Genomic DNA, 115,343 nt, shown 5'->3' with positions numbered 1-115,343 from the left:
GGCCGTCTTCAGCCAGTTGTAATTATTATCTTTAAAATAAGCCAGTTCGTCCGGGGTATAGATGAGCGGATCAGTTGCGACTTTACCCGACGCATAGTTCAGGTCGTTCAGGTAGGTAGCCTGTTGAAAGCCATTCATCATCGTCGGCAGGGTAGCATCGGATATACCGGTCGAGCCACTGTAGCTGAACTTAGGAGCACCTGATTTACCACGCTTGGTCTGAACGACAATAACCCCCTGGTTGGAGCGAGCACCGTAAATAGCCGCAGCCGCATCTTTCAGGACCGATATCTGGTCAACCTCCGATACATCGATGGCATTAAAGTCATCGGCCGAACGAACCACGTTGTCGATGACATATAAAGGTTGCAGCGTCCCCCCATCTTTCGACAGAATAATCGGGTTACGTACCGTAATCACAGCATTATCGCCTGGTCGGCTGGTACCACCCGAAACGCCTACACCTGGTAGTTGACCCGTCAGCACAGCCGACAGGTTGTTAACCGGCAGATCCTGAACCGCTTTCATATCAACCGTAGCAACGGCCCCGGTCAGAGTCGCTTTCTTTTGTACGCCATAACCCACCACGACCACTTCGCCCAGAGCAGCAGCATCTTCGTCCATCTGAACAGCCAGGGCTGTTTTACCGCCTACGGTCACTTCCTGGGTTTTAAATCCGATGTAGCTGAAGATCAACGTTTCTTTTCCGGTAGGCAGATTTAGCCGGAACGTCCCCTGAATGTCGGTTACGGTACCGGTTTTAGTCCCTTTGATCAGCACGTTCACCCCTGGCAACGGTTGTCCTTTGTTGTCCTTAACCGTTCCGGTAATATTTTCCATTGGAGCTGCCGACTGATGCTGGGCCGTCCGGGATGCATTTTTTCCGGTCTCGGCGTAACTGTATTCATCAGCTAGTCCCCACAGAATGAGCGCACAAACCAGCTTTAAGGTGCTGGTCAGAAGCGTTTGTGTTTGCGGTCGTAAAGCCAGTGTCATGCGTGTTGTTTTAAGTAAAGATGAGGTAAAGAGAAATGAACAGTGAATAATTGATAATGAGCAATTGATAATGAATGATGGCAAATGCATAATGGAGTACTCATGAATCAACTGACTGTACGTTGTCCATTATTCATTTTACATTATTCATTATGTCTAATTTTTCCGGGCGTCTCTAGCAATGCGCTCTTCCCATTCTTTGCTGGCTTTTTTCATATCGATGCCAGCCGCCGACAAGTAATTATTAATCCGTCCTTTGTATTTGCCGAACATAGCGTGCTTTTTCTCCGAAGATCCCTCATCCATGGCTTTCTCGCGGGCTTCGGTCAGGTAGGCTAAAATCTGCTTTTTTTGATCATCCGTTAAATCAGGCAGCATCGACTGGTAGCCTTTGAACGTAATAGGCAACACCCCGTAGGTCATTCCGTCTTTCACCATCTCAACCTGTATAGGTGTCAGATCCTTGCCCAGATTGGTCAGATACTGGTTGTGCAGCGTTGTGAGCTTCGCGCTGGCTTCTATATCAATAGCGTCTTTTTGCGCTTTATCCGTGACCTCGTTCAGGGCTTGTTTACGGCTGTCGTGAATCGTATTAAGATGCTGGTATTGCTGAACAATCGTTTCCTGCACGCGGGCTGTGGTCTTCGAACTGGTCAGGCCAAGTGTAGCCACTATTTTAGCAGCCCGCTCGTTGAGCACCCGGATATAAGCGGCTTCTTTTTCCTCTTTTGTTTGCTCCTGCCCGAATGTCAGGCTTATACTGCCTAATGCAATCAGAGCCCAAATGAAGGCCGTTTTCAGGTCGACATGCCAGTTAGAAAACGAGATTCCTGATGCATACAAGCCCTGACGCTGGCTATTGACTGATTGAGCAAAATCCTTCATATAAGAGGCATTCAAAACCTACAAAACCCCGATTAAACAATACTTTTCTATAACACGATACAAAAATAGCCTACGAATAGGGGTTACAACTGCATTTTTTTGCCAATTTATTGTAGGAAATTATCATAGAGAAAATATGAATAATTTGGATTATTTCGTTTAGGTTTGTAGGACGAAGGTTATTTCAAGTTTAACGTTTAACGTTTCCTGTTAGCTGACGCAAGAAGAGTAGTGTGTGAGCTAACAGGAAACGTTAAACGGAAATGTGAAACGTGGAAAACAATTATGAAACCCCTATTTCGAAAAGTAACTGCCAATCTGGAAAGCTCGTACACAGTTCGGCACGACATCTTACCGCATTTCAAGAATATATGGCACTACCATCCTGAACTCGAACTGCACTATATTATTAAAGGAGAAGGTGTGCGCTTTATTGGGGATAAAATCAGCAACTTTTCACCAGGCGAAATTGTCCTCGTCGGCGAAAATTTACCACATACCTGGCGAAGCAGTGACGAGTATTTTCTAAACGATCCGGATGTCAACATCGAAATTATCGTCATCCACTTTTTGCCGAACTGCCTGGGTGAGCACCTGCTGAAATTGCCCGAGGCTTACCTCCTACCCCGGCTCTTTGAAAAGGCCAAAAGTGGCATGGTCATCAACGGCAAAGCCAACGCTAAAATCGCCGAACTGATGCAGCGGGCCGTGGAAGCCACAAATCTGGATAAAATTCTGATCCTGTTCTCAATACTGAAGACGCTGGCCGAAACCGAAGAATTTGAACCGATTGTCAACGGCCAAGCGGCTTTTTATCAATCGAACGAAACGGATACCCTTCGGCTCAACAAAGTGTGCAACTACACGCTCACTAATTACAAAAAAGATATTACGCTGGATGAGATTTCGGCCATTAGCAACCTGAGTGTAACCTCATTCTGCCGCTATTTCAAACTGATGACCAACAAAACGTATTACGATTTCCTGATCGAAATACGCATCAGTCATGCCTGCCGGGCGTTGATCGAAGACAAGATACCTACCGAGGTGATCTGCTTCGACTGCGGCTTCAACAACGTATCCAATTTTTACCGTCACTTCAAGAAAGTGACGGGTCTGACGCCATTGGAATATAAGCGTCAGTACCTAAAAAAAGGCCGTATGGCAGTTGCCTGAATCAGTAAAACTGCCATTCTCCACGTGTATCTATGCCAACCTCTTTCCTAAGAATTCTACTGTGCTTATTGCTGTCGGTACATTGCCTGGCTCAATCCAGGAACCCTTCGGGCGTAACGACTACCTATCGAAATCCAGTTATTGCGGGTGATTTTGCCGATCCATCGATGATTCGCGTTGGCGATACCTATTATGCCGTCGGCACTTCATCCGAATGGGGCCCGGCTTTTCCCATCTATACATCAACCGACCTGGTCAACTGGACGTATGTTGGGCCGGTTTTTCAAAAACTTCCGGACTGGACAATGGGCAGCTACTGGGCTCCCGAATTAGTGAATCGACAGGGAACTTACTACCTATATTATACAGCCCGTCGAAAGTCCGATAAGCATTCCTTCATCGGTGTCGCTACCACCCGTGACCTACGCAGTGGTTTCACCGATCATGGGCTATTACTGGAGTGGACGAGCGAAGCGATTGATCCGTTTATTATTGAAGAAGGTGGAAAACCGTACATTACCTGGAAAGCCTACGGTCTCGACAAAGGTAAATCTATTGAACTTCTCGGCGCTGAACTGTCGGCTGACGGCTTAAAAGTAATCGGTCAGCACTTTTCACTATTAACGGCCGATCGGACGGGCTGGGAAGCCGGTGGTATGGAGGGGCAGGCCATTTTCAAACGGGGTAAGTACTATTACATGACCTATTCAGGAAATTCGTGCTGCGGACCTCAGTGTAATTATCAGGTGGGCCTGGCCCGAGCTGAAACGTTGCGCGGCCCTTGGGAGAAGTTCTCGGGCAACCCGGTACTGGTCAGTGATGACACCTGGAAATGCCCTGGTCACGGCACCGTCGTGACCACCCCCGATAACCGATATGTGTACCTACACCATGCCTATAGCGGAACGGATTTTACGTTTACCGGTCGCCAGGGGGTATTGAGTGAGCTGATCTGGAATGACAAAACGCAGTGGCCCGCCTTTCGGTATGGTACTACGGTTCCAGCACAGGCTGAAGCATTTGGCGGTAATGTGCAGCAAAAAGCGCCAGCACTAGCCGTTGAGTTTACCGATAAAAATCCGTCCATTCCCTGGACTTGGGATGTCAGTCAGCCAGAGCCACCAACCGCGATTCAGGCAGGTCAGTTACAAATCACCAATGTAGCCTCTACGCCAACGGGAAGTTTTCTGGGGACGGTCATCAAAAAAGGGACATATACTTTCTCAGCTGAAGTGACTCCGCAGGCTAACGTACTCCAAAGTATTTGTCTGTATGGCGATGCGGCTAATGCGCTGGGTTTCGGCATACGAAACGACTCACTTGAACTCTGGCAGGTTAAGGATGGAGCTCGACACGTACTGAAAACACATCGTCTTTCGGAAAAGCCATCAAGTATTACCTTGCAGGCACATAGCCATGTCGGGCAGTTTTATGAATTTAGCTGGAAGACAGGCGGTGAAAAACCGCAACGGATAGCCATGGAGCCCATCAACGGTTCTTTTCTACCCCGTTGGGATCGGGCACCCCGCGTCGGCATCAGCGTGTCAGGACCGCAGCATACGCATAGCCTTATTCGCTCTGTATCCATGACGTATCCCTGAAATGACCTAGCTCTGTACCCATTGCGTGAGCCCAACTTGTTAGTCATTTCCTTAAAAAGAGTATATAAGCGATGCTTCCTGCTTGTAACATGAGTAATAACATGTTACATTAGATGTATGATAGAAAGTATCCAGCATAAAGGCTTACGACTTTTATTTGAGGATGACAATCCATCGAAATTAACGGCCCATTTGGTTGAACGGATACGTGAAATTCTATCCTTGTTAGAAACCGCTGACACAGTGGAGCAGATGGACATGCCAGGCTATCGATTTCATAAATTGAGTGGAGATTTAAAAGATTTTTACTCCGTCAAGGTTAATGCGAATTATCGGATCATTTTTCGCTTTGAAGATGGAAACGCTTACGATGTGGATTTTCTAGATTATCATTAAATTAGAATACAGCTATGTTAAAACGTACTATGCGCCCAGCGCACCCAGGAGCAATTTTGAGCGGTATGATTGAAGGGTTGCGCGAGGAAAGTGGACAGCCATATACAATAACAGAAATTGCTGCAGGCTTAGGTGTAAGTCGTCGTATTCTGTCGATGATAGTAAATCAAAAAGCTGGAATCAGCCCTGAAATGGCCGTAAAGTTATCTGAAGCTTTTGCCACGAATGCTGATCTGTGGATGAATCTACAGAAAAAATATGATCTGTGGCAGGCTGAAAAAAAAGTTGATCGTGGATCGGTAAGACACTTTTTGCAAGGTAGCAATGCGTTGCAGCCAGCATGAATCAACACGAATCACAAAGCTTAACGATTCAGTAATCAATGGTTGAACTTTCTATTTCTGTTGTTGATCGACCCGCCTAATCGTCATTTCTCTCTTCGATTAAAACGACAATTAGACGGGCCAATTATTTCAAAAACTAAACAGGACAAGCTAATATAGACCTTACAAAACTGCCAGCGCCAGTTTCTCCTGCAACTGGGTGTAACTAGCATACAACTCCTCAACCTGTTTGGCAATTTCAGGCGTAAACGTGCCTACATCGCGACGGGTATAGGTCGACATGTGAAAGCCCCGCAGTTGCAGGAAGTACTTCGATACTATTGGGTAGACATTGTGCATGACATCCATATTATCGATCAGATACTGTTGCACCTCCCCTACTTCCGACTGTAAATCAGCATTATTATAATTTTGACAGAGCCAGGTAATCAGTTCGGGGAAATAATTACCCTGAATGCAGGAAAGTCCCGCCGAACCCGCCTTTAATGATTCTACCGCGTGAGCCATGTAGGCATCGTACAGGCCAAAACCGGGTCGGTTCGCCAGTCGTAACTTCTCCCGAATCTGATCAATATCCAGACAGGTATCTTTGTGGTAAATTACCCGACCCGTATCGACAAATAGTTTTAATTGCTCGGGTGAAATCAGGCGCTTGTACGGCACTGGACATTCGTAAAAGCCTACCGGAACAGTACCCGTTTGATCCAGCAACTGAAAAACGCGCTCGTTGAACACACCATCCGACTCGGTTTGATCGGCCAGCAGCCCTGTAATCAGGATAACCGCATCCGTCCCTTTATCGGCTACCTGTTTCACAAAATCGGCCTGCTGGGCAATGGGGCCGCCAAATGTACCCGTAGCGACGACAGGCACCCGACCGTTGGTCACCTTGATGACGTGTTCGATGATCTGGAGCCGTTCAGCTTCAGTCAGTTCAAACATTTCGCTCGACAGGCAATTCGCAAACAGTCCGGCGGCACCTGCCTGCAAATAAAATTCGGTCAGTCGGGTCAGGGTGTCAAAATCAATAGCGCCATTGTCGGTAAATGGCGTGAGCATCACGGGAATGAAGCCTTTTTCGGATGTATTCATTTTAATAAAGAGCGAAAGAGTTTCTCCAACTGGTAGAACATTTCATGTTATTCATTCGGCACAATCACCTCTTTCTGAATAGGTTGTGAATTATTCTTTTTGAGTTTAGTCAGTACAACTCCCACCAGAAAAATAGTGAGCGTGCCGACAACGATAATCATGTTGCTGTGTAATGGATTACGGAGGTATCCGTACTCTTCGGGAAGTTTAGGCGAAAAAGTCAGCCAGACTATTACGAGTACCCCAATAATGACAGCAGTCAGCGCTTCCGGGCTCTTCGTTTGTCGACTGATCAGCCCCAGCAAAAAGAGTCCCAGCATACCAGCCGCAAAAATACCGGACAGCGTCCACCAGGTATCCAGAATGCTTTTTACCCCAATCATAGCCAGTCCGGCGGTTAACCCCAGTATCCCAACGACAACCGTAGCGATGTGCAACAACCGAAGCTGCTTCTGGTTCGATGGATTCGGGTTGATGTATCGCTTATAAATATCTTCAGTAAATACCGTAGCCGATGCATTCATCCCAGAGCTAATGGTACTCATTGCTGCCGACAAAATGGCCGAAATAATCAGGCCCATCAGCCCAATGGGCACGTTAGTAACCATGAAATTCGGCATCACCTTATCACCATAGTCGGCAGGTTGCAGCGTCGATGCCAACTGGTTCACCTCGGCAGCCGATGCACCAGCCGGTAACCGTTCGAGGGCTACATTATGCCGGATGACATCGAGCAACTGAGGGTATTGCTGATAATACCCAAACAGGCAGGAACCAATTATAAAAAACAGCAACGAAGCCGGTACATACAGCCAGACACACAGCCAAAGTGATTTCGACGCTTCCTTTTCCGACGCGGTTGTATGATACCGCTGGATGTAATTCTGATCCATGCCGAAATTGTTCAGGTTGATAAAGAAACCGTACAGCAACACCACCCAGAAGGTCGACTGTGTAAAATCGGGCGAGAGGCCACCCAGACTGAATTTGCCATGCGTTTTACCAATCTCGATAATGGAAGAAACGCCCCCTGGCATAGCCTGCACAATCAGATACAGAATCAGCAGCGCGCCAAACGTTTTGATGACGCCCTGTACCACTTCTGTCCAGATCACAGCTTCCATACCGCCCATTACGGTATAAATGATGATACAGACGCCCATTACGACCATGATCGTTTGCATCGAATAGCCGGTTAGTGCCTGCAAACTCAGCGCAATACCCAGGAAGATGGAACCCATACGCGCTAGCTGGGTCAGCAGAAAACAAACCACCGCATAGGTTCGAGCCCATGAACCAAACCGATGTTCGAAATGCGTATAGGCCGACACTTCGCCCGAACGCCGATAAAACGGAATAAAATACCGGGCTGCAACAAAAGCGGCCAGCGGCATAGATAAACTGAATACAAACGAATTCCAGTTACCTCCAAACGCTTTCCCCGGAACACCGAGAAACGTATTGCTGCTTAAAAACGTCGCGTAGATCGACAAGCCTGTTGCCCAGCCGGGAATAGCTCCCGATGCTGTTGTAAACTGGTCGGCGTTTTTGTTTTTTCGGGAGAAATACACGCCCACCAGCACCATCGCTACAAGGTACGCAGCAATGACACTCAGGTCGATCAAGGGTAGGTTTTTCATAATTTTTTCTGTCATTCTTCACTTCCCATGGTCTGTGTCCTCACAGACCACCTATGCGTCAGCCTGTAAAAACCTTCCAGTAAATGGTCTGTGAGGACACAGACCATGGAATAGGAATAGGATTTATCAACTTCCCGAAAGTTCAAAACTTTCGGGAAGTTATAGACGTGCCACCACTGATGTCAGCTTATTCCCCTTAAATACTTGTTTTCCATTGGAAAGGACTATGAAGCCCTTCCCTTTTCCGTAATGCCCGCCGGTTTTGTCGTACAGGATAGTTAACCTCTTTCCATGATACAGCACATTGTCCAGGCAAAACCACTCCCAGGTATTGTCGGGGATTAATGGGTGGATTTCCAGCACGTTATCAGCACGGGGCTTTAATCCGACCAGATCGTTGATGATCAAATCAGCAAAGCCCGAATGGTTGTAGAATTTACTACGAGGGTTATCGCCTTTGAGCCACTCCCCTGTCTTTTCATCCTGATACTCACCCAGATAAATCGTGCCATTCATCGTGTGCGACCGGGCATATTTCACCAGCTCGTTATAAAACACCGACTTGGTCATACGCCCCTGATGTTTGTAATCGGTCAGTAGATTGGCCAGTCCTTTCAGCGTTTGTGTAGTCGCAAACGGCCAGACGGCCCCATCCCACTCGCAGCCATGACCCGACCCATGCGTACGAAACCCCGGATGCCGACGCTCGGCTGTGGTAATGCCCCAGGGCGCATCAAAACCCGTTGTATCGGTTAGTTGATTCCACTGCTGAGTGTATTCGGGTTTATCGTCGGGCAGGTTGAAATACCAGGGAATAAAGCCGATGGCTTCGCGGGCGTTGGCAAAGGCCCCATTCGGATGTTTCACTTCGAAGAAATGGGATTCGCTGTTCCATAAACTGTCTACTGTTAATCTTTTCAGTTCTATCGCCTGTTGTTCATATCGGCGCTGGAGCGTATCGTTGTTAACCAGGGCGGCCATCGCAGCCAACGCTTTGGCATTGCCGTACATGTAGCTGTTGATGGTTGGACGACGATTTTTCTCCTTCCGCGATCCGCTGATGGATTCTTCCATGGCATCACGCACATCAAACTGCCAGAACAATCCACTGGGCAATTGCTTCTCCTGCTGCCATTTCCGGTAATCAGCATCCAGTGTCATCAGATTTTTCTGAATAAACGGCTTGTCCAGATTAACCAGATACCGATTATACACCGCATCATCGACCCAACTACTGAAGGCATGAAATCGCTGGACCGTGTGTTTCGGATCGACGTACAGCCAGAACGAGATATAATCGTCGATGTACGTCGGATTGTGCAGCCAGCGACCTTCGTAAATATGATGGCCAAGTGCGCTACTGATGGCATTATACTTTCCCGCATGGTTCATTTTAGTAATAAATTCCGTAAAAATGAACCCTTCCGGCGTCTCTTTCAGGTGCTTCCGAAATGCCCACCAGCGGTAATAGTAGATTGTGTTTAGGGTCGAATCCGGGCAGTCGAACAGGGGAATATTTTTGGACAACCAATCGAACGACTGATCGTTGGGCACATAGTTTTTAACCGCTTCCTCCTGATCGACGACGTTGAAATAACTGACGTATTGCTTCAGTTTATCGGTCGTCAGGATTTTAGCCGACTGAGCCTTTACCACTGAAACGTTCAGACAGGCCAGAAGGACTATACTGGTTACGATTGAATAGTTTTTTTGTACTACACGCATGCTTAAGCGGTATTTTATCTTATACTTTTTTATTTCTGCGATCGGCCCAATCCAACTGCACTATTTGTCGATACACCTGTTGCTTCTAAACGTTCAGACGCTGTATTCTGAGCACTCGCTTTGACTTTTCTCGCCAGTACACCCGGATCTTCCGGCGATTTGGCCAATGGCAACAAATAAAATCGGTACTGATACGGTTTGGCTTTGATCTGGTACTGCTCCAACGGGGCCGCAACATCGCTCCAGCTATCGTTGCCACCGACCCCCATCTGAATCAGGTCGATATTAAGCGTCAGATAGCCCGCGTCTTTCAGCTTGTTGGTATGTTTGGCCTCCTGAATGTTCGCTTCGGTATACGGCCATGCGCTCATACTCAGCAGGCTATCGGCAACGATCAACAAACCATTTTTCGTTTTTGGATTACTCAGATACATCCAGCGCACATCGGTTCGGTTGCCGTTCTCCTGCGGCACCACGTACGGTTCCATAAAATCGGTCAGCGATTGCGTGTATACGCCCGCATCGAAGCCATACCGACGGTCGATGTAGTTTTCGAGCGGCCCGCGACCGTACCAACTGATGGCTTCGTAACTCCGTTCGATACCGCCCTGCATCCCTACTTTAGGTATATTTGGCAACGGAAATTTCGTCTGAATAGCGAATTCAACACTGACGACCCCATCGCCCCGAACCAGATAATCGACCTGCACACGGGCGCTATCGTTGATGAGCGAATAGGTGCTGGAGAGTTTTATCTGTCCTTTATCGAGCGTTTGGGCGGTTAGGGTTTTTAGTGTCAGATGCGGGTCATACCAGGGCTTAAGTTTGCGCTGCGGTTTCCAGCCGCGTTTGTCGTTGTCCGTTAAGGGGCGAGAAAAGTGAGGCAGCAGGGGTGCAAAAATCTGTTCTTTCCCGGCCAGTTGGTACGAAGTAAGCGCACCGTTCGCTTTGGCAATTTCGACCGAAAAACCAGCACCTTTTATCATATACCCGTTTGCATTTTCGGCAAGTGTAACGGACGCGTAGGTCTGTTTTGTCAACGGTGCAGCTGAATTGTGGGGAACTGCCAATTGATTCGACGCAACGACAAAACCTTTTGGTGCCCAGGGCTCATCGTGCGATAATCCAAACTGAATATCAACCAGGTATTCGGAACCAGCCTTCTGCTTTGGCAGATAAGCCGCAAGACTGACAACCGTATCATGCCCAGCCGCCAGATTCAGCGTTGGAAGCTGACGAGTTACTATCACACGACCATTTTCCCGAATGCTGATCTGCGCCAGATAATCAGCCGCATTGTTGACGGCATGGCGGTTAATAATATGCATTAGCCCTTTCTGAGCGTCCTGCCAGTCGCACTCGATACCCTGAAAAACCCGCTTGCACTCGGTCATAGCCGCCTTCGGACGACCGTCCGCAGCCACAACGCCTTTAATAGTGAAATTATCGAAATATTTTTCGCCGTAGTCGCCACCGTATGCATAGAAACTTGTGCCGTTTTCGTCGCGTTTCAGCAATCCCTGATCTTTAAATTCCCAGATACAAGCGCCGATGATGCGCTTCGTCCGACGAAATAGGTCCCAGAACTCTTTGATGTTTCCGGCCGAGTTACCCATCGCGTGGGCGTACTCACAGAAGAAAATTGGGCGCGTGTCGCCGTTGTCCTGATTCGCCAGTAGTTCGGGGGTGTACAAGGCTGGATACATCCGGCTCACTATATCAACGTAGTATTGGTCCTGCGGATTTTGAATCCGGTGCGAATGATCGTTGGATTTCAGGTAGCGCGGGTCTTTGTTGTCCATGTACCCGGCCAGTTTAGGGCTACCCATGGCGGGTTCATAATGGACTGGACGAGTAATGTCAAAATCATGCAGCCAGGCCGCCATAGCCGCGTGATTGGGTCCTCGACCGGCTTCGTTGCCAAGGCTCCAGAAGATAATCGACGGGTGGTTTTTGTCGCGCAGGGCCATCCGGTTACTTCGTTCCAGATATGCACCCGTCCACAGGGCGTCGTTGCTGAGTTTGGAGCCCAAGCCGTGGGTTTCCAGATTGGCTTCGTCGATGACCAGAATGCCAAACTCGTCGCAAAGATCGTACAGATACGGATCGCTGGGGTAGTGGCTCGAACGGATGCAGTTGAAGTTGAACCGCTTGATGGTCAGAACGTCCTGCAACATATCTTCGCGACTCAGCGCCTTACCTTTCGTCGGGTGATGGTCGGGCCGATTAACGCCATAGAGGTACGTTTTTCTGCCATTAATCAGCAGCTTGCTATCATCTTTCGAGAACTCAATGGAGCGAAAGCCGAGCTTACAGCTTTTGGCTTCGAGCAGCTTCCCGGTGCTATCTTCCAGCGACAAAACCAGCGTGTACAGATTCGGTTCTTCATCGCTCCATTTGGCCGGATTTTTCACCGTCGTTTCCAGAATACCAAACTTCGCGTTGTCGAGCCGGGGGTAAATTTCGTTGATGATCGACTCGACGCTGGTTTGCAGGGGCTTTTCGAAAACGGGCTCGTTCTGCTTCGTATAAAGTTGAGCCTTGAGCTGATAACCGGGTACTGGCTGACCGGTCAGGTTTTCGATACGGGGCCGGATGCTCAGCACAGCATCTTTGTACTCGTTGTCGAGTTTGGTTTGGTAGAAAAAATCAGCGATGCGGAGTTTTGGCTCCGCCAGCAGCATCACTTCGCGATGAATGCCGCTCATCCGCCACTGGTCCTGATCTTCCAGAAATGACCCGTCGCTCCACCGAATCACCCATACCGACAACACATTTTCACCCGCTTGCAGGTAGGGCGTAATGTTGAATTCCGACGAGAGAAAACTATCCTCGGCATACCCCAAGAATTTGCCGTTTAGCCACACTTTGTAGGCCGAGCTTACCCCGCCAAAATGAAGCGTTACGTTCATATCGCGCCAGTCGGCAGGAACGGAAAACGTACGTTGATAACAACCCACGCCGTTGTAATCGTGCGGTACGTAGGGCGGGTTAACGGGCCGGAACGGATACACAGCACTTTTATAAATGGGCTTATCGTAGCCCTGCATCTCCCAGTTCGACGGCACCGGAATCTTCTTCCAGCCACTCACCCGACTCTTGTAAAAATCGGCGGGTGCATCGGCTGGCTTCAGCGCAAACGAAAAGTCCCACTCACCATTCAGCGACAGATAGCGACCTGTTTTGGCTCGATCAACGGTTTGTGCGTCTTTTAGCGTAGCGAACGAGTAGGCCGTGGCGCGGGATGCATCCCGGTTTATGCCGCTCACCAGCGGGTCTTCATACGGTTCCGTCTGATAAACACGCGGTTGATTAGGTATGGCAGCCGGTGTCTTATCGACTAATTGAGCGTAGAGGACAGTCGGAAACAGCAGGCTAAAGGCAAGGAAGCGATAAAGCATAGTAAAGCGGGCCGTATCGGCGGAAAATCCAAAATTAATTGGAATAAACCGCTACAGAATATGCTATTTTCACAAGCCATTGTAGGATATTAGCGTGTTAGCTATAGCGCTCGACCGCGATTGCATTGCGGAAGAGTGTTGGTGCATTATTACTTATAATAAGAGAAAATAAGAAGTGAATACAGTCACTTTATTGGTTTTTCATACTATTGCATTGGAAGTTAGAACTTGGATTTGTTAAAAAAATGGCTATAATATTTTGACCGCATGAGCTTTATAGAATTATGGGCTAAGCTCTTCACCCAGAAAAACAAGACAGCTGAAATTGCACTGCATGTATCAGGTGCAACAGTTCGACACCGAAATCCTTTTGAGAATATTGAAGTCCCAAGAAACGATGCAGAGCTTACTGAAGAGTTTGTAAAAAAATGGGTTATACCATTTTACAGGACTAATCTCTCAAACGTCGATGAGACTTTAATTAAGAATTTTGCCGACACAGCGAAAGAAATTAACGTAAAAATAGTCGAACAATTATTAGGAGACTTCAATTGGCGAACTAGAATAACTGGGTCTTTCTTTGCCGCTATTAATAATTACAAAGGATTAGAAGATATCATTGGCAAGCACTTGCTTAAAAGCGAGGTTTGTTATGCAGGTTCTGGGTACTGTTTAGCATTGGCCACTTTCGGTAGCAATAATTCAAAGGATTATTTAACTACCTATCTTGATTATTACCTTGAAAGAAATGATTTGTGGTTCGATCAGGCAGAAGCTTTTTGTGCCTTACAGTATATTGACATAAGTCGGGCAGAAAACTTAATGAGTAAATGGAACTCATTCGTTGCAGGTAAAAATAATTGGAGCTTAGAAAAATTTCAGGAACGCTTCAATCATTCAATGTCTACAATTAACAAAATCAACCTAGCTAAAATTGTAAATTAATAGATACCACCAATGCTATTCACTTCCAGAAACTAAAGCTGGTCCCAGCTCAAATCTGCGGGTCCTGCTCGTAGATAGTCCACATCTGCGCCTGTGATGCAGACTTTTTAGCCAGCATGATTCGGGAGTTAACCGATCCTTTGCTATCGACGGGCGTAATGTATAGGTCTGACCCTTTGAGTTTTATCCGGTACATATCTTTTCCAGCGGGAATAAATTCGTATTCCTGATTGGTCTGGGAAGCGATTAGCGGCTGTTGTTCCAGATTGATGCCCTCACTCGGCTTTCCGCTTTCGGGCTGCAGAGTTTTGCTGGTAAACAGGTTACGAAGCTGGTAGGTGTCGCCTTCTACGTGCAAAAAATCCCAGGTAACGCATTTCCAGTTCACCGGCGAATACGCTACAATCGGGGTTCCATCGGCTTTACGTGCATCCTGAACCCGTAATAACAGCCCCGTCTGGACATTTTTGATGGCATAATGACCACGAATTGGCGCGTTAAGGGCTCCGGCGATACCCACGTAAACGTCAATAAGGAGCAGGAAAACGAGTTTGTTTTTCATCAAGAAGAGAGTAAGTGGTTAACTTCCCGAAATAGAATAGCCTCTACAGACCAGAATGTTCCGGGAAGTTACGAAAACGGCACTATTTGGTAAGCATCAGATGCTCATTTTCAGCCGGATTGCTATTATCCAGCTTAATGGCCGACGAGCTAGCATCCATAATGGTCCAGGTCTTACTGAGTTTATCATAGGGCGACTTTATGCCAAAGCTCAGTGTGACCGTTTTAGAATCAGCCGGTGTTCCGTAATAGCTGTTTCCACCCCACGACCAGGTACCAACGGTCGTCTGGCCGTTAAGCGTTGCCGTAGCTTTCCCGTCGCTGGTAAAATTGATGCTGACACTTCCCAGCGATTTAAGTTTATCTTCAGTTCCCTGTAGGTAGGAGCTAATCACCCAGGTACCCGGAGCCAATATCTGGGGAAACGTCGTGGTAACCGTCGTAGTGGTTGGCGCTACATCATCTGTACTTTTCTTACAACCCACAACCAACATCACCAATAAGAGCAGAGCAAACAGGATCGATTTCATCGTAGCGTACAATTTTGAGGTGAATGATGCTACGGATACGGAAAACTAGTCGGGAGGGTTGCGTTGCTCTCTACCGCTCACCGCTCGTCCGCGATTGTATCGCGGATGCTTGAGGTTCGCGTCTGCGACGCGTATGAGTAGTAGCTATTTTTTCCTGTGCGTCACAGACGCGGACCTCAGGCATCCGCGATACAATCGCGGACGAGCTATTAATCCAGTGGTTCCTGCTTTACAATCTGTACCGGGCCAAGCAGTCCCGCTTCGAGCAGGGGTTTGCCTTGCAGGCGGTATGGGGCGGTTGTTCGGGTAATTCGTCTGGATTCGGGTAAAAGCTGGTCGCCGATGAGCCGGTTGGCCCAGGTGTTGCTTACCTCAATTGTTAGCTGGTTCTTGCCGGACTGGAGCGCCTTGGTAATGTCGATTCGGTAAGGGGCCGTCCAGACAGTGCCACAGGAGATACCGTTTAGCTTCACATCGGCAATGTTGGCGATATGACCCAGGTCGAGCCAGATGCGGTCTGTTGTCGATTTCGAAGTCCATGTAAAGGTTTTCGAATAGATAGCTGTACCGGAATAATACCGAATCGACGAATCGGCTGACTGGCTCCAGTCGGTAAGGGTGGTGAAGGTTTGCGGAGTGTTCGGTCCACCATAAGCCGGGTCAAACGTTACCTGCCACGAACCGTCGAGCGTCTGCACCAACTGCCCATCCAAATTGTTTTTACCGTTCCGACTGATTTGCCGGGTGGGCTTCCGGAAAATTACGAACAACGATGCATTGGGAGCCAGGCGAATCGGTAGCTGCATGTGCTGCCCTCGTACGCGCCATTCAGGGGCATCGGTCAACTCGTCAGTAACAGCATCGTATAGTTCAGGCGATTTGAAAAACGCGCGAAACGACGCCGTGATCGTACGCGGCTTGTCCTGCTGATTGGCAATAAAATAGATGTCTGTTTCGCCATCCCGGCGGTGCGTCCAGGCTAAGTCGTGGGCGTACTGACCGGTCGATTCTATAAACAGTATATCTCGTGTTACCCCCAGCTTTTCAAAGGAATCTGCTCCAAATGGCGTCTGGATAACCCGGCCCTGCCCCAGCCGTTTCATCCGAATTGTAGCTGGTTCATTAGCTGCTTCCTGAAACAGTCCACCCCACAATTCATCGGCCAGTGGCTTGATCTGTTGATTAGTGGCTTGCTTCCCGGCAGCATAAAGCGGTTTTTCACCGATCAGAACCGTTGCTCCGGCCTTCACCAGACCGACCAGTTTGGTGAGTGTTTCGGGGGTGGCAAAGGCATTATTCATTTGTAGTGGGTTTTGCCGCGGGAGCACCAGCAAGGAATAGGCCGTACCCGGCGCAAACGCTACCTTGCCATTCTGCACGTTTGCCAACGTATTCAGCGCATCGGAACTGAACGAATCGTAAGTGTAGCCCCGCAGCGGGTCAACCCAATTTTCAGGATCAGCCATGTTGGCCGAATGCGAGACACCCGCCGGTTTCTGTCGCAGTGGTTCGCCAACATTCGCTAATCGCTTTGCTTCCCGTTCTACAATCTCTTTCCCAAAAATACCGGGCAAGGTCGATACGAGTCGGTCGGGCAGGACAGATCGACGTGGAATATCTTCACCCGTAAATACCGCAACATCCGCAACGGGTTTGCCCAGTTGGAGCAGCGTCTGACACCGTTGGGCATAATCGACCCAAGCTTTAGCCGATTTCCACCAGGTTTGATCGCGCTGAAAATACAGGCCCACACCGTCCAGCGTCATGCCCGGTTTTCGGTCGGTCCAGGGGTTATGCGTAAACACGTGGTAAACGAGTTTATTGATGCCCAGGGCATAATTACGATCCTGAAGCGTTTTGAGCATCCCCGGATGCTCGCTCCAGTCCATCCGTACGGTTGTGAACCCTTCGGCCTGAACGATATTTTTGCCGTAGATATGGGCGGCCGAGGTCGCATCGAGCATGTCGTTGGGCTTGTCGTGCGTGGGACTGTTGAGCCAGAATTCGCCCATCGGCACATCGACCAGTTTGTAGTGGGCCAGTCCGTCGCTGGTCATGGTGGGGGCCACACTTTCGGCGGTAAATGTTACGCCTTTCTGATGGGCTAGATCGGCCAGCGTTTTGTAAAAAATAGCCACAATCAGTTCGGCCACCGTCCGGCGAATATCGTACAATACCTGCTCCGAGGTTTCACTGCTTTCAACCGGCAGACCAGCCATTACCGGCAGATACGGCATGAGGTCATACCCGCGTCGTTTTTTGAATTCAGCGGCAAAGGTGGTCGACCAGTTCTGGCTACCGCATTCCCAGCTATCGACGTGGAAAACCTTCAGTACATCTTTACTCAGTTCGGGGCCAATCTGCTTATGTGCTTCGCCAAACCAGCTATTGAATTGCAAGGTTATTGCTTCGGGATTAAACTTATCACACTCCAGACCTTTACCGGCTCCGGCGGTTGCGTTGGTATGACCCGTTGAGGTATGACCGATGCGCAGAATTGTCCACGAGCCAGTAGGAGCCTGCCAGTCAAGTTGACCGTCGGGGCTGAGTTTGTCCGTCAGGTTGATAATTTTATTGAGAGGGATGGCGAGGTCTTCAGCCACGTTTGGAATCTCCCGTTTGCCAACTCGCCAAACGGCCGCCGATTTGCCTTCAAACTGATTGATGCGCGGTTCGGGCGATAATTCCAGCCCAACCAGTTTCAGGCTCGGTTTCCACTTAGCTGCGTCCAGATCTTCCGAGCCGGGTTCAGAACCCGCTTTGTCGTAAATAAAGCGAAAGTAACGGGCCGTGGTCGTCGGGATGGCGTGTGTCACATCGGCGTCGGTATCCTGCCAGCCGTGCCGGGGTGGGTCAAGTCGGCCAATGGACCGGAATGTTGTGCCGTCGTCGCTCACCTCGATCTTCAGTCGATGCGCCTGATAGTTGTTCCCTCCGGTACGAATCAAAATCGAACGGCAGGTAAATGGCTGGTCGTACGCGTACTGAATCCAGCAAGCTGTATCACTCCTAAAGCTTTCCTTTTTATTCGCTGGATCGACCAGAAATTGTGGTTTTACACCCGTTTTGCTGGACGTGATTTTGGGCGTTTGGCTCGCTTGAGAAGTCGACGGTACCAAGGCAGGAAAAGCCAGAACCGCAATGTCTTTGTAATACCCTTCATTGATTGTTGGTTGCGGTAGTTTCGCCGAAAAGCGCTGGCCACCCTGTACTGACACTGAAGCGTATACGACTTTTTGCATCGATAGGGCGGGCGTAATCCACGGGCCACCGGCCAGAGCAAAACCATCGCTCACGTGCATACCCATGTCGAGACCCAGTCGTTTGGCTTCCTGCATCGAAAACCGAACCATATCCCACCAGCGGGGACTCAGTTGCTCGGCTGCTGGTGTGTAAATGGGCGGATTCGTCACCCCTTTGATGGGCATCAGATAAGCGCCACCAATACCCGCTGCTTTCATCGCTTCGAGGTCGGCCGTAATGCCTTCTTTCGAAACGCCCCCCTGCATCCAGTACCAGAACACCCACGGTTTGGCATTTGCCGATTGCTTATTTGCAGGAACAAGCTTCGCCAATCCCCCCGCCGATTGAGCAAACGATTGTAAGCTTAGTAACAAGGTTATCAGGATAAATCCGGTTCTCATAAGCAATTTAGTATGGAACTCGCTCGTCCGCGATTAAGCTCGCGGATGTCCGAGACTCGCGTCTGTGACGCTTTTGAGTAGTAGCTAATTTTTTCTCTCTCGCGTCGCAGACGCGGACCTCAGGCATCCGCGAGCTTAATCGCGGACGAGCAACAAACAACCGTTTGTCTATTTCGTAACTAATTCGATTACAGTACTCTGCAAACCTTCTGATGACGCTTTTAAAACGATCTTCCCTGGTTTTTCGGTTGTCTGGATAATGGCTAATGCTTTGCCGTTATAGGCACGTCGGTAATTGGCTTTGAACGGTTCCAGACTGGCTTGATAGCCATTGTCGACACCGGCGATTACTCCTTCCCCTTCGAGCGTGAACGTAATCAGATGGCTGGCGTCGGGAATGAGATTGCCTTTTTCGTCGAGTACATTGACCGTCACAAACGACAGATCGTTACCATTCGCTTTCAGTGCGTTACGATCGGCGATGAGTTGAAGTTTGGCGGGTTTCCCGGCGGTCGAAATGGTTTTGGTCAGTACCGTTTTCCCATCTTTTCGCGAGATGGCTTTCAGTGTGCCAGCCTCGTACGGAACACGCCATAGTACGTGCAATTCATCACCGGTTTTCTTCCGAACGCCCAGTGATTTATCATTCAGGAATAGCTCTACCTCGTCGGCCTGATTGAAGTACGCCCACACATCCACGGTTCTACCTTTTTGCCAATTCCAGTGCGGGAAAATGTGTAGCGTTGGCGTGTTAGTCCATTCGGATTGGTACAGGTAATACACATCTTTCGGAAAACCAGCGAGGTCAAGAATGCCAAAATACGAGCTCCGGGCAGGCCACGGATACGGGTGCGGTTCGCCCAGATAATCGAAGCCCGTCCAGATGAATAGCCCCGCCATATGGGGTAGCTTTTTGATCACTTTCCAGGTTTTCTCGTGCGTCGAGCCCCAGTAAGCCGCTTCGTTATCATAAGCCGAGGCCGTCCAGTCAGAATTACCGTCTTTGAAGTTGGCCGGACCGCCTTTGCCCCACATCCGTATGGAATCGGAGGGCATATCGTAGTGCCCGCGCGTTTCCAGCGATGACCCCGTTTCAGAAGCCAGTACCGGCTGATTCGGAAACGTTTTCGGGAAATCGGCGTAGGCTTCGTGTTTGTAATTGAACCCCAGCAAATCCAGCGCCCCCGAACGGTAGATGAAATTTTTGTCGGGTATGTTTTCGGTCAGCGCCGACGTAACGGGGCGGGTTAAATCCAGCTTCTTAACAATGGACGCCAGTTCCTTTGTAATGGTAAGCCCTGTGGAATCAAACTGTTCGCGAATTTCGTTACCAATGCTCCACATAAAAATCGACGGATGGTTGCGGTCGCGACGAAGCATGTCTTCGAGATCGGTTTTGTGCCAGGTATCCCAGTTCAGTCCATAATCCTGCTTCGACTTTTTCTTCTTCCACATGTCGAACGCTTCGTCCATGACAATAAAGCCCATCTGATCGCAGAGGTCCAGCAGTTCGGTCGCAGGCGGGTTATGTGCCGTACGGATGGCATTACAGCCCATTGCCTTCAACAGGTCAAGCTGACGCTGAATGGCCCGGCGATTCACGGCCGCCCCCAATGCACCCAGATCGTGATGCAGACAAACGCCCAGAATCTTCGTCGGCTTTCCGTTCAGTGAAAACCCGGTAGCCGCGTCGAAGCGAAACGAGCGAATACCGAGGGGTGTTTCGTAACTGTCTTCCAGTTGATTCTGGTTATAAACCCGGGTGACGATTTTGTACAGGTACGGTTTCTCAATCGTCCAGAGAACGGGGTTTTTCACCTCGAACGACTGCGAAAAAGTAGTCAGCGAATCCGTCAGCCGGGCAGCGTTTGTTGTTTGTGCAGCGACTTCCCTGCCGCTGGCATCCAGAATCGTGCTGACTATCCGAACCGTTTGTGGCTTGACATCCGTGCGCCGACCGGCCGCATTTCGAACGGTGATCTGAAGCGAAACGCTGGCCTGCTGATCCGTTACCGTTGGCGTCGTTGCGTAAGTTCCCCAATGATCGACGGCGATTGGCGAGGTCATCACCAGCCGTACGTTCCTATAAATACCCGAACCAGTATACCAGCGCGAATTGGGTTGCGCCGAGTTATCAACGCGAACGGCAATCACATTTTTTTCAGTCCCGACTTTCAGGAACTTCGTCAGTTCGTACCGAAAGGAGCTATAGCCGTACGGCCTCATACCCAGCGAATGCCCGTTGATCCAGACTTCGCTGTTGCGGTAAATCCCATCAAACTCTATATAGACGTTTTTGCCTTTTACCGTAGCTGGAATGCTAAACGTTTTGCGATACCAGCCGATGCCTGTCGGTAGCGCCCCTTCCTGCGTAGTGCCCAGATGATGTTCGCTGAATTGGCCTTCGATGCTCCAGTCGTGGGGTAGCGTTAATGCGCGCCAGTTCCCATCGGAAAAAGCAGCGGTTTTTGCATTAGCCTCATCGCCCAGATAAAACCGCCAGCCTTTGTTAAAATCCTGTACCGTTCGGGGGGAAGTTTGGGCGAAAACGGTTGAAATGAATACGTATAAAAACAGAATAAATAGCCCGAATAATAGAACAGACTTTGTCATTCCGACGATAGGAGGAATCTCAAGTTCGATAATGTGAAGCTTGAGATTCCTCCTATCGTCGGAATGACAAAAAAGCGGCAAGTTTCTCATTTTTTCGCAGGAGCCGGTACAAACTGTTTATTACTTTTTCCCAGATCGACGGACGTCGCCACCGCAATTCCCCGCTGATCGGCCTTGTTGACGGCGCAATAGAAGTGGTATACGACGCCTTTATGCTTGACCACGAACGACTTATGGGCGTACAGATTGTCGTATGATTCGGATGGCTCGACCAGATTATCACCCGTCCAGTCGGTCCAGTTGACCAGATCCGTAGACACAGCGAAGCGGTTGAACGCACCTTGTCGATCCTCCCAGAACGCACCAAAATAGAACATCACGTACAGATCGCCCATTTTCTGAATAACCGCATCGCCCGTGATACCCGCCGAATGCATCATCACCGGCTCTTTGTGAAAGCGTTTCCAGTTGAGCATGTCGTCGGAAACGGCCATACCGATGCGCTCAAACCAGCGGGTTTTGGGTACGCCGGTTGTATCGCCGTTGGCGTTATAGTACATCACAAATCGGTGGCCCGTGAGCTTCAGCTTATCCTCAATGATTGTGCTTTTAAACAACTTCCGGTTCTCCCACCAGCGCGTATCCGGGTCTTTGGCCGTCAGTACTGGGGTTGATTTTCGTTGCCATTCGTGGGGTTTGGTCGGGTCGCCCGATGTGTAGGCAATCCCAATGGACAGGTCACCGGCTTCATAGCCTTTGCCGTTGCCCCCGATGTACGACATCCAGTACTTGCCATCATACCGGGCTAGTTCGTAGCTACCACCCCATTGCGTATCCTGCAAGGCGTTGTACCCCGCTTTCTGGTTCGCATCCCAATGGGTAGTTTGCGTCGTATCGGAGAAGGACATGATCCGGCCAAGGGTATCCCAGTGTAAGAGGTCTTTACTTTTTGCCAGCCAGGTTTCGTAGCCGCGACCGTTGTAAATCAGATAGGACATATACCATTGCGCCCCTTTCTGAAAAACCGTCGGGCAGTCCATCTTCTGTGAGTTGTCGGCTGGGGTCATCACCAGACCGTACTTAAACGGCGTTTTGACCTCGTTATACACACGTTGCATGTCCGCATCGGAAACTCGGCGCGTTTGAGCAAAAAGCGATGTAGTTAGAAGCGAAAAAAGTATAACTCGGATAGTGGGTAAAGTCATAGCCGTAACCAGATACATCGTTCGGCTGGTTAAACGGGCCGAGCGGTTATCCCAGAGTACAAAACTATCCGCGATAAAGACTATTGCTATCTACGATTTTCCCGAATGATTGTATGATGTTAGCGGCTCGCTAACTTCCCGAAAGCTGATCGTAAAGCCGGTTTAATTACCCACCTTGAATCGGTAGGTACCGGAGCCAACAGTAATCTTTGCTCTGTCTTTTTCAAAGGCGATCAGTTTAGCCTCTTTACTCTTACTGATCGGTTGATCATCGACCTGTATTGTACTGGTTTTCGATGCGGGTAAATAAACCGTCGAGGTTGTATTGGCGGGAATCTGAACGGTCAGTTCAAAACTCGTATCCGACTTTTTCCAGTCGCTGGCAATCAGGCCGTAAGGCGATTGGTAGGTGGCTTTGGCCTGATTCACATCGCCAACGGGCTGGGGGTAGATTACACTATTCCGAAAGGCCGGAGTGCTCTCGTCCTGTTTAATCCCGGCGAGCCCAGCGTAGAGCCATTCGAGCAGGTGGCCCAGCATAAAATGATTATTCGATACGGTCGGAAGCGCCTGCCACGATTCGGTCAGGGCCGTTGCGCCTTTGGCCAGTTGATACCCATAACCCGGCACATCGGAACGGCTGTTCATATCGAAAATAACGTCCGAACGACCCGCATCTTCCAGCGCCCGAAGCAGGTACCGATAGCCAATATCGCCCGCCGTGAGGCTGTTGTTCCGGCTGCGAATGTCTTTCACAATATTCTCAACCACTGCGTCCCGGCACTGCGGCTCCACCAGATTCATATAGAGTGCCATCGCATTGGCCGTCTGACTGTTGGTAGCGTAATATTTTTTCTCTTTATCAAAAAAGGTCTGGTTGAAAGCCATTTTTACCTCACTGGCCAACTGCCGGTACTGTTCGGCATCGGCCGATTTAGCCAGCATCCGGGCTATTTTCTCCAGAATCGTCAGGTCGTAGTAATAAATAGCGGTGCCGGTTACGCCCATTGGTGTTAGTTGCGAAACACCCGGCGGTTTGGGGCCAAGGTCGTACCAGTCGCCTAAGCCCTGCGCCAGAATGTGGTTTTTTGCCTTGGTACCCAGGTAGTTGATGTATCGCTGCATCATGGGATAGCTGTCGGCCAGCTCGGTTTTATCGCCATACCACTGATACAAATACCAGGGCACAATGATGGCACTGCTTCCCCATTCGGGCGAGTCGCGGAAGATACCGTCACCCCAGTCGAATTTTACGTATTCAGGCGCAATCTCGGGAATCAGACCGTCGGGTAATTGCGAGTTTTTCATGTCCTGAATCTCCTTTTTCAGCAAACTGGCAATGTCGTACTGGTAGCGTACGGAGCCGCCCATGAGGTGAAGTTCTTCGAGCCAGCCCAGTTTCTCCCGATGCGGACAGTCGGTAAACACACTCGCCATGTTGCTTTTGATTCCCCAGTCGATCAGGGTACGCGCTTTGTTGAATAACTCGTTTGAGCAGGAAAATTGCCCAGCGTCGGGCGCTGCGTTGCGCGTGTGTAAGCCTTTCAGGTCAACAATCTGCGGGCGATTTTCCGGATTGGGTTCGCCCTTCGGAACGCCCCCTTTTAGTTGCAGGTACCGAAAGCCGTAATACGTAAAGCGCGGTTGCCAGGTTTCCGGGCCGGTACCTTTCAGAATGTACTCGAAATAAAACGGACTCCCCGACGATCTCTGGTTTATCGACCCATCGGTTTTGATCAGTTCGGCTGGATAAATTCGTAGCGTGTCGCCTTTCTTACCGCTGACGGCCAGGCTGATAATGCCCGACGCATTCTGCCCCAGGTCATATACCCAATCGCCCGTTTCCAAACGCTTTTTACTGATGGGAGCAAACTGATCGAAGACTTTCAGCGGCTCCTGCATCTGGGCATTCAGCACGGGCGGTCCCTCTACAACCCGCACATTCCGCCACGAGGCATCGGTAAAATTTGGACTATCCCAGCCCGGTTGTTCTAGGTTGGCGTTGTAGTTTTCTCCGCCGTAGATGCTCGAAAATGTAATGGGTGAAGGGGCTGTTTTCCAGGAAGAATCGCTGATGATGTTGTCGGACGACCCATCGGTATACGTAACGGCAAGTCGGCAAATTAGTTTTGGATAGCCGAACATCACTTTCAGTTTTCGGTAACGATCCTTAACGGGCGGAACGTAATAAAACCCATTGCCCAGCATGACTCCAAGGGCGTTTTCGCCCGATTTAAGCTTATCGGTCAGGTCGAATGCTACGTACTGAGCCTGCTTGTCGTATTTGGTCCAGCCGGGATCGAGAAAATGATCGCCGATTTTTTGCCCGTTCAGGTGCGCGTCGAACTGGCCGAGTCCAGAAATGAAGAGCGTAGCTTTCCGGACAGGTTTGGTGACCGTAAAGCTTTTGCGAAGCATCGGCAGGATGTTTCCGCCCTGCACGTTGTCTTTCTTGCCGTCGGTTGGCAGACTATTCACCAGGGAATCGGGTAGTTTGTCGTAAGCAATCCAGTTGGCGCCTTTCCAGTCGGTTTTAGCCAGTAACCCCATTTGCCATGATCCTACCGAACTCCACGGTGACTCGGTATTTTTCGAATCCCAGATGCGCACTTTCCAGTAATAGGTTTTGGTCGGCTCCATCGCTTTCCCCTGATAACCGACCTGAATGGAAGCATCCGACGAAATTTTCCCCGAATCCCACACATTACCTGTATGCTGACTGAGCGTTTGTGGCGAATCGGCCACCAGTATCTGATAGGCTTTTTGACGAATACTCCGCTGGCTCGATACGAGTTGCCAGCTCAATGCCGGTTTATCGGACTGCACGCCAATTGGATTCGTCCGATACTCGCAACGCAGATTCGTTACCGTCAGCGATTGAGTCAAAGCGGAGAAGGAGAGCAGGAAAATCGACAGGATTTCCGAAATTCTAAGTAGCATGGAGCATTTAGGAAGATTTCACTCAATATGTTGATCAGTATCAAACAGGCAGAATGCTTTTTTGTCATTCCGACCGTAGGGAGGAATCTCAAGTTTGCTTATTAGATTCCTCCCTACGGTCGAAATGACAAAAAAAGCTCAAAAAGTTAACCTGCCTAAAAGATAGATTTCAAGTATGTAGTGTTTGCGCCGAAGTTCTTCTTCACATTGCGCGGGTCGCTGGCGTCGCGGGAGCGTTCGATAACCAGCCAGCCTTTCCAGCCCATATCGTCCAGTGTTTGTTTCACCTTCTTCATGTCGATACGCGGATTGTTTTGGAGCCAAACGCCATCTTCGTCGGTACAGTGGATCTGGCAAATACGTTTTTTGCCAAGAATCCGTAACTCGTCGTGCAAATCGCGACCGGCTTTGAGTGGATTCGAGAAATTGAAATAAATCAGGATGTGCTTCGAGCCGATTTCGTTTAGTAAAGCGACATCTCCTTTGGCATCCAGTGAGGTTTCGATACCGACAACCACCCCTGCTTTTTTCGCCATTTTACCCACTACCTTCAACCGTTCGACAATGGCCGGACGTAATTCTGGATTCTTCACCAAGTCGCCCTGAACACCGAGCGGCAGAAACGCAATTTTTACATTCATGGCATTCATAGTGTCGAAACAATCCTGAATCATACGCTGGTAGGTTGGCCGCGTGGCAAACGACTGCGCATAAAAGCCCGTCATGGCCAACGAACAGATTTCCAGATTCAGCTCGTTCGCTTTATCCAGAAACTGCTGCCTGATTTCCGGCTTAGCCAGTTGATTGTCAAATGTTTCGCGCTGGCCCAGGCCACCCATATCGATTTCGACACCATCGGCCCCAATGTCTTTGGTCAACTGAAAGGCGCCCAGCTTTTGCCGTTTCAGAATCATCAGATCGACGACGGCAATTTTGTAGGGTTGTCTGTCGGCAATTGTAGCGAACGCATCGTTGTTGTCAAGAAACAAGCCAGCCGTCAGCAGTGAACTGGTCGTCAGAAATTTTCGTCGAGTGAGGTGCATAGTTATTCTTTATGTGATGTCGGACGAGCGGTGGTCACTCAATCACTCATTCACTCAATCGCTCAATTAATCAGTTTCTCTAAATCTTCGAATTTTCGGATCGCGTTAGCAGGCAGGTTTTCGCCTTTTTCGCCGAAAACGTACATGGCCGGGTACTTCTCTATGGTACAGTTCGACTCGTTGATGGCGCCGGTTTTATCCTGCACACTTTTGAGGTCGAGACCAAAGTGCTGCGCCAGAAAATCGTATAGCGCCAGCCGCTTGCTTTTGCCATAGTCGTGGCCTTCCTGCGGCAGATGCACATTCTTCACCTGATCAGTTTTGCCGTAGAATCCATAGGTGCGCTGCAAAAACGGAAATTCGGTTTCGGGCACATACTGCGTCCAGTCTTTGCCATCCGAAATGATCAGTTGCGGACGAGGAGCCGCCATAGCCGCAATTTCGACGTTGTTGGTACCGTTGCCGCACAGGTGCGTACCCATGCCGCTTTCGCAGGGGCATCCCCCACTATGATACGACGACAGCATCACGACGGGCACACTCAGGGTAATGCGGTCGTCCAGTGCCGTCAGTAACATGGTCTGGCTGCCGCCACCTGACCCACCGCTAACGGCTACCCGTTTGGGATCGGCGTTTTTCAGCGTCAGCATCCAGTCGAGAATGCGCATACCGTTCAGAATTTGCACCGTTTGGGCGAGGCTCCGACGGTGGTCTTCGGGTTTGAATTGCAGAGTCGATTCGCCCCAGGCAAATAGGTCGTAGCTAAACGCCATAGCGCCCATCCGTGCCTGCATGGCACACCGATACTGACTATCGGCCCGGTAACGACCATCGCCAAAATGACCGTCGGGATTGAGAATTATGGGCAGTAAGCCTTTCGCTTTCAGGGGTTTGTAGAGCGAACCCGTTACGTACAATCCCGGCATTGTTTCAATCGCAACGTTCTCGACCGTATAGCCATCGAACGTCCGTTTATTGGTGATGATGGGCTGACTGGTGGGCCGGGCGGGTACATGCGAGAGCTTCAGCGATTCCCATAGGCAGGAACGTAATTCAGCTTTGCGTTTCTCCCAACTTGTGGCATCCGAATAGAGGGTAGCCAGGTAATCGAGCTGAAGCTTGCCTTCTTCGGGTGTTTTCAGGTGATACTGAAACGACTGAAGTTTGTATTTTTTGTCGCCCTCTTTGGCAAACGTAATATCCTGCGATGCCAGAATATTAGCCATCGTTTTCTCCACATCGGCCGGACGAAACCGCCAGTCGGCGTAGGTAACGTACTTATCTTTGACCAGCTCTTCGGGGTAGCGAATCTTCACCGAATACCGGCTTTCAATCTGGGCAATGACGTCTTTAAGTGGCTTTTTGAATTGATCGTCAGAGGTTTGGGCAACCGCAGAGATACTACTGATCAGGAGAAAAATAGCGGCAATCTTTCCGGCCTTACTGTAAGATCGAGACTGGCTTTCCTGCGAAGTTTCTTTCGACCGCTTCCGCCAGCCGCTGTACAGCAGATTGGCGTCCAGTTCGGGTTTGGGAAAGAACAGACTGGCTACGTACCCGACCCCAATCACAATCAGATGACTGTACACGCCAAGCATCAGTTTGTGGTGGGTAAAATTATACTCGCCGAGGTCCAGCAGCAGTTTTTTATCGTCGCCGTAACCAATTTGGGTCGAGGTCAGGAAGGCGTAGGCCGTAAATAGAATGCATACGACAATGGCGATGTTAACGCCCTGTTTGTTGGCCCGTGCACTGAAAATACCCAGCAGAAATATGCCAACGATACCGCCCGAAAAAATGGCGTACAACGTAAAAACAATACCCAGAACACCTTCGTTACCAGCCTGCAAATAGATGGCCCCAATGCCGATGGCGATCAGTCCCGAAATAACCACAATCGTTTTGCTGACGGTCAGATATTCCCGATCAGTGCGGGTTGGGCGGAGCTTTTTATAGAAATCTTCCAGACCAACGGCGGCTAGTGAATTCAGGTCGGCGCTAAGGCTACAAATGGCTGCCGAAATCATGGCCGCCAGAATGAAACCAACCACGCCCGTCGGAAACCGGGTCATGATAAAATACGGAAATACAGCATCCGGGCGCATCCCTTCCGGCAGTGGCTGCTGCTTATAATAGACGAACAGAGCGGTTCCGATAAACATGAACAGCGCCCAGACTGGTACGGTCAGCGAAATGCCGAGTATCGACGCTTTGATGGCGGCTTTGTCGGTTTTGGCGGTCAGGTAGCGTTGCACCACGGTCTGATCGGTGCCGTATTTCTGTATGGCGTAGAACATGCCGTTGATGACCATCACTACGAACGTTAGCTTCGTAAAGTCCAGATCGTAAGGGCCAAAACCGGTTCGATCATTGGCCGAAGCGACGCTAATGACTTCCGAAAATCCGCCGTTGACCGACAGAAGAATAACCACCACACAGAGAATACCGCTCGCAAAAAGCATGAATCCCTGAAACACATCGAGCCAGATAACGGCTTCGATACCACCCAGCAGATTGACCGTAATGATAATCAGCCCAACCACGACGATGATGTAGAATGTGTTGCCGCCGGTCATGTTGGTGAGGGCTACCGACAGCAGAAAAAATACAGTCCCCATGGAGGAAAACTGCCTGAGAACGAACGCAATAGAGCTATAATAGCGAGCAAAGGCACCAAACCGTTTTTCGAAATATTCGTAGGTGCTCAGGCCAATCACTTTGCGGTACAAGGGAACAATAAACCAGATGGTTCCGAGCAGAACGATGGGTACCATCAGCCCCTGCACCAGCAAAATCCAGTTCGACGAAAATCCTTCGCTTGGGTACCCCAGAAACGTAACGCTGCTGATGAGCGTTGCCAGTAACGACATACCAATAGCCCAGGCGGGTACCCGGCCTCTGGCGGCAAAATACGTTTCGGTCGTGCGCTGGTTCTTAGCGTATCGCAGCCCGAAATACAAATTGATAATCAGTACAGCGACGATTATCAGGTAATCAATTACGTTTAAGGTCGGGTTCGACATTGGTAATAGTCATTAATTGTCATTGGTGGTCATTGGCTTCGCATCATTAGTCATTGGTTGCCATTAATCAAACGCGACAACAATCAATGACCATCGAATGACTATTAATGACCATTAAATGACCACATTTCTGTTGGCCAGCGATAGCTTCCGGGTTTTACGGTAATATGCAAGTTTCCTGGGCGACATCCCGCTTGTTCAAGCGCCTTGCTTCGAACGACTCCTGCCGCCAGCTCCTGTGTAACGGCAAGTCGTGTGACCCCAATTTCCCGCAGAATGGCCGCTGCCGTTGAACCACCTTCAATAATCAGTTCATCGACAGAAATCTGATCGAGAACTTGCCTTACCGCTTTCCCGGTTAATGCGCGTAACCAGACAGCCAGCTTGCAGGAGTCTACGACCGACTCGGGTTCTATGGCCATAATTACCTGCTCATTCCGTTGGAAACGGGTAATGATACTGGCTACCCAATCCGCCAGTTCAGCGGGCTCCTGATCAGCAATCTGCATCAATGCTTTCGGCATATAACAAACGAAATTCCCGGCTGTTGCTGCCCTTTTTACTAATTCAACACTCTGTCCAAAAGCACTTCCGCATACATATAGTTTGCAAATGCCTAATGTATCTACGGAACGAGTCGGACATTTAGGCTTATAACCAGCGCCTAAAATGGCCGTAAAAAAACCAGCTCCACCGCCCGGTAACGTTTGCTCGTCCACACGGCTTGCCCATGTTTTTAAGTCGCCCTGCGTACCGACCTCGCCAATAACAATACCCTGCGGAAGCGAATCGACCGTAGATGGTTGAACGCTAATGGGTGCATCGTTGGTCGACAAACGTTTCAGCACGTTTGATTCGGTGATTGGGAATTCTGGGTCTTTCGAAAAATGAGTCTCATGAATGAGTTCTCCCTGTACGTAATAATGACCATCGATCAGAATTCTACCCAATGCCGGGTTAGCCGGAACGATAAGCGCTTTCTGTAGCCCTAAAGCGTTCATCTGTGCTGTCGTTTCAGCGACAATGTGTCCACGAAGCACCGAATCGACCTTTTTGAAAATCAGCTGTGGCTTCATCGTTCGCAACGCTTCGCTCACGTCAACCATTTCCTGCACAGCCTCGGCTTCGGCAACGGACCGGGCATCCGTCGCAATAACGAGCAGGTCAGCAGTTGAGTGTGGATTGACCGACATGGCAAGCTCCACATTCAGCCCGTACGTCAGGCCAATCCCCGCCAGTTCAGCGGCCCCCGTTAAATCGTCAGCAATGACGGCGATCATAATAATGTTGAATTGTTGAATGATAGAATTGTTGAATGATCGACTAATTCAATCATTCAACAATTCTATCATTCAATCATTACTTTATTTTTCGCCAGTTGGACCGCTGACTCAATGGCCAGCACCATCGCGTCGGGGCTGGCGACGCCTTTACCGGCGATTTCAAAGGCGGTTCCATGATCGACTGACGTACGGATGATCGGCAGACCCATCGTAATGTTAACACCTTTTACGCTGTCCATCTGCTTTTTGTCGGCGTTCCATTTGAAGCCGGTCAGCTTGAACGGTATATGACCCTGATCATGGTACATGGCTACAACACCGCCGTAGTAGCCCGTTGCCGCTTTCGAAAACAGGGTATCGGCCGGAACCGGACCTTCTACGTCGAAACCGCGTCGTTTGGCTTCCAGCACTGCCGGTAGAATTTCCTCGTCGTCTTCTGTACCAAACAGGCCCGAATCGCCTGCGTGCGGATTTAGACCGGCCACACCAATTTTAAGATTCGTTTCGCCCAGCGAGATAAGCCCGTTGTGCAGCAACTCGATCACTTCCAGAATCCGGTCTTTTTTGACCAGGTCACAGGCTTGCCGAAGCGATACGTGCGTCGATACGTGAATGACTTTCATCTGGTCTTCCACCAGCAGCATTCCATACTTTTTGGTGTTGGTATAATGCGCGTAGATTTCGGTATGGCCCGCAAAGTGATGCCCCGCTTCGTTGATGGATTTCTTGTTGATCGGCCCGGTAACGGTCGCGTCGATTTCGTCGGCCAGAGCCAGATCGATAACAGTTTTGACGGATGAAAAAGCCGCTTCGCCCGCCATCGCCGAAATCTCACCGAATTTCAGTTGCGACAGATCGACATTCGCCAGATCATACACATCGACAGTGCCCAGTTCAAATTTTGCCTCTCTAACGGACTGAACTGGGTTGATGACGGCATCAAGCATTAAACGCGTGACTATGTCCTGAAACACGCCCGCATCACCGACCACAATGGGATTACAGATGGCGTAAATAGCCGGATTCAGGAGCGCCTTTACCGCTATTTCGGGGCCAATGCTGGCCGGGTCGCCCATCGTAATTCCGACTGTCGGTTTATTATTGGTGTTCATTTTATAACAGTTTTCAGTCTACCGTTTTCAGTTTACTGTTAGCTAGTTGTGTAAGCGATTCATGCGTTAGCCAACTGTAAACAGAAGACAGTAAACGGTGAACTCAAAGTTGTATCTCCTCCTTCTCCAGCAGTTCGGCGAAGGCTGTTTTCAGATCGATTGCATCCTGTTCAGACAGTTGTTGCAGGGGAGGCATCATGGTAGTTCCACACAAGCCATTTTCCTGCATCAGTACTTTCAGGGCCCATAAGGATTCGCCCAGCGTACGACCCGACTGATAAACATGGCCAAACAAATCGGACTGATTCTGATAGTAAACCGCCTTCTCTTCGTCGCCATCCTCAACCGCCTTAACCATATCGCGGTAGATACCCGGAAACAGGTTTCCAGTGCTTGGCACCAGTCCGTCGCTACCGGCCATCAGGGCATGCGCCGACCGGGCCGCCCAGCCCATAAAGTGACTGAAATCAGGGCGGTTAGCCCAAAGTGCAACCGATTCGGCCAGCCGCTCCGTACTACGTTCCGAGTCTTTTATTCCAACAATATTCGGGTGGTAGCTTAACTCGTCGATTATGGAAATAGGAATCGACATACGGGTTGTGGCAAAGATGTTGTAGATGATCAACGGCCCGTTGAGCTGGTCGGCCAGTTGCTCAAAATACCGTTTCATCTGTGACTCCGACAGCGCATAATAACAGGGCAACGTAGCGCATACCGCATCGGCGCCCACGTCGAAACAGTAGTTCGACAGCTCGACGGACTCCTCCAGGCAGTTCCCCGAAATGCCTGCATACAGCATCATATCGGGCGTTTTTAGCCGGGCGGCTTCTTTAGCATATGCTTTCTTAACCGACATCGGTAACGACGTAGCTTCACCCGTTGTACCCAGCACAAACGGCATCGCTTCGTATGCCTGCAAATTCCCCATCATTCGTTCAACGGCCGCTACATCCAGTCGATATGTATCGGTTAGGGGCGTAACCATCGGTACTACAACACCCCGGTATTTCTTTTTCATATGCATAAATAAATTCCTTCTCAGATTAGCGGCATTTGATGGTCATTCGCTGTGCGTCATTAAGTAGTCATTTGATTGTCATTCAGTAGTCAGTTATTGTTTAGAACAATCCAATGACTACAGAATGACGATTAATGACAACCAATGACCATTGTATGACCACCTAATAAGCGGCTGTATAAATAGTTATCGCATCTTCGCGGGTTATTTCCCGTGGGTTGTTTTTCAGTAATCGGGTTATTTTCAGGGCATCGTCGGCCATCTGTGGGATTGCCTCTTTGGGGATATCCACATCACGCAATCGGGCCGGAATACCGCATTCACGAATCAATTCTCTAATTTTCCGAACACCATTGGCGGCTGTTTCGGCGCAGGAATCAGCCCGTTCGCAGCCCAGGGCTTCGGCTACCTGTGCATATCGCCGGACGGATGCCGGGATATTGAACTCCATCACATAGGGCAGCAGCAACGCATTGGACAGGCCATGCGGCAAATGGAACATACTGCCCAGCGGATACGACAGCGCATGAACCCCAGCCGTGTTGACCGGTCCCAGACAAAAACCCCCAAGCAGACTTCCCATGGCGACCTGCGTACGAGCTTCCTCATCGGCTCCATTCTGCACCGCCTGCACGATGTTGTCGGCAATCAGGCGCATGCCTTCGTACGCGTACATATCGATATATGGCTGCGCAAACTTGTTGGTATATGCTTCGAGGCAGTGCGTAAGGGCGTCGATACCGGTAGCAGCTGTAATGGATGCCGGGACACTCAGGGTCAGCAGGGGGTCGACGTAGACGATGTCAGGTACCAGAAATGGGCTGATAATACCTTTCTTCTGGTTATCGGCATCATCGACCAGTATAGCGTTTGGCGAGGCTTCGCTACCCGTCCCTGACGTAGCCGGTACACAGATGAGCTTTTTTCGTCGGCCTTTCAGATTGCCAATACCCAGCATGTCGATTAGCGTTTGGTCGTTTTCCAGTTGAGCCGCTACCAGTTTGGCCACGTCCAGTACACTCCCTCCACCAATACCCAGCACCACATCGGGGTTGAACGGCTCGACGGTCTGCATCAGTTTCTCGAAGTCGGCAAACGAAGGCTCCTGTACAATACTAGTGTCGGTCTGTACCGCTATTCCATTGGTCTTTAGGGTTTCGACCAACGGGCCGAGCTGTTCCAGCAGCGGGCCGATGGTGACCAGCAGGACTTTTTGGGGCGACAGCGCGTTGATCTCATCGGTCAGGTTCGATAGGGAGCCTTTACCAAAGACCAGTTTGCCGGGGAAATGTATGGTTAAATTCTGCGTCATTTGCTTCGTCTTGTTCAAATAAACCCCACCCCAACCCCTCCCCTGGCATTCAGGGGAGGGGCTTACCTCCAGGTACTTTTAAAGTCCCTCCCCTTGAAAAAAGGGGAGGGATTTAGGGAGGGGTATTCTCTAATCCTTCGTTATCTCTTTCGCAATCGGTGCCGAGTATCCGTCCAGCGCGGGCCAGACTCCGTTTTCGATTGGTTTTAGTTTCAGTTTTGTCGGGTCGATCACGGCGTGTTTAATCTTTTGTCGACGCCAGGTGTAAATCACATGGATCATCCCATCGCTGGTCTGAATCACCGACGGATAGGAATACTGACTTATCGGCGAATCTTCCAGAATGACCGCTGCTGACCAATTTTTCCCATCGTTCGATACGGCCAGATTCAGGGGTGTGCGTGGACCTTTAGCGAGATTACCCGGTGGCAACACATGGTTGTACACCAATACCTGCCGACCATCTTTCAGCGTGACCGCATCGGTGCCGGAGTTGTTGTTGGGCAACGCTGTTTTAGCCAGTGGCGACCAGGTTTCGCCGTTATCCATCGACCAGGATTCTTCAATAGCACGGTCTCGGCTGCGGGCCAGAATTTGCAGTTTGCCGTTTCCATACGTCAGAATGCTCGGCTGAATAGCATTGAGTGACTTTCCATCGTTGATCGAGCCAACTTTTCGCCAGGTTTTACCAAAGTCAGGGGTGATCTCAAAATGCAGTTTCCAGCCGTCGCCTTCGGTGCTGGTTGGGCAAATCAGGTTGCCGTTGGCCAGCAGAACGGGCTTGTTCTTGACCGGGCCAATGTAGCCATCGGGCAACTTACGGGCAGCCGACCACGTACGCCCGCCATCCGACGAGGTTTTCAGTAAGCCCCACCACTTCGACGGGCTAGGTCCCACTTTATAGAACAGCATCAGATCACCTTTCGGAATCTGGTACAAAACCGGGTTCCAGCAGGCATACCGAAGCGTGTCGTTGACGATGCCATTAGCCACGTTCTGCGGGGGTAGCCAGTGCCCTTTTTCCTGCCGACTTACCCAGATACACACATCCGGATTCCGCTCTTTGGTACCGCCAAACCAGGCCGATACCAGGCCGGTGGGTGTCTGGGCAATGGTGGCCGCGTGGCTTTCGGGAAACGGCGGATTCTCGACCACAAACTCATCCACCACCAGTCCCGACTGCCATTTGGCCAATTGCGCAAACGACAGATTGAGTACGGCAAGGCTGATAAATAGGGTGATATACAGGGATTTGGTTGTCATTGGCTTTGTGTCATTTAATGGTCATTCGTTGTCATTTGGTTGTCATTGATAGTCATTTGCTTCGCGTTATTTGGTGATCATTCGTTGTTGAAAAGCAATAAATGACTAGTAATGACGCACAGCCAATGACAATCAAATGACCATTAATTACTGCTTCTTTTCGGCGGCTTTTTTAGCCTTAATAGCGGCCGTATAGGCACTGTACATCTCGCGCCAGTTGCGGCCGTTAGCGTTCAGGTATTGTTCCGATTTGGTTTTGTAGATTTCGAAAATGGCCGAGATCTCTTTCATGTTTTTGTAATCGACAGCCTGTTCGCGAGCCTGTTCCAGAAAGCCCTGAATGGTGGCTTCTTCGGCCGGAGTGATGTTGGGAACAATGGCCCGATAGCCGTTCATCGTGAAAGCCACTTTGCCAATGGTGTATTTGTCCAGAATGGCGTTGACCTGAATTTTATCCAGATCTTTTTGCAAACCACTCATCAACTCCTGGTGAACCGTAGCCGGAATGGCCGAATCGGCAATCAGTTGGCGATCAAGCTCAGACAATGGCTTACCCGAAAGTGGGTTGATGCCCGCCGGCACCGTACTGGCCGGATGCTCATTATGCCAGTCGCGGGTGGCTTTCAGATGGGTAGCCACTACAGCCGCCAGCCGACCTTCTTTCTCCGCATCGTTCAGATTCAGCGAGGCAACCCACTCGGCCGCTTTCTTATCCAGTTCGGCATCGGCTTTCGCTTTAGATTCGGCTGAAAGCGCTGTTTTGGCCGATTGCTCCTGACTAAAAGCTGGCGATGCAATGGCCATTGCCGCTAGTATTACATACAGGTTGAGTGTCTTTTTCATCGGTTAATTCGAGTTGTCGGTTGTTTCAAACTTCCCGAAATGGGAGAGGCTGCCGGTTCCGCGTTTTTTGGAAGCTGTCTGGCTGAAAGGGATTGATTCCTGAGCGGGTTGTCCGTCCGGAATGGCCGGGCAGGCAAGCCTTCTTTGTTGATCAGATTGGGTTGGGCGGCTTCGTCCCAGGCAAAGCGAACGGCAACTGGATTTGGGACGCTGGTGGCAGAAACAACAATCCGCTTTCCGTCAATACGAGCCTGCGCCGGAACAAACACGCCATCAGCACTGGCCACCGTAAAGCCTGTAAGCGGTTGACCGTCTCGACTAACAAGGCCACTTCCCATATTCGAAAAGTGCAGCTCTGCCGTCCTGCCTTTGATCTTCATTTTCTCAAAGACGGGCCCTTCGGCAACCATGTCGGATTTGTCGTAGGTGTCGGCTAATGCCAGCAGGGCCAGCCGCCGACCGATTTCCCATTTATAAGGTGGATGAATGTCGGACGGGTCATCGGCCAGATCAGTCGTGACAATCATGCCGGTTTTGGGTAGGTTCAGGACCCATTCCTGCGCTTCGCGAAACTCGGGCAACGTCTCTTTGGTCAACGCTACTTTTTGCTTCGATTCGGAGTACTTGAACGGAGCCAGCGAGACGTAGTAGAAGGGCAGTTTCGGGTCATTCCACGCAGCGCGCCAACTCGTAATCAGTGTTTTGAGCTTGTGCGAATAGGTGACGGTTTCTTTCAGGAAGCAGTTTGTTTCGCCCTGATACCACAGAAAACCGTTGATAGCAAAGGGCACTAACGGCCGGATCATCGGTTCGTAAAACTTGCCCGGTTCGCCCTCAACTTTTTGGTTTTCATAAAAAGCGTCATCGCGTAAGGCCGCTTCGGAGATCCACGGCTCGATGCGGCTACCCGGTACAGCCGACGAAATCACGCCAATCGGTACGTTGAGATTTTTATACAGCTCTTTGGCGAAGAAATAAGCCGGTGCCGAAAACGCCCGTAAAGCCGAATCCTGGGCAATGTTCCACCCCCGATGCAGTGAATCGGGCTTGCTCAACTCTTTCCGGTTGACCAGAAAAATGCGTATCTGCGGATTGTGGGCATAAGTCAGTTCATCGACCGGATTGTGTTCATCACCAGATTGGGCTCCCAGCGCCGGGTTTACTTTGCTGTTTTTCCGCATAGTATACTCCATGTTCGACTGCCCCGAGCACAGCCATACTTCGCCTACCAGAATGTTTTGCAGCCGTATCGTATTTGTTCCCGAAATGACCAGTTCAGACGGTACGGCCGACGCTTTAAGCGGCTTCAGGGTAACGCTCCACTTGCCAGTCGCATCGGCTGAAGTCATCAGGTTTTGTCCGGCAAATTGTACGTTTACCGTTTCGCCCGCTGAAGCTTTCCCCCAGATCACCAGCGGTTTACCCTGTTGCAGTACCATGTTATGCCCCAGAATGCGCGGCAACACAATCGCTGCTTTCAGTGGGACCGAAAGGAAGAGGAGGCAGGCAGCTAACAGCGCGTGTTTGGGCATTTTTGTCTCTTATTGTTTTTTGTCATTCCGCCCGCGATTGCAACGGGCTCGTTTTGAATGACTTAATTACATATACAGCTTCGGCTTCCAGTTCACCCGCTTTAGGCAGATCGTAATTCTGATCGGTGGGGGTATCGGCATCGGGAAACCGACGAACACCGCCCGTTCGGAACACCACCCGACGGAACGAGGCTACCGGCGCAAAAAACAGTTTGGTCCCTTTGGGCTGGCCGTTGACGAAGGCCGTAAACATTCGTTTGTCGCGGTCCAGCTCGATGCGTACGTCATACTGTTTACCCGATTCATACTTCTGAATTCCCGAATCGCGATACCCGACTTTAGCCTTGAACAGACTGTCGGCATCGAACATCAGCCGGACAGCCGCGTTGCCCTTCGCATCCTGAAACTCAATTTGTAACGTACCCTTATTGGCTTGCTGTGGCACCACCGTAAACTCAACGGCAAGCTTCTTCGAATCGGGAATGACGCGTTCGGCTTTGGCGTAATCGAACGGATCTTTGTCGCGCAGAACCAGCGCTTTCGTTCCAGCCGCCGATTCAATTTTGGCCGATGCGTACATAGGGCTATAGATGTTCCAGTATTTCAATTCCTGACCGGCAGGCATCAGGGCAAAGGTTTCGGCCGGATGCGTGGTCACCTCGTCGGTGATTGGGACCGGAATTTTAGACACCCAGATATCCTCCTTGTTCATGCTATAGGTCACCCACAGATTACCGTCAGGTGGTGTGCCATTGCCTTCTTCAATTCCCCGCACGTATTGAGGACCGTATGACTTATAGGCACCACCGTACCGCATGGATGTAATCTCACCATTGACCAGCAACAGATTGGTGTAATTGAGCCCGTCCTTACTGGTCGAAACGGCCAGCGGCCAGCGAAATTCAGACGGGTTATAGACCGTCGCATACAGACCGTCGGAGGTGCGCTGCCCCCAGATTTTGGCATTACTGTTCACAAAGCCCGGTGCCCGAAGCGGATTGTAAAGCCACGATTTGCCGCCGTCCCTGCTGATCGTTGTGAGGGCGTGTTTCCACAGACCCACCACCCGGTTGTCGGGCAGATGATAGTAACTGAACGCTTTTACATCTTTCTTGAGCGAAATCAGGGGGTCGTTGCGGTCGGCCTCTTCAATCCATTGCTGCATCATCAGCGGATTCGCCAGCAGCTCGTTGCAGGCATCCACAAACCCTTTGTCTTTTGAACTGGTGTAGAACGGATAGGTCGACTTCTTTATATCCCAGGATGAGTTATTCCGAATGAAATAAATCGGACCAAACTTGCCATCGGGGTAAATCTCGCGTACCACCCGTCCAATGCCATTCCCGTCGTTGGGATCATCTTTCGGCCCCATCACGATGCCGTAAAAAGCCAGTGTCAGCAATCGGCCATTCATTGCAGTGAAGAAACCCATGCGCTGGTGCATAACCGCGTACAGGTCTTTGGCCACTTCCGGGCGACCTTCTTTCTTCCAGCCATCCGGGATTTTGTAAGGTGGAAAAAGGATGGTGGGTTTCGTCTGGGCGGCACTCCGCCAGTTGATTCCGTCTTTCGAGGTCAACAGCAGTGTCTGACCCGGTGGTACGTGTTCGCCAACCGGATTGCTGAGGTATTGCAGGTAGAATGTATTGTTCCAGTAGGCCAGCATGGGCGCATGGTTGTACGTCCAGTTGGTGCCGCCCGCCAGTTCAGGATGCTCGCGATTGGCCCGGAATACCTGAATGTTGTGTACGCCCACCGCCGGACTCAACTGCCCATGATGATAATCGACGTTCGAGAGTGTTGTCCCTGTGTAACGAACGGTGTCCTGAGCGTAGGCTTGGGTCGAACAGATTAGGCTTAATGTCAAGTATAAGACTGAAAGCCAAGCTTGTATCGTTTTTTTTGTCATTCCGACGGCAGGAGGAATCTCAACGCTCCCAATAAGCAAGCTTGAGATTCCTCCTCCCGCACCGGCGGACCGGTCGGAATGACAAAAGCTAACTGCCAAAAAAGCTTTATATATGGTATCAGCTCTCATAACCCTTTACTTTTTTTGACCCAGATCACTTCGGCGCCGTCGGTTAGCTTTTTCATGCTGACCATACCACCACCTTTCACCACGTCTTTCGATTTTGTTAGCTCGCCCGTTTTCGGATTGATGTAGCTCACCGAAAATGAACCGGCCGATTTAGTCAGGTCGAGTTCAACGGGCGTATTGCCTTCTGCATAAATGATATAGCCCGACTTTTCGCTACCGAGCGCCCATTGATTCGCTGGCTTTTGCGTCAACTCCACCGGCTGCATCTGCGTAGCATCGGCCAGAAACTGCGGATCGGTTACGGGCGGAACATTCGGCATGGAGCCGCTGGCCATCAGCACCGCCCAGCCCATCGAATCATAACTATCGGCCGCATAGGTCACCGCTTTTTCGGGAAACTTCTGACGGTATTCCCGGACAGCCCGATACACCTGCTCAAACGATGTTTTTTTCGGCGGGGTCAGTCGGGCGTGTTGGCGCGGTGCCAGATTTTGTCCACCGACTGGTGCATAGGCCGTACCGTTGGCCTGATAATGCCAGTAGCGAATATCGACCAGGCTGACCAGCGACGCCCGTTTTGCATCGGCCAGAATCGCATCCTGAACATCTTTGGTGGTGCTGAGCCCAACATTAACTTTCTTGCCCGTTTCTTTTTCCCATTCGCCAATCACATCGAGCCAGAACTGCACAAAATGCAGCGGACCGGTAAACTCCGCCCCAATCAGTTGGATAACACCCGTGTTGCCTACGAAATTATCGAGACATTTGCGGATGTAGGCCCGATGCAACACCCGACGAACCGGATGGGAGACGTCGTAAAACTGCTCGGCCATAAAAATGCGTTTGTCGCCCGCGTAAGGCACCGGTTCCGGGAAACCCGTGTTGTTGATGTTGTTGGCTGGACGCCAGGGGAAATCGGCGTAGTGCGCGCCCGCTTCAATGATGTTGTGCTGGAAATAATTCTCGTGAATGAGCAGCAACCCTTTCTGGTCGGCGAGGTCGGCGTACTGCTTCAGGCGATTCCAGTACCAGGCGTTGTATTTCGTCAGGTCGTATTTGCTCAGGCCATCCCAGGCGGTTTCTTTTCCGCTCCGGGCAAAAGGCAGTTCATAAAACGGGGGCCACACCTCGCCATCCATCCGACGAATTCGCTCATGATCATCCCGCCGACGGTCGTACCACAGCCCGTAATTGTGGTCGATAGCTAGCAGGTTGTCAGCTTTCATCGAATCGGTCATGGCGTCCAGATTGTCGGTCAGGCCGCGTCCGGTCAGGCCGGGCACAAACCGGGTGATGTGCGGTTTGGAACCCGTCAGTCCATACGGCCGGGCACTCCCGTTCCACCAGGGCACTTCCTGTCGGCGACCGGTCAGCAATTTGGCCCCACGAACTACTTTTCCGTGTAGAATCTGCATCGGTTCCGTTTTGGCAACGACCGTTTCTTTAAGTACGCCAAGGACGTCGATGGATGGCGCGTTCGAGGTTGCTGGAATGGGTTGCCGTTTGGGAGCCGCTGCGATAAAATCGTATAACGTCGGGGTTGGGTTGACGGCCTGTTTGGTCAGTGCCTGCGCCACGTCAATTTTGGGGCTGCTTGAGGCTTCGGACTCAACCGGCAACAGGATTGTCCGGCTAGCCACGTTGTCGCCAAGACGGTCTTTTAGTTGGGCGTAATACAAACTCCGGGGCTGAATATGCTCGTTGGAGTTGTCCCAGTAGCCATCACCCGCAAATTGCGCCCAGGTGCCGAACGCCCAGTTTTGCGCGGTTGGTGGCTGATAACAATCGACACGAGAAGCTGTAGACTGCCAGAAAACACTGTTGGCGGCATTCCAGCCTGCGCCCTGTTCGTCCTGACCTCGGTTGGCGAACCGTAGAGCGTTGCCGTCAATGTTCACAATATCGAACAGCACACCCGACGCCCAGCTGTCGATGCTGCCGCTGAAGCTGTATGGTACATGGGCTTCGCACTGTACAAACGCATTCGGGCCGGTGGTGCAGAAGCCTACCGCAAAATCATGATAACCCGATTCGGCATAGAGTCGCTGACAAAGCACCTGTTGTCCTCTGACAAAGAAGGTATTTCGACGTTCCGCAGCCATTTCCGAAACGGGTGCCAGCGACTGACAATCTTCGACCGTAATGCGTCGGGCTGTTTCCTGAATGGCTACGGCCGAGCCCGCAAAGTGCCGAAAAACCACCTGCCGAACCCAGGCATCCTGTATGTTTTCTAGCACAATAGCCATCCAGCGGTGATCTTCGTCTTTCGGGTTGGTTTTGTCGACGGTTGATTCCAGTTGAAGGTTTTCAACGCCCGATTGCGCAATTCGACCTGCCCAGGTGTATGGAGTAATGGTTCCTCCGCCATAGGCCGAATCGAGAGCCGTGGTAAGGGGAGCATCGAGGGTAAGCTCAGATCCGTTAATGGCTTTTATCTGCCGATCCCAGTACAAATCGCGCTGACCCGGTTTCCAGCCCAGGGCCGAAAGCCCACCGCCGAAGGTGTCGGTGCCGAGTTTCTGAATCCACTCTTTGGTCGATGGCCGACGAATCTGAACGGATTCGCCAACCTTAAAATCAGCCGGTTTGGCTACGTGAATTTTTATCGCGTTGACCGGCACGTATGCATCTGAAATAGAAGTAGAAACCGCTAGCCGACGATCTGCTTTCCCACATATGGTAATCAGGTTGTCGCGGCTGGTGCCGGTGCCTAGAATCGTCGTTCCCCCGGTGTTCATGCCACTACCGCGAAGCACCACGCCCGATATATTGATGCGTAAACTTCCGGCCACTTCGTACACGCCTTTTTCGAGCAGAACCGCTCCCCGGAAGCCGTCATTACCTAATGGCAACGACGCTACGTAATCCAGAGCGGCCTGTATGCGTCGGGTGGCATCGCCTTTCCGAACCGGAACAACCACCTTAATCGCCACATTCGGAATGGCTTCATCACCAGCCCTGTATCCGCAATACGAAAAATCAGGAATCCGGTTGCCGCGTTCGTCGGGGGTGTAGGTCAGATGCCCATCACTCCCGACCACCACCGGTTTAGGAGGTACCGGTTTGTTCTTTTGCGCCCACACGTTTTCGGGTCGCCCAAAAATAGCCGACAGCAGGAGAAAAACAGCAACTAGGTTGATTCTGAACACGGTTTAGGAAGGGAATGCAGGTTGATTTTTTGGTCTTTATTACCCCTTCTTTTGTCATTCCGACGATAGGAGGAATCTCAAAGTCGCTTATTAGTCAAGCTTGAGATGCTTCGGCACCGGCCGCCCGGCTTCGTCAGCATGACAAAAAAGTAAAAAACAAAAAGCAGTGCAAAAGAACTGGATACTACGTTCTCGGGCGGACAGTCTGAACGGAAACGACGCTGTTCAGATAATCTTCGATGTTGGTGTACCCGTCTTTGTTTTTATCCTGGCTGGCATCCGACGGATCTTTCGGGTTCAGGCCGTTTTTGGTTTCCCAACTGTCGGGCATACCGTCTTTGTCGGAATCAACGTAAGGCGTGCCTTTGTAGTCGGGATAGCCACCCACCTGACTCGGGTCGGTGATAATACCGTTCTTGTACGAATCGATAGGTAAACGACGGTGCTTGAACTGCGTTTCGGGCAACTTAACCCCTTCTTTATAGGAAATTTTACCCGTACGCGCCTGCTCGATAACCCGTGCATCGACTGGGTCACGCTTGGGTAGCGTAGCACCAGCATTGGCCAGTACAAACTCATACGCCTGTTTGGCTGGTAAAATGGTCAGCTTGGGCATCGGCAGCGGTTCATTCCACTTCATTTTGGCAGTATACTCACCGGCATCAGCCCTATCTTCTATCTGTACGCCACCGTCCCAGTTGTCTTTCGTTACCTTTTCGTTGCCCTCTACAATGTTGCCATTGACGTAAGCGCGTCCATACACCCGGTATGGCAGTTTGCTCCGTCCCGATTCCGGTTTCAAAATCCGGTACGCGAGGGGTGAATTCTTCGGTGTTTCGGGGCCGGGCTTGTAGTAGTTGTTGATGATATTGTACATAGCCGTATAGTCGCCCCCATCGGTTGACCGGTGTACCCAGTTGAAGATGACGTTGTTGGCAAAATTGAAAATACCATTCCAGCCAATCGACGGATTTCGCCCCGCGTTATCGGCCCAGAGGTTGCGCATGAACGTACAGTTTTCACCGCCCAGCGTACTGCCAAAGGCGTGATTCCAGGTATCGAGTGCTTCCGAGAAAATCGAATTCTGAATCGTAATGTTGACCGTTGGAAGCTTTTCTTCCAGCGCCTTTCCCGTACTGTCGTTATACATATGGCGGTACATCGACATGTTTTCGTCCAATCCCCAGCTTGCCGATACGTGGTCGATCATGATGTTGCCAATCGGGTTGCCGCCAATCGAATCGTCGCGACGGCCGACGTTGGTTTCGCCCCGACGGAACCGCATGTACCGAATCAGCACATCGTGTGTATTGATCCAGACCGATTCACCGGCCACGCAAACACCGTCGCCCGGTGCTGTCTGCCCCGCAATGGTAATATAGGGTGCTCTGATAATCAGTGGGCTTTTTAGTTTGATAATACCCGCTACGTTGAAAACAATGGTGCGGGCACCGCCCGTTTCGCAGGCTTCGCGTAGGGTACCGGGGCCGCTATCGTCCAGACTTGTCACGACAATGACTTTACCACCCCGCCCGCCGAATGTATAGGCGCCACCGCCTTCAGCACCCGGAAACGCCGGAATGCTGGCCTGAGGCAGATCGACCGGACGGCCTGCCCAGGGTATATAGGGTTTTCCTTCTTTCGCTTCTTTTTCGATGACAGGCTTTGCCTTTTCCCAGGCAATGTTCGATTTGCGCCAGGTTTCTTTAAGCAGCTCATCGCTTTCTTTCTGAACCTCCGCCGGAATGGTCGGGTATTGAGCGAAAACCGATGTCTGACTCAATATCAGCGTTGCAGCAAGGGTAACAGGGATTAGTAGCTTTTTCATTGGTAACTCTTGTCAGTTAGTCGTAGCCTCCTCAGAAACAGAATTTTAATCAAATTGATAACTACCCGGCAATGGCAAATAGTCATATTGCATATTAATCTCAAAATAAGGCTAAAAACCAGGCCAATATCTATATCATTTTTTCGGCAATGTATAGGATATTAGCATCCCCCATTAAATTGACTTAACCTGGCTGCTTACATGCTACAATCGCGCTACTAGAACCACTAAAAAATTCTGTTTTTAGGACTATGGTACGACCCCGTTGGGGTCGAATGTTTATAGAAATAACCACCTTCTACAAACATTCGCCCCCAACGGGGTCGTACTTTATCCGAATGGTTCTTTAAGGATTTGCATCGTTCATTCGCTAATCGGGTAAAACAAGGCCCCTACCGACTTATTGGCGTGAGGCCTGTATCTTTACACCGACCTGCCTAAACCGTTCGTTTGAATGAAACTTATTATTCTTTTTTTAGCTGGATCGCTCTTTTTAAGCAGCATGACACCTGAATCAGCCCAGAACTCAATGACTACCCCGCCCAAAGCAGGGGTTGAAAAAACGCTCTTCGGACAGTTCCCCGACGGACGCGAAGCCGACCTGTTTACGCTTCGGAATACCGCCGGAACAGTCGTAAAAATCACCAACTATGGCGGCTATATCGTTTCCATCGCCACCCCGGATAAATCGGGCAAACTGGACGATGTAACACTGGGCGTACCGACCTTCGCTGATTATATCAAAGGAACGCCTAGTTTAGGACCGATCATCGGTCGATATGGCAACCGGATTGCGAACGGGAAATTTACGCTGGATGGGCAGGAATATACGCTGGCTCAAAACAACAATGGCAACCACATTCACGGTGGCCCCACGGGTTTCGACAAGCGACTCTGGAAAGCAACGCCTAAAGATGGGGCTGAACCGGCTGTTGTGCTGGAGTACACCGCTAAAGATGGCGAAGAAGGGTATCCAGGCAATCTGGCCGTTACGGTAACCTACACACTACAGAAAGACAACGGCCTCCGTATTGATTACAAAGCGACAACCGACAAGCCCACGGTATTCAACCCCACGAACCATACGTATTTTAACCTGAGCGGGATGAAACACGATGTGATGAATCATGTGTTGATGGTAGCGGCTAATAAAGTATTGGCTACCGATCCCAAACAGATTCCAACGGGCGAGGTTTTATCCGTGGCGGGTACTCCGTTCGATTTTACCAAGCCAACCCCCCTCGGCGAACACATCAACGATACGACCAACGTTCAGATCAAATACGGTAAAGGTTTCGACCACTGCTGGGTGTTCACCGATCAGTCAAAAAAATTAAAGTTGGGTGCTACCCTGTACGATCCAACCACGGGGCGATTTATGGAAACCTTCACAACCGAGCCTGCCGTACAAGTTTACACGGCTAATAACCTGAACGGCAAACTGCAAAATAAAGATGGCGTAGCGCTCAGTCGTCGGTTTGGGGTTTGTCTGGAAACCCAGCATTTTCCAGATTCGCCCAACCACCCGAACTTCCCCACTACTGTTCTGCGTCCAGGCGAAACGTTTACTAGTACGACGGTATATAAATTTTCGGTGAAATGACCTCACCCCAACCCCTCTCCTAAAACAGGAGCGGGGCTTTGAAGTTCAATTATAGCCCCTCTCCCGTTTTGGGAGAGGGGTTGGGGTGAGGGAAATCACAAATTCCGAATATACTTCTGCCCACCCAGATAACGCATTTGACGGGCAATCTGACGAGTCCGACGCTGGACGTAGGTGGACGGATGGACAATCGAAAACTTGCGCGGATTGGGTAGTACGGCGGCTATTCGGGCGGCTTCATCGCGTGACAGCGATGCTGCCGAGTGACTATAATATCGCTCTGAAGCCGCTTCAACGCCAAAGGTCATTGGTCCGGTTTCGGCCACATTCAGATACACTTCCAAAATGCGCTTTTTGCCCCAGATCAACTCGATCAGTACCGTAAAATAGACCTCCAGCCCTTTACGGATATAGCTACGGCCATTCCAGAGGAAGACATTTTTAGCAACTTGCTGCGAAATGGTACTAGCCCCACGCGCGCGTTTACGCGTCTGATTCTCTTTGATAGCATCCTGGATTTCATCGAAATCAAAACCCCAATGCGTTGGAAATGCCTGATCTTCCGACGATACCACAGCCAGAGCAGCCTCTTTACTGATTTCGTCGTACGAGCGCCATTTCTTGTAAATATGACTGCTATGTGTGGTACTGTCGCCCTCCATCCAGCGCGAAACCATCAGGGGGGTGACCATAACAGGCAAATATTTCAAAGCGATTACATAGCCCAGCGAACCAAAGAAAATCCACAGGAAGGCTTTCAGGCAAAACCAGTATACGCGATCCAGAAAAGGTCGCTCGCGGATGAACTGACGGGTCTGTCCCCAACGAGTTGAATCCTGCTGTTTGGACCGACGCGAACGACGGGTTTCCGACTGAGAAACAGGTTGATTTGCTTTAGGACGTGGTAGTCGAGGGCCACTATCACGGAATTTATTGACAGGTTGCTGAGGATTCATAGGTGTAGGCGCATTCCGCGAAAATAATAGTAAGGTTGGTGGAAACCCGTTCTTTTTAGCGAATAAAACCAAAATCCCCGAAAAGCGGGGCCCTACGGCACAACACACCCCTCTCCTATTCCACAAATAAGGTTGCAGCAACCCGATCAGCAAACAGTTTGCCTGCTTTGGTCAGACGTAGCCAGTCGCCCTCGCGGATAAGCCAGCCCGATGCATACATTTCCGACAGGTCACCAGTCTGCTGGTGCGCAAAATCCATTCCCAGCAACTGGTTTAATTCGGTCAGTGAGCAGCCCCACTGGGTGCGTAATCCTGTCAGCAAATAGTCGTTTACCTGGTCGGCGGTGGTTAGTTCTTCCCGTTCTGCTGGAACCTGGCCCTGCCGAATGACAGCGATATAACGTGCATTATTGGCGATATTGTATTGCCGCGATGAACCATTGTATGAATGGGCACTTGGCCCGATACCCAGATATGGTTTTCGTTGCCAATAAGCGGTGTTATGACGGGCATATTGAACCGTACCTGTCTGGTCGGCACAAGCAAAATTCGAGATTTCGTAATGTTCATAACCGCTCTGCATCAAGGCTTTCGTCAACTCCTCAAACTGATCGGCGGCCAGGGCTTCATCGGCGGGTGGTAGTTTTCCTTTTTGTTGCCAGCGTCCGAAAGCCGTATCTGGCTCAATCGTCAGGGCGTAGGCCGAGAGGTGCGGTACGTTCAACGCCAGCATTTTTTCCAAATCCCGTTGCCAGCAGGATTCATCGCGATTCGGAATTCCATAAATCAGATCAGTGCTCAGATTTTCGAAGCCCGCTTCTCGTGCCAGACTGACACATACCTCTGCTTCAGTGGCCGAATGGGCTCGATTCATCCAGCGGAGAGTGGCTTCATCAAATGTCTGAATACCAATACTCAATCGATTTACGTACCCTCGAAGCATAGTCAGCTTTTCCCGGTTCAAATCATCAGGATTAGCTTCCAGGGTTATTTCCGCATCGGGCGCTATGACAAACTGGTCGTGAATCGTCTCAAAAATCTGCGCTAATTCTCGTTCTGTCAGGATTGAGGGTGTACCGCCACCAAAATAGACCGTATTGAGCGTTATGGTTGGCAGGTACTCTTTCTGAAGACGAATCTCCGTACAGATTGCGTCGACCAAAGCCGGTTTCAGTTGCATGCTCGTACTAAAATGGAAGTCGCAATAGTGGCAGGCCTGCTTACAGAACGGTATGTGCAAATAAAGGTGCATTCTATTGGATAGACAACAAAACGAGGGGATGGGTTCATAAAAAGGGAAAAGGAGGAGAGGGATAAAAGGGAGGAAGGAGAGGAGTAGTTTGCATTCCCGTACTCTTTCCCCTTATTCCCTTTAGTCCCTCTCCTCCCCTTCTTCCTTATTTTAGCCTTTTCTCCAGCACAATAGCCAGCCCACGCTTGCCCTGCGTGACGCCAATGATGTCGAAACCAAAGCGAATATTTAAGCTAAGCATGGAGCGCCACTGGTTATAGGTCTGTGTACGAACGACTTGATAACCTTGTACCAGACACCAGTCATGTTGCAGACGCATTAATTCCGAGGCAATGCCCTGTCCCCTGAAGTCGGGGTGAACACCGCCAAGCCAGCTATAAAAATGCCCCTTCTTCCGCTCATAGCCTAGTTTACAACCAATAACCCGATCCTCAACCAGGGCTAGGTGTATTTGTAAGCCAGTACGGGATTCCTGATAAGAAAGTTCAGTAAGTAATCGAGATCGACTGGAAAAAACAACGTCAAGCAGATCGATCAACGAAGAGAGTAAAGGCTCCTGTGGCAGTGTAGAAACGGATGTGTACTGTATGTCCATCCGGCGAAGATGCAGAAAAGGCCCTATTGAGCAAAACGTCCGGTATCAATCAGGACACTTTTTACAACGCTTGCCCTTCTTGTACTTCTTGCAACACTTTTTCAACACACACTCATGCCCCATAAAAGGGTTGGTCTGAATGAGAGGCTTTGTTTCGGGTGATGCAATTGTGCAATCAGCAGCTAGCAGATCGGTAATCATAAATCGTTGTTGTTTTCTGCTGCAAAGGTAAGCTTGTTTAGATTTATTACAAATTAAAATAATAGATTTCCCTTAAAAACAACAGCCCGAAAGCTTGACTGCTTTCGGGCTGGCTATGAGCCTGTTTAAACTTTTGTGCGATAGGCGTTTTTGTCATTGCAACGCAGGAGCAATCTTCGGAATAGAGCTTTTTTTTATGAATATCCGAAGATTGCTCCTGCGTCGCAATGACAAAAAATACACTTGCTATAGTCCACTTTCAAAAAATTTAAACAGGTTCTATGTACAAACCGTATACAATAAACAAAAAGGGGACTTATAGCCGAATTTCGCCCATCATATATAACTGTACCTGCCCAGAAATATCGACACGAGCAGGTTTTGTTCCATCATCGTTTAATTTACAACGGATATACCCGCCACGTTTCGACAATTGACGGGCCGAAAGATCCGTTTTTCCTAATCGGGCAGCCCAGTAAGGCATTAATGTGGTATAGGCGGAACCAGTTACCGGGTCTTCGTCGATACCAGCCTGGGGCCCAAAGAACCGGGCCACGAAATCAACATCCGAATTTTCTCTAGCGGGCGCTGTTACAATCACTCCCCGTGCCGGAACGGTATTCATTTCCCGAAAGTCAGGCTCCAGCGCTTCAATCTGATCCTGCGTATCATAGACCAGCATATAATCCGTTTTACCCTTAAAAATCTCCTTCGGCTTCTCCTTTACGCTCGCCAATAACGCGGGAGGTTGTAAATTGGCCTTTTGTACGGCATCAGCCGGGAAATCAAGCGTTAACCAACCATCATCGCTACGACATACTTTCAACGGCCCCGAACGTGAGTTAAAAAAAACATGCTCTCCCAGTGCTTCACCTGTCGAAGGGTCAGGGGTATTTTCCAGGTAAAACAAGACATACCCCGTAGCCAGGGTTGCATGTCCACACAAATCAACTTCAATGGTTGGTGTAAACCATCGAATATGGTACGTATCCTTCTGATCAGTTTTTACATAAAAAGCAGTTTCTGCCAGGTTGTTTTCGGTGGCTATCTGTTGCAGTCGTTCATCGGGAAGCCAATCGGTAAGTGGAACAACAGCCGCCGGATTACCCGTAAACAGTTGATCAGTAAACGCATCGAGTTGATAAATACGCATGAGGGTTTAAGTTGTGCCAGGCACTTAAGTTAGGAATAGTTTTTGGTCGTTTGTAAAGACCCAAACAAGGTCGCAGAAAATTCGGTAAGCGATGGGAGAATTACATCAGCTATGGCAAACTTAGAATCATGCAATTCGAAGGCACCTGGTACCGCTATTGTCCGCATGCCGGCACTGTATGCCGATTTCAGCCCATTTCCTGAATCTTCAAACGCCAGACAATCGGCGGGCGGTACACCCAGCTTACGAGCCGTACCCAAATATACATCAGGAGCGGGTTTATTGCGAGCCTCCAACGTAGCCGAATGCCAAAGTGCGAGTGATTGCCGAATGCCGAGCCGATCCACAACGACTTCAATCAAGCTCATCGGCGATGCCGAGGCAATGGCCGTTGGAATGCCCTGCTGAGCGAAAAAATTGAGCGTCTCGATAGCCCCCGGCATAGGCTCGGCCATGTGTGCAATTCGCTCATGAACCCCTTCGGTAATGGCATCGGCTAGCTCCTGAAACCCTCGGCCCGGTGCGGTCGGCTCTGACCAGGGCTGGCGGGCAAACCAGTAGTGTACGACGTCCAGAATGGGTAGTCCGGTTGTCTGCTTGCATTCTTCATCGGTGAGGTACAGGCCTACCTGGGCAAACACCTCACGTTCCATAGCTCGCCAGTGGGGTTCAGAATCCACCAGAAGGCCATCCATATCAAATATTGCTGCTTGTATCAAAACGAATTTCAGTCATTAATCGTCATTCATGGTCATTGAGTGGTCATTAATTGTCATTGGTGGGATTCGATAGGCATTACTTAACAACGAATGACTGATTAAACGAATCTATTAATAACTATCAAATGACAAGAATGACGCAAAGCGAATGACCATTTTCTATACACTCGCCTGACGGAAGGGTTTAACATCGATTGTTTCCCAAACGCCCTGCACAATATACGGGTCATTTTTTAAGTAATCATCCAATCGCTCTTTCGATTCGAGATTTAGTAGAAGCATCGACCCGATCATTTTACCATCGGGATCCAGCAGGGCACCACCTAAAACAAACTCGCCTTTTTCTTTCAGTTGGCGGACGTATTCAAAATGAGCCGGACGAGCGGCCATCCGCCGATCCAGCGCGTCAGGGTCGGTGTGGTCGTATGCGTGAACAACGTACTGCATATGTGTTATGAATTTATTTCTCAGCTCAGGCTAGCCTAAACTATGGGGTTTTGTGCAAAGTAAGTAGTCGTCAATTCGTAGAACGTCCGGGCATCGTCTAGCAGCAACTTTGCCTCCTCATCACTGAGAAAAGCTTCCATGTCATAATCTGCGGATTGACGGGCAGCAAAATTATTGCCAACAATTTTACTGGATTGCGCATCGAATCGGCCCGTTTTTACAAACAGTTCGCTGAATTTAGCCCGTGCGCCCTGGTGTTTTTTTGTATAGACACCTTCTGATGCCAGCAATGCACAGACGCAATAAAATATAGCATAATAGGCCCTGTTCGCGACAGCCAGTATGCGCCCGCCGTGGTATAAATAATCTGCATCGTCTAAAGCAAACTGGGCGTGTTCAAGAAAACGCGCTACTTGTTCTTTCATACGATTATTCCCTCCCTACGAGCTTCTTGATAGACACCCGCTTGAGATCTTATATATTTTTGATAAGAAACCGGTAAAGGTGAAATCGCTAAACCATAACGCAACAAAAGATCCGTTTCAAGATCAATCAAACTTCGTATCTCGGCATAGGTATTTACCTCTTCATCGTTTAGCAAGACCATCAGGTCAATATCCGACTCGTCGTCGTAGTCGCCCCTGGCATACGAACCATACAATACAACATTATGCAGCCGATCGCCGTAGAGTGTCTGTAGGGTAGTTTTGAACTCCCTCACAATGGGTTCGATGACTGGATTGATGCGCGTTTTCACGCCGAAAAGTAAGCGATTCGCCCTTTTCTTCCTAATTTCAGGTCTTTCGACAACTAATTCACTTCATTCTTGCATGAAACACCTCTTTTACTGGCCACTCACTCTTTTGACGGCATCGGCGCTTGCCCAATCGACGCCAAAAGCGTCGGGCACGCCGGAGCTTCCACAACTCACCGTAGAAACCATTATGCAGGACCCCAAAAACTGGGTGGGCACGGCTCCGTCGAACCCGTTTTGGTCCGAAGATTCGCAGACGCTTTATTTTAACTGGAACCCCGAAAAGGCAAAAAGCGATTCGCTATATAAGGTAACGTTCTCCCAAGCCGCCAAAGGCAAACCACTCACGGCGTCGAAACCCGTGAAAGTGAGTCCTGCCGAGCGTCGGGCGTTACCAACTCCACCCGTAGCCGCCTACAACCGGGCCTATACCCAGCGACTGTTCGACCGGCAGGGGGATTTGTATTTGCTCGATGTCAAAACGGGCGCTATCCGCCAACTGACGAATACGGTTGAAGTAGAAAATGACCCGAACTTTTCGGGCGATGAACAACGGGTCGTATTCCGGCGCAGCAACAACCTGTTTAGCATCGACCTGAAAACAGGCCAACTGGATCAATTGACCGACTTTCGATCCGGCTCAAAAAAACCAGACCCTAAACCCACCGACGAGGAGAAATTCCTAAAACAGGATGCCCTACGGCTCTCGACCGTTCTGACTGAGCGGAAAGAGAAGAAGGAAGAAGGCGAACGCATCAGCAAAGCCGACCGCCCCAAACGGCCGAAAGAAATTTACCTCGACGAACGGCAATTGCTCAGCCCACAACTCAGCCCCGATGGCCGGTTCATTACATATCGACTGTCCAAAAGTGCATCGAATGCCAAAACGGCACAGGTGCCTAATTACGTAACCGAATCGGGCTATACGGAAGAACTGGCCGCCCGTACTAAAGTAGGCGCCCCAGCCGCTACGCAGGAGTTTTTCGTGTATGATCGGGTAAAAGATACCGTACGGACCGTCAGCCTAAAAGCCATTCCGGGCATTTATGACCAACCCGCGTATCTAAAAGCTACCGCCAAAGCAAAAGCCGACACAAGCAAGAAAATGCGACCCGTGACCATGACCCCTGTCCTTTGGTCGGACGATGGTAAGCTGGCTGTCGTAACCGCCCGGTCGTTCGACAACAAAGACCGCTGGATTATGCGCCTTGACTTGAACGCAAGCCCGGCTGAGCCCTTGAAACTCACCGTTCTCGATCGCCAGCACGACGATGCCTGGATTGGCGGACCGGGTATTCAGGGATTTGGCCCTTCCTCGGGCAATATGAACTTCCTGGCCGACAATCAAACGATCTGGTTTCAGTCGGAAGCCGATGGTTATTCGCATATCTACACAGTTAATGTGCTGACGGGCGAGAAAAAACAACTAACGTCTGGTAAGTTTGAAGTTCAGCAGGTACAATTATCGAAAGACAAAAAGTTTTTCTTCCTGCAAACCAACGAAGTGCATCCCGGCGAACAGCACTATTACCGGATGGCCGTTACGGGTGGTGAACGCGTGAAACTCACCAATATGACAGGTGCAAATGATGTAACGCTGGCTCCCAACGAAACCCGGATGGCCATTCGCTACTCGTCGAGCAACCAGCCCTGGGAACTGTATGCAATGGATTTAAAGGAGGAACGGAAGAAAGGAGAAGGGATTAAGGAAGCGCTCAAACTCACTGACTCACCGACCGCCGATTTCAAAAAATACCCCTGGCGCGAACCGGCTATGGTCACCATCCCCGCCCGCGATGGCCAAACAATTTACGCCCGTCTTTATAAACCCGTAAAACCAAGTGGTAAGGCCGTTGTATTCGTTCATGGGGCGGGTTATTTACAGAACGCCCACAAATGGTGGAGTCAGTATTTCCGAGAATACATGTTCCATAACCTGCTCACCGATAAGGGGTATACGGTACTGGACATCGACTATCGGGCCAGTGCTGGCTACGGTCGCGACTGGCGGACGGGCATATACCGACATATGGGTGGCAAAGATTTAGAAGACCATGTCGATGCCGCTAAATGGCTGGTACAAACCCAGGGCGTCGATGCGAACCGGATTGGAATTTATGGTGGATCGTATGGTGGGTTCATCACGTTGATGGCGATGTTTACTACGCCCGATGTGTTCAAAGCTGGAGCTGCTCTCCGACCCGTAACTGACTGGGCTGCCTACAACCACGGCTATACCGCCAACATCCTGAACGAACCGCAATTAGATTCACTCTCGTACCGGATGTCGTCACCCATCAACTTTGCAGAAGGGTTGAAAAATTACCTGCTCATCTGCCACGGCATGGTCGACGTGAACGTTCATTTTCAGGACACCGTCCGGCTTATCCAGCGGTTGATTGAACTACGCAAAGAAAACTGGGAAGTAGCTGCCTACCCCGTCGAAGACCACGGCTTTGTGGAACCTACGAGCTGGATGGACGAGTACAAGCGCATCCTGAAGTTATTTGAAGAACGACTATAGATTAAACACATCGGACCGCCGAAGCGGAGACACGGAGTGCACAGAGTCTTACAATTCCTCTGTGCACTCCGTGTCTCCGCTTCGGCGGTCCGATGTGTTTAAACCAACTTTACTTCGTAATCCGCTCCAGCATCTTTTTCCCGTTCTGATTATCAGGGTTTAGGGCCACTGATTTCTGATACATGCTGATGGCTTCTTCTTTTCTGCCGTTCTTCAACAGCGCTTCACCGAGGCTGTCGTAGGCATTCCAGCTATCGGGATAAAGACGAACGACTAATTTGAAAACTTCCAGGGCATCTTTGGCCTTATTATTTCCGTTCATCATTCGATACGCCCAATCGTTGAGGTCGTTCTCGGTTGGCCACTCGCTTTTTTCTTTCTTCTTCAATTCGTCAGCGATGGTGAGCGCCTGATTATAGCCACGCTTCTGAAGCTGCATTCGTAACGATGTAATGGGATCGGCCAACGGAATTTCAGGATTATAGAAACCAGCCAGTTCATCCAGGAACTCTTCCGGGTACGATCCCGACAGATTGGTAAAGGCAATGATGGCCAGATCATCTTCTGGATACACAAAAATGGCCGACACCGATCCGCCGGTTATAGTCACCGCACTATGCTTGGGTCGAGGTTTGGTCACCCAGCCGAGCGCCCATTGAGTCGGACTGCCATTGTTGTAGCGACCAGCCGTCCAGAGCGTACTAAGCGCTGCTGTGGTCTTTAACAGTTTACCCTGTTGCAGAGCAATTACCCAATGGGCTAAATCTTCAGCAGTACTATTGAGGCCCGAAGAAGCTCGCTTAAATGGCGGATGCTCCCCATATGAATTGATCAGTTTTTCCGATCCAAGTGATTTCCCATCCAGCCGGTTTACATACCCATACGATTGCACCTTATTCGGAATAACATCCCGTGAATCACCAAAGACCGTGTTGGGCATACCGACCAGATCAAACTGACGCTCTTTATATACCTGACCAAAAGGTTTACCGGTGAATTTGTCGATGATTTTCCCCAACAGCACATAGTTCGTCTGATTGTAGGCAAACTGCTCTCCGGTTGGGAAATCCATAGGCATCGTCTGAACTTTCGTCCAGGCGGCTTCCTCACTACCAACGCCCTGAAGCCCATATGTATTGGGATTCAGAATCCGATTGATGTCGGGCAGACCGGATACATGGGTCAGTAGTTGACGGATGGTAACGGATTGCCAGGTTTGCGGAAGACCATCCAGATAGCGGGACACGGGGGCTGAAAGATCTACTTTCCCCTCCTCTACCAATTGCATGATTGCTACGCCCGTAAATGCCTTGGTGCAGGAGTAAATCGGGAAGATGCTTCGATTGGTAACTGGGACCTTATCCTGCACATTGGCCATGCCATAGGACTTTGATAGCACAACCTTCCCATGCTGAACCACCGCTACCTGAAGCCCGGTAATCCGGCGTTCGTTGATTTTTTCACGCAGAAAAGCATCGACCTGACTAGGCAGTTGGTGAACTGAGGCCTTTGCTGTCATCTGCTGGCCAAACGAATGTGAATAAACTATTCCAACTAAACAGGCCACAAATGCAGCTACAATCCGACGTAGGTTACCCCTCATATGCTTTCAGTTTCGCTGGAAACTTCAACTTCGCAATTGGGTTACAGCAAAACCGAAAAATATCATAGCTAAGCTCAGGCTTGGCTATGGCGCCTGCTCACTTCTTAAACGCCAGAGCTTTAACGGGCTGAATTCGGTTGATGATAAAAGTCGGAAACCAGAGCACCAGCGCAATCAATAAAATAGTAGCACCATTTAAGGCTAGAATCGTTGGCCAGTCCCACACGATGGGCACGTAGTTCATGAAGTAATTTTTAGGATCAAGCGGAATCAGCTTGAAGCGATCCTGAATATAGCAAAGCCCCAACCCGACCGCGTTGCCAATGAGAAGTCCCCAGCTAACCATGTTAAGCCCGACGAACACAAACATGCGTCGGATCAGTGGATTAGCCGCACCCAGTGCTTTCAGGAGGCCAATCATGGGCGTTCGCTCCATCATCAGCACCAGCAACACCGAGATCATGTTGAAGGATGCGATAAACGTGATCAGGCTTAACAAAATGACCATATTTCGATCGAGCAGGACCATCCAGTCGAATAAGGGTCTGTATTGATCGGTTACCCGGGTCAGCCGCATTTCGGGCGACATATCCTGGAACACACTGGTGGCGGTCTGGTCGAGTCGGGCAAAATCGTTGACAAAAATTTCGTAGCTTCCTACCGAATCAGGTCCCCAGCGATTCAGTCGCTGAATAAGTCGAATATCGCCCAGCGCGATGGTTTTATCGACTTCCTCCAACCCCGTATCGTAAATACCAACGACGGTCATCTTCCGGGCGCGGGGGGCATTTCCCAAAAAATACAACGGCACGCTCTCGCCCACTTTAACGCCCAGTTGATTGGCCATGTATTGACTCAGCAGCAGTTGAGTCGACCCGGAACCCGTATCCGCACCAACAACGGGTACCGTTCCGGCCACCAGCGATCCCTGAAACAGATTCCAGTCATAATCACGACCCACCCCTTTCAGAATAACTCCACTCAGTTCTTCTTTGGTTTTGAGAATACCCGCTTTTAAGGCCACTGCCTGAATATGCCGAACGCCCGGAATCCTGGTGCTATCATTGTACAGTTTGGAATGTAGCGGCAAAGCGGTTTCTTCATACGACATATTGTTCGTAAACTTACTCACGCCCAAATGCGCCCCGAACAGAAAGATTTTCTGCTGTATGGTATTCTTAAACCCATATAATACGGCAAACGCTACAATCAGAATGGCTAGACCCAGTGCGATGCTGCCAATGCCGATTCGGGTAACTGTAGCCGAAAAACTCCCCTCCGGTGCGTGGCGAACCTTGCGGGCTAAAAAAACAGGGACGTTCAAGTTGAGTGGTTTGTCGATAGTTGTCAGTCAATAGTCAATGGTAAATAGTAGTTGCTTACTTTAAGTACTATCGACTACTGACTATCATCTGCCAACTATCGGCTATTATTTTGTTCTACAACGTAAAAGTAAGAGTTTTACAGGGATTAACTTGTCAATGACTATTCCCGATTATACGCATCGAAAAATTTGGGGGCCAGGTAGGCTACGACACTATTCAATAGGGCTGCTGGTTGGGCTATCTCTCTTGATATACACGTCAGTTTATGCACAGACGATCACCCAAATCGACAGTTTACCGGCTGATGGCCTGCCCCTGCTCAGTGGCTGGCGCTGGCATCCCGGCGATAATCCAGCTTGGGCTAGCCCTTCGTTTGATGACAGTCGATGGGATACTATCCAGCCCGGTCGAAGCATCTTTCGTGAAGAAACGTTGAAACCAAGCCCATTTGGTTGGCTTCGTAAAACGTTTATATTGGACTCAGCCGTTCATGGTGTACCACTGGCGGCTGCGCTCAACCAGGTTGGAGCATCTGAAGTGTATATAGACGGCTCTATTTGGCAACGGCTGGGTCAGGTTGGGTCTACGTATCGGACCCAGATACCCTATACCCCGTCCGACAACGCCGTCTATATTCTCCCTCCGCTGGCCCAGGGTCGTCATGTATTGGCAGTACGACTGTCGCAGCAAGCGCCCCCTTGGTATGCGCCCAAATATCTGTATTTACACCTGCCTATATTCCGGGTCAGTTTATTCAAAGCACAAAATCTTGCCGAGAACCAGTCCAGTCGCATCTACACAAAAGCGCTGGGAAATTACCTATTGGTGGGTATCTTCCTAATGCTGAGCGTGATCCATTTTCTGTATTATTTCTACCGTCGCAAACGGGTCAATCTGGTTTTTGGGCTAACGATGGTCTCAGGAGCCAGTTGCATTGCCCTGATTGAATCGCTGGGGCTAGTCACCAATCCGGCTCTCGGCGAATGGCTCATCGTAGGCCAGGGCGTACTCATGTCGACCTTTATGCTGATGTTACTGGTTACCTATTACACTTATCTGACTCAGCCATTGTCCTGGTTTCTGCTTATCGAAGCTATTCTGCTTATTGCCCCCCGGCTTATCAACTCGTTTTCTACTTCCTGGCGAACGGCAAGCTTTCTGTCCATTCTGGCTATTATCGGCCTTTTTGCCGACGGGATACGAGTCAGTATCAATGCAATGCGAGCCAAACAGCCAAATGCCCGGTTTATGCTGAACAGTATTCTGACCATGCTTATCATTTTGCTGATCGGTGGACTGACAAGTTGGTGGCTATCCGTTCATTTTCCGGCCCTCAACATGATTCTAACGGCCATCACCAACCTGCTTTTCTTTCTGACGCTTCCCATCACCTTTGCGATCATTCTGGCACGTGAACACGCCCAGACAAACCAAAGCCTCGAAGAACGGCTCGTAGAAGTTCAGCAACTCTCGGTCGAAAAAGAACATATTTTAACCCAGCAAAACGAAACCCTTGAACAACAGGTAGCCGAACGAACAACCGAGCTAACCCAATCGTTGACTGAACTTCGCGAGACGCAACAGCAGTTGATTCAACGCGAAAAAATGGCAAGTCTGGGTGAACTGACGGCCGGGGTGGCCCACGAAATCCAAAACCCGCTCAACTTCGTCAACAATTTTGCAGAAGTATCAGGCGAATTGCTGGACGAACTACGGGAGGAACAACAAAAGGGTGAAGACCGCGACCCGACACTGGAAGAAGAATTACTGGACGATCTGACAGGAAATCTGCAAAAGATCCGGCAACATGGCAACCGAGCCGCGAGTATCATCAAAGGGATGCTGGGCCATGCCCGCACCAGTACCGGTCAGCGCGAGCCGGCGGATCTGAATGCCCTCTGCGATGAATATCTGCGGTTGTCTTACCACGGCCTGCGGGCAACGGATAAGCAGTTTAACGCCCAGTTGGAAACCCATTTCGACACTAATCTGAGCCAGGTAACTGTAGTTCCACAGGATATGGGCCGCGTGCTGCTCAATTTGTTCAACAACGCTTTTTATGCCGTTCGCGAGCAGGCAACAAAGGCGGCCAGTACCTATCAACCAACAGTTGTTGTCAGCACCCTTCAGGAAGATACTGGCGTCACTATTACGATCAGCGACAATGGCACAGGTATACCCGATCAGGTCCGGAATAAAGTGTTCAATCCATTTTTCACAACCAAACCCACCGGGCAGGGTACAGGCCTGGGCCTATCGCTCAGTTACGACATTATTACCAAAGGGCACTCAGGAAACCTAACCTTCGAAACTACTGCCGGTCAGGGAACAACGTTCACCATCTGGCTACCTATCAACTAATGAAGGCGTTTCCATAAAAACAAGGTCTCTTTTCGTGATGTCAGATGCTCACTGTATCGGTTACTAGTAACCGACATCACAATCACAGCGCAGCACCACTACCAAAGCCAGAGAAAGCTTAATCGCTTTTTGTCATTAAAATTGAGTTGGTCAAACGAAAAATGCTCTAACTTTGCATTTTAGAGACCTATACATGGCCACCGAACAAATTCTGATTCTGGATTTTGGTTCGCAATACACCCAACTCATCGCCCGCCGGGTACGCGAACTGAACGTTTACTGCGAAATCCATCCATATAATCACATTCCAACGATCACTGCTGACGTCAAGGGCATTATTCTTTCAGGTAGTCCGTCTTCCGTTCGCGACGCTGATGCACCCGAGGTTCATCTGGCTGCTTTTCGGCATAAATTACCTATTCTGGGTGTATGTTATGGAGCCCAACTACTGGCACATACAAGTGGTGGCGAAGTGCAGGCCTCAGCCATCCGCGAATATGGCCGGGCTAAACTTGGTACGGTCAATACCGAGAATCCACTCCTGAAAGGCCTTGATCAGCACTCTCAGGTGTGGATGTCACACGCAGACACCATTACCAGCGTTCCCGAAAACTTTACCATTATTGCGTCGACCGATACCGTTCGGGTAGCGGCTTTCCACATTGAAGGCGAAGCTACGTATGGCATCCAGTTCCACCCCGAAGTGACGCATTCGTTACAGGGCAAAACACTGCTCCACAACTTCGTCGTCGACATTTGCGGCTGTGCTCAGAACTGGACATCCGAGTCGTTTGTCGAAAGTACGGTGGCTCAGTTGAAGCAAAAAATTGGTAACGATAAAGTGGTTTTAGGCCTGTCGGGCGGTGTCGATTCGTCGGTGGCCGCCATGCTGATTCACCAGGCTATCGGCAGCAATCTCTACTGCATTTTTGTTGATAATGGTGTGCTCCGTAAAGACGAATTTGAGACCGTTCTGGAGTCCTATAAAACCTTGGGACTGAACGTCAAAGGCGTCGATGCAAAAGATCGCTTTTACCAAGCCCTTACGGGTTTGACCGATCCTGAAGCCAAACGGAAAGCCATCGGAAAAACATTTATTGACGTGTTCGACCATGAAGCACACCTAATTGACGGTGTTTCATGGCTGGGACAGGGCACCATTTACCCCGACGTAATCGAATCCGTTTCGGTAAAAGGCCCTTCGGCTACTATCAAATCCCACCATAACGTGGGTGGCCTCCCCGATTTCATGAAGCTTAAAGTGGTGGAGCCGTTGAATACCCTCTTTAAAGATGAAGTACGGGCCGTTGGTCGGACGCTTGGCTTGCCCGAAACCATTTTGGGACGCCATCCATTCCCTGGCCCTGGGCTGGCGATTCGGATTCTGGGCGATATTACCCCCGAAAAGGTCGCTATTCTGCAACAGGTGGATGCGCTGTTCATCGACGGGCTGAAGCGCGAAGGTCTATACGATAAAGTATGGCAGGCCGGTGCGATGCTGCTGCCTGTTCAATCGGTTGGGGTTATGGGCGACGAACGTACCTACGAGCGCGTAGTTGCCTTACGAGCGGTAACCAGCATTGATGGTATGACCGCCGACTGGGCGCATTTGCCCTATGAGTTCCTGGCCGATATTTCCAACGAAATCATTAACCGGGTTAAGGGGGTCAACCGCGTTGTATACGACATTTCGTCCAAACCACCGGCTACTATCGAGTGGGAATAACTAGTAGCAGGTGAGCTACTTAGCCATTAACAATTTTTACAAACGCCCGACTTACTGATCGGGCGTTTTGTTTAGGAAAAAATTCCTACTTTCGCCCGCAATTCTAACCTTTTGTTTCTGTATGAAAACATTACCAATAAGCCGGGTTCTGGCTCTTACGCTGGCCGGTATCTTTATGACTATGATTAGTTTCGCACAGGGCGACAAAGCCAGCCGTCCCAGCCCTCCTGCTACAGCCAGCGGTAAAATTGGCGGTGCTACCGTCACGATCAACTACAGCAGCCCATCCGTAAAAGGCCGGAGCGTATGGGACCCTGCCAGTAGCCTGGCTCCGTATGGCAAAGTATGGCGTGCCGGTGCCAACGAAGCCACCATCTTTGAAACTGATAAGGACATCAAAGTCGAAGGAAAGACCTTACCCGCTGGAAAGTACAGCCTGTTTGCAACACCCGGTGAAAAAGAGTGGAAAATCATTTTTAACTCACAAACCGGCCAGTGGGGCATCAAACGGGGTGGCGAAGCCAACCGCGACCCAGCCAACGATGTGCTAACTGTAGATGTGAAACCTAAGAAAACAGCGATGACTGAGAAACTTGTTTACGAAGTCAACAGCAACGGTGTAGATCTGAAATGGGATACTGTTGACGTACCGATTTCTATCAAATAACGCAATCAGAGTAATCACGAATGAATAAGGGACTGAGTAGCTACTCAGTCCCTTATTCATTCGTGGATTGTATCAATCTAGCAATTAATCAATCTTAATCGCTTCCTGAGTCCGGTCAATTCCTTCTTCAGCGGAGTTGGCCGCATTGTCAACAGCATTGTTGTATGACCGTTTGGCCTGTCCTATTTTTTGATCAGCTTTTTCCTGACCTTCCGTTTTATACTTATCGAAAATTTCCTCAGCTTCGTTAGCGTATTGATTGGCGGTGTTACTAGCTTTCCCAACCATCCGATCAACCTGAGATTTTACCTGGTCGACGCCTTCTTCCCACTGACGCTGTAAATCGTCCATTCCCTGCGATAGTTTATCGCGTGTTTCTTTCCCGCTCCGGGGGGCTGTCAGATACCCAATGGCTAGTCCTGCTAATACTCCTCTTAGAAAGCTCATAATCGTGTTGGTTCTTGGTTTTATTCTATGATTACCAGGGCTATCTAAAAAAGTGTGCCACATACTCGCCATCCAGCCTAACCCTCTGTCTATCAAGAAAAAATAGGTAATCAAATGAATCTATGGACTAATCTTCGCCATAAATGCTGAGTATTTTTTTCTACAAGGTAGGGAAAACATAGGGCCACTATATTCGTAGTGGCCCTATTGAATTCAGTATGTTATATCGGCTAGCGGGAACAATTGCCCGATCTGTAGCCTCGTCTAAACCTTATCGTTTCTCCGCAATCACTTCCCGGATATCGCTGATAATTTTTCCGGCCAGATAGTCGGCCGTAGCCAGCGTATCGGATTCGGAATAGATTCGGATAATAGGCTCTGTATTCGATTTACGCAGGTGAACCCACTCTTTATCAAACTCAATTTTTACTCCATCGATGGTATTGATCGGGTTCCGGGCGTATTTGGCCTGAATCCGGTCGAGCACAGCATCGACGTTGATATCGGGAGTAAGTTCAATCTTGTTTTTCGAGATGTAATAGTTGGGGTATGTTCGGCGAAGAATGGAAGCCAGCTTGCCCGACTTGGCCAAATGCGTCAGGAACAGCGCAATGCCTACCAGCGCATCACGCCCGAAGTGCAGGTCGGGATAAATAATTCCGCCGTTGCCTTCGCCCCCAATTACAGCATCTTTTTCCTTCATCATATCGACCACATTGACTTCGCCCACAGCCGATGCAAAATGCTGCCCACCGTACTTCTGAGTCACATCCCGCAACGCAATCGTACTCGACATATTCGACACGGTATTGCTCGAACGGGAGCTTCCGGTTGTGTTGTTTTTCAGGACATAATCGGCTACGGCTACCAGGGTATACTCTTCCCCAAACGGTGAACCATCTTCACAAATCAGGGCCAACCGATCAACGTCAGGATCGACCACTATACCGAGATCCGCTTTGCCTTTCTGCATTTCTTTGATAATGTCGCGCAGGTTTTCGGGCAGTGGTTCGGGATTGTGTGCAAAATTGCCGGTCGGCTCGCAGTGGAGTTTCGTCACTTGCTCCACGCCAAGCGCTTCCAGCAACATTGGAACAACCAGACCACCTGTTGAATTAACAGCATCAACCACTATTCGGAATTTACGGGCAGCAATCGCTTCTTTATCGACCAGTGGCAGAGCCAGAATCTGGTCAATGTGCTTCTGAAGCCAGGTTGAATCAACATGATACTGACCTAATTTCCGAACTTCGGCAAAGTCGAATGATTCGCTTTCGGCAATGGCAAGCACATCGGCTCCGTCCTGCGCCGAAATAAACTCGCCTGCTTCGTTCAATAATTTTAGCGCATTCCACTGAATTGGGTTATGGCTGGCTGTCAGAATAATGCCACCGGCAGCGCCTTCGCCTGCTACTGCCAGTTCGACAGTTGGCGTCGTCGACAGCCCCAGATCAATCACACTGAGGCCAAGCCCCTGCAACGTAGCGGCCACTAACTTGGAAACCATTTCACCCGACAGTCGGCCGTCCCGACCAATGACTACCGTTTGGCGATCGGGGTTGCGTTGCCGCAGCCACTGCCCAAAGGCGGCTGTAAATTTAACGACATCTAAGGGTGTCAGGCCTTCTCCACTCTGTCCTCCAATCGTTCCTCGAATGCCGGAAATAGACTTAATTAATGCCACGTGACGGGTTGGATAATTGTTTTGGTTAGATTGTAAAAATAGTTGATCGTTGTCAGTCGTCGACCAATTTGCATTACTTATTTAATGGTGAGTTGCCAGTTTTTGATATAAAATTTACACTTTTCAATAATTAGTCAATATAGAGAAACGAACGAGCATTACTGATCTGTCTAAATAAATGTTAATTCTGAGCGTAAGGTCGAGTTGGCTCGTCCCATAAATATTCCACTGATTGGGGCTGCCAGTTCAGGTTTAGCCGTCGATGTCAAAAATACATGCCGGTTCACTACTAAGGTTCCTTCGGTCGGGTCGAAACCGCGCCAGCCTGCACCCGGCAAGTACACCTCTGCCCAGGCATGGAGCTGATGTTCCTGCTGCGGATTGCCAAACAGATAGCCACTCACAAACCGGGAAGCAATTCCCAAACTCCGACAGGCGGCCATAAACAGGGTCGTATAATCGCGACAAGACCCTTTACGTTGATTTAGTGTCTGTTCGGGCGGCAGCGGTGGACCATCCTCACGAACTTCGTAGACAAATCCCCAGATGGCCTGATTCAATGTCATCAGAAATGCCGTCGTCTGCCAGTCGGCCTGGGCAGCTAACTCTCGCGCCCAGTTTTCAATCTGCTCGGTAACGCCAAATTTAATCAGATAGGGCTGTAGAAGCTCTTCTTCCATTTTTGGATACCGGAACGGCACCTGCTGCGTATCGAAGGGAAACAGAACAAAATCGAATGAGTTGAACTCATCGGACTCCAGTTCCATCTCTGTATTCACCCGAAGATGTGAGGTCAAATGATTAAAGTAGACAACCTGCTGTACATTTCCCTCCACATCCACATTACGGACAATCCGGGCTGGTTCGGGGTCAATCTGTAATTGGTAAGACAGTAGCCGCTGATACGGGTACATACGCGGGTACAGATAGAGCGTTTGTGGCCCTAGTGCAACCGGTCTATCGTACGTATATTCAGATTCGTGCCGAACATGAAGGCGCATGAGCGTTGAATTATGAATGATAAATGATGAGTTATGAATGATAGTTACCGATAGGACTATTTATCATTTATAATTCATCATTTATCATTGTTTTACGGCGCGAACTTTTTCAAAGATAGGGTCCATCCAGTAGGACGGCAATTTTCGAACGGAATTGCTGAGCAAAGCACTCCACTGATGCGATATTTCGTCCATATCTTCTTTGTCGAGCCGATACTCGGTCATATGGAAACTATTTTTCGGGTAGATCACTACATCCAGCGGATAGTCTACATCATTGGCACTAACCCGGGTGGCATCGAAGGCCAGAAACCCTATTTTGAGTGCATCCTGCATACTGGATTCGTACGATAGATTCCGGAACAACAACGGCTTTCCGTAGCCCGAATTACCGATAATCTTAAACGGCGATCCCTGATCGACCTCTACCCAGTTACCTTCGGGATAGAGCATGAACAGTTTATGTTCAGCATCGTCTTCCAGTTGCCCACCCACAATAGCATTCAGATTGAAATTCAGGCCATTGGCAATGATGGAGGCTTTATCTTCCTGAGCCACGCGCTTCACCTGCTCACCAAAGGCATTGACGGCCTTGTAGAGTTTATTGAATGAACGGTCCTGTTCGGTAAGTACTTCGCTGAAATAGGTAATCGCTTTATCACGGACAGAACGTAACCCCGAGGTCATGATAAACAGGGAGTGATTCTCAACTTCATGAACGGATATTTTTCGGTTGGAAGATACCTCCGTACCCGAAGTTAATCGTCTGTCGGCAATGGCAACCAGGCCCGACGCTACCTTAACACCTAAGCAATACGTCATTCTATACAGTGGGAAAACCAAATGGTAAACCCGACAAATATACAGGTTACCCCCATTTTTGTTCGATTTGCAGGCTTGTTTTTCTTCAAAAATGAGAATGGATGTTACCGGAACGTGTAGTTCAGACTGATTCTGTTGATCCTTTAAACACTATGGTTTCTGTGAATACGCTCGATTGCGGAAGGAAGCAACTGAATCAGCAGAATCTGTACACACTCAGGGCCTAACCCAAAAAAGTGGTAACTCGTCGATGGGTTTTTAGGGAAAAAGGTTTGTTTTTGGGAAACGTTTGTGTTACTTTGGCAAGCAGAAGGTGATATTCCCTTTGCCCATCTTGCAATGAACTTTGACGACGAAGACGACGACGACAGCTTTCTGGACTGGGATGGCTTCGATGAGGACTATGACCCCGAAGAGGCTCGTGCCGAAATGGAAGCCGAAAACCGACGCATCAAGAATCTACCGATCCTTCGGAAGGCGAATGAGTTGATGGAACTTACACAGGCCATTGTGGAAACCATCAACAAAGAAGATGACGTGCTGATGATGCACGAACAGATGCTGGCAAATGCCATGATGCTGGCCCCCAAAATCGTAGGAGCCGAAGGAGGAGACCTTTATACGCTTCGGATGGAAAATGCCGTCATCATTAAGATGCATGCTCGTGAGCTGTTGGCCCAAACCTCCTATTGTAAAGCCGAAAAATTAGCTGCTACCGCTTATTTGAATCTACTTCGTGATGAAATAGAGCAATTCCGTATTCTGTTTGTTGAATGGGTAAACAGCTTCGACAAGGAAAACGATGCTCCGGACGATTGGGGATTATTTTATTGATCCTGTTTATTGGTCAACGGTTGGTTCTGAACCGAATTAGTCCTCTCTTGTCAATACTGATTTTCCGAAAAACATCCATAGGATAAATTGCCCCCCATCCTATCCGAATACTTGCCCTATGTTGTAGGTTTCGTGGCTGAACAGGCTATCTTTGCTTGTCAGGCTATGAATACCTAGTTATGATAAATCATATACATTCCTTTCCCTTTCTTTTAGTACGCCATCTCAAGACTGCCCTATGTGTTTTCATAGGGTTCTGTATTTGGCTACCTGTCTGGGCTGATGACCCGGTTACCCCAGCCGCTCCAACCGATGTGGTTGTAACCGTAAGCGGGGCCGCATCGGTATGCGCTGGTACCAGCACCACCCTAACTGCATCTGGATGCCCTACGGGTGGTACCATCCGCTGGTCGACAACCCAAACAGGCAGTGTCATTGTGGTGACTCCCCAGCAGACAACCTCCTATACCGCCCTTTGTCAGGTAGCTGGCACCGGAAGCTCTACCGCTGTTACAACGACCAGTGCTGTGGGTACCGTTCGGGTTTATCGCCCTATTGTGGTTGCATTTGACTACCGCCCGCCCTCCTGTACCAATCTATTGGATGGTGGCATTGTTATCAATGGTAGTGGTGGCGTAGGGCTGTTGGAGTATCAGTTGGGTGACTCTCCTTTTCAAACGTTCAACGCCTTTGGACCATTGCGTTCCGGTAGCTACCCGGTAGTCGTTAAAGATTCAGCAGGGTGTGTCATAAAAACCACTGCCGAATTGAAACAACCCCCGCCAATAACGGCCAATGTTACGGTTATCAATGCCACCTGTGTGGGCAGTCGGGATGGTCAGCTAGTGGCAGTAGGAGCCGGGGGCGTAGGTGACTATCGGTATGCGCTTCAGGGAGGGACATCCCCCCAGGAATCAGGTGCCTTCTACGGACTTAAATCTGATTCGACATACACCCTGATTGTTTCGGACAAGAACAGTTGTGTACTATACAAACCCGTTTATATTGGCCAACCAGCCCCATTTGCCATTAAATTAACACCCGTACCAACTCGCTGTACTGGTTCCATCGATGGCAGTGTCAGTGTTTCTGTGACAGGAGGACTATCACCATACCAATATCAACTTGGCACTGGAGCCTTCCAGTCAGGTACACAGTTTACAGGATTGGCGGCTGCTAGTTATGAGATAACGGTTATGGATGTTAACGGTTGCAAGGGTAAGCAAAACGTAGCGGTTCCACAGCCTGCTCCCTTAACCCTCAAAGCGACGGCAATGCCGGTGCTCTGCTCTGGCCCAAACACAGGTTCTATCATCGTAACCCCATCGGGCGGAACCGGCGCCATTCTGTATCAGGCCTCCAGCAGTTCGGTGCCGCAGAATAGCAGTATTCTAACAGGACTTACGGTTGGAACGTATACGGTGGTCGGCACCGATGTGAATGGCTGCACCGGTATAGTATCTGTAACGTTGGGAAATATAACACCGGTAAAAATACAGGTTACACCTATACCGGCCACTTGTTGTACCTGTCCTACCGGCGCTATCAAATTGGCCAGTACAGGAGGAACGGGCACCGGACTACGCTTTCAGATTCTTGGTCAGGCTTTACAAACCAGTAATCAAATCAACAATCTGACGCCCAGTCCATACCGTGTCCGGGTAATCGATGATGGCGGCTGTACCGATACCACTACTGCTATTGTCACTGATGGTGGTGCCTTAACGCTTTCGACAGGTACGCTCAAAAATGTAACGTGCCCCGGTATGCGCAATGGTGAAGCAACCGTGCAGGTAGCCGGAGGAGCCAAACCGTTTACGTATTACTGGACAACTGAGCGGCTGGATACGCTAAAACCTTACATCGCTACTCAGGTCAATTTACCGGAAGGAACCTATACGATCAGTGTTCGCGACAGTAATCGCTGCACAACGTCTACACTGTTTGTCACGATAAAAGCTCAAAATCCAATACCGGCCAAACCGGTTATCAGCCAGGTCTCCAACAGCACCCTGGTTGTCAATCAGACTAGCGGCATTCAGTGGTATTTGCAAACGGGAACGAGTTCGGCTACGGCTATCACCAATGCCACGAGTGCCACACTGGTTCCTTATGCGAGCGGTCGGTATACGGTAGTCGTCACGCAGAATGGCTGCGCTTCTCCCCCTTCCGATGCCTACAATTTTGTACTGACGGCGCTGGATGAACCAAACCCCAATTTAACGGTACGGGTAGTTCCCAATCCAATATCAGATCGGTTGCGTCTTGAAATAGAACAGTTGGAACGATCAGCGCTTCAGGTTCATCTGGTCGATGTGTCAGGCCGATCGGTTCGGGAATACCAGATTCCGGCGTTTACCGGCAGGAAGCTGGTCGAATGGCCGTTGGATGGAATTTCGACCGGAACGTATCTACTAAAAATAACAGCCGAATCGCGTCAATCGCTGATGCGGGTTGCCGTTGAGTGAGGCAATCAAACAAGCTCATTCGTTTCAATAGGTACTGGTCTATAAGTAACGCGGCTCCGGATAGTTCCGGAGCCGCGTTGTGTTATTTCTCAACTAAACTGGGGCTCGTCCATCGCTGCGCTACGTTCAGCGTATAATCGACAAAGGCCCGCACGGTTCGTTCGTACACTTCATGCCCCACAAAATGACCGTGTTCGTCCAGATTGATAGCCGTTTCGTGCGACTCGTACAGTTTGGGCGACACAATCGAATAGCTATTGGTAAAGCTGATGATTTTGTTCACCACCGTAGTCATATCCAAAGCGGGTTGTCGGCCACCGCGCCCGTTCGAAACCCCCACCATGGCAAACACTTTATTGTCGAATAAGTGCTTAAACGCAGGTCCACCCAACTGATGAATCGTGTTGGTAGCCTGTGGTGGTGCCGTCCAGTTGTACTCAGGCATGGCAAAAATCACCAGATCAGCCGCATCCCAATTACTGATCAGAGCGTCCTGAAATGGCGTCAGTGCATCTTTTTTAACAGTACCCTGTCCAACAAATGGAATATCGTACTGCTCAAAATCTATGATCGAAACCTCATGGTGTTCTTCTTCGGCCAAAAGATGGCGGAGGTAAGACACAAAGCGCAACGAATTGCTGTTCTTGCGCGACGAGGTAGCTATAAGCGCAATTTTCATTGTAGTAGACTAATTCAATTCGCTTAGAGAACCCTTAGGCTGTTCCTTTAGTTCGTAACTTTTTGTAGTACACTGCAACGATTTTGTCACAAGGCGGGTCTATATACAAGTTTAGCAATCAAACGGTTATAGCTAATGAAACTTGTCTGTATCCTCACCCTGCTCACCATAACCTGCGCGATGGCCCAGGTACCCTCTACCAGCATCCGCAATGATTCGTTGCCTTCGGTTTTCCCGCCAGACCTGATGCCTAATGCGCGTCCTCAAAATTCATTTTACCGGCACCCCATGGACCCCAAAAATGTTAGGCGGGCCACATTGGATAATATGCCGATAAAAGTGCCCGACTCATCAACAGCTTACACTATCCAACTCAAAAACCTGAACCCTAAAAATCGGATGTATTATTGGAATCCAGGAACTCAGGCTATACCGAAAAAGCGTCGGTAGACTTTAGTCCAACGCCTGCTTCAGATCGGCCAGCAAATCGTCGGCATGCTCAAGCCCTACAGAAATGCGTAACAGGTTCTTGGGTGTTATCGAGTTGGGGCCTTCGGCAGTGGCCCGGTGTTCGATCAGGCTTTCGACCCCGCCCAAGCTCGTTGCCCGCGTGAATAATTTCAGCTTACCGATAAATTGAAGTGCTTCCTCAGCCCCTCCTTTTACCTGAACCGATAGCATCGCTCCGGGACCTTTCATTTGCTGCTGAATAACGGCACGTTGCGGATGGTTTGCCAGACCGGGATAATGTACTTTTTCAACAGCCGGATGACTGTCCAAGAACTCAGCCAAAACCTGCGCCGTGGCGCTTTGGGCCCGTACCCGCACACCCAGCGTTTTGATTCCCCGGCTCACCAGCCAACAGTCGAAGGGCGATGGAACCGCCCCCGATAACCCCTGCAATAGCCGCACCCGCTGGGTGAATTCGTTCTCTTCTTTGAAGATCAGGGCTCCTCCCAATACATCACTATGGCCACTCAGGTATTTGGTCGTTGAGTGCATCACCACATCGCAACCTAACTCTAACGACTGTTGCAACACAGGGGTAGCCCAGGTGTTATCGCACACACAAATGGCCCCAGCTTCGTGTGCTAGCTGGCTTATCGACTGCAAATCGGCAATATCGAGCATTGGGTTGGACGGCGTTTCGCACCAGACCACGCGGGTATTTTCGTGAATCGACGCCCGCACAGCTTCCAGATCCCGCATATCGACTCGGGTATAAGTAAGCCCCCACGGATGAAACACCTGTTCGAGCAGGGCTGGCGTGCCATAATACGCATCGGTCGACAACAACACATGATCGCCCGGACTGAGCGCCTGAAACAACGTCATTGTGGCTCCCTGCCCTGATCCAAACGCCATTCCAACCGCGCCACCTTCGAGGGTTGCCAGTGCTTTTTCCAGAGCCTCCCGGGTAGGGTTGTTGGGGCGGGTGTAGATATAATGGGCGGGCAACTCGTTGGCTTCATTTCGGGCGTAAGTTGTCGATAGATGGATGGGCGGAACCACAACCCCGGTAGCTGGGTCAGGCTGGTGGGTCGCGCGAAGGGCAAGCGTATCGAAGTGCATAAGGAGCTATTTTTAACGTAAACGGTCAACTGTAAACCGAATACCGTTGACTAATCATACCGAACCGTAAATACGGCTCATTTTTTGCTATCGAAATTGCTGGTTTCTGTTGGTTATTTTGCCATCAGGCACTAAATTGTTTCTTCCCTCCTAACCCACTTTACTAGTTTTTTCACTGGAACAGATGGATTAGATGCCTTCTCTGGCGACGTATACAACTCCGCTTACGGCTAAAACGGCCGCGCATTTGCTCCGACGAGCAACCTTTGGGCCAACCCAAACCGAAATCACCAGCTTTACCGGCCTAACGGCCACGCAGGCTGTTCAGCAGTTGATTACCAATGCGAATTATTCGCCCGCTCCACCCGTCGATCTGGACGAATACCAGCCAACCGCAGGACAAACCTATCTGGATAAACCCTTCAACCACAACCGAAATTTCGATTTTGGCCACTACCTGAGTTGCTGGTGGCTGGGCCTGATGGCGTCGCAGACGACTCCCATCAGTCTGCTCGATAAGCTGACCCTCTTCTGGCAAAACCATTTCGTAACCACCCGGTCAACGGTTGGCGATTATCGGTTTCTGAATCAATATCTGCTGCTGCTGCGAAACAATGCACTGGGTAACTTTCGGAATCTGGTCATCCAGATCACCAAAGACCCGGCCATGCTTCGTTACCTGAACGGGAACGAGAACATCGTCGGGCATCCGAATGAAAATTACGCCCGCGAGCTACAGGAGTTGTTCACGGTTGGCGTTTTCGATTTTACGGGGGCTAAAAATTATACCGAAGACGACGTAAAAGCAGCTGCTAAAGTGCTAACCGGCTGGGAATACACAAACTACGAAGTCGACAGCTCGACCAGTTTTACAACGGTCTTTAATCTGGCGAATCACGACAGTTCCGACAAAACGTTTTCGGAGCATTACAACAATACCGTGATTGTCGGTCGAGCTACCAATCCATCCCCTACCATTACAGCGGGCGATGCCGAGCTTAGCGATCTAGTTACGATGCTACTAAACCACCCGGCTTCGGCCCGATTCATTTGCCGGAAACTGTATCGGTGGTATGTCAATCCCAACGTCACGCAGACGATCGAGGACGATATTATTATCCCACTCGCCCAGCTATTCGTCACCACTAATTTTGCCATTCAGCCAGTCATCGAAAAACTACTGACCAGTCAGGTCTTTTTCGATGATACCAACATCGGTGCTTTGGTAAAGTCGCCAGCCGACCTGGCCGTTGGGTCCATGCGCCTGTTCAATCAGCCCGTTCCGGCGCTGCCAACGCATTATGTCGGTTTTCGCAACTATACCGATTTTATGTTTTACCGGATGCAGGACATGCTTATGCCGTTGCTGGATCAGCCCTCCGTTTTCGGGTATGAGCCTTATTACGATACGGGTTATACAAAGATCTGGATCAACACCACCACTATTGGCTATCGCTATGAGTACATGGATGCCTATGTATTACGGTACTTACAGGTAGAACCAGGCTATCTGGTGGGGATCGACGTACTGGCCTGGGCCACATCGCTCCAGCCGAATTTTTCGGATGTAGCCGGTACACCCGCCATTTCCTGTGCCGTGGTGCAGGATGGGTTTTCCAAAAATCTGTTTGCCATTGAGTTGCAACAAACTCAGAAGGACTTTTTGATCGATACCATCATGATGCAGGGCTTACCGCGCACCTCCTGGACATTTCAGTGGAATGCATACCGAACCAATCCCGACGACGGAGGAGCCCGTTATGAAGTTCGCTCTCGTTTAGAAAATCTAATGAAATATATGCTTCGGATGGCCGAGTATCATATCTGTTGAAGCCGACATTATTTTTAATCTCCTGGTTTGTTGTTTATTTTTCAACAAATCAGTAAACTTGTTGTTTGTCAGACAATTAAAAACTTGACCAAAAATAAGTTTGGATTGTCTCTAACCGTAACGTACTCGTATTGAATGCCTTATCTGGACCCGTATACAACCCTGCTTACGGCCAAGATGGCTGCCCATTTGCTTCGGCGGGCAACCTTCGGGCCAACGCAGACCGAAATAACCAATTTCACGGACTTAACGGCTACGCAGGCAGTTCAGCAGCTAATCAGCAACGCTAACTACTCACCACCGCCACCCGTTGACCTGGACAGTACAAAAGCAACCGCCGGTCAGACGTACCTCGACAAACCGTTCAACGGCGACCGGAATTTTGATTTTGGGCATTATTTACGGTATTGGTGGCTGGGCCTCATGGCTTCTCAGACTGCCCCGCCGAGCCTGCTTGATAAACTAACCCTCTTCTGGCAAAATCATTTCGTCACGACCCGCGAAGTCGTCGATGACTATCGCTTTGTGAATCAATATATGCTGCTCTTGCGCAACAATGCTTTGGGGAACTTTCGCACACTGGTCACACAGATCAGTAAGGAACCCGCTATGCTGCGCTACCTGAATGGCAACGAAAACGAAGTAGGCAAGCCTAACGAAAACTACGCCCGCGAGCTTCAGGAATTGTTTACGGTAGGTGCGTTCGACTTTGCCGGGAATAAGAATTATACCGAAGACGATGTAAAAGCAGCGGCCCGGGTACTCACCGGCTGGAAATATACCAACTATTGGGTGACTGGCTCAACCAGTTTTAGCACCACGTTCACCCTGTCGAAACACGACAAAACAAACAAAACCTTTTCGGCTTACTACAACAATACGACCATTACGGGACGATCGACTACGACAGCGGGTGACGATGAACTAGCCGATCTGGTGACCATGCTGCTGAATCACCCGCAGACCTCCCGGTTCATCTGCCGGAAGCTGTATCGGTGGTATGTCAATCCCAACGTCACGCAGGCTATTGAGGATAACGTCATTAGTCCACTGGCGCAGTTTTTTGCCAGTCCGTCAAATAACTACGCCATCCAGCCGGTTATCGTCAAGCTACTGACCAGCCAGATTTTTTTCGATGATACCAACCGGGGCGCTATGGTAAAATCACCGGTCGATCTGGCCGTCGGGGCTATGCGATTTTTCAACCAACCCGTGCCCGATATGACTACCGATTATGCCGCCTTTAAGGTGTATTGCGATTTCATGTTCTGGCGAATGCGCGATATGCAGATGGCGCTGGTCGATCAGCCGTCTGTTTTCGGGTATGATGCGTTTTACCAGACCGGGTATTCGAAAATCTGGATGAACACCACCACGCTGGCCCTTCGGAGTGATTATACCGATGCTTACATCTGGCGGTGGCTCCAGGTGAAACCCGACTATAAAATGGGTATCGACCTACTGGGTTGGGCAACGTCCTTACAACCAAATTTCGCCGATGTAGCCGGAACCCCGGCCATTTCCTGTGTTGATGTGCAGACCGCTTTTGCCAAAAACCTGTTTGCTCTTGACCTGTTTCCGTCGCAGACCAACTTCCTGATCGACACCATTATGATGCAGGGCATTCCCCGTACATCCTGGACGGTTGAGTGGAACAACTATCGCTCAGCGCCAACGAATACAAATCGAAAAAATGCGGTGCTGTACCGACTACAGAATTTAATGAAATACATGCTCCGCATGGCTGAATATCACCTTTGTTAATTCTGAATGAGTGAATGATAGAATGAACGGTCCGCCGTCGCGGTGAATAGTTGACGCATACTCCATTCAATCATTCAATCATTCACTCATTCACTCATTGATCAATGAAACGTAGAAACTTTTTAGCAGCCGCATCGGCGAGTTTGCTGCCTGTGATGCTGGATGGATTTGGGCTGAAGGCTATGACACGCCAGTCAGCGCTGGTTCAATCCTTATTGCATACTGCCGCCCTGGCTACCGACCGGGTGCTGGTGATCGTGTACCTCAATGGTGGCAACGATGGGCTGAACACTGTGATTCCAAGGGATCAATATTCGCTGTATACCGGTTTGCGAAGCAATATCGCCATTCCCGAAAACGCGGTACTGGCGCTGGATGGCAATCCGGCTACGGGCCTGCACCCATCCATGACGGGCATGCGCGATCTGTACAATAACGGAAAGCTGTCAATCGTCCACTCGGTTTCGTACCCCAACCCCGACCAGTCGCATTACCGCGCAACCGACATCTGGATGACAGCTGTCGATTCCAGTGTAACGTCGGATTCAGGCTGGGCAGGTCGTTATCTCGAAAATCGATTTCCGGGCTATCCGGTCGGTTACCCAAATTCGGAAATGGAAGACCCACTAGCCATTCAGATCGGGTATTTAACCTCTACGGCACTGTTGGGAAGTCAGCAATCGATGGGCATTGCGCTGAGTGATCCGAATAGTTTTTACCAGTTGGTTGGTTCGGGGGGGACGCCATCACCGGGCGATCTACCGTGCTGCGATGCTGGTGACTTGATTGCCTTTATCCGGCAGCAGCAGGTCTTATCAGTAGGTTACGCCACCGAAATCAAGCGGGCAGCCGATGCCGGACAGAATATGGCGACTTACCCGGATGCGTCGGCCAAAAATTCGTTGTCCGACCAGTTGAAAATTGTAGCCCGCTTAATCCACGGTGGCCTGAAAACCAAAATCTATTTTGTCTCGCTCAGTGGGTTCGATACCCATTCAACGCAGGTAGACCCGACCAATGTGCTGATCGGTACGCATGCCGACTTATTGGGCAAAGTGTCGACTGCCATCAGTGCTTTTCAGCAGGACTTAAAATTGCAGGGCACTGAGGACAAAGTAGTTGGCATGACATTCTCCGAGTTTGGCCGACGGGCAAATTCCAACAATTCGAGAGGTACTGATCATGGCGTCGCAGCTCCAATGTTCGTTTTCGGCAGCAGCCTAAAACACCGCACTTTTGGTCAGAATCCTGATCTGGCCAACCTGACCGGGCAGTCCGGAAATAAAGATGTTAATATGCAGATCGACTTTCGGCGGGTCTATACCGACATCCTCAACGATTGGTTTGGCACAGCTTCCGCAACGACAAACTCCTTACTTTTCCATCCGTTCCCTACTATATCGCTATTCTCGGATACCGTCGAAACGGTGGCTTCGGGCAACTGGCAGGATAAAAATACATGGACGGTTGGGCGGGTTCCGTTTGTCAATGAGTATGTTAAAGTAAATGCCGGGCATACCGTCACGATCAACCAGAATATCTCCGTCAAAAATATTCGTCTGGATGGCAAATTAGTCTATACAGGTCCTTACTCCGTTCAGGTTACAGGCTAGGAATTTGGCGCTAAACCAAACACCCCGTTGCGTTTCATTGGGTAATTCTGTTACCTTTATGCCAATCGTATGCAAGCATACTAATTAGATTTTGATACACTTGTTTCTTTTGTTGTTTACTACCGTAACAGAAGCAGTAGTATCATTGGCCTAAATCCTATGGAACAAACGTATCAGTCGCTAGCCCTCGTACCAAACGGCGGGGTGATGACCGTTTCCTTACTCGGCCCTGGCAAAGGCAATGCGATGGGACCCGAGTTTTGGGACGAACTCCCCAGGGCAATGGATGCCCTTAATCGAATGCCAGATATTCGGTGTATCGTGTTTCGCGGCAGTGGTGACCATTTCAGTTATGGACTCAACTTACCGCAGATGCTTCCACGCATCGGCAAAATGACCACCGGCACGGTATTGGCTCACCAGCGAGCCGACCTGATGGCGCAGATCCGCCAAATGCAGTCCGGTTTTCAGAAAATGCATGAGTCGCCAAAGCCCGTTATTGCAGCCGTTCATGGCTGGTGTATCGGTGGAGGGGTCAACATGATCGCAGCAGCCGACATCCGGTTGTGTTCACGCGATGCCAGATTCAGTCTACGCGAAGTCAAGCTGGCCATAACGCCCGACATTGGTGGCTTACAGTTTCTACCCCAGCTCATCGGCCAGGGGTTCACCCGCGAAATGGCGTTTACGGGAGCCGACTACGATGCCGCCTTTGCCGAACGAGTTGGTCTGGTCAATCATGTCTACGATACACCCGAGCTGCTTTTTGAAGCAGCCGACAAACTGGCCCATCAGATTGCCAATAATCCAGCTACAGCCGTTCAGGGAGCCAAACAGGTTCTGAATTACAGCCTTAACAAATCCATCGAAGACGGTTTACAGTATGTGGCTGTCTGGAATTCCAGCCAACTCCAGTCCACTGATTTCTCTGAGGCTATGCAATCCACCCTGGAGAAACGCCAAGCTGAGTTTAATAAGAAAATAGACAGAGGTTATTAATTTAATGAGTGAATGATAGAATGACTGAATGATAGAATTATTCGCGTCAGTTATTCACCGCTCCGGCGCCCTTGCTATTCACTCATTCTATCATTCAGTCATTCTATCATTCACTCATTATGACTACAGGCATGCTGCGCGATGATGCGCTAAAAGGAAAAACGATTATTGTCACTGGCGGTGGTACGGGTCTTGGCAAATCCATTAGCCGATATCTGCTTCAGCTTGGGGCAAATGTTACTATTTGTAGCCGTCGGCAGTCGGTTATCGATGAAACAGCTAAAGAACTAATGGATGAGACGGGCGGACAGGTGCTGGCTGTTCCCTGCGACGTTCGCAACACCGCCGACGTGGAAGCTGTCATTGCCCAGACTATCGAAAAGTTTGGCAAAATCGATGGCTTGCTGAATAATTCGGCTGGGAATTTCATCAGTCCGACTGAACGGCTATCGTATAAAGCCTTCGATACTATTGTCGATATCGTTCTGCGCGGAACGTACTATTTCACCCTGGCGGTGGGCAAATACTGGATCGAGAACAAGATTCCAGGAACGGTTCTGAACATCTCGACCACCTATGCAACGACTGGCTCAGGCTATGTCGTCCCGTCGGCGGTGGCTAAAGGGGGTGCCCTCATTATGACCAAATCGCTGGCTGCCGAATGGGGCAAATACGGTATTCGCCTGAACGCCATTGCCCCCGGCCCATTCCCGACCAAAGGTGCCTGGGATCGATTGTTCCCCGAACCGTTGATGAAACTGATGGACCCCGTCAGCCGAATTCCCCTCAAACGCGTAGGTGAGCATGGTGAACTGGCGAACCTGGCAGCCTATCTGCTCTCCGATTTTTCAGGTTTCATAACCGGCGAATGCATCACCATCGACGGGGGCGAAGTACTGGCAGCCGGTGAGTTCAATCACCTCGAAAATGTATCGTCCGACCAATGGGATATGATCGAGCAAACCATCAAACAAGCGAATCGAGCCAGCAAGAAAGAATGATTTTTAATGTAAAATGGACAATGTAAAATGAATAATGTGAATTAATCTCAGCCTCAATTATTCATTTTACATTGTCCATTTTACATTACATTTCGGCACTTTTGCCCATTCAAACTTGTTATCTTTACAGATCAAAACATTAAAAAATGCCTAACTGGTTTCTCGGAAAAATCCGCTATCAGCAGCCAATCGACGACTCGAACGTCGGCACCCGAAACGAAGAATTTATCAAGCAAAAGACGGTCACTGAAGCCTATCTGGTCGATGCCGTGAGCTACACGGATGCCGAAACCCGGCTTTATCAGGAAATTGCCGCTAACACGCCCGATTTTGAGATTACGAATATTTCGCGCATGAAACTGGCCGATGTGTTTCACCATGACGATGGTAGCGAAACCTGGTATAAGGTGAAAGCGATGTTCATTACCGACGATGAAAAAACGGGCAAACAGAAGAAAACGCCCAGCGTGATGCTCGTCAATGCTGATACGCCCAAACAGGCGTATGAACGGGTTGAACAAAGCCTAAAAACCGCGCTCGACCCCTTCGAAATCACGGACGTCAACATCACCAAGATTCTGGAAATTTTCCCCTACAACGAAGAGGAAAAACGTAATCTACGGCCGTTGAGCGACTTTATAACTCCTGAGCCTGAAACAGTTGCTTAACGTATAAGCCGATTACAACCTAATTCCGGTAAGTAGGGTCTTAGTAGCCAAGAACGTCGTATTACTCCCATGAAACGAACGCTACTGCTATTGGCCTTATTTACCGGAATTGTTTTGGGTTGCAAGGAAGACACCACCATTACGGCTGTTACCAACGACGGCCTGAACCTATACTGGGACCATGAAATCTTTGGGGAAGAGGGTCGCCGATTCCGATTTGAGTTTTCCAGCCAGAAAGCGCTTCCAGAACAATATAATCTGGTTTTTCAAAAAACCATTACAGGAAATGTCATAACGGTCAGGCTGGTGAGTACAGTAAGTCAGGGGCAATGCCAGCCGTTTCCGGGAGACAAACCAGGGTGTATTTCCAAAGGAGGATTTTACATTTCCGAAAAAGACCTTCTTCCCGGCACGTACACAATCAACCTCATTACCCCCTCATTTACAGAAAGTGGTCGATTAATAGTTACACCAGAGAAGGCGGCATTGGACCTGGGAGTTAACAAACAATTTACGAGTTCAATAGAAGAGGTTTTTCCAATACCTCGTCAACTACTTTTTGGCTCGATTGTCTATACAGGTTCCGATAAAACGCAGTCAGCTAAGGATCTGATCGCGTATTTATCCACCCTGGGCGTCGCACCCACTACCCTACCGGATTACCCCTACCGACATTTAAATATACGTGAGTCTCCTCATCTTGGGACTAAAGACTGGCCTGTAGACAATCACATGATATCGCTGGTCTATTCGATGAACAGGAATTTTAAGGACATAATCCGGGATCTGAAAAGTTATGTTGATCAGACGGACAAGAATTTGTCGATCTACCTATACACCAGCCTGGGCGGTGAAGTTCGGCTCAGTTTAACTGAAAGTTTTTTAATCTACGGGTCGGATCAATAGGGCATTTCCTGTACCGATTTATAGAATATAGACTAAGGTTTACAGAATTTCGTCCGTTAACACACAAGGACTTGCCTTGAATACCTACTATTGTTGATATTTGTGCCACGATGAAACGCACTCTGTTCAAATGGTTCAACATACTAATGGCCTGCATCGTACTGCTGAGCAGTACGGGGTTTGGGCTGGTTGAACATTCGTGCCAGATGCGCGGCAAGAAAAAGACGATGGTGGTTGCCTTTAGTGAGGTAAAAACCAAGCCGGGTTGCCAATCCGACCAACAGCTTGTATCGACCAGTGGGCCGACCATAAAAAAAATGGATTGCTGCCAGGACGATCAGCATTACGAAAACGTAGATACCTCGTCGTCGCTAAGCCAGCTAGTTGCCAAATTCGTCAAGGTCGTTACCGAAACAGTTATCCATGGCGTGGTGACGGTACTGGCCTGGCTTTTCAACTGGGCCTTCACTGACCATTCGTCGTCGGTATCAGTTTTCTCCTCCCCTCCTTCGCTTTCCGGACGCGACATTTTGACGCTGGTCCGTTGTTTGCTTATTTGAGCTTATTGATACATGAATATCGGCTCGTGTCCTTCTGGCACAGGCCTGCTATCTTGTTTTCAATAAATCAACAAACGCATGAAAGCCTTATTTTTAGGGATAGTGCTGGTCATTAACGGGTTAGCTCTTCGTTTTCAGACGCAGGCCCAGACAGTTCCATCCCAACCTCCAACCAACGATTCAACAAAAACAGCGCTCATAAGGGGCCGCGTCAGCGAACTCAGCAATGGCAACATAGTCCCGCTAGTGGGGGCCACTATTCTATGGGCAGGCACTACATCGGGCACCGCTACCGATACGGAGGGGCATTTTCAAATCCCAGCCCATCAGGCATCGAATCGGCTGGTGGTTAGTTATGTCGGCTATCGCCCCGATACACTCCTGATCACTAATCCAGCCACGCACTTGGACGTGACCCTCCGTAGCGAACGTACACTACAGGAGGTTACCGTGTCGGGCGCACCAGGGCAGATTGACCGAATTAACCCCATTCAAACCGAGTTTATTAATCAACGAACTCTGGCTAAAGCTGCCTGCTGCAACCTGTCGGAAAGCTTCGAAACCAATGCTTCGGTGAGCGTATCGTACAGCGACGCCGTGACCGGGTCTAAACAAATCCAGTTTCTGGGTCTGGGTGGTCAGTATGTACAAACCAATGTGGAGAACATCCCGAACATTCGCGGACTGGCGACAACCTTTGGGCTGAACTACATTCCTGGCACCTGGATTACGAGTATCGACGTGGGTAAGGGCGCCGGTTCGGTCGTCAATGGCTATGAGTCGATGAGCGGGCAGATGAATGTTGAGCTTCAGAAACCCGACGATAAACAGAAATTATTCCTGAACGGCTACGTGAACAGCTTTGGTCGTGTGGAAGGAAACATTAACTGGTCGAAACCATTAGTCGGCAGAGCGAATAGCACCAATCACCTATGGCCAGGTCAAAAAGATCGAAGTGTTACTGAACCCAAATGGAGCATGGGTGTACTGGGGCATGTCAGTGTTCTCCGTACGGAAATCGATCAAAACAAGGATGGCTTTCGTGATTTGCCGCTGTACACACAGGTCAATGTCATCAACCGCTATAAATACAACGGCGACAAGTACATGGCCCAGTTTGGCGTAAAGGCGCTTTACGAAGACCGCGACGGGGGACAGCTATCCTCATTTGGAGCGTCTCGTTATAGCTTTCTGAATACGACCAAACGGCTGGAATTCTTCTCAAAAACGGCAAAGTTGTACCTCGATAAACCCTACAAAGGACTCGGCCTGATTCTAAATGGCGTTCATCACGAACAGTCGGCTCAGTTTGGATTTGCCCCCTATTCGGGTCGTCAGCAGACGTTTTATGCCAATCTGATTTACCAGAGCATAATCGGTACTACCAATAATAACTTCAAGGCTGGACTAAGCTATCTGCTAGATGATTACAGTGAGCAGTACAAAACCATTCGGACAGCCCGGACGGAATCGGTACCGGGTGCCTTTGTAGAATATACGTATACCTATCCCGAAAAACTAACGCTGGTATTGGGTGGTCGTCTGGATTTTCATAATCTATTCGGCACGCAGTTTACCCCACGCGCCCACCTGAAATACAGTCCCAGCCAGAACATCACCCTTCGGGCGTCGGCGGGTCGGGGATTTCGGGCCGCTAATCCATTCGCCGAAAATTTCGGGTATCTGGTCAGCTCGCGGGCTGTTTATCTGAACCAGCCGTTGCAGTTTGAATCGTCCTGGAATTATGGACTTAGCCTGACGAACGATTTTCAGGTGTTCGGCAAGAAAGCGTCGCTGGTGTTGGATTATCACCGGACTAACTTCCAGAACCAGCTTATTGTCGACATTGAGCACCCCAGCGAACTCTATTTTTATAACCTCGCCGAAACGGGTAGCAAAGCTCGTTCGTTTGCCAATAGTTTTCAGGCCGAGTTAAATGTTCAACCCGCTAAACGGTTCGAGGTAAAAGCGGCCTATCGGCTGTTCGATGTGGAACAAAGCATGGGTGGACCCTTTGGCGAAGAGCGGCTGCTGCCTAAAATGATGATCAGCCGCGACCGGGTTCTGCTCAATGCGGGCTATGCGTTGCCCTACGACAAATGGAAATTCGATGCGACGCTTCAATGGAACGGTCCTCGACGGATACCCTATCTGCGTGAGGGTTATGTTCATTCCAGCTATCAGAATATGCCGGTCGACATGGCGCCCAGTTTCTATAACCTCAATGCCCAGATCAGCCGCGCCTTCCGGAGTGGCTGGGAAATCTACCTGGGTGGCGAAAACCTGACGGGCTTCCGGCAACTCAATCCGATTGTTGCTGCCAATGACCCATTTGGCCCTCGTTTCGACGCAGGCTCACAAGTATGGGGACCGATCACCGGTCGTATGGTGTATGCTGGCTTCCGTTTTAAACCTCAACCCTGACCGGGATTTAGCTGATTTATGGATTAATCTGATTTTGTAAAAAAGTTTCTCTAAAGCGAAAACAAAATCCTGAAAATCCTCAAATCAGCTAAATCCAGCCGGGCCGACGATTCGGTTCTGAAACATGACACTGATTATCCGAAATATGGTGTGCGACCGTTGCAAACGGGTTGTACGCGAAGAACTGGAAGCCCTTGGCCTGACAGTGGGCCGGGTAGAACTGGGTGAGGTCGACGTGGGCGACCTGCCCCCTACCCTCACGCTGGGCGATGTTCGCCAGGCGTTGCAGCATAACGGATTCGATCTGGTCGATGACAAAAAACAATCGTTGGTCGAGCACATCAAGATTTTGCTGATCAATGAAATCCAGCACCTGAAAAACGAGCGTTTGGCTTCCGAAAACTATTCGACGTTTCTGGAGCGCAAACTGGGTTATGAATATTCGTATCTGAGTAGTCTGTTTTCAGCAAGTGAAGGACATACTCTCGAAAAATACATCATTGCCCTCAAAATCGAGAAAGTAAAAGAGTGGCTGCGCTACGACGAACTGACACTCAGTGAAATTGCCTGGCGGTTAGGCTATAGCAGTGTCCAGCATCTGTCGAACCAATTCAGACAGGTGGTTGGGCAAACGCCAGGGCAATTTCGGAAAGCCACGCATGTAGAACGACGTAACCTGGATTCAATTTAGAAGTCATAAATAGTGTCAGGCTTTGCCATAAGTGGCTAGTATGAATCTATTAACCCATCTTCTTGAACAGTAGCGTTATGATCAACCGCTTTAGATCAATACTTGGCAAGCTACTCGAACTAACACTTCGACTCACAGGCATTCGGGTGCTAACCAAAGAGCAAACCGACGCTTTTTTAAAGCCGTATCGGGTAGCTAGTCATTCGTCCAATCGCATTCGTCTAGCTGATGTTCCCAACGCCGTTAATCCTTCACAACTAATTTTTCATCAATCTGAAGCGGTTACACAACCCGCTTATGTATGGGATTACAGCAAACCCAGCAAGAAAATCAGGCTGTTGCCGTATGGAAGTGTATTCATAAAGCCTAATCTACTCTGTACGAATTTTGGCAACCACCACTTGCTGGAAAACCTGACGAGCTGGCGTAATCGAAAATCGTATTCCGCCAAAACGGTCATCATTCCCTGGAGTCATTATGTGGATGGCATTGCCTACGGTGGTTATTATGATTTTGTGATTCTGGTAGCAGCCCAACTGTGTCGGATCAAAGATGCATTACCCGGCCAAGTCTTTTCGGAAGCCCTCGTATCCTATCCTTTATTCAACACATCGTATGAGCGGGAGTTTCTGAATCTGATTGGTGTTACAAATGATCGACTGATTGACAGTAGTCGATATGCGGTTGAGGCTGATCGGTTTATTACCGGCAATAATGGACACTGGTTTTACCCGAATGTAGCCGATATCCTATCCCTGAAAAAGCAGGTCGAAGCGCAGCTAAAGCCCGTTCAGAAAGCGCATAACCGGGTCTATATCAGCCGTAAAGGCAGACGCCGAATTGTTAATGAGCCGGATCTGATCCGAATGCTTGAGCGATACCAGTTTACGATCATTGAGGATACCCCCCGCACCGTAGCGGAACAGGTGGACATCTATAAAAATGCGGCTTTTATTATGGGACCGCATGGGGCTTCGTTCACCAATATCATCTGGTGCGAACCCGGTACGCATCTTTTTGAATTGTTTTCGCCCAACTACGCCCCACCGCACTTTCAGTATCTAGCCTCCGTCATGCATATGGACTATTCAGCTTATTATCAAGGCGATACGGAGGGAAACCAACACGCAGGGCTTGAAGAAAACATATCGGTGTCGGTTGACGAAGTAGAACGCTGCCTGAGCCGATTGTTGAGTAACGAATATGTATAAATGGGCCATCTCTGTCGGGTGTTTTACGGAGGGCCGTGCCACGGTTAGTAAGAGCGTCATAGAAAACCGTGGCACGGCCCTCCGTAAAGTAACGAATATGCCTAAATCAGCTATTTCTGTAAACCCAACCCCGAATTTTGTAAAAACTCTATCGATTATCCGTAGTTATTTTGACAGACCAATGGTGGTCAACCAGCTTATAACTCAACATGACTATGGAAATGATGCAACACTCCCACGTAGATACCTGTTTTGCCTGCGCCGAAGCCTGCGAACGCTGCGCTACTGCCTGCCTGGAGATGGGCGACAAAGATGGACGCGGCCACGACATGACAGCCTGCATCAAACTGTGTCGGGACTGTGCCGATATTTGTACACTTTGCGGTCGGCTGGATGCTCGTGGTTCTGAATTCTCGCGGGACTTCATGGTACTCTGTGCTGAAGTATGCGATGCCTGTGCCGAAGAGTGTGAAAAACATGCCAATCACGTTGCTCATTGCAAAGCCTGTGCAGAAGCCTGCCGGAAATGTGCCGAAGAATGCCGGTCGATGTCGGCCAATGCCTAAGTCAAGAGTTCCAGGATTCTTCAGATTCTGTGGATTTTATTGGCTTTCCTTCAAACTTTAGTCATCCTAAAATCCACAGAATTCAAAGAACCCCATTTGTATGCTACCCTATCTTTTTACATTCTTACTATTCCTCAACTGGCTGGCGCCAGAATCTGCTCCCGAACAGAAAGTTGGCGTAGGCAAGCATCCATCAGCTTTTACAGATCCGGCAGGTACTGTTCATGTGGTGTATGGCCGTGGTGAAAACCTGTATTATGCAACGACTCAAACCGGCGATCAGTTTACCCCGGCCATTCGGGTTGATAGTTTACCAGGCCTACAGCTTGGCGCTTCGCGGGGACCGCAAATTGCAGCTTCGGCCAAATCAGTGGTGATCCTGGCCATTGATAAACCGGGAAACATCTGGGCCTATACCTTAGACCGGGCTTCGGGCAAATGGCAAGGCCGAGTACAGGTCAACGATATTCCTGAAATAGCCAAAGAGGGATTTATGGGACTGACAGCCGACTCCGATAATAGTTATGTGGCTGCCTGGCTCGACCTGCGGGGTGACAAACGCAATAAACTGGCCGGAGCCCGGTCCATCGACGGCGGAAAAACCTGGTCGGCCAATAAAGTTCTTTATCAATCGCCCGATGGTACGATCTGCGAATGTTGTCAGGTGTCGGTGGTCAGTCATGGACCGACGGTGTCAATCATGTTCCGCAACCACCTGAATGGCTTCCGCGACATGTATCTTCTGCAATCAACAGATAGGGGCCAAACCTTCGGCAAGGCTGAAAAGTTAGGCGAAGGCACCTGGAAACTAGCAGCCTGCCCAATGGATGGGGGTGGATTGTCGGTCGATCAAGCTGGTCATTTATCGACGGTTTGGCGACGAGCCGATAAGTTGTATATCGACCGGCCAGGGCAACCCGAAACTGAAATTGCTACGGGAAAAAACGCAAAAATTGCCAGCACCTCCAACGGTAATTACTTTGTTTTTCAACAAGCTGAACAGCTTTGGGCCATCACTCCCCAGCAGAAACAACCTGTAGCAATCGGCCTGGGAGCGTATGCCAAGCTCGCGCAACTAAAAAACGACCGCGTCCTGTGTGTTTGGGAACACGACGGCAATGTATGGGCCAGGGTTCTTTAGTGATTTGATGACAATTATTCGGTACGACCCCGATGGGGTCGTATGTATATAGTTATAATGTCATTCTACAAACATTCGACCCCATCGGGGTCGTACCGATTGCATGGCCTGTTTTAGCTTATAAAGAACTAATGAGATTTTTTAAGAAAACGTTATGAATAAGTTTAGTTATCTGGTTCTGATATGTTTTCTGGCGAGGCAGGTTTTTGCTCAGCACCAGCATCATGAAGGTATGCCTATGCCCAATAAACCAAAAGCCGATACGACCAAACCTATGGATCATTCGATGCATGGGATGGATATGCATCAGCATGAGGATATGGAAAAGGCCAGCATGATGGGCGATATAGCCATGCTGAACTATGGGCTTACGATGGACACAACTATGGGTATGACTCATTCGCTCTCGCGTAATTTGCCCATGAACCGGAACGGGTCGGGTACCTCCTGGCATCCCGACAATACGCCCATGTACGCGTACATGAGCCACCCAAAGCCCAATGGCTGGAGTTATATGCTGCACTATGCCATCTATCTGCGCTATACCAATCAGAACATTAATAACACCGAGAAACGAGGAGCCGCTCAGCAATTTGGTGCCCCGAACTGGTTTATGGGTATGGCCCAGCGCAAAGTTGGACAGCGAGGATTATTTCAGATTCGGGCTATGATCTCGCTTGATCCGTTGACGGTTGGTAATGGCGGCTATCCGCTTCTGTTCCAAACCGGTGAGAGCTACAAAGGGCAGCCTTTGATTGATAAACAACACCCTCACGATCTGGTATCTGAGTTATCCGTCAGCTATAGCCATGCCTTCAGCAGAGATGTCGATCTGTACGGATACGTTGGTTATCCCGGCGAACCGGCCCTTGGTCCTCCTGCTTTTATGCACCGGATTTCGGCTTTTAACCTGCCCGATGCCCCGTTAGGCCACCACTGGCAGGATGCCACGCATATTTTGTTCGGCGTCGCCACGGTTGGCGTTCGTTACAAATGGGCTAAGCTCGAAGGCTCCAGCTTTACGGGTCGGGAACCCGATGAAAACCGCTACAATTTCGACAAACCCCGATTTGATAGCTACTCGTACCGATTGTCTGTTAACCCATCACCGTCGTTAGCACTACAGTTCTCTCAGGGCTTCCTGCATAGCCCAGAAGATTTGCATCCTGACGAAAACGTAACCCGAACTACGGCATCCATTTTGCACAGCAAGGGGCTAGGACCTGAGCGCTATATAACATCAGCGTTTGTTTGGGGGCAGAATAGCCATCAGGGTGATCATGACAATTCGTTTCTGGTTGAGAGCAGCTTACAACTAAATCGGACTGCCTTTTACGGGCGGTACGAAAACGTTGGAAAGACACCGGAAGAACTAGCAATTATTGATCCTGGGTTTAGTGGGATACCCAACCACACAGCACTGACTATTAACAACGTAACCATAGGTATAAACTATCGAATGGCGCGGCAGTTTAATACCGATTTAGTGCTGGGCGCTCAGGTGACAGGCAGTGTAGCAGACAAGCGAATACACTATTTATATGGTAAAATGCCTGTTTCTGGCGAAATTTACCTCCGTCTATCGCCCAGTCTGATGACCATGCAGGGTATGAAGGGTATGCGTCACCGTCAAATGCAAAGAATGTAAGCCTCTGTGGCACCAAAGCCGTTAAATTTTCGTTTCTAATTCACTATAAACCAACTAGTATCATGTTTCGTAGCCTGTTTCTAGCCGTTCTCACCTCGCTCCTGTTCGTAGGTAATTCCTTTGCCAGCGCCCCCACCCGCGACGACAAGGACAAAGAAGTAAAAATTAAAACGTCGGCCATTTGCGGCATGTGCAAAGCCCGGATCGAACGCAACCTGTCGTTCGAGAAAGGCGTCAAAGAAGCCGATCTGGACGTAAAATCGAAAGTTGTTACGATCAAATACAACCCAGCTAAAACGGACGTAGCTAAGCTAAAATCGGTGATCAGCAAAACCGGTTACGATGCCGACGAAGTGACAGCCGACGAAGCAGGTTACAACAAACTACCCAGTTGCTGCAAAAAAGGTGGCGGTATGGATCATCAGTAAGCTTCCAACATTCAGTATTAAGATAGAAACGGCCCGGAACCATGCGATTCCGGGCCGTTTCTATAAAGAGGGTTTATAACAACTTATTGAAACGCATTGCGCAGTTGGGTAGCGGCCAATGCCTGCTGCACTTCGGGGACGATAACATACACACTCGCGTATAACTTAACTTCGTAACTGGATCAACTGATTAGGCTAAATAGCGGTCGATAATAAGTCATAGCCGATGCTTTACACTGCGTTCAAATCAACCATCTTTGTGCATTGACGATCGATGTATGAATCTACGCTTTCTTCTCTTGTGGCTTTTTCTTTGGGTATTCTGTTTTCAGCCAGAAAGTTTTGCTCAATCGAAATCCAAAGAACAATACAAGTATCTGCTTTACGTACCCAAAACCTACGCAACGGATCAGGCAACGTATCCGCTGGTTATTTATCTGCATGGGAGTTCGCATCGTGGGCAGGACCTGAGTAAATTAAAAGGTTATGGTCTTCCGAACCTGGTTGAAAAAGGGCAGGACTTCCCATTTATTATTGCTTCGCCACAATGCCCAGATGGCAAATACTGGTCGACCGACAACTGGTTTGAGCCACTGTATGATGAACTGAAAGCGAAATACCGCATTGATCCTAAGCGTGTCTATCTAACAGGCATCAGCATGGGCGGGTATGGGGCCTGGCAAACGGCCGTAGCCTACCCCGACCGGTTTGCCGCTGTTGTTCCTCTCTGCGGTGGCTGCGACGATTCCACACAAGTTTGCCAGATTAAGAAGGTGCCCATCTGGACATTTCACGGCACCGCTGATAACATCATTCCTATCAACGAAACCGAACGATTAGTCAAGCGGCTGGAGCAATGCAGTGGGCGGATAAAATTTACCCGATTGGAAAACGAAGGGCATGGTATACAATACCTTTATGAAGACAAATCCATTTATGACTGGCTGTTAAAACAACACAACTAGACGATTACTTCAACACCACAAAATCGGGAATGCCTTCCAGCAGCGGTTTCCATTCGGCAGGAGTACGGTAGGTTCTGAAATTTTTGATACGGTGAAACGTCAGAAAGTTTGAGTTATGCTGATTATCAGCTCCGCCCATACCATCTTCAAAGGCCGTTCGTGACGCAACGACAATATCGTTTCCATCAAATTGCCAATCCAGATACTGAAACCCTGTCTTATCGATGTCTGGGTTATACAGGACAATTCCATGAATAGTCCAGTTTTCCAGATCGGGCGATGAAAGCAGTACCTGTGCATTGCGAGCTCGTTCGCGCTTATACGTTCGATGTTTCGGCAGCGCGTAGTTCGTAAACGTATAGTAACGCTTCGTTTTCGGGTCGAACCGAATATTGAATTTTTTACAGGCTCCCGGTAGTTTGATAAACTTCACTGAACTGGAATCTGCCGTTTGACCATTATCGCTCACATGATACATAGCCGCCTGATCATCTTCCAGATTATTGACCCGAAGTAGGTTCCAGATTTCACCCTGCGGATTCATTACTATGTTGCCCTCCAGCCAGGCATTACCGGGTCCCCAGGCTGTTTTATTATAGATCAGTCGTGACGTAAAGGTCCAACTTTTAGGATCTAGTAAGTCAGCATCTACGGGAGCCGACGCCACAAAGCTCTGAAAATTCCCCCAGCTCGTTACGGGTACGTTTCGTTCCATCCCTTTCCAGACCCGCCCTTTGAAGACCTGAAACGGCACCGACGCACAGTGATACCCATCGTCGACACTCAAGATTCCCTCTTCGACACGGCTCCAGTTCCGCCCACCATCCATTGAGCGCCGGATCGACATCCTTCCATATTCTCTGGTGGTTCCGAAAAGATATAGCGCCCCTTTATTGACCAACAAACTCGCCCACCACAAGCTATCCAATTCAGCAATTTTCTGCCAGCTTTTCCCCCGGTCTATCGACTCGAATACGTGGGTATGCTGGGGAGTTGGGCCTTTGCCGAAAATATCATGTGAGGCAATGTATTTCCCATCTGGCAAAATGACCAGACTCGGTGAGCCGATAAAATTACGGGTCGATTTGGGCAAATGATCAATCACCACACCGGGCACCTCTGGAAAAGTCTGCCCACTGACGCTCAATACAACTCCTGTACTTAACAGCCAGACAGCGACCAACTGTAGATAGGACAAACGGAAGCGAACTATTGGATCTTTCATGATTGACAAGCGAGTTGTTTGGCCAATTCGGCGCTGGCAGAATTACTCCCTACTCGTCAGAAAGCTACTTTTTTTCGAGAAATACCCAGCCTCGACCAATTACTATACCAGGCAGCGCGAACCCGATTTACTGAGCAATACCGGATGACGGTCTAAACAACACAAGTGAGTTAACGATTAAGTAATTTCGCACGGAAACAAAGAGGCCATGACATACGAAAACTCGCTTGCGTTTGCCCAACAACTCGATCAGAATGATCCGCTACGTCACTTTCGGGAGCGCTTTTATATACCTGAACGCAATGGCCAGCCATTGACCTATCTGTGCGGCAATTCGTTGGGACTACAACCCAAGGCAGCCAGAGCCGCTTTGGAGCAGGAATTAAATACGTGGCAAAATCTCGGCGTTGAAGGCTGGTTTGATGAACCGGAAAGTGGAGAACAGCCCTGGTTGGGTTATCACAGGACCTGCAAAGACGCGCTGTCAGCAATCGTTGGTGCCGAACCTTCAGAGGTTTGTCCTATGAATGCCCTGACCATCAACCTGCATCTGCTGCTGGCATCGTTTTATAAGCCAACCGGAAAGAAAGTCAAAATTCTGACCATCAAAGGTGATTTCCCATCCGACCAGTACGCGCTGGAAACCCACATAAAACATCGTGGGCTTTCAATTGCTGATGTACTCATTGAAATCGCTCCACACCCTGACGACAATTTAATTCACACAACTGATATTCAGAAAGCTATTATCGAACATGCCGATTCGCTGGCTCTGATCTGGATGAGTGGACTCAATTATTACACAGGGCAAGTCTATAACATGGCCGTGCTGGCCGAAACAGCTCAGGCTCATTGCATACCAATCGGTTTCGATCTGGCTCATGCCATCGGCAACGTACCGCTTCGGCTGCACGACTGGGGCGTTGATTTTGCCACCTGGTGTTCTTACAAATACCTCAATGGAGGGCCAGGAGCCGTATCAGGCGTATTTATTCATCAAAAACACCACGAACAGAACCTGCCCCGACTGGCCGGTTGGTGGGGCTATCGGGAAGATCGACGCTTTGAGATGACACCCGGATTTCTGCCAGCACCTGGTGCCGATGGCTGGCAGGTGAGTACGCCCAATATTCTGGCCTTAGCGCTCCATCGGGCCGCTATCTCGATCGCAGCCGAAGCGGGAATGACAGCCCTTCGCCAAAAAAGTGAACAGCTAACCGGTTACCTGGAGCACATTCTATCTCCCTTCGACGACATCCTGATCCTTACTCCCGACGACCCAAACCAGCGGGGCTGCCAGCTTTCGTTACTCGTCCGCAAGCAGGGAAAAAAACTATTCACCTACCTGACCGAACAGGGTATCATCGGCGACTGGCGCGAACCCGATTGCATTCGGCTGGCTCCTACTCCACTTTACAATACCTTCGAAGACGTCTGGCGGGTTGGAGATGTATTGGCTCGCTTCTTTCAACAATAGAACCGCATGGGCGGCCCCGACGGATTGTTATGATTCTTATGATTTACACAGATCTTAATGAATCATAACAATCATAAAGATCTGTGTTCTATTCACTTTGGTTAAAAGTAATATTCCGTTTCAATCCCTCCAGCTTCGTTCGCTTGACAGCCGATCGACGGAAGATTTCGCGAAATATCTCTTCAGTGATTTCCTCCCAATCCGTTTTGGAAAATGAGGCTAAACCGGGATGGGGGTCAAAAGCAGGGGTTTGATGCGGTCGGGCAAACCGATTCCAGGGGCAGACATCCTGACAGATGTCGCAGCCGAAAATCCAGTTTTCAAACTTCCCACGTACCTCTTCGGGGATGGCCTCTTTTAGTTCAATTGTAAAGTAGGAAATGCATTTGCTCCCATCTACTACGTAGGGCCCCACTATCGCGTCGGTCGGGCAGGCGTCGATGCAGCGGGTGCAAGTGCCGCAATAGTCAGTAATAGGCCCGTCAGGTTCCAGTTCAAGGTCGAGAATCAGTTCGCCAATAAAAAAGAACGAACCGATCTCCCGATTGATCAGGTTGGTATGTTTGCCAACCCAGCCTAATCCTGCGCGTTTTGCCCAGGCTTTATCCATTACGGGTGCCGAGTCGACAAAGGCGCGGCCATTTACTTCGCCAATTTCGTCGTGGATAAACGTCAGTAAGTCTTTCAGCTTATCTTTTATCACGAAATGATAATCGGTCCCATAGGCATATTTCGACAGTTTCAAATCGTCGGTTCCTTCGGATAGTCGCTGTTCGGGATAATAGTTGAGCAGCACTGTAATCACCGATTTGGCTCCATCGACCAACAGTCTGGGATCGAGTCGTTTATCGAAGTGGTTAGCCATGTAATGCATCTGGCCGTGCATGCCATTCTTAAGCCAGGTCTCCAGTCGGGGCGCTTCGTCTTCCAGAAAATCCGCTTTGGCTACGCCACAAAAATCAAAGCCTATCTCTGTAGCTTTCCTTTTGATGCGTTGTGTATACTCACGAGCGGGAAAATGCATTAGGCCTGTACTATGAATGAAAAATAAGACGTCAGGTTAAGAACGATATTCCAGTTGCATTAAATCCTACCAATCAATCAAATCCTGAAAATCCCGGTCAAAATACTGACAATCCAAAAAATTGCGATGCAGCATTTGTGCCAAGTTGGCAGAGAATACGGTTTTGGCCGGTCTTTTGCCCATCTTTGCATATGAATTTCTGGAAGCGAAATAGAAGCTCATCAATGGAAAATAAAGACATTTTGGACGAACAAGCGTCTATGGATACCCCACAGCCTGACAACCTGACAAACGAAGAAGCTGTAACGGTTAACGGTGGAGAACCTGAAGAATCAGCAGAAACGGCTCAAGCCGATGGTTTTGTTGCTGAAACCGATACGTCGGACCGCAACCGAGTTGGCAGCGAATTAGCCGAACTCAAAGACAAATACCTGCGTTTATACGCTGATTTCGAGAACTTCCGTCGTCGTACGGCCAAAGAAAAACTTGACCTGATCGGCAACGCCAATGAAGGCTTATTACAGGCGCTGATCCCCGTTGTCGATGATTTCGAACGGGCTATGCAATCGATCGATAAAACCGACGATATAGCTGCCGTAAAAGAAGGTGTCTCGTTGATCTACAACAAATTATTCAAAACTCTTGAAAGTAAAGGACTGAAGCCGATGACTTCGAAAGGCGAGTCGTTCAATGCCGACCTGCACGAGTCCGTTACGCAATTTCCGGCCCCGAGCGAAGACCTCAAAGGCAAAGTGATCGACGAGATCGAAAAAGGATATTATCTGAATGATAAAGTCATCCGGTTCGCAAAAGTTATTGTAGGCAGTTAAAAACAATGATTGAATGACTGAATGATAGAATGATTGAATAGGCTCCATTCGAACCTATTCAATCATTCTATCATTCAGTCATTCAATCATTCAAAGATATGGCAACGAAGCGCGATTATTACGAAATTCTGGGCGTTGATAAGAACGTCTCATCGGAAGACCTCAAGAAGGCTTATCGGAAAATGGCTATCAAATACCACCCCGATAAAAATCCCGATGATCCCACCGCCGAAGAGAAATTTAAAGAAGCTGCCGAGGCATATGATGTGCTGAATGATCCGCAGAAACGGGCACGCTATGACCAGTTCGGCCATGCCGGTATGAGCGGGGCGGCTGGTGGCTACGGCGCTGGTGGGCCAACCATGGAAGATATTTTCAGCCAGTTTGGTGACGTTTTCGGCGATGACTCTCCTTTTGGCAGCTTTTTCCGCGGAGCCAATGGCGGAGGAGGTCGTCAGCGCGTTCGGCGCGGTTCGGATCTTCGCATCAAGCTGAAGCTGAACCTACAGGAAGTTGCCAACGGCGTAGAAAAGAAAATCAAAGTAAAACGCCACGTTACCTGTAACACCTGTGGCGGCAACGGGTCTAAAAACGGCACGGCTGTGCAGACCTGCTCAACCTGTCAGGGTACGGGCCAAACCCGTAAAGTGGTCAATACGATGCTGGGTCAGATGGTATCGACCAGCACCTGTCCAACCTGTAATGGCGAAGGCAAAATCGTAACCGATCGTTGCGACGCTTGTTTCGGCGAAGGACGCGTATTGCAGGAAGATGTCATCCCAATCAAAATTCCGGCGGGTGTTGCCGAAGGGATTCAGTTATCTGTTGGTGGTAAAGGTAACGTTCCGCCACGGGGTGGTGTAGCAGGCGACCTGCTGATCGTGATCGAAGAGGAAGAAGATGCAGACCTGAAACGCGACGGCAACAACGTTGTGTTTGACCTGTACGTCAGCTTCATCGATGCCGCCATTGGTACCAGTGTGGAAGTCCCCACTATCGATGGCAAAGCACGTATAACTCTTGATCCGGGTACACAAAGTGGTAAAATCCTGCGCCTGAAAGGTAAAGGAATTAAAGAATTGAATGGCTATGGCCGGGGTGATGAGCTGGTTCATGTAAACGTCTGGACTCCCAAGACACTATCGTCTGAAGAACGGGCCGTGCTGGAAAAGCTACGCAACTCGCCGAACTTCCAGCCCAAGCCCAACAAAAATGAAAAAGGCTTCTTCGACAAGATGAAGGACTTTTTTCATGGCTGATACGAACCTATAGAGTTAGCTAACCACTAATAAGCCCGTAACAAATGAGCCCCTTTCGGGGCTTTTTTGTTATAGTACCCTCCTTTCAATGAGCTGATTATGACTAGGTCATCCCGTTATCAACCTTGAGCATTAACCGATAAATTAATATATGTAAACTAGTAGTTCCAGCAAGAGAACCTTCTGAGTATATTTAGGCAAAAGGATGATTTTGTCATGGATTCGTCACACAACGTTAACCATGTAACCATGAAAAAAGCTTTACTCTTCTGTCTTGTTCACTTGTTAGCAGTAACTGCTTTTAGCCAAAATACACCCGTCCTAAACTCCTTTCGAGTGGGTATGGATCTGATGACATTAGGAGGCATTGATGCCGTCGGATTACACTACCAAGCCCGATACGCCAGGCACCTGGCTTCTGATCGATTTCTGATAGCGCTCTCGGTTGGCCACTTTCAAAAAAACAGACGGCAAACTATAGCCTCGGACCTGTACATTGATAGTGACCAAACACGTCGTCTCACCACAGATCTAAGCGTTTTATTTGATCTATTACCCGCTAGTCGATCTGCGTTACGAGTAGGTGGTGGCCTTTCCTATTGGTATCGTTCCGATAAGCTCGTAACCAGAAGCAGTTACAGTTGGTCAAGCAATCGGGGCTTGTACGATCTACAAACAGATTGGAGCGATCAAAAGGAATGGAATTTAGGCTATCATCTGGTAGCAGAATACGAGAAACGCCTGACTCCTCAATTGGCTCTTAGCGGTCGGATAAGCTGGGCCAACTTCACACGAGATCGGCTTTTACGTAATAGTGGCATTATACCAGCAAATGCAATTCCTGTTTTTCAAAGCGCACAAGCTGGTTTGGGCCTTAGTTATCTCTTCTAACTTGTAATTCGTGTTTACCGCAACATCGACACTGAGGGTAATTTGTATTGGGCTACTTCTGTCGATAAGTCGGCCCGGTTCCGTTTAACCGAAGCAATGAATTGGCCTGTATCAGCGCCATAGCTACGTTGACTAACCCCAAACAGGAGAATTCCCCGCTGGCCTGTGGCACTCGTAAATGGCTTGTACCGATACACATTTCGTTCGACAATTTGCAGCGACCGACCATCCGCAGCAGGTTGACTCAGCACAAAGTCGAGTAGAATTTCCCCTGTTGCAGGGTGTTTGCTGATCTGGTATTTAACCAGCGGATTGGGGCCATTTTGCTGGCTAATCTCGGCTACTTTCGAGGCAACTACTTCATTGAGGTCAAAGCGACCAGTCACCACATCCAGCATGATCATCGTTTTGAATGCATTCGGGTTGTCGCCTTTGCTGATATACTCCTGTTTGTAGAAAGTCGGGTTTGGATGTGAGCTCCACGACAGATGATAAGGTGCTCCTTTAAAAAGGATAGGGCCAGGCACCTGTAAATAGTCGTTAGGGGTAGGCTGAGCCTGGACCGATGTAGCCAGCAGAACAAGAGCCATTGCCAGCAGAGAAAAACAGTTGTTCATGTAGATGTTGTTTTGCGGACCGTATATATGGTCGTTTGGTAGCCCAAAAGTGGCCGTTCGTCTAGCCATGAACAAGCCAGACTTTATAACAAGTAGCAAAACGCCAATGGGAGGCAGTTAGTCGACAATAGTATGTACAGGAGAGTCAATTACAGCTAGTTATCAGTTGGTAACTCTTTCACCCAGTCTGACGTAGGCGGCTACCTAGTCGATGCTGAGGGTACCACTTAGTAAATATGCGATAAAACATATTAAGCACAGAGTGACATAGACAAAACAAAAAAGTCTAACTCAGTAACATATACCTCCATATTTATATACGAAATTTATTATTCATCAAATGAGCTACCCTACTAAACCTACCATCCAGGATATAATTGATCAGGCTAAATACTATTTTGATCAGGGTATCAGCCAATCGGAAGCGATCCGACTGGCCATTTCCGCCAGCAAACCTGCTCACTACACCCGAATGCATTCGAGTCCAACGCAGAGCTACATAGCCCGCCCTAATTAATTGACCCGAAAACATCACCCCAAAGACTTGTCACGGATTTTCCTTCGATCAAATGGGTAGGAAAAACACTCTAGTCGTGCCATCGCCTGTACGGCTTGCTCTTTCCGCTATCGATTATACTTACCCTTCTTTATAATTGAGTTTCAATGTTTAGCTGACATTGTCAGCCTTTACGTTGCCATCCCCACGGCATTTGCGTTTTATCGGTTAATTTTAATGCCCGTATGAACCTGGCCTCCCCTGCCAATTGGTTCTGTATACTCCGTTATGTATCTGTACGTTTATGCACCAAACACTATTTCTTTGTATTTCCTTATTGCTCGCTGTTTCGCTACTGGTTATGGTCGGTCAGCGACTACACGTACCTACACCTATCTTCCTGGTTATTAGCGGCTTACTAGTCAGTCTGATTCCCGGTATTCCGCGCATCGAAATCGACCCGGAGCTTATTTTTTTGATCTTTCTCCCTCCTTTGCTCTACGAAGCTGCCTGGTTCACATCATGGAAGGAATTTTGGCGATGGCGACGGATCATTATTGTGCTGGCGTTTGGGCTGGTCATCGTTACAGCATTTGCGGTAGCGTACGTTTCAAGCACGATGATGCCGGGCTTCACACTGGCGATGGGCTTCCTGTTAGGCGGCATCATTTCTCCTCCCGATGCCGTTGCCGCCACGTCGGTCCTGAAAAGTGTTAATGTTCCCAAAAGCGCCATTAGCATCCTGGAAGGAGAAAGCCTGGTCAACGACGCTGCCAGCTTAGTTGTATTTCGCTTTGCACTGGCGGCTGTTTTATCCGGCACCTTTGTCTGGCAGAAAGCTTCTGTCAATTTTGTGCTGGTTACTGTTCTGGGAATTGTTATCGGCCTGGCCGTAGCCTGTGTTTTTTACGCTATTCATCGCTGGCTGCCAACTACCACCCGCATCAGTATTCTGTTGACGTTTATGGCTCCCTACATTATGTACATCGTTGCCGAAGAGTTCGAGGTTTCGGGGGTTATGGCCGTTGTCAGCGGGGGGCTGTTTTTATCTAACCAAAGTCACGTTATTCTCAACCATAGCTCGCGTATACAGGGTACGGGTATGTGGGCAACCATCGTATTTGCGCTAAATGGCATTGTTTTTATTCTGATCGGGCTGGAGTTGCCGGTGATCATCAATGGGCTGGACGGTTATTCGAAAACAGAAGCCATACTGTATGCTTTACTGATCAGTGGCGTCATCATCATAACCCGGATGGTTTTTACAATAGCGGCCTCCTACTTCACCCGATTTATTGGCCGATATATTACCGTAGCCCGGCGAAATCCGGGTTTACGAGGGCCTATTGTCCTTGGCTGGGCCGGTATGCGGGGGGTGGTTTCGTTAGCGTCGGCCCTATCGGTTCCACTCACCTTACAAAACGGTCAGCTGTTTCCCCATCGGAACCTGATCCTGTTCATTACATTCGTAGTCATTCTGGTAACCCTTGTTTTTCAGGGCCTTACCTTACCATTAGTAATTCGATGGGTAAAATTGAGTGATAATGAAAGCACTATTTCGGAAGATGAACAGGAATCCAGAATTCGCCTGAAAGTGCTAAAAGTCGCGTTGAAACACCTTCACGAACATTATACGGATGAATTGACCAGCAATGAACTGGTTGATAACCTCAAAAATCGAATCGAAACCGAGCTGCATCAGACGAAACGGCACCTGGACTCGATGGAAACCGACGGGGAAGCAGTCAACACCTATAATCGAGTTATAACCGACCTTATCAAGGTAAAACGCGATGAGCTGCATCGGTTGCGAACTATTCAGGAATTCGATGATGAGGTGATCCGGAAGGAAGAAGCCCGGATGGATCTGGAAGAAGAAAAAATTAATCATCCGATTCACTAACCCGTAACGGCAATCACAATGGATTTATCGACCATAGCCCATCACCGATTACACAACCAGCAGATTGCACAACCAACGTTTACAACGATAAACGAGGTGGTTAACTGGATGGGCGCTATGCAGGCGCAGGATGCTAACCTGATTAAGTGGGCCATTGGGGTCAGGCTTCCCGGCACTACCGAAAAGGAAGTCTCAGCCGCACTTGATTCGGGTAAATTAATTCGAACGCACCTGCTTCGGCCTACCTGGCATGTAGTAGCCGCCGAGGATATTCACTGGCTGCTCGACCTGACAGCTCCTCATGTTAAAGCTTCGATACGATCCCGGCTTAAAGACCTGGAAATAACATCGGAAGTTCTGACAACGTGCTATACGATCCTTGAAAAAGTCTTATTGGACAATAGCTACCTCACCCGTTCGGAACTGATGCTTGAACTCCAGCGAGCCAACATTGCCACAGACAATAATCGATCGGCCCATCTGATGATGCAAGCAGAACTGGACGGAATCGTTTGTAACGGAGTAGCCAAAGGCAAGCAATTAACGTATGCATTATTGCAGGAACGTGTTCCCAAACCTCAGCCCCTACAACGAGAGGAAGGGCTGGCGAAACTGGCTCATACCTACTTTACCAGTCACGGACCAGCCACGTTAGCGGATTTTGTCTGGTGGTCGGGACTGCCGATTACCGATGCCCGACGAGCGCTGATGTCGATTCAATCCAGCTTTGCATCAGAAACCATAGGCTCACAAACCTACTGGTTCGACCCATCCCGGCATGTCTCTGCATCAAGACATGAATCGCTCTATTTATTGCCGTCTTTCGATGAGTACACGGTCAGTTATAAAGACCGAAGCGCTGTGCTGACTGCCGACGCGCACAAACAGGCTATTTCGGCTAATGGCATATTCAGCCCAATTATTGTCTACAACGGTTCCGTTATAGGGCTTTGGAAACGGACCATAAAAAAAGACAAAGTCGTTCTGGAACCCAGCTTTTTTGAAACGACAACGCCATTGATATTGTCTCTACTAGAAAAAGCCAGCGCCGGGTTTGGGCAGTTTTTAAACTACACGGCTGAGTTAACCTACTAACAAAACTTCCCGAAAGTATTGAACTTTCGGGAAGTTGAAAATGATTCGGACTCTGTTGATTTACGACCAGCGATCAACCGAAAGCATTGATGTGCTTCTGGAAGATGGCTTCGTATTTGTTGGCCGCAGCCGATTGCTTAGCATCTTTGCAGGCTTCGACAATCGTTTGCAGAATGTACAGATCGGAGTCAGGACTACCGAATCGGTTACCCATTCCACTCTTATCGTAGGTCAGATTCTGGTCGGCACGGGCAGCCATCGTTTCGGCAATTTCAAGTGCTTTCTTGGTATCGCCCACTTCAAATAGGAACCGTACATAGTTCGACGAAATCTGGTCGTACGGAATACTCTTATCCGGAATTACCCGTAGCGAGTAATCGAGTACTTCCCGAGCCTTGTCTTTCTTTCCTTCCCGCATTAGCTGGTCGGCCAATCGGAAGAAGGCAATCCGGGCCGAAATAACTGGTGGTCCTTTGTAGGTTTCGTCGTAATAGGTGTTCGGGTTATCGAAATCCCGCCAGAAAGTTTTCTTCAGCATGTTGGTGTACATAATGTCGGAGTTTACGTACCCATCGGTCGCACCCGGAATAGCCACCGGCATCAGCCGATACGCATACCCTTCGAGCTGCATGTAGTTCTTCAGACTCAGGTAGTTATCGCTGGCCAGCGTGCTGGAGAAGTAGATTGGCCGTTTCCAGTTGTTGGTTGCAATAATATCGAGCATGATCAAGTCAGGCTTGTAGAGATCCTTTTTGCCGATAGTCCACTGCAAGGTATCTTTCATCAACGGACGGAGGTTGGCTGGAACGAAATTAGCCTGATCGACCGATGCTTTATCGATGGGCAGGAACAGCACCGACGAGGGCAGGATACTGGTCATATCGCCACTAGTCAGCGGTACCTGAATCGCCTGGTTGTTGGTCTTGATGAGGTTAATATACTGTTTCAGGTCAATCCCATTTTTCACGCCAGGCACTTCATAAAACGGCACAATGTCATTTTTGCCCTTGTTGAAATTGTCAAACTCCAGCGAGATCGGCAGCGCTTCCGACTCATAGGTTTTGCGTTTCATTTGTTGGATGTACCATTCGGTACCCAACAAACTCAGGTTACACACCCGCACATCGCGCCGGAAGCCTTCTACCTCCTGAACGTACCAGAGTGGGAAGGTATCGTTGTCGCCACCCGTAAATAGTACGGCATTGGGTGCGCAGGAATTGAGCAGGTTTTTAGCAAAGTCGACGGACTGGTATCGGTGATCGCGGTTGTGGTTATCCCAGCTTTTGGCGCCCATCATGAGCGGTACCAGCAAACAGAGCCCAGCCACTACACCGTTGCGAGCGACATCCGATTTCAGGGTATTTCGTAATCCTTCGGCCAGCGCCATAACACCCAGTCCCAGCCAGATGGCGAAGAAATAGAACGAACCAACGTAGATATAATCCCGTTCGCGCGGCTCAGTTGGAGGTGAGTTCAGGAATACCTGGAGGGCAATACCCGTAAATAGGAAAAGCAGCCCAACAATCAGGAAATCGCGTCGGCGACGGAAATACTGGAAGGCAATCCCAAACAAGCCTAATGCAAAAGGCAACATGTAGAAATTATCGCGGGCTTTGTTGTTTTTCAGCAGGTCAGGAGTGCCATTGTCCGACGACCAGGGCAGCAGATAACCAGCGCCTTCCTCATCACTTTCTCGTCCGGCAAAGTTCCACATCAGATACCGCCACCACATATGCCCCAGTTGATAATTAAATAGGAACTTCAGATTATCGCCCATAGTGGGTTTCTGTCCTTCAGCCAATCCGAGCATCTGTCGGTAGAGAGCTGGGTGATTTTGCTGGCTGCTATATACCCGTGGGAACAACATTTCGTCGCCCGGCGCGTAAACATATTCGGGTTGATAGTCGAAAATAACGTACTTACTCCCTTCTTTTTTCCACATCGGCGCTCCGCGCTTCTGATCGATTGGCCGTGACGTAAACACCGGCCCATACAGCAGCGACCGGCTTCCGTATTGTTCTCGACGCAAATAGGATAGGAAGTTCAGTTCATCACTCGGATCGTTTTCGTTAATTGGTGGATTAAAATCGGCCCGTACCAACACCTGCAGGTACGAAGCGTAGCCAATCAGCACAAACGCCAATGCCAATAGCGCTGTATTAAGAATAACCCGCTTTTGGCGTGCCGACCAAATAATTCCATAGACGATAGCCCCAATAAAGACAACAATAAAGAAGTTAGCGCCTGACGTAAATGGCAATCCGAGTGTATTGACAAAAAACCGCTCTACAGCAAATGCCATACCCGGTAAGCCCGGAATAATGCCAGCATTGATAATTCCCAGTATGACCAGACCTATTCCGGCGGCTATTACACCACCCCAGAAAGTAGGTTTCGACTGCTTCTTGAAGTAATAAATCAGGGCTAGAGCGGGCAACGTCACCAGATTCAGCAAGTGAACGCCAATTGAAAGGCCAGTTAGATAGGCGATGAGAATGAGCCAGCGGTTAGCGGCTGCTTCATCGTCGATACGTTCCCATTTGAACGCAGCCCATACGACGATCGCGGTAAAAAACGACGACATCCCGTATACCTCCGCTTCGACGGCCGAAAACCAGAACGTATCAGAAAAGGTGTAAGCCATCGCCCCAACGGCCCCTGTCCCCAAAACCAGCAGCGTATCGCCCGTTGAGTAGTCATTTTCAGACTTCCCCAGCAGTTTCTGGGCCAGCATCGTGATGGTCCAAAACAGGAAAGCAATGGTGAAGGCACTAGCCAGTACCGACGCCATATTGACCCAGTACGCCACATTGGTCAGGTTGCCAAACGACAGCATTGAGAACAGCCGTCCCAGCAAGAGGAAAAAGGGAGCGCCAGGCGGGTGGGGTACTTGAAGCTTGAACGAACACGCAATGAATTCGCCACAGTCCCAAAAGCTAGCGGTTCGTTCAACGGTCATTGCATAGGTAACCAGTGCAACAACAAATACGAACCAGCCTGTCAGGGTGTTCAGGCGTTTAAAAGATTGCATACAAATGAAGATTAACGAATTACTTTTTGTGTAAGGAGGGTCTCCAGACCGGATCAAAATTACATAAAAAGCGGTCCGGGCGGGTCATGCGAGGCTGTTAAAGTTTGTTAATGCTATAATGAGCAAAGTGCTATCCGGCATTTCGAAATGGTAGTATTTCATTTTGTATATGTGGTAATGCAGCCAATTTCCTCCTGAACTTATACCTAAAACTATTTTTCGGTAGCTAAAAGAAGGTAAACTAAAAAGATTTGCAAAATATTTTCTCAACGCACAATAAATCCTATTTTATATATCAAAATATTCCCAATTAAACAGTTAATAATTATCTTGAAAAAGTAAAAACTATTTTTAATTTAAATAATTATTTCATTAAGCAATTATCAAAATTTATTCTAAATATTACTAGTAATCATTAATATTTTTATTAAAATAATAATTTTACATACTTTAACTAATAAGCTCAATTACTATTAACTTACCTAAAAAAATCTATAAACTAAAAAAGGCCGGCTTAATCGACCTTTTTTAGTTTATAGTAAATGCAGCTATTCAACTAATAATCTTAGGTCTATTTTTTTCTGTAGCAATGCATCTTTCAATTCTAAATAATATTTTGGATACGATTTACCGAAAGAGTGCCAGTAGTCAGGGGGCAGTTGATATAACAAATGTTGAATTGTTAAATTATCAACTGATCCTGCTGTTTCGATATGCCTTTTCACATCTAAAAGAAGCGTAGACCGTGTTACAGCTCGCAGCGGTAAGTCACGGATTTTCAAACGTTCATCAATAGCTAGCGTTCGCTGCTGCCTGCGAATTAACTCCTGATTAATAAGTTCTTGTACCATTAAAAGATTAGCCGTTGAGCTCGACTTTAATTGTTGAATTGTTTTCATAAATAGCGAGGGTGCGAAGCGTTTTTCTTTTGATTAACTATACAAATAAAACCAATAACTCCATATATTTTTTATTACTATTTTAACAATTACTTATTTTTTTATTAAGCGTAATTATTAAAATTAAACTATATAGTATTCCAAAATATTCTGTTTGAATTATATTAATGTGGTTGATATATTTTTTATAAATATCATACAAATATAGATCAAAACTTATTTAAAAATTTAATAAATATATAGTAAAAATTTCATCAAGTATTTGGAAATCTCCTAAAATAAAAGAAAGAAGTTTTTCTAATTATTTTCACAGATCTCTAATAAAAATAATCAAGCTATAATAAAATATATATACTTTAAAAAGAAATCACCTATATTAAAATCACAATCTATTGCAATTTCTATATAGGCGATTATGAATTTCAGATCAATTGAAATGGAACGAGTAGCAAACTGTTTCCAGGTGTAGTTTCTCGCTTTACAAATCGTATCTATTTAAATTATGCAGGCTATCTTCAGGCGTACGCCTATCAATTAATTGCGATCTATTCAGTTGATTAAACACTCGATGGCGTACTCGGCTGCTTTGCCCCTACATCGGCCATACTCAAATTCTATGAGCTTCGACGTAATAGACAGGGTAAGAACTGGTTGCTCTGGAACCAGTATTTCTAACGAATCAGCTAAGCAGTGCTGACGCATCCCAAGAAAGGAAAAGGAATAAAGAGAAGGTTAACGAATTAACTGGCCGAACAAGAGCAATGATTTACAATAAATAACTTACAATCAATGCTTTACCTAATAAAAGATAGTAATCCGTCAATTATTCACTGGCCTTAAGCGTCATAAAAAAACCGACGGGATAATTAATCTCGTCGGTTATACCTGTAGTATATGTGGGAATTTCGTGTTGATTTACACAAGAAAGTGTAGGGCGCAACTTTGTATTAATACACGTCTCCCCGCGCAGCTTTCAATGTATTCTGCATGAGTGAGCAAATAGTCATCAGCCCGACCCCACCCGGTACAGGTGTAATAAAACTCGTTTTAGGCGCTACTTCGTCAAATTTCACATCGCCTTTTAGCGCAAAGCCGCTTTTCTTACTGGCATCGGGTACACGTTCCAGACCGACATCGATTACGACAGCACCTTCCTTAACCATATCGGCCGTAACAAACTCAGGCTTACCGAGCGCAGCTACCAGGATGTCGGCCGAACGGCAGATTTCAGCCAGGTTTTTCGTACGGCTGTGTGTAAGCGTAACGGTACAGTTGCCGGGGTATGTATTTCGCTGCATCAGGATCGACATGGGAAGCCCGACAATCTGGCTCCGGCCCACCACTACGCAATGCTTGCCCGACGTTTCGATGTTGTAGCGTTTGATCATTTCCAGCACCCCCTGTGGTGTAGCCGAAATGTAAGCGGGTAAGCCTTTCGCCATGCGACCGATATTGATCGGATGAAAACCATCTACGTCCTTGGCAGGGCTTATGGTTTCCATAATACGGTCGGGATTGATATGATCAGGAAGCGGCAACTGCACAATTAGTCCATCCATATCCGGGTTTTCATTCACCTCCCGAACTTTATCCAGAAGCTCATCTTCTGAAACGGACGGATCGAAGCGGATCAGCGTGGAGTGCATCCCAACTTCCTCACAGTTCTTCATTTTCGAGGCTACGTAGGTTTCGGAAGCTCCCTTGTTTCCAACCAAAATAGCTACCAAATGAGGAATTTTGCCGCCTTGCTCACGAATCTGAGCGACCTCGGCCGCAATTTCCTGTTTTATTTGAGCAGACAGGAATTTACCGTCTAACAGTTGCATATGAATTAATAAAGTCTGAAAATCCGGTGCGAAAGTACCACCTTATCCAGTATTCACCAGCAAGTCGAAAGAATAGTTTACGCTATTTGGTAATCAGTAAAGGTGAGCAGACTGAACGTAAACCTACTTACTGTAAGCAAACTTCAGGATGTAGCCTTTTTTGCCATCGCCCTCACTGGCAATATACAGATCGCCGTTGGGAGCAAAGCAGATGCCTTCGGGCTGACGAAACAATTTCGGATCGAGGGGTTCGGAGTATCTGATTTTTGCCCGACGGCTGGTGATAACCAATCGCTTGCCAGCCGAGGTCAGGATGTACCAATCGCCCGTTATCGGATGAACCGCAATGCCCGATGGCTTGTACGTTTTAGGCTCAATACCGGCCGCTTTAAGCTGTTCATCATTGAGACTCATATCCTTAAATACCGCTTTATTCAGCAGATCGAATGAATAAACGGCTTTATCGGCTGAGCCTTTCCCATCTTTAACCGCAATGAGCAAACGCTTTGTTTTAGGATCATAACCCAGCCCTTCAACCTCCGTTTTTTCGGGCAAATCCGTTTTTGTTCGGCCAATCTGCTTCGATTCAGGCTCAAACCGAAACAGATTGCCGTTGCTTTCGAGCACATACACCTCATCGTTGACGTACTCAATCCCTTCAAAATCGCCATAACCGCCAAAGCCAAAATCGTTAGTTATCTTGCCTTTCTTCGTATCGAACACGTAGACGACCGCTTCTTCGTCCTGCACACACAGCAATTTATCGTCCTTAAAATAAGTCAGCCCCGATATTTCCTTTAGCTCTTTGGGAAGTGTATAATTCTCAGCGGGTTTGCTGAGCTGATAAGGAAGCCGGAAAGGTGCTTCAATTTGTTCAGCTTCGGGTTTGTCAGTCTTTTTTGAAGAAGGACCACAGGCTGTCAACAAAAGCAACAGACCGATCAGCAGACGATTCATAGTCGATAAAAATAGTAAGCGGGACAAAAATGCGCATTTCCTCTAATCCTTTGCAGTTTTATCCGCCCTTCGTTGACTTTTTTGTGTGTTCTTTCAAAATTTCGACCATATTGCATATACGAACCAAAACCGCTCCACCACGATTAATACGATTTACCTGTAATGCCCAATTTAGCTTCCGTAAAACGTTATCCGGGGATTCTTTACGGCCTGGTGATTGGCCTGCTGCTGGGGGCAATTAGTTATGCCGGCACATTAGAAAGTACTAATTTTCAGCAATATTTCATTCTGGTCCAGGTTCTGGCGTTAGGAATTGGTATCCTGCATGTATGGCTAAGCCCCCGCTTTGCGCCAAACCTGATGACGACATTCGGACTCGGGTTCATTACCACATTACTGATTCTACTGGTAGGTATCGGCTTTGCGCTCGTACTATATTCCCAAACCGGCTACCTCGGCAGCCGCTGGCCGTTTGTTTCCAGTCTGATTCCGTTCCTTATCCCGTTTTTGGTCGTTCAGGCTTACCAGTATTTCATACAGATTCCTCCTGCCGATTACAAAAAATGGTACTATCCAATTAATGGCGATATGCCAGATCTGGATTTGCTTGATCTTTCGAAGATTCTTGTGATTCAGTTTGAATTCCTGAAAACTCCTGCCGATACCAATTACACCAATTTTAAAGCCAAAGCGCCGGTCGCGATGACGCTGGGCGATTTGTTTCTGGTCTTTATCAACGATTATAACGAACGTACGCCCAATAGCCCGATTCAGTATACCGACGCGGCTGGGCGACCTTATGGCTGGGTATTCAGAAAAAAAACGGCCTGGTGGCAGCGCTCGGTGTATTACGACCCCGCAGTTGATTTTTCGCAAAATCAGTTGATCGACAATGCCACAATCGTAGCCATGCGAGCCGAGTGATTCGCTCGTTTACGTATCGGCTACTTTAAAATTCGCAACGTTTACCAATGCTCAGGTTGTTATGATTAGGCTAATTTACTATGCCTTAGCCAATCATAAGAACCTGGGCATTATTTAGTTAACTTGCAGTAAACGCTCACATACCCTACCCTATGAAGTCCTTTTTCTTACTAGCCTTCGTCGTGCTTGCTATCGGCGCGAAAGCACAATCAAGTGCGAAGATTACCATCGGCAAAATCGATAGTCTTCGCTCCAGCATTCTGAATGAAAAGCGAAAAATCTGGGTGTACGTCCCCGAAAGTGGAGGGGGTGATGTCTTTGCTAAACAACGCTATCCGGTAGTTTATCTGCTCGATGGTGATGCCCATTTTTCATCCGTTGTCGGGATGATCGAACAGCTTAGCCAGGTCAATGGTAATATGATTTGTCCGCAGATGATCGTCGTTGGCATTCCCAATACCAACCGAACCAGGGATTTGACCCCTACGCATGTTGACAGCGATCCTCCATTTATGGGTGGCGATTTTGCCAAACCTTCGGGAGGAGGAAACAACTTTCTGTCGTTCATTGAGAAGGAACTGGTCCCTCATATCGACTCGCTGTACCCGACGCAACCCTACCGAATGCTAATTGGCCATTCGTTTGGTGGTCTGGCGGTGATGAATGCACTGATCAATCGCCCCAACCTGTTCAATTCGTACATCTGCATCGACCCCAGCATGTGGTACGACCACATGACGTTTCTGAAAACCACCAATAAGGCCTTGAGTACGCAGAAATTTACGGGAAAGACACTCTATCTGGGCATTGCCAATACGATGAATGAGGGTATGACACTGGCTAAACTACCCAAAGACACAGCGGCTGCCAATCAGCATATACGCTCCATTTTCGCGCTAGACAAGCATATTAAAGCCAACCCACAAAACGGACTAAACTACAGGAGCAAGTACTATCCCGACGATACCCATAGCTCGGCCCCGCTCATTACCGAATACGATGGACTACGGTTCATTTTTGAATCCTACAACCTGAAACTTAACCAAAAGGACTTCACCGATACTACAACGGCCCTGGCCGACAAATACGCAGCCCATTATGCGCGGGTTTCGAAACAAATGGGGTATACGATCAGCCCTTCCGAAGGACAGATCAATGCACAGGGATACAATGCGCTCAACAGTAAGCAGTACCGAAAAGCCGAAAGCTTGTTTAAGCTTAACATTGCCAATTACCCCAACAGCTTCAATGTGTATGATTCATACGGCGATTATTTCATGGCCCGCAAGGACCCTAAAAACGCTATCGTACAATTCCAGAAAGCCCTGTCCCTGAAAGAGAATCCGGAATCACGACAAAAGCTGGAAGCCTTACTGAAACCTAAATAACGGCTCGTTGTTGCTCGTCCGCGATTGCATCGCGGATACTTGAGGTTCGCATCTGCTATGCCAGAACCAACTTATGATTCCAGTCCATTAACCGAAATTTGTTAGCGTCGCAGACGCGGCCCTCCGCAATGCAATCGCGGACGAGCAATCCCAAACGAGCGAACTCAAACCTAAGCCTAACCAATTAGTCATGAAACGATTACTTCTTTTTAGCCTCTGGCTGCTCTTGGGGCAGGCTAGCTTTGCTCAATCCAATAGTGTACTTATTGATGCGACCAGCCGGTTTTTAGCGACGCTGGGTACCGATGAACTGGCTAAAACACAATATAACTTTACGGACAGCCTTCGGTTCAAATGGACGAATCTGCCGGTTGGCCTCGTGCCACGACCGGGTATTCAATATGGCTCCCTGTCCGACATTAGCCGGATGGCCTTTCACCGGGTCTTGTCGGCTATGCTGAGTTCGCAGGGGTATCTGAAAACGACCAGTATCATGCAACTGGACGATATCCTGAACACGCTTTATCAGCAGGCATTCGACAGCGGTAAAATCGACCAGAAAACGCTTAAGATGATGCAGGACCTCAAATGGGCGCATGGCAACTACTATATTTCTGTATGGGGTAAGCCGCAGTCTAATGAGCCTTGGGGGCTAAATTTTGGTGGGCACCACCTGGCCTTAAACCTCACCTGCGATGGTCGTAACGTATCGATGTCACCGTATTTTATCGGCACCGACCCATCCGAAGTAAAGTCGGCGAAGTATGCCGGATGGCGCGTGTTGAGCAAGGAGGAAGATTATGGGTTTATGCTTATCAATGCCCTGACCGATGCCCAAAAGAAAGTTGCGGTTCTGCAACAGAAAATACCGGGCGATATTATCACCAGTCCCCAAAGCAGCCAGCGTATTACGAATTATTATGGTATTGCCGCTAGGCAGTTCACCAATGATCAGAAAGATATGCTGAAGTTGCTCATTCAGGAATACACGCACAATTTTGAGCATCAGAAAGCCCATTTGCTCTTCGAAAAGATTCTTAAATCGGGCATCGATAACGTGTATTTTGCCTGGATCGGCAATCTGGAAGCCAACAAGCCCCATTACTACATCATCAATGGGCCCGATTTTCTCATTGAATACGACAATGTTGGTTTTCAGAACGATGGCAATCACATCCATGCCATTCTACGTGAAAAAGGCAGCGATTTTGGCCAGGACTTATTGAAACAGCATTATTTACAGAGTCATAAGTGATCAAACAACATTGCGTCCTCACGGCTTATAGCAACTTTCTATAAAGTGGCTTCCTACAAGGAATACGGTTTCAAATAGAGTTGCGACAAGAAATAGCCGCCCCCAATAATCAGCAACGGCATGGCTACGGCCAGCCAGATGACCGCCCAGCCAAAGGCACCAAAATAGGTCAGGATGACTGGATTATCGGGATCGCTGGCATTATAGACGACCGTTACTTTTTCGCCTACCTCCCAATCGGGGGGCGAAGCCGCAAACATATACGAATAATAAACCTCCTGACCACTGATCGTATTATACTTAAACACCGGCCTGTATGTATATCCTTTTTTAGACTTTTCCTTTTCGAGTCGATCAACAGTGGCAATCGTACGGCTACCCGACTTTATGAGTACAACGGCCTTAGAAAACAGCGATGCAGAAATGCCGACTAAGACAATTCCAACCAATAACATAATTGAATAGACCATAATTTTTGTCGTTGAAACCTGCTTCATGCTTGCTTGCGACTAAGAATTCATCAGTTCAACATGATGACTCCACCTTTTACCTCAACCATCGCATCACCTTTGAGCGACGTCTGTGTGCCCTGAAGTGAGAGCTGGCCGTTGGCTTTGATTTCGGCAGTAGCATCGGCTTCGGCCTGCACCTGAGCACCTTTCACATTAACCTTCGCTGTTCCTTCAATCTTGACTTCGTTGGTTGCTTTCAGTTCGATGTTGTTCTGCGCTTCAAGGGTAATGTTGTTCTGCGCTTTTACTTCAATATCCTTGCCTTCGATGTGTACAACGCCCTGGGTTTCGATCGTGATTTTACCATCGCCACTGAAGGAAAGTAAAATGCGTGTATCGTCCTTGTTGACGTTGGTCAGTTCTATTTTTTCTTCGCCATCCTTATCGTACAGGCTGATTTTGTTGCCCGCTTTCGTCTGGATGGTTTTCTGAATGTTATCGCGGTACGTATAGTCTATTCCGTTTTTTTTCGGGTATAGACTGGTCATTACATACGGATACTCGGCCAAATTTGATTCATAGCCGATCATGACCTGCGCATCGATTTCGGGCACGAACAGCATGCCTTCGCCATCGGAGGTATACGGGTGTGCCACCCGAAGCCAGTCGGATTCTTTACTGTCGCCGGGCCACATGAATTCGACTTTCACCCGACCCAGTTTTTCCGGATCCTCATTATCGACTACTTTAGCTAATTCGGGCTTACCTACTGGCAACTTAAACGAAGGATTGGGGGGCGGATAAGAGACCGAATCGGGTACAGCCCGGAAGGTATTGGAATAGTTTCCGCTACCGTCGAGTGTATGCGACACGTGCGTAATCCGGTAATTGCCAAAGTTTTCTTCCGACGTCCCTCGTTCTGTGATCCGGCTACCTTTCACAGCAATAACGGTCCCGACCGACATATCCGGGTTTTCACCAAAACCCTGAAAAGCGACCAGCCGACTCGTTTCCATTGCTTTTTGGGTCTTGGTCACATCGTCCAGTTCTTTTTGGCCATACACCAGTTTAGGCAAGGGCAATTGTGACTCCTGACTGAACGTTTTCTCCGATTCGTCTAACGTAAAATCACCCCATTGCCCCAGACCACTCAACTGCTGATCACTTGAATGGCTCTGATAGGTTTCATCGGCGATGTAATCGTAGCGGGAATACAGGAATTTAGCCGGCATGATTTTCAAACTCATGGCGAACGTCTGCATGCCATCGACGTTAAAATCGACTTTGTGGTCGTCTGGCTTGCCAAACACCAATTGCAGCCCATCGTAGAAACACCACTCCCCATACTCGGCTGCCAACCGCGCTAAAAACTCAAAATTGGTTTCATCGTACTGCACAACGTACTTCAGTGCTTCCGACGATTTCGGATTGACCGACCGTTTGAGCAGATTATTGGGGTACGGATTTAAGACCTGATTGACAATATCACCTAAACTACACTGCAAAAACGTTCGACGTAACCGACTGTCTTCCAGCAATATGGTCAACCCATACCCTTTTAACAGGAAAACGTTCGACATATCGCTGGTGTTTTTCAGTGCCAGCTCCGTTATGATTCCTTTGAACTTAAAATCGAAGTTACCGTCTTCGAGCAGGGGGTCGAATGAAAACTGGACGGTTTTACCAACCACGTTCCGATGTGACTCATGAAAGAACAATTCGTTGGCGTCTTCCAGATCCTCAAACGGCACAGAGAATTCAAACTGGTGGTGGCCGAATAAGTCCTGCTCAATAGACAGCGACGAGACGTTTTTCAACTCTTTGCCGCCTTCGATTTCTACGTGCGTTACGACCTGTTGGGCCATTTTTCAGGTGTTTTTGTGGTCGATACCATCCAGTGTGATTGCTCCGGCTGATATTCGTAGAAGAATACAATTACTGACACGGGTCCGATCTACAAAGTGGACTAGAGTCTTCGTATTAGACACTACCCGTTGATTAAAATCATCTTCGTTCGTCAGGTCCCATTCAGCCAGTTCATCTAAGGAAACCTGCACCGAATTGACATCGATATAATTGGACGTTACAAACTCAAAATAAAGCGTTAGGTAGGCTTCTTTGAATTCGAGTTTAGTTAAAGTCGATTGCTGGTCGGTGCGTTCAAATACGATTTCGCCATCCTTTTTTGTAGTGGGTCCCGTAGCCCAATCACCCAGAATATCTTCATCGCTGCTATCCAGAATTAGTTGAATCAATCCCCCTCGTACTCCCGACGTAGGTCGACCATTATCGGTCTTTTGCCCTAGTTTATGATAGCATTGTAGTACGCTGAATTCTTTTCCTTCAACCGTTAATGTTGATTTAAATGACATTGTCTTGCGCGATTTAGGACAAAGAAAAGATTAGACTCGTAATGTCGATTTATTGATGGTAAGCTCCCCCCCTGTAATGTTTATAACCGTATGCATATAGTCTCTATCTGAGAAAAACTCATCCTCGTATCCAGTGCAGTGCGCTTTCTTAAATTCGATTTCTTTGAATGTTGCGTCCTCGTCGATACGGCTCAGTATTATTTTCCCGTCTTTTTGCATATTCGGGTCTATCATCCAGTTTTTCACGGTCGTATCGTCCATGGCATCCAGACTAATGACAACACTCCAACCTGGACGCGATGCCGGTCTTCCCCGTTGGTCTTCTTTACGGCCAACTCTCAATAACAACCAATTGATTCTAAAAGCGTTGCCATCTACGTTTAGTGTTGCGTCGTAAGCCATCGATTAACTATTTTCGTGATCAATACCATCAAGTGTAATTTTACTGGCCGAAATGCGCAATAGAATGCAATTG

92 protein-coding genes (2 of these 92 cut by a window edge) are annotated in these 115,343 nt (G+C 49.0%); 40 read left to right on the top strand and 52 right to left on the bottom strand.

Translation table 11 applies throughout. From position 1 onward, the window contains the following. A protein-coding gene (locus ACYVFD_RS00910) for a SusC/RagA family TonB-linked outer membrane protein (RefSeq protein WP_461087594.1) crosses the window boundary here: on the bottom strand, positions 1-996 show its beginning. Its footprint begins 2,229 nt before the window's first position; the window shows 996 of its 3,225 coding nt (coding positions 1-996); the start codon lies at positions 994-996; the stop codon falls past the left edge of the window. Positions 997-1,152: 156 nt separating this feature from the next. Continuing rightward, on the bottom strand, positions 1,153-1,881 hold the full coding sequence (locus tag ACYVFD_RS00905; protein ID WP_461087592.1) for a DUF3826 domain-containing protein: 729 nt from the start codon (positions 1,879-1,881) through the stop codon (positions 1,153-1,155). Positions 1,882-2,166: 285 nt separating this feature from the next. Between ACYVFD_RS00905 and ACYVFD_RS00900 the strand changes: the two genes are divergently transcribed. The 4 genes from ACYVFD_RS00900 (at position 2,167) to ACYVFD_RS00885 (ending at position 5,398) form a co-directional block, all read left to right on the top strand. Beyond that, entirely contained in the window at positions 2,167-3,057 is an 891-nt protein-coding gene (locus ACYVFD_RS00900; RefSeq protein WP_461087590.1) for an AraC family transcriptional regulator, read from the top strand. A gap of 32 nt (positions 3,058-3,089) precedes the next feature. Continuing rightward, a complete protein-coding gene (locus ACYVFD_RS00895; RefSeq protein ID WP_461087588.1) occupies positions 3,090-4,658 on the top strand; it encodes a glycoside hydrolase family 43 protein in 1,569 nt (522 codons plus the stop codon). Positions 4,659-4,775: 117 nt separating this feature from the next. Then, positions 4,776-5,054, top strand: coding sequence for a type II toxin-antitoxin system RelE/ParE family toxin (locus ACYVFD_RS00890; protein ID WP_461087586.1), 279 nt, complete (start codon positions 4,776-4,778; stop codon positions 5,052-5,054). A gap of 14 nt (positions 5,055-5,068) precedes the next feature. Continuing rightward, positions 5,069-5,398, top strand: a complete 330-nt coding sequence (locus tag ACYVFD_RS00885; RefSeq protein WP_461087584.1) for a HigA family addiction module antitoxin — start codon at positions 5,069-5,071, stop codon at positions 5,396-5,398. A 162-nt stretch (positions 5,399-5,560) separates the two neighbouring features. On the opposite strand, the gene ACYVFD_RS00880 is transcribed toward ACYVFD_RS00885, so the two are convergent. The 4 genes from ACYVFD_RS00880 to ACYVFD_RS00865 all read right to left on the bottom strand — a co-directional run bounded on the left by ACYVFD_RS00880 (position 5,561) and on the right by ACYVFD_RS00865 (position 13,256). After that, positions 5,561-6,490 (bottom strand): dihydrodipicolinate synthase family protein, encoded by a 930-nt coding sequence (locus ACYVFD_RS00880; protein WP_461087582.1) that lies wholly within the window; start codon positions 6,488-6,490, stop codon positions 5,561-5,563. Positions 6,491-6,537: 47 nt separating this feature from the next. Then, positions 6,538-8,130, bottom strand: a complete 1,593-nt coding sequence (locus ACYVFD_RS00875; RefSeq protein ID WP_461087580.1) for a sodium:solute symporter family protein — start codon at positions 8,128-8,130, stop codon at positions 6,538-6,540. A gap of 159 nt (positions 8,131-8,289) precedes the next feature. Next, positions 8,290-9,855, bottom strand: a complete 1,566-nt coding sequence (locus ACYVFD_RS00870; protein WP_461087578.1) for an MGH1-like glycoside hydrolase domain-containing protein — start codon at positions 9,853-9,855, stop codon at positions 8,290-8,292. A 29-nt stretch (positions 9,856-9,884) separates the two neighbouring features. Beyond that, positions 9,885-13,256, bottom strand: coding sequence for a glycoside hydrolase family 2 TIM barrel-domain containing protein (locus tag ACYVFD_RS00865; protein ID WP_461087576.1), 3,372 nt, complete (start codon positions 13,254-13,256; stop codon positions 9,885-9,887). A 267-nt stretch (positions 13,257-13,523) separates the two neighbouring features. Between ACYVFD_RS00865 and ACYVFD_RS00860 the strand changes: the two genes are divergently transcribed. Continuing rightward, entirely contained in the window at positions 13,524-14,201 is a 678-nt protein-coding gene (locus ACYVFD_RS00860; protein WP_461087574.1) for a DUF6000 family protein, read from the top strand. A 49-nt stretch (positions 14,202-14,250) separates the two neighbouring features. Here ACYVFD_RS00860 and ACYVFD_RS00855 read toward each other — a convergent pair whose 3' ends face one another. From ACYVFD_RS00855 to ACYVFD_RS00770, 18 genes are all read right to left on the bottom strand, one after another. Next, positions 14,251-14,763, bottom strand: coding sequence for an RICIN domain-containing protein (locus tag ACYVFD_RS00855; RefSeq protein WP_461087572.1), 513 nt, complete (start codon positions 14,761-14,763; stop codon positions 14,251-14,253). 82 nt (positions 14,764-14,845) lie between these two features. After that, complete coding sequence (locus ACYVFD_RS00850; RefSeq protein ID WP_461087570.1) at positions 14,846-15,292, bottom strand: hypothetical protein; 447 nt, start codon at positions 15,290-15,292, stop codon at positions 14,846-14,848. Positions 15,293-15,501: 209 nt separating this feature from the next. Continuing rightward, positions 15,502-18,936 carry a glycosyl hydrolase gene (locus tag ACYVFD_RS00845; RefSeq protein WP_461087568.1) on the bottom strand — a complete coding sequence of 1,145 codons (3,435 nt, stop codon included), beginning with the start codon at positions 18,934-18,936 and terminating at the stop codon, positions 15,502-15,504. 168 nt (positions 18,937-19,104) lie between these two features. Beyond that, positions 19,105-21,549, bottom strand: a complete 2,445-nt coding sequence (gene galB, locus ACYVFD_RS00840) for a beta-galactosidase GalB (RefSeq protein WP_461087566.1) — start codon at positions 21,547-21,549, stop codon at positions 19,105-19,107. 86 nt (positions 21,550-21,635) lie between these two features. Continuing rightward, positions 21,636-22,754: a glycoside hydrolase family protein gene (locus ACYVFD_RS00835; RefSeq protein ID WP_461087564.1), complete on the bottom strand. Its 1,119-nt coding sequence runs from the start codon at positions 22,752-22,754 to the stop codon at positions 21,636-21,638. 162 nt (positions 22,755-22,916) lie between these two features. Next, positions 22,917-25,694 (bottom strand): family 78 glycoside hydrolase catalytic domain, encoded by a 2,778-nt coding sequence (locus ACYVFD_RS00830; protein WP_461087562.1) that lies wholly within the window; start codon positions 25,692-25,694, stop codon positions 22,917-22,919. Positions 25,695-25,849: 155 nt separating this feature from the next. Then, positions 25,850-26,737 (bottom strand): sugar phosphate isomerase/epimerase family protein, encoded by an 888-nt coding sequence (locus ACYVFD_RS00825; RefSeq protein ID WP_461087560.1) that lies wholly within the window; start codon positions 26,735-26,737, stop codon positions 25,850-25,852. Positions 26,738-26,799: 62 nt separating this feature from the next. Further along, positions 26,800-29,760 carry a sodium:solute symporter family transporter gene (locus ACYVFD_RS00820; RefSeq protein WP_461087558.1) on the bottom strand — a complete coding sequence of 987 codons (2,961 nt, stop codon included), beginning with the start codon at positions 29,758-29,760 and terminating at the stop codon, positions 26,800-26,802. A 104-nt stretch (positions 29,761-29,864) separates the two neighbouring features. Continuing rightward, complete coding sequence (locus ACYVFD_RS00815) at positions 29,865-31,040, bottom strand: four-carbon acid sugar kinase family protein (protein ID WP_461087556.1); 1,176 nt, start codon at positions 31,038-31,040, stop codon at positions 29,865-29,867. A 68-nt stretch (positions 31,041-31,108) separates the two neighbouring features. Continuing rightward, positions 31,109-32,155, bottom strand: a complete 1,047-nt coding sequence (pdxA, locus tag ACYVFD_RS00810) for a 4-hydroxythreonine-4-phosphate dehydrogenase PdxA (protein ID WP_461087555.1) — start codon at positions 32,153-32,155, stop codon at positions 31,109-31,111. 103 nt (positions 32,156-32,258) lie between these two features. Further along, complete coding sequence (locus ACYVFD_RS00805; protein WP_461087553.1) at positions 32,259-33,173, bottom strand: dihydrodipicolinate synthase family protein; 915 nt, start codon at positions 33,171-33,173, stop codon at positions 32,259-32,261. A 163-nt stretch (positions 33,174-33,336) separates the two neighbouring features. Beyond that, positions 33,337-34,485, bottom strand: a complete 1,149-nt coding sequence (locus ACYVFD_RS00800; RefSeq protein WP_461087551.1) for an iron-containing alcohol dehydrogenase — start codon at positions 34,483-34,485, stop codon at positions 33,337-33,339. A 129-nt stretch (positions 34,486-34,614) separates the two neighbouring features. Then, positions 34,615-35,748, bottom strand: a complete 1,134-nt coding sequence (locus tag ACYVFD_RS00795) for a sialidase family protein (RefSeq protein WP_461087549.1) — start codon at positions 35,746-35,748, stop codon at positions 34,615-34,617. Positions 35,749-35,895: 147 nt separating this feature from the next. Next, entirely contained in the window at positions 35,896-36,591 is a 696-nt protein-coding gene (locus tag ACYVFD_RS00790) for a DUF3826 domain-containing protein (RefSeq protein WP_461087547.1), read from the bottom strand. Continuing rightward, the gene (locus tag ACYVFD_RS00785) at positions 36,588-38,123 is read right to left on the bottom strand and encodes a sialate O-acetylesterase (RefSeq protein ID WP_461087545.1); all 1,536 of its coding nucleotides are present in this window, start codon (positions 38,121-38,123) and stop codon (positions 36,588-36,590) included. Before ACYVFD_RS00785 ends, ACYVFD_RS00790 begins: the two co-directional genes overlap by 4 nt. A gap of 22 nt (positions 38,124-38,145) precedes the next feature. After that, a complete protein-coding gene (locus tag ACYVFD_RS00780) occupies positions 38,146-39,990 on the bottom strand; it encodes a six-hairpin glycosidase (protein WP_461087543.1) in 1,845 nt (614 codons plus the stop codon). Between the two features lie 167 nt (positions 39,991-40,157). Further along, complete coding sequence (locus tag ACYVFD_RS00775; RefSeq protein ID WP_461087541.1) at positions 40,158-43,310, bottom strand: DUF6298 domain-containing protein; 3,153 nt, start codon at positions 43,308-43,310, stop codon at positions 40,158-40,160. A 184-nt stretch (positions 43,311-43,494) separates the two neighbouring features. Next, entirely contained in the window at positions 43,495-45,138 is a 1,644-nt protein-coding gene (locus tag ACYVFD_RS00770; RefSeq protein ID WP_461087539.1) for a pectate lyase family protein, read from the bottom strand. A 454-nt stretch (positions 45,139-45,592) separates the two neighbouring features. Here ACYVFD_RS00770 and ACYVFD_RS00765 point away from each other — a divergent pair, with 454 nt between their 5' ends. Beyond that, positions 45,593-46,741, top strand: a complete 1,149-nt coding sequence (locus ACYVFD_RS00765) for an aldose epimerase family protein (RefSeq protein WP_461087538.1) — start codon at positions 45,593-45,595, stop codon at positions 46,739-46,741. A gap of 95 nt (positions 46,742-46,836) precedes the next feature. Here ACYVFD_RS00765 and mtgA read toward each other — a convergent pair whose 3' ends face one another. The 8 genes from mtgA to ACYVFD_RS00725 all read right to left on the bottom strand — a co-directional run bounded on the left by mtgA (position 46,837) and on the right by ACYVFD_RS00725 (position 52,821). After that, the gene (gene mtgA / locus ACYVFD_RS00760) at positions 46,837-47,697 is read right to left on the bottom strand and encodes a monofunctional biosynthetic peptidoglycan transglycosylase (RefSeq protein ID WP_461087536.1); all 861 of its coding nucleotides are present in this window, start codon (positions 47,695-47,697) and stop codon (positions 46,837-46,839) included. A gap of 115 nt (positions 47,698-47,812) precedes the next feature. Then, positions 47,813-48,949, bottom strand: coding sequence for a radical SAM family heme chaperone HemW (gene hemW, locus ACYVFD_RS00755; RefSeq protein ID WP_461087534.1), 1,137 nt, complete (start codon positions 48,947-48,949; stop codon positions 47,813-47,815). Between the two features lie 145 nt (positions 48,950-49,094). Continuing rightward, a complete protein-coding gene (locus ACYVFD_RS00750) occupies positions 49,095-49,544 on the bottom strand; it encodes a GNAT family N-acetyltransferase (protein WP_461087532.1) in 450 nt (149 codons plus the stop codon). A 517-nt stretch (positions 49,545-50,061) separates the two neighbouring features. Continuing rightward, complete coding sequence (locus tag ACYVFD_RS00745; protein ID WP_461087530.1) at positions 50,062-50,898, bottom strand: PhzF family phenazine biosynthesis protein; 837 nt, start codon at positions 50,896-50,898, stop codon at positions 50,062-50,064. Positions 50,899-50,927: 29 nt separating this feature from the next. Continuing rightward, on the bottom strand, positions 50,928-51,617 hold the full coding sequence (hxpB, locus tag ACYVFD_RS00740; RefSeq protein ID WP_461087528.1) for a hexitol phosphatase HxpB: 690 nt from the start codon (positions 51,615-51,617) through the stop codon (positions 50,928-50,930). 159 nt (positions 51,618-51,776) lie between these two features. Continuing rightward, positions 51,777-52,064, bottom strand: coding sequence for a YciI family protein (locus ACYVFD_RS00735; RefSeq protein WP_461087526.1), 288 nt, complete (start codon positions 52,062-52,064; stop codon positions 51,777-51,779). 35 nt (positions 52,065-52,099) lie between these two features. Continuing rightward, positions 52,100-52,489, bottom strand: a complete 390-nt coding sequence (locus ACYVFD_RS00730) for a HEPN domain-containing protein (protein WP_461087524.1) — start codon at positions 52,487-52,489, stop codon at positions 52,100-52,102. Continuing rightward, the gene (locus tag ACYVFD_RS00725; protein WP_461087522.1) at positions 52,486-52,821 is read right to left on the bottom strand and encodes a nucleotidyltransferase domain-containing protein; all 336 of its coding nucleotides are present in this window, start codon (positions 52,819-52,821) and stop codon (positions 52,486-52,488) included. Before ACYVFD_RS00725 ends, ACYVFD_RS00730 begins: the two co-directional genes overlap by 4 nt. Positions 52,822-52,894: 73 nt before the next feature. Between ACYVFD_RS00725 and ACYVFD_RS00720 the strand changes: the two genes are divergently transcribed. Then, positions 52,895-55,342, top strand: a complete 2,448-nt coding sequence (locus ACYVFD_RS00720) for a prolyl oligopeptidase family serine peptidase (RefSeq protein ID WP_461087520.1) — start codon at positions 52,895-52,897, stop codon at positions 55,340-55,342. Positions 55,343-55,451: 109 nt separating this feature from the next. Here the strand turns inward: ACYVFD_RS00720 and ACYVFD_RS00715 are convergent, their stop codons facing one another. Beyond that, entirely contained in the window at positions 55,452-56,861 is a 1,410-nt protein-coding gene (locus ACYVFD_RS00715; RefSeq protein ID WP_461087518.1) for a serine hydrolase, read from the bottom strand. 181 nt (positions 56,862-57,042) lie between these two features. Next, positions 57,043-58,269, bottom strand: coding sequence for an ABC transporter permease (locus ACYVFD_RS00710; protein ID WP_461087516.1), 1,227 nt, complete (start codon positions 58,267-58,269; stop codon positions 57,043-57,045). Positions 58,270-58,426: 157 nt separating this feature from the next. On the opposite strand from ACYVFD_RS00710, the gene ACYVFD_RS00705 reads away from it, so the two are divergent. The 3 genes from ACYVFD_RS00705 (at position 58,427) to ACYVFD_RS00695 (ending at position 63,024) form a co-directional block, all read left to right on the top strand. After that, complete coding sequence (locus tag ACYVFD_RS00705; protein WP_461087514.1) at positions 58,427-60,631, top strand: ATP-binding protein; 2,205 nt, start codon at positions 58,427-58,429, stop codon at positions 60,629-60,631. Positions 60,632-60,824: 193 nt separating this feature from the next. Then, positions 60,825-62,357: a glutamine-hydrolyzing GMP synthase gene (guaA, locus tag ACYVFD_RS00700; protein WP_461087512.1), complete on the top strand. Its 1,533-nt coding sequence runs from the start codon at positions 60,825-60,827 to the stop codon at positions 62,355-62,357. Between the two features lie 121 nt (positions 62,358-62,478). Then, the gene (locus ACYVFD_RS00695) at positions 62,479-63,024 is read left to right on the top strand and encodes a DUF2911 domain-containing protein (protein WP_461087510.1); all 546 of its coding nucleotides are present in this window, start codon (positions 62,479-62,481) and stop codon (positions 63,022-63,024) included. 84 nt (positions 63,025-63,108) lie between these two features. On the opposite strand, the gene ACYVFD_RS00690 is transcribed toward ACYVFD_RS00695, so the two are convergent. The 4 genes from ACYVFD_RS00690 to ACYVFD_RS00675 all read right to left on the bottom strand — a co-directional run bounded on the left by ACYVFD_RS00690 (position 63,109) and on the right by ACYVFD_RS00675 (position 66,978). Next, on the bottom strand, positions 63,109-63,471 hold the full coding sequence (locus ACYVFD_RS00690; protein ID WP_461087509.1) for a YtxH domain-containing protein: 363 nt from the start codon (positions 63,469-63,471) through the stop codon (positions 63,109-63,111). A gap of 271 nt (positions 63,472-63,742) precedes the next feature. Beyond that, a complete protein-coding gene (gene glmM / locus ACYVFD_RS00685; RefSeq protein WP_461087507.1) occupies positions 63,743-65,155 on the bottom strand; it encodes a phosphoglucosamine mutase in 1,413 nt (470 codons plus the stop codon). A 170-nt stretch (positions 65,156-65,325) separates the two neighbouring features. After that, entirely contained in the window at positions 65,326-66,156 is an 831-nt protein-coding gene (locus tag ACYVFD_RS00680; protein WP_461087505.1) for a transglutaminase family protein, read from the bottom strand. Positions 66,157-66,240: 84 nt separating this feature from the next. Beyond that, positions 66,241-66,978 carry a peptidase gene (locus ACYVFD_RS00675; protein ID WP_461087503.1) on the bottom strand — a complete coding sequence of 246 codons (738 nt, stop codon included), beginning with the start codon at positions 66,976-66,978 and terminating at the stop codon, positions 66,241-66,243. 339 nt (positions 66,979-67,317) lie between these two features. Between ACYVFD_RS00675 and ACYVFD_RS00670 the strand changes: the two genes are divergently transcribed. Continuing rightward, the gene (locus tag ACYVFD_RS00670; protein ID WP_461087501.1) at positions 67,318-67,812 is read left to right on the top strand and encodes a hypothetical protein; all 495 of its coding nucleotides are present in this window, start codon (positions 67,318-67,320) and stop codon (positions 67,810-67,812) included. A gap of 179 nt (positions 67,813-67,991) precedes the next feature. Further along, positions 67,992-70,280, top strand: a complete 2,289-nt coding sequence (locus ACYVFD_RS00665; RefSeq protein ID WP_461087499.1) for a T9SS type A sorting domain-containing protein — start codon at positions 67,992-67,994, stop codon at positions 70,278-70,280. 82 nt (positions 70,281-70,362) lie between these two features. Here ACYVFD_RS00665 and ACYVFD_RS00660 read toward each other — a convergent pair whose 3' ends face one another. Then, positions 70,363-70,959, bottom strand: coding sequence for an NAD(P)H-dependent oxidoreductase (locus ACYVFD_RS00660; protein ID WP_461087497.1), 597 nt, complete (start codon positions 70,957-70,959; stop codon positions 70,363-70,365). 135 nt (positions 70,960-71,094) lie between these two features. Here ACYVFD_RS00660 and ACYVFD_RS00655 point away from each other — a divergent pair, with 135 nt between their 5' ends. Continuing rightward, complete coding sequence (locus ACYVFD_RS00655) at positions 71,095-71,409, top strand: hypothetical protein (protein WP_461087496.1); 315 nt, start codon at positions 71,095-71,097, stop codon at positions 71,407-71,409. 3 nt (positions 71,410-71,412) lie between these two features. Here the strand turns inward: ACYVFD_RS00655 and ACYVFD_RS00650 are convergent, their stop codons facing one another. Next, on the bottom strand, positions 71,413-72,531 hold the full coding sequence (locus ACYVFD_RS00650; protein WP_461087494.1) for a trans-sulfuration enzyme family protein: 1,119 nt from the start codon (positions 72,529-72,531) through the stop codon (positions 71,413-71,415). A gap of 193 nt (positions 72,532-72,724) precedes the next feature. Between ACYVFD_RS00650 and ACYVFD_RS00645 the strand changes: the two genes are divergently transcribed. The 16 genes from ACYVFD_RS00645 (at position 72,725) to ACYVFD_RS00570 (ending at position 90,947) form a co-directional block, all read left to right on the top strand. Beyond that, a complete protein-coding gene (locus ACYVFD_RS00645; protein WP_461087492.1) occupies positions 72,725-74,362 on the top strand; it encodes a DUF1800 domain-containing protein in 1,638 nt (545 codons plus the stop codon). 135 nt (positions 74,363-74,497) lie between these two features. Next, positions 74,498-76,126, top strand: coding sequence for a DUF1800 domain-containing protein (locus ACYVFD_RS00640; protein ID WP_461087490.1), 1,629 nt, complete (start codon positions 74,498-74,500; stop codon positions 76,124-76,126). 104 nt (positions 76,127-76,230) lie between these two features. Continuing rightward, a complete protein-coding gene (locus tag ACYVFD_RS00635) occupies positions 76,231-77,739 on the top strand; it encodes a DUF1501 domain-containing protein (RefSeq protein WP_461087488.1) in 1,509 nt (502 codons plus the stop codon). A gap of 159 nt (positions 77,740-77,898) precedes the next feature. Beyond that, positions 77,899-78,738 (top strand): crotonase/enoyl-CoA hydratase family protein, encoded by an 840-nt coding sequence (locus tag ACYVFD_RS00630; RefSeq protein WP_461087486.1) that lies wholly within the window; start codon positions 77,899-77,901, stop codon positions 78,736-78,738. Positions 78,739-78,857: 119 nt separating this feature from the next. Next, positions 78,858-79,739, top strand: a complete 882-nt coding sequence (locus tag ACYVFD_RS00625; protein WP_461087484.1) for an SDR family oxidoreductase — start codon at positions 78,858-78,860, stop codon at positions 79,737-79,739. Positions 79,740-79,885: 146 nt separating this feature from the next. Next, complete coding sequence (locus ACYVFD_RS00620) at positions 79,886-80,407, top strand: DUF4494 domain-containing protein (RefSeq protein ID WP_461087482.1); 522 nt, start codon at positions 79,886-79,888, stop codon at positions 80,405-80,407. Between the two features lie 69 nt (positions 80,408-80,476). Further along, positions 80,477-81,313, top strand: a complete 837-nt coding sequence (locus tag ACYVFD_RS00615; protein WP_461087480.1) for a hypothetical protein — start codon at positions 80,477-80,479, stop codon at positions 81,311-81,313. 110 nt (positions 81,314-81,423) lie between these two features. Beyond that, positions 81,424-81,873: an HYC_CC_PP family protein gene (locus ACYVFD_RS00610; protein ID WP_461087478.1), complete on the top strand. Its 450-nt coding sequence runs from the start codon at positions 81,424-81,426 to the stop codon at positions 81,871-81,873. A 78-nt stretch (positions 81,874-81,951) separates the two neighbouring features. Continuing rightward, entirely contained in the window at positions 81,952-84,297 is a 2,346-nt protein-coding gene (locus ACYVFD_RS00605) for a TonB-dependent receptor (RefSeq protein ID WP_461087476.1), read from the top strand. A 124-nt stretch (positions 84,298-84,421) separates the two neighbouring features. Further along, entirely contained in the window at positions 84,422-84,988 is a 567-nt protein-coding gene (locus ACYVFD_RS00600) for a helix-turn-helix domain-containing protein (RefSeq protein WP_461087474.1), read from the top strand. A 77-nt stretch (positions 84,989-85,065) separates the two neighbouring features. Further along, complete coding sequence (locus ACYVFD_RS00595; RefSeq protein ID WP_461087472.1) at positions 85,066-86,199, top strand: glycosyltransferase family 61 protein; 1,134 nt, start codon at positions 85,066-85,068, stop codon at positions 86,197-86,199. A 215-nt stretch (positions 86,200-86,414) separates the two neighbouring features. Continuing rightward, entirely contained in the window at positions 86,415-86,765 is a 351-nt protein-coding gene (locus tag ACYVFD_RS00590; protein ID WP_461087470.1) for a four-helix bundle copper-binding protein, read from the top strand. Positions 86,766-86,865: 100 nt separating this feature from the next. Then, positions 86,866-87,906 carry an exo-alpha-sialidase gene (locus tag ACYVFD_RS00585; protein WP_461087468.1) on the top strand — a complete coding sequence of 347 codons (1,041 nt, stop codon included), beginning with the start codon at positions 86,866-86,868 and terminating at the stop codon, positions 87,904-87,906. 154 nt (positions 87,907-88,060) lie between these two features. Next, positions 88,061-89,554 (top strand): hypothetical protein, encoded by a 1,494-nt coding sequence (locus tag ACYVFD_RS00580; RefSeq protein WP_461087467.1) that lies wholly within the window; start codon positions 88,061-88,063, stop codon positions 89,552-89,554. Between the two features lie 62 nt (positions 89,555-89,616). After that, on the top strand, positions 89,617-89,982 hold the full coding sequence (locus ACYVFD_RS00575; protein ID WP_461087466.1) for a heavy-metal-associated domain-containing protein: 366 nt from the start codon (positions 89,617-89,619) through the stop codon (positions 89,980-89,982). Between the two features lie 278 nt (positions 89,983-90,260). Further along, on the top strand, positions 90,261-90,947 hold the full coding sequence (locus tag ACYVFD_RS00570; protein ID WP_461087464.1) for a carboxylesterase family protein: 687 nt from the start codon (positions 90,261-90,263) through the stop codon (positions 90,945-90,947). Positions 90,948-90,951: 4 nt separating this feature from the next. Here the strand turns inward: ACYVFD_RS00570 and ACYVFD_RS00565 are convergent, their stop codons facing one another. Then, positions 90,952-92,172, bottom strand: a complete 1,221-nt coding sequence (locus ACYVFD_RS00565) for a sialidase family protein (protein ID WP_461087462.1) — start codon at positions 92,170-92,172, stop codon at positions 90,952-90,954. On the opposite strand from ACYVFD_RS00565, the gene ACYVFD_RS00560 reads away from it, so the two are divergent. Together ACYVFD_RS00560 and kynU are read left to right on the top strand one after the other, a co-directional pair. Continuing rightward, positions 92,171-92,320 carry a hypothetical protein gene (locus tag ACYVFD_RS00560; RefSeq protein ID WP_461087460.1) on the top strand — a complete coding sequence of 50 codons (150 nt, stop codon included), beginning with the start codon at positions 92,171-92,173 and terminating at the stop codon, positions 92,318-92,320. The two genes, ACYVFD_RS00565 and ACYVFD_RS00560, sit on opposite strands and share 2 nt — an antisense overlap. 60 nt (positions 92,321-92,380) lie before the next feature. Beyond that, a complete protein-coding gene (kynU, locus tag ACYVFD_RS00555; RefSeq protein WP_461087458.1) occupies positions 92,381-93,649 on the top strand; it encodes a kynureninase in 1,269 nt (422 codons plus the stop codon). Between the two features lie 88 nt (positions 93,650-93,737). Here the strand turns inward: kynU and queG are convergent, their stop codons facing one another. Beyond that, a complete protein-coding gene (gene queG / locus ACYVFD_RS00550; RefSeq protein WP_461087456.1) occupies positions 93,738-94,673 on the bottom strand; it encodes a tRNA epoxyqueuosine(34) reductase QueG in 936 nt (311 codons plus the stop codon). Between the two features lie 224 nt (positions 94,674-94,897). Here queG and ACYVFD_RS00545 point away from each other — a divergent pair, with 224 nt between their 5' ends. The 3 genes from ACYVFD_RS00545 (at position 94,898) to ACYVFD_RS00535 (ending at position 97,653) form a co-directional block, all read left to right on the top strand. Next, the gene (locus ACYVFD_RS00545; protein ID WP_461087455.1) at positions 94,898-95,503 is read left to right on the top strand and encodes a nucleotide exchange factor GrpE; all 606 of its coding nucleotides are present in this window, start codon (positions 94,898-94,900) and stop codon (positions 95,501-95,503) included. A 98-nt stretch (positions 95,504-95,601) separates the two neighbouring features. Continuing rightward, complete coding sequence (gene dnaJ / locus ACYVFD_RS00540; RefSeq protein ID WP_461087453.1) at positions 95,602-96,762, top strand: molecular chaperone DnaJ; 1,161 nt, start codon at positions 95,602-95,604, stop codon at positions 96,760-96,762. A 249-nt stretch (positions 96,763-97,011) separates the two neighbouring features. Then, the gene (locus ACYVFD_RS00535; RefSeq protein WP_461087451.1) at positions 97,012-97,653 is read left to right on the top strand and encodes a hypothetical protein; all 642 of its coding nucleotides are present in this window, start codon (positions 97,012-97,014) and stop codon (positions 97,651-97,653) included. 14 nt (positions 97,654-97,667) lie between these two features. On the opposite strand, the gene ACYVFD_RS00530 is transcribed toward ACYVFD_RS00535, so the two are convergent. Further along, positions 97,668-98,270 (bottom strand): hypothetical protein, encoded by a 603-nt coding sequence (locus tag ACYVFD_RS00530; RefSeq protein ID WP_461087449.1) that lies wholly within the window; start codon positions 98,268-98,270, stop codon positions 97,668-97,670. A gap of 340 nt (positions 98,271-98,610) precedes the next feature. Between ACYVFD_RS00530 and ACYVFD_RS00525 the strand changes: the two genes are divergently transcribed. From ACYVFD_RS00525 to ACYVFD_RS00515, 3 genes are all read left to right on the top strand, one after another. Further along, the gene (locus tag ACYVFD_RS00525; protein WP_461087447.1) at positions 98,611-98,787 is read left to right on the top strand and encodes a hypothetical protein; all 177 of its coding nucleotides are present in this window, start codon (positions 98,611-98,613) and stop codon (positions 98,785-98,787) included. A gap of 283 nt (positions 98,788-99,070) precedes the next feature. Then, positions 99,071-100,669, top strand: a complete 1,599-nt coding sequence (locus ACYVFD_RS00520) for a Na+/H+ antiporter (protein WP_461087445.1) — start codon at positions 99,071-99,073, stop codon at positions 100,667-100,669. Between the two features lie 18 nt (positions 100,670-100,687). Continuing rightward, on the top strand, positions 100,688-101,764 hold the full coding sequence (locus ACYVFD_RS00515; protein ID WP_461087443.1) for a winged helix DNA-binding domain-containing protein: 1,077 nt from the start codon (positions 100,688-100,690) through the stop codon (positions 101,762-101,764). 73 nt (positions 101,765-101,837) lie between these two features. Here ACYVFD_RS00515 and ACYVFD_RS00510 read toward each other — a convergent pair whose 3' ends face one another. The 4 genes from ACYVFD_RS00510 to ACYVFD_RS00495 form a co-directional block, all read right to left on the bottom strand. Continuing rightward, complete coding sequence (locus ACYVFD_RS00510; protein WP_461087441.1) at positions 101,838-104,795, bottom strand: glycosyltransferase family 117 protein; 2,958 nt, start codon at positions 104,793-104,795, stop codon at positions 101,838-101,840. A gap of 548 nt (positions 104,796-105,343) precedes the next feature. After that, positions 105,344-105,694 (bottom strand): hypothetical protein, encoded by a 351-nt coding sequence (locus ACYVFD_RS00505; protein ID WP_461087439.1) that lies wholly within the window; start codon positions 105,692-105,694, stop codon positions 105,344-105,346. Positions 105,695-106,641: 947 nt separating this feature from the next. Beyond that, complete coding sequence (locus tag ACYVFD_RS00500) at positions 106,642-107,520, bottom strand: bifunctional 5,10-methylenetetrahydrofolate dehydrogenase/5,10-methenyltetrahydrofolate cyclohydrolase (protein WP_461087437.1); 879 nt, start codon at positions 107,518-107,520, stop codon at positions 106,642-106,644. A 123-nt stretch (positions 107,521-107,643) separates the two neighbouring features. Beyond that, complete coding sequence (locus ACYVFD_RS00495) at positions 107,644-108,477, bottom strand: SdiA-regulated domain-containing protein (RefSeq protein ID WP_461087435.1); 834 nt, start codon at positions 108,475-108,477, stop codon at positions 107,644-107,646. 162 nt (positions 108,478-108,639) lie between these two features. On the opposite strand from ACYVFD_RS00495, the gene ACYVFD_RS00490 reads away from it, so the two are divergent. The 3 genes from ACYVFD_RS00490 (at position 108,640) to ACYVFD_RS00480 (ending at position 112,044) form a co-directional block, all read left to right on the top strand. Continuing rightward, the gene (locus ACYVFD_RS00490) at positions 108,640-109,401 is read left to right on the top strand and encodes a TssN family type VI secretion system protein (RefSeq protein ID WP_461087433.1); all 762 of its coding nucleotides are present in this window, start codon (positions 108,640-108,642) and stop codon (positions 109,399-109,401) included. A gap of 152 nt (positions 109,402-109,553) precedes the next feature. Beyond that, positions 109,554-110,789 (top strand): alpha/beta hydrolase-fold protein, encoded by a 1,236-nt coding sequence (locus ACYVFD_RS00485; protein WP_461087431.1) that lies wholly within the window; start codon positions 109,554-109,556, stop codon positions 110,787-110,789. A 190-nt stretch (positions 110,790-110,979) separates the two neighbouring features. Next, a complete protein-coding gene (locus tag ACYVFD_RS00480; RefSeq protein ID WP_461087429.1) occupies positions 110,980-112,044 on the top strand; it encodes a DUF3500 domain-containing protein in 1,065 nt (354 codons plus the stop codon). A gap of 53 nt (positions 112,045-112,097) precedes the next feature. Here ACYVFD_RS00480 and ACYVFD_RS00475 read toward each other — a convergent pair whose 3' ends face one another. The 5 genes in view from ACYVFD_RS00475 to tssD (ACYVFD_RS00455) are tightly spaced (at most 50 nt apart) and all read right to left on the bottom strand, a layout consistent with a single transcriptional unit that may run on beyond the window. Continuing rightward, the gene (locus ACYVFD_RS00475) at positions 112,098-112,514 is read right to left on the bottom strand and encodes a DUF3592 domain-containing protein (protein WP_461087427.1); all 417 of its coding nucleotides are present in this window, start codon (positions 112,512-112,514) and stop codon (positions 112,098-112,100) included. A 50-nt stretch (positions 112,515-112,564) separates the two neighbouring features. After that, entirely contained in the window at positions 112,565-114,361 is a 1,797-nt protein-coding gene (locus tag ACYVFD_RS00470) for a type VI secretion system Vgr family protein (protein ID WP_461087425.1), read from the bottom strand. 3 nt (positions 114,362-114,364) lie between these two features. Continuing rightward, positions 114,365-114,868 carry a type VI secretion system tube protein TssD gene (gene tssD / locus ACYVFD_RS00465; RefSeq protein WP_461087423.1) on the bottom strand — a complete coding sequence of 168 codons (504 nt, stop codon included), beginning with the start codon at positions 114,866-114,868 and terminating at the stop codon, positions 114,365-114,367. A gap of 30 nt (positions 114,869-114,898) precedes the next feature. Next, complete coding sequence (gene tssD / locus ACYVFD_RS00460; RefSeq protein ID WP_461087421.1) at positions 114,899-115,270, bottom strand: type VI secretion system tube protein TssD; 372 nt, start codon at positions 115,268-115,270, stop codon at positions 114,899-114,901. 3 nt (positions 115,271-115,273) lie between these two features. Beyond that, a protein-coding gene (gene tssD / locus ACYVFD_RS00455; RefSeq protein ID WP_461087419.1) for a type VI secretion system tube protein TssD crosses the window boundary here: on the bottom strand, positions 115,274-115,343 show its end. It continues 434 nt past the right edge of the window; only the last 70 of its 504 coding nucleotides appear in the window; its start codon lies off the right edge, out of view; it ends in the stop codon at positions 115,274-115,276.

Source organism: Spirosoma gilvum, assembly GCF_054776815.1.
This window is presented reverse-complemented; position numbering and strand designations above follow the sequence as displayed.

Excerpts from the sequence above, each read along its gene's own strand:
- ACYVFD_RS00730 (WP_461087524.1), bottom strand. The coding sequence starts at position 52,489 with ATGAAAGAACAAGTAGCGCGTTTTCTTGAACACGCCCAGTTTGCTTTA.
- ACYVFD_RS00795 (WP_461087549.1), bottom strand. The coding sequence starts at position 35,748 with ATGACAACCAAATCCCTGTATATCACCCTATTTATCAGCCTTGCCGTA.
- ACYVFD_RS00830 (WP_461087562.1), bottom strand. The coding sequence starts at position 25,694 with ATGCTACTTAGAATTTCGGAAATCCTGTCGATTTTCCTGCTCTCCTTC.
- ACYVFD_RS00720 (WP_461087520.1), top strand. The coding sequence starts at position 52,895 with ATGAAACACCTCTTTTACTGGCCACTCACTCTTTTGACGGCATCGGCG.
- ACYVFD_RS00565 (WP_461087462.1), bottom strand. The coding sequence starts at position 92,172 with ATGAAAGATCCAATAGTTCGCTTCCGTTTGTCCTATCTACAGTTGGTC.
- ACYVFD_RS00640 (WP_461087490.1), top strand. The coding sequence starts at position 74,498 with ATGCCTTATCTGGACCCGTATACAACCCTGCTTACGGCCAAGATGGCT.
- ACYVFD_RS00770 (WP_461087539.1), bottom strand. The coding sequence starts at position 45,138 with ATGAAAAAGCTACTAATCCCTGTTACCCTTGCTGCAACGCTGATATTG.
- ACYVFD_RS00845 (WP_461087568.1), bottom strand. The coding sequence starts at position 18,936 with ATGAGAACCGGATTTATCCTGATAACCTTGTTACTAAGCTTACAATCG.
- ACYVFD_RS00595 (WP_461087472.1), top strand. The coding sequence starts at position 85,066 with ATGATCAACCGCTTTAGATCAATACTTGGCAAGCTACTCGAACTAACA.
- ACYVFD_RS00575 (WP_461087466.1), top strand. The coding sequence starts at position 89,617 with ATGTTTCGTAGCCTGTTTCTAGCCGTTCTCACCTCGCTCCTGTTCGTA.
- ACYVFD_RS00495 (WP_461087435.1), bottom strand. The coding sequence starts at position 108,477 with ATGAATCGTCTGCTGATCGGTCTGTTGCTTTTGTTGACAGCCTGTGGT.
- ACYVFD_RS00680 (WP_461087505.1), bottom strand. The coding sequence starts at position 66,156 with ATGCGCCTTCATGTTCGGCACGAATCTGAATATACGTACGATAGACCG.
- ACYVFD_RS00675 (WP_461087503.1), bottom strand. The coding sequence starts at position 66,978 with ATGACGTATTGCTTAGGTGTTAAGGTAGCGTCGGGCCTGGTTGCCATT.
- ACYVFD_RS00745 (WP_461087530.1), bottom strand. The coding sequence starts at position 50,898 with ATGCGTATTTATCAACTCGATGCGTTTACTGATCAACTGTTTACGGGT.
- ACYVFD_RS00800 (WP_461087551.1), bottom strand. The coding sequence starts at position 34,485 with ATGACGCAGAATTTAACCATACATTTCCCCGGCAAACTGGTCTTTGGT.
- ACYVFD_RS00865 (WP_461087576.1), bottom strand. The coding sequence starts at position 13,256 with ATGCTTTATCGCTTCCTTGCCTTTAGCCTGCTGTTTCCGACTGTCCTC.
- ACYVFD_RS00695 (WP_461087510.1), top strand. The coding sequence starts at position 62,479 with ATGAAAACATTACCAATAAGCCGGGTTCTGGCTCTTACGCTGGCCGGT.
- ACYVFD_RS00525 (WP_461087447.1), top strand. The coding sequence starts at position 98,611 with ATGAGCTACCCTACTAAACCTACCATCCAGGATATAATTGATCAGGCT.
- ACYVFD_RS00660 (WP_461087497.1), bottom strand. The coding sequence starts at position 70,959 with ATGAAAATTGCGCTTATAGCTACCTCGTCGCGCAAGAACAGCAATTCG.
- ACYVFD_RS00820 (WP_461087558.1), bottom strand. The coding sequence starts at position 29,760 with ATGTCGAACCCGACCTTAAACGTAATTGATTACCTGATAATCGTCGCT.
- ACYVFD_RS00855 (WP_461087572.1), bottom strand. The coding sequence starts at position 14,763 with ATGAAAAACAAACTCGTTTTCCTGCTCCTTATTGACGTTTACGTGGGT.
- ACYVFD_RS00475 (WP_461087427.1), bottom strand. The coding sequence starts at position 112,514 with ATGGTCTATTCAATTATGTTATTGGTTGGAATTGTCTTAGTCGGCATT.
- ACYVFD_RS00510 (WP_461087441.1), bottom strand. The coding sequence starts at position 104,795 with ATGCAATCTTTTAAACGCCTGAACACCCTGACAGGCTGGTTCGTATTT.
- ACYVFD_RS00535 (WP_461087451.1), top strand. The coding sequence starts at position 97,012 with ATGAAAAAAGCTTTACTCTTCTGTCTTGTTCACTTGTTAGCAGTAACT.
- ACYVFD_RS00655 (WP_461087496.1), top strand. The coding sequence starts at position 71,095 with ATGAAACTTGTCTGTATCCTCACCCTGCTCACCATAACCTGCGCGATG.
- ACYVFD_RS00480 (WP_461087429.1), top strand. The coding sequence starts at position 110,980 with ATGAAACGATTACTTCTTTTTAGCCTCTGGCTGCTCTTGGGGCAGGCT.
- ACYVFD_RS00825 (WP_461087560.1), bottom strand. The coding sequence starts at position 26,737 with ATGCACCTCACTCGACGAAAATTTCTGACGACCAGTTCACTGCTGACG.
- ACYVFD_RS00490 (WP_461087433.1), top strand. The coding sequence starts at position 108,640 with ATGCCCAATTTAGCTTCCGTAAAACGTTATCCGGGGATTCTTTACGGC.
- ACYVFD_RS00590 (WP_461087470.1), top strand. The coding sequence starts at position 86,415 with ATGGAAATGATGCAACACTCCCACGTAGATACCTGTTTTGCCTGCGCC.
- ACYVFD_RS00805 (WP_461087553.1), bottom strand. The coding sequence starts at position 33,173 with ATGAAAAAGAAATACCGGGGTGTTGTAGTACCGATGGTTACGCCCCTA.
- ACYVFD_RS00520 (WP_461087445.1), top strand. The coding sequence starts at position 99,071 with ATGCACCAAACACTATTTCTTTGTATTTCCTTATTGCTCGCTGTTTCG.
- queG (WP_461087456.1), bottom strand. The coding sequence starts at position 94,673 with ATGCATTTTCCCGCTCGTGAGTATACACAACGCATCAAAAGGAAAGCT.
- ACYVFD_RS00505 (WP_461087439.1), bottom strand. The coding sequence starts at position 105,694 with ATGAAAACAATTCAACAATTAAAGTCGAGCTCAACGGCTAATCTTTTA.
- ACYVFD_RS00860 (WP_461087574.1), top strand. The coding sequence starts at position 13,524 with ATGAGCTTTATAGAATTATGGGCTAAGCTCTTCACCCAGAAAAACAAG.
- ACYVFD_RS00665 (WP_461087499.1), top strand. The coding sequence starts at position 67,992 with ATGATAAATCATATACATTCCTTTCCCTTTCTTTTAGTACGCCATCTC.
- ACYVFD_RS00635 (WP_461087488.1), top strand. The coding sequence starts at position 76,231 with ATGAAACGTAGAAACTTTTTAGCAGCCGCATCGGCGAGTTTGCTGCCT.
- galB (WP_461087566.1), bottom strand. The coding sequence starts at position 21,549 with ATGACAAAGTCTGTTCTATTATTCGGGCTATTTATTCTGTTTTTATAC.
- ACYVFD_RS00645 (WP_461087492.1), top strand. The coding sequence starts at position 72,725 with ATGCCTTCTCTGGCGACGTATACAACTCCGCTTACGGCTAAAACGGCC.
- ACYVFD_RS00815 (WP_461087556.1), bottom strand. The coding sequence starts at position 31,040 with ATGATCGCCGTCATTGCTGACGATTTAACGGGGGCCGCTGAACTGGCG.
- ACYVFD_RS00470 (WP_461087425.1), bottom strand. The coding sequence starts at position 114,361 with ATGGCCCAACAGGTCGTAACGCACGTAGAAATCGAAGGCGGCAAAGAG.
- ACYVFD_RS00560 (WP_461087460.1), top strand. The coding sequence starts at position 92,171 with ATGATTGACAAGCGAGTTGTTTGGCCAATTCGGCGCTGGCAGAATTAC.
- ACYVFD_RS00650 (WP_461087494.1), bottom strand. The coding sequence starts at position 72,531 with ATGCACTTCGATACGCTTGCCCTTCGCGCGACCCACCAGCCTGACCCA.
- ACYVFD_RS00905 (WP_461087592.1), bottom strand. The coding sequence starts at position 1,881 with ATGAAGGATTTTGCTCAATCAGTCAATAGCCAGCGTCAGGGCTTGTAT.
- ACYVFD_RS00580 (WP_461087467.1), top strand. The coding sequence starts at position 88,061 with ATGAATAAGTTTAGTTATCTGGTTCTGATATGTTTTCTGGCGAGGCAG.
- ACYVFD_RS00835 (WP_461087564.1), bottom strand. The coding sequence starts at position 22,754 with ATGACTTTACCCACTATCCGAGTTATACTTTTTTCGCTTCTAACTACA.
- ACYVFD_RS00765 (WP_461087538.1), top strand. The coding sequence starts at position 45,593 with ATGAAACTTATTATTCTTTTTTTAGCTGGATCGCTCTTTTTAAGCAGC.
- ACYVFD_RS00605 (WP_461087476.1), top strand. The coding sequence starts at position 81,952 with ATGAAAGCCTTATTTTTAGGGATAGTGCTGGTCATTAACGGGTTAGCT.
- ACYVFD_RS00880 (WP_461087582.1), bottom strand. The coding sequence starts at position 6,490 with ATGAATACATCCGAAAAAGGCTTCATTCCCGTGATGCTCACGCCATTT.
- ACYVFD_RS00785 (WP_461087545.1), bottom strand. The coding sequence starts at position 38,123 with ATGCCCAAACACGCGCTGTTAGCTGCCTGCCTCCTCTTCCTTTCGGTC.
- dnaJ (WP_461087453.1), top strand. The coding sequence starts at position 95,602 with ATGGCAACGAAGCGCGATTATTACGAAATTCTGGGCGTTGATAAGAAC.
- kynU (WP_461087458.1), top strand. The coding sequence starts at position 92,381 with ATGACATACGAAAACTCGCTTGCGTTTGCCCAACAACTCGATCAGAAT.
- ACYVFD_RS00790 (WP_461087547.1), bottom strand. The coding sequence starts at position 36,591 with ATGAAAAAGACACTCAACCTGTATGTAATACTAGCGGCAATGGCCATT.
- ACYVFD_RS00600 (WP_461087474.1), top strand. The coding sequence starts at position 84,422 with ATGACACTGATTATCCGAAATATGGTGTGCGACCGTTGCAAACGGGTT.
- ACYVFD_RS00625 (WP_461087484.1), top strand. The coding sequence starts at position 78,858 with ATGACTACAGGCATGCTGCGCGATGATGCGCTAAAAGGAAAAACGATT.
- ACYVFD_RS00870 (WP_461087578.1), bottom strand. The coding sequence starts at position 9,855 with ATGCGTGTAGTACAAAAAAACTATTCAATCGTAACCAGTATAGTCCTT.
- ACYVFD_RS00570 (WP_461087464.1), top strand. The coding sequence starts at position 90,261 with ATGAATCTACGCTTTCTTCTCTTGTGGCTTTTTCTTTGGGTATTCTGT.
- ACYVFD_RS00545 (WP_461087455.1), top strand. The coding sequence starts at position 94,898 with ATGGAAAATAAAGACATTTTGGACGAACAAGCGTCTATGGATACCCCA.
- ACYVFD_RS00750 (WP_461087532.1), bottom strand. The coding sequence starts at position 49,544 with ATGGACATACAGTACACATCCGTTTCTACACTGCCACAGGAGCCTTTA.
- ACYVFD_RS00500 (WP_461087437.1), bottom strand. The coding sequence starts at position 107,520 with ATGCAACTGTTAGACGGTAAATTCCTGTCTGCTCAAATAAAACAGGAA.
- mtgA (WP_461087536.1), bottom strand. The coding sequence starts at position 47,697 with ATGAATCCTCAGCAACCTGTCAATAAATTCCGTGATAGTGGCCCTCGA.
- ACYVFD_RS00530 (WP_461087449.1), bottom strand. The coding sequence starts at position 98,270 with ATGAACAACTGTTTTTCTCTGCTGGCAATGGCTCTTGTTCTGCTGGCT.
- ACYVFD_RS00850 (WP_461087570.1), bottom strand. The coding sequence starts at position 15,292 with ATGAAATCGATCCTGTTTGCTCTGCTCTTATTGGTGATGTTGGTTGTG.
- hemW (WP_461087534.1), bottom strand. The coding sequence starts at position 48,949 with ATGCACCTTTATTTGCACATACCGTTCTGTAAGCAGGCCTGCCACTAT.
- ACYVFD_RS00895 (WP_461087588.1), top strand. The coding sequence starts at position 3,090 with ATGCCAACCTCTTTCCTAAGAATTCTACTGTGCTTATTGCTGTCGGTA.
- ACYVFD_RS00585 (WP_461087468.1), top strand. The coding sequence starts at position 86,866 with ATGCTACCCTATCTTTTTACATTCTTACTATTCCTCAACTGGCTGGCG.
- ACYVFD_RS00630 (WP_461087486.1), top strand. The coding sequence starts at position 77,899 with ATGGAACAAACGTATCAGTCGCTAGCCCTCGTACCAAACGGCGGGGTG.
- ACYVFD_RS00885 (WP_461087584.1), top strand. The coding sequence starts at position 5,069 with ATGTTAAAACGTACTATGCGCCCAGCGCACCCAGGAGCAATTTTGAGC.
- ACYVFD_RS00890 (WP_461087586.1), top strand. The coding sequence starts at position 4,776 with ATGATAGAAAGTATCCAGCATAAAGGCTTACGACTTTTATTTGAGGAT.
- tssD (WP_461087421.1), bottom strand. The coding sequence starts at position 115,270 with ATGGCTTACGACGCAACACTAAACGTAGATGGCAACGCTTTTAGAATC.
- pdxA (WP_461087555.1), bottom strand. The coding sequence starts at position 32,155 with ATGAACACCAATAATAAACCGACAGTCGGAATTACGATGGGCGACCCG.
- ACYVFD_RS00515 (WP_461087443.1), top strand. The coding sequence starts at position 100,688 with ATGGATTTATCGACCATAGCCCATCACCGATTACACAACCAGCAGATT.
- ACYVFD_RS00705 (WP_461087514.1), top strand. The coding sequence starts at position 58,427 with ATGACTATTCCCGATTATACGCATCGAAAAATTTGGGGGCCAGGTAGG.
- ACYVFD_RS00485 (WP_461087431.1), top strand. The coding sequence starts at position 109,554 with ATGAAGTCCTTTTTCTTACTAGCCTTCGTCGTGCTTGCTATCGGCGCG.
- ACYVFD_RS00875 (WP_461087580.1), bottom strand. The coding sequence starts at position 8,130 with ATGAAAAACCTACCCTTGATCGACCTGAGTGTCATTGCTGCGTACCTT.
- ACYVFD_RS00670 (WP_461087501.1), top strand. The coding sequence starts at position 67,318 with ATGAACTTTGACGACGAAGACGACGACGACAGCTTTCTGGACTGGGAT.
- ACYVFD_RS00620 (WP_461087482.1), top strand. The coding sequence starts at position 79,886 with ATGCCTAACTGGTTTCTCGGAAAAATCCGCTATCAGCAGCCAATCGAC.
- tssD (WP_461087423.1), bottom strand. The coding sequence starts at position 114,868 with ATGTCATTTAAATCAACATTAACGGTTGAAGGAAAAGAATTCAGCGTA.
- ACYVFD_RS00610 (WP_461087478.1), top strand. The coding sequence starts at position 81,424 with ATGAAACGCACTCTGTTCAAATGGTTCAACATACTAATGGCCTGCATC.
- guaA (WP_461087512.1), top strand. The coding sequence starts at position 60,825 with ATGGCCACCGAACAAATTCTGATTCTGGATTTTGGTTCGCAATACACC.
- ACYVFD_RS00690 (WP_461087509.1), bottom strand. The coding sequence starts at position 63,471 with ATGAGCTTTCTAAGAGGAGTATTAGCAGGACTAGCCATTGGGTATCTG.
- ACYVFD_RS00735 (WP_461087526.1), bottom strand. The coding sequence starts at position 52,064 with ATGCAGTACGTTGTTCACGCATACGACCACACCGACCCTGACGCGCTG.
- ACYVFD_RS00715 (WP_461087518.1), bottom strand. The coding sequence starts at position 56,861 with ATGACAGCAAAGGCCTCAGTTCACCAACTGCCTAGTCAGGTCGATGCT.
- ACYVFD_RS00615 (WP_461087480.1), top strand. The coding sequence starts at position 80,477 with ATGAAACGAACGCTACTGCTATTGGCCTTATTTACCGGAATTGTTTTG.
- ACYVFD_RS00900 (WP_461087590.1), top strand. The coding sequence starts at position 2,167 with ATGAAACCCCTATTTCGAAAAGTAACTGCCAATCTGGAAAGCTCGTAC.